This is a genomic window from Anaerocolumna sp. (assembly GCF_032079385.1).
Lineage (GTDB): Bacteria > Bacillota > Clostridia > Lachnospirales > Lachnospiraceae > Anaerocolumna.
Genome location: NZ_DAMAUC010000015.1, coordinates 28,873 through 110,705 on the forward strand (window position 1 = coordinate 28,873; position 81,833 = coordinate 110,705).

At 34.9% G+C, this 81,833-nt stretch carries 75 protein-coding genes and 1 other RNA gene; 15 read left to right on the forward strand and 61 right to left on the reverse strand.

Annotated features, from left to right (window positions below; genetic code table 11):
* The 14 genes from RT261_RS13015 to RT261_RS13080 all read right to left on the reverse strand — a co-directional run.
* The coding region (locus RT261_RS13015) for an ABC transporter ATP-binding protein (protein ID WP_313133078.1) at positions 1-496 on the reverse strand (496 nt) is incomplete at its 3' end.
* Positions 497-557: 61 nt separating this feature from the next.
* Positions 558-1,586 (reverse strand): ABC transporter permease, encoded by a 1,029-nt coding sequence (locus tag RT261_RS13020; protein ID WP_313133080.1) that lies wholly within the window; start codon positions 1,584-1,586, stop codon positions 558-560.
* A 60-nt stretch (positions 1,587-1,646) separates the two neighbouring features.
* Positions 1,647-2,585: an ABC transporter permease gene (locus RT261_RS13025; RefSeq protein ID WP_313133081.1), complete on the reverse strand. Its 939-nt coding sequence runs from the start codon at positions 2,583-2,585 to the stop codon at positions 1,647-1,649.
* 75 nt (positions 2,586-2,660) lie between these two features.
* Complete coding sequence (locus RT261_RS13030) at positions 2,661-4,361, reverse strand: peptide ABC transporter substrate-binding protein (protein WP_313133082.1); 1,701 nt, start codon at positions 4,359-4,361, stop codon at positions 2,661-2,663.
* 168 nt (positions 4,362-4,529) lie between these two features.
* Positions 4,530-5,456, reverse strand: coding sequence for a LysR family transcriptional regulator (locus RT261_RS13035; RefSeq protein WP_313133083.1), 927 nt, complete (start codon positions 5,454-5,456; stop codon positions 4,530-4,532).
* Between the two features lie 32 nt (positions 5,457-5,488).
* A complete protein-coding gene (locus RT261_RS13040; RefSeq protein ID WP_313133085.1) occupies positions 5,489-6,397 on the reverse strand; it encodes a PLP-dependent cysteine synthase family protein in 909 nt (302 codons plus the stop codon).
* Positions 6,398-6,522: 125 nt separating this feature from the next.
* Positions 6,523-7,677 carry a trans-sulfuration enzyme family protein gene (locus tag RT261_RS13045; RefSeq protein ID WP_313133086.1) on the reverse strand — a complete coding sequence of 385 codons (1,155 nt, stop codon included), beginning with the start codon at positions 7,675-7,677 and terminating at the stop codon, positions 6,523-6,525.
* A 64-nt stretch (positions 7,678-7,741) separates the two neighbouring features.
* On the reverse strand, positions 7,742-8,620 hold the full coding sequence (locus RT261_RS13050; protein ID WP_313133088.1) for a class I SAM-dependent methyltransferase: 879 nt from the start codon (positions 8,618-8,620) through the stop codon (positions 7,742-7,744).
* 345 nt (positions 8,621-8,965) lie between these two features.
* Positions 8,966-11,440 (reverse strand): DNA internalization-related competence protein ComEC/Rec2, encoded by a 2,475-nt coding sequence (locus RT261_RS13055; RefSeq protein WP_313133089.1) that lies wholly within the window; start codon positions 11,438-11,440, stop codon positions 8,966-8,968.
* A gap of 12 nt (positions 11,441-11,452) precedes the next feature.
* On the reverse strand, positions 11,453-12,421 hold the full coding sequence (locus RT261_RS13060; protein ID WP_313133090.1) for a GerMN domain-containing protein: 969 nt from the start codon (positions 12,419-12,421) through the stop codon (positions 11,453-11,455).
* Between the two features lie 70 nt (positions 12,422-12,491).
* Positions 12,492-13,895, reverse strand: a complete 1,404-nt coding sequence (locus RT261_RS13065; protein WP_313133092.1) for a sensor histidine kinase — start codon at positions 13,893-13,895, stop codon at positions 12,492-12,494.
* Between the two features lie 25 nt (positions 13,896-13,920).
* Positions 13,921-14,610 carry a response regulator transcription factor gene (locus RT261_RS13070; RefSeq protein WP_313133093.1) on the reverse strand — a complete coding sequence of 230 codons (690 nt, stop codon included), beginning with the start codon at positions 14,608-14,610 and terminating at the stop codon, positions 13,921-13,923.
* 67 nt (positions 14,611-14,677) lie between these two features.
* On the reverse strand, positions 14,678-15,472 hold the full coding sequence (locus RT261_RS13075) for a helix-hairpin-helix domain-containing protein (protein WP_313133095.1): 795 nt from the start codon (positions 15,470-15,472) through the stop codon (positions 14,678-14,680).
* A gap of 141 nt (positions 15,473-15,613) precedes the next feature.
* Complete coding sequence (locus tag RT261_RS13080) at positions 15,614-16,048, reverse strand: DMT family transporter (protein WP_313133096.1); 435 nt, start codon at positions 16,046-16,048, stop codon at positions 15,614-15,616.
* 298 nt (positions 16,049-16,346) lie between these two features.
* Between RT261_RS13080 and RT261_RS13085 the strand changes: the two genes are divergently transcribed.
* Positions 16,347-18,011, forward strand: a complete 1,665-nt coding sequence (locus RT261_RS13085) for a MutS-related protein (RefSeq protein ID WP_313133098.1) — start codon at positions 16,347-16,349, stop codon at positions 18,009-18,011.
* Positions 18,012-18,076: 65 nt separating this feature from the next.
* Positions 18,077-18,280 (forward strand): DUF6199 family natural product biosynthesis protein, encoded by a 204-nt coding sequence (locus tag RT261_RS13090; protein ID WP_313133099.1) that lies wholly within the window; start codon positions 18,077-18,079, stop codon positions 18,278-18,280.
* Between the two features lie 17 nt (positions 18,281-18,297).
* Here RT261_RS13090 and RT261_RS13095 read toward each other — a convergent pair whose 3' ends face one another.
* The 5 genes from RT261_RS13095 to RT261_RS13115 form a co-directional block, all read right to left on the reverse strand.
* Entirely contained in the window at positions 18,298-19,482 is a 1,185-nt protein-coding gene (locus tag RT261_RS13095) for an aspartate aminotransferase family protein (RefSeq protein WP_313133101.1), read from the reverse strand.
* A gap of 11 nt (positions 19,483-19,493) precedes the next feature.
* Positions 19,494-20,378, reverse strand: coding sequence for an acetylglutamate kinase (gene argB, locus RT261_RS13100; RefSeq protein WP_313133179.1), 885 nt, complete (start codon positions 20,376-20,378; stop codon positions 19,494-19,496).
* A 184-nt stretch (positions 20,379-20,562) separates the two neighbouring features.
* Positions 20,563-21,783, reverse strand: a complete 1,221-nt coding sequence (gene argJ / locus RT261_RS13105) for a bifunctional glutamate N-acetyltransferase/amino-acid acetyltransferase ArgJ (protein ID WP_313133102.1) — start codon at positions 21,781-21,783, stop codon at positions 20,563-20,565.
* A 181-nt stretch (positions 21,784-21,964) separates the two neighbouring features.
* Positions 21,965-23,005, reverse strand: coding sequence for an N-acetyl-gamma-glutamyl-phosphate reductase (gene argC, locus RT261_RS13110; protein WP_313133104.1), 1,041 nt, complete (start codon positions 23,003-23,005; stop codon positions 21,965-21,967).
* A 368-nt stretch (positions 23,006-23,373) separates the two neighbouring features.
* Positions 23,374-23,967, reverse strand: a complete 594-nt coding sequence (locus RT261_RS13115) for a Maf family protein (protein ID WP_313133105.1) — start codon at positions 23,965-23,967, stop codon at positions 23,374-23,376.
* Positions 23,968-24,316: 349 nt separating this feature from the next.
* Here RT261_RS13115 and RT261_RS13120 point away from each other — a divergent pair, with 349 nt between their 5' ends.
* The 4 genes from RT261_RS13120 (at position 24,317) to RT261_RS13135 (ending at position 27,137) form a co-directional block, all read left to right on the forward strand.
* Positions 24,317-24,808: a hypothetical protein gene (locus RT261_RS13120; RefSeq protein WP_313133106.1), complete on the forward strand. Its 492-nt coding sequence runs from the start codon at positions 24,317-24,319 to the stop codon at positions 24,806-24,808.
* A 16-nt stretch (positions 24,809-24,824) separates the two neighbouring features.
* Positions 24,825-25,274: a hypothetical protein gene (locus RT261_RS13125; RefSeq protein WP_313133107.1), complete on the forward strand. Its 450-nt coding sequence runs from the start codon at positions 24,825-24,827 to the stop codon at positions 25,272-25,274.
* Positions 25,275-25,475: 201 nt separating this feature from the next.
* A complete protein-coding gene (locus RT261_RS13130) occupies positions 25,476-26,684 on the forward strand; it encodes an argininosuccinate synthase (protein ID WP_313133109.1) in 1,209 nt (402 codons plus the stop codon).
* A 132-nt stretch (positions 26,685-26,816) separates the two neighbouring features.
* Positions 26,817-27,137, forward strand: a complete 321-nt coding sequence (locus RT261_RS13135) for a putative heavy metal-binding protein (RefSeq protein ID WP_313133111.1) — start codon at positions 26,817-26,819, stop codon at positions 27,135-27,137.
* Here RT261_RS13135 and RT261_RS13140 read toward each other — a convergent pair.
* Together RT261_RS13140 and RT261_RS13145 are read right to left on the reverse strand one after the other, a co-directional pair.
* Positions 27,030-27,743, reverse strand: a complete 714-nt coding sequence (locus RT261_RS13140; RefSeq protein ID WP_313133112.1) for an alpha/beta hydrolase — start codon at positions 27,741-27,743, stop codon at positions 27,030-27,032. The genes RT261_RS13135 and RT261_RS13140 overlap by 108 nt on opposite strands.
* Positions 27,744-27,804: 61 nt before the next feature.
* The gene (locus RT261_RS13145) at positions 27,805-28,410 is read right to left on the reverse strand and encodes an FMN-dependent NADH-azoreductase (protein WP_313133114.1); all 606 of its coding nucleotides are present in this window, start codon (positions 28,408-28,410) and stop codon (positions 27,805-27,807) included.
* A 298-nt stretch (positions 28,411-28,708) separates the two neighbouring features.
* Between RT261_RS13145 and hflK the strand changes: the two genes are divergently transcribed.
* From hflK to RT261_RS13160, 3 genes are all read left to right on the forward strand, one after another.
* Positions 28,709-29,695, forward strand: coding sequence for an FtsH protease activity modulator HflK (gene hflK, locus RT261_RS13150; protein WP_313133115.1), 987 nt, complete (start codon positions 28,709-28,711; stop codon positions 29,693-29,695).
* Positions 29,696-30,559 carry a protease modulator HflC gene (hflC, locus tag RT261_RS13155; protein WP_313133116.1) on the forward strand — a complete coding sequence of 288 codons (864 nt, stop codon included), beginning with the start codon at positions 29,696-29,698 and terminating at the stop codon, positions 30,557-30,559.
* A gap of 80 nt (positions 30,560-30,639) precedes the next feature.
* Entirely contained in the window at positions 30,640-31,533 is an 894-nt protein-coding gene (locus RT261_RS13160; RefSeq protein ID WP_313133118.1) for a GGDEF domain-containing response regulator, read from the forward strand.
* Between the two features lie 149 nt (positions 31,534-31,682).
* On the opposite strand, the gene pflA is transcribed toward RT261_RS13160, so the two are convergent.
* The 10 genes from pflA to RT261_RS13210 form a co-directional block, all read right to left on the reverse strand.
* Positions 31,683-32,435 (reverse strand): pyruvate formate-lyase-activating protein, encoded by a 753-nt coding sequence (gene pflA / locus RT261_RS13165; protein ID WP_313133119.1) that lies wholly within the window; start codon positions 32,433-32,435, stop codon positions 31,683-31,685.
* Between the two features lie 71 nt (positions 32,436-32,506).
* Positions 32,507-34,732 carry a formate C-acetyltransferase gene (gene pflB / locus RT261_RS13170; RefSeq protein WP_313133120.1) on the reverse strand — a complete coding sequence of 742 codons (2,226 nt, stop codon included), beginning with the start codon at positions 34,730-34,732 and terminating at the stop codon, positions 32,507-32,509.
* Between the two features lie 382 nt (positions 34,733-35,114).
* Positions 35,115-35,837, reverse strand: a complete 723-nt coding sequence (locus RT261_RS13175) for an amino acid ABC transporter ATP-binding protein (protein ID WP_313133122.1) — start codon at positions 35,835-35,837, stop codon at positions 35,115-35,117.
* Positions 35,824-36,537, reverse strand: a complete 714-nt coding sequence (locus tag RT261_RS13180; RefSeq protein ID WP_331665485.1) for an amino acid ABC transporter permease — start codon at positions 36,535-36,537, stop codon at positions 35,824-35,826. The genes RT261_RS13175 and RT261_RS13180 overlap by 14 nt, the downstream gene beginning before the upstream one ends.
* A gap of 291 nt (positions 36,538-36,828) precedes the next feature.
* On the reverse strand, positions 36,829-37,662 hold the full coding sequence (locus tag RT261_RS13185) for an ABC transporter substrate-binding protein (protein ID WP_313133123.1): 834 nt from the start codon (positions 37,660-37,662) through the stop codon (positions 36,829-36,831).
* A gap of 120 nt (positions 37,663-37,782) precedes the next feature.
* Entirely contained in the window at positions 37,783-39,639 is a 1,857-nt protein-coding gene (locus RT261_RS13190; protein WP_313133124.1) for an ABC transporter ATP-binding protein, read from the reverse strand.
* 77 nt (positions 39,640-39,716) lie between these two features.
* Complete coding sequence (locus RT261_RS13195; protein ID WP_313133126.1) at positions 39,717-41,576, reverse strand: ABC transporter ATP-binding protein; 1,860 nt, start codon at positions 41,574-41,576, stop codon at positions 39,717-39,719.
* The gene (locus RT261_RS13200) at positions 41,557-42,195 is read right to left on the reverse strand and encodes a hypothetical protein (RefSeq protein WP_313133127.1); all 639 of its coding nucleotides are present in this window, start codon (positions 42,193-42,195) and stop codon (positions 41,557-41,559) included. The genes RT261_RS13195 and RT261_RS13200 overlap by 20 nt, the downstream gene beginning before the upstream one ends.
* A gap of 247 nt (positions 42,196-42,442) precedes the next feature.
* Positions 42,443-43,324, reverse strand: coding sequence for a hypothetical protein (locus tag RT261_RS13205; RefSeq protein WP_313133129.1), 882 nt, complete (start codon positions 43,322-43,324; stop codon positions 42,443-42,445).
* Positions 43,321-44,103 (reverse strand): DUF4004 family protein, encoded by a 783-nt coding sequence (locus tag RT261_RS13210; protein ID WP_313133130.1) that lies wholly within the window; start codon positions 44,101-44,103, stop codon positions 43,321-43,323. The genes RT261_RS13205 and RT261_RS13210 overlap by 4 nt, the downstream gene beginning before the upstream one ends.
* A gap of 211 nt (positions 44,104-44,314) precedes the next feature.
* On the opposite strand from RT261_RS13210, the gene RT261_RS13215 reads away from it, so the two are divergent.
* Both RT261_RS13215 and RT261_RS13220 read left to right on the forward strand, forming a co-directional pair.
* Positions 44,315-45,364 (forward strand): alpha/beta hydrolase, encoded by a 1,050-nt coding sequence (locus RT261_RS13215; RefSeq protein WP_313133132.1) that lies wholly within the window; start codon positions 44,315-44,317, stop codon positions 45,362-45,364.
* Complete coding sequence (locus RT261_RS13220) at positions 45,357-45,629, forward strand: hypothetical protein (protein WP_313133133.1); 273 nt, start codon at positions 45,357-45,359, stop codon at positions 45,627-45,629. The genes RT261_RS13215 and RT261_RS13220 overlap by 8 nt, the downstream gene beginning before the upstream one ends.
* 90 nt (positions 45,630-45,719) lie before the next feature.
* Here RT261_RS13220 and RT261_RS13225 read toward each other — a convergent pair whose 3' ends face one another.
* The 23 genes from RT261_RS13225 to RT261_RS13335 all read right to left on the reverse strand — a co-directional run bounded on the left by RT261_RS13225 (position 45,720) and on the right by RT261_RS13335 (position 70,998).
* Positions 45,720-45,863 (reverse strand): hypothetical protein, encoded by a 144-nt coding sequence (locus RT261_RS13225; protein ID WP_313133135.1) that lies wholly within the window; start codon positions 45,861-45,863, stop codon positions 45,720-45,722.
* Positions 45,864-45,928: 65 nt separating this feature from the next.
* Positions 45,929-46,903, reverse strand: a complete 975-nt coding sequence (locus RT261_RS13230) for a DUF4349 domain-containing protein (RefSeq protein WP_313133136.1) — start codon at positions 46,901-46,903, stop codon at positions 45,929-45,931.
* Positions 46,904-47,012: 109 nt separating this feature from the next.
* Positions 47,013-48,461, reverse strand: a complete 1,449-nt coding sequence (locus RT261_RS13235; protein WP_313133137.1) for a TrkH family potassium uptake protein — start codon at positions 48,459-48,461, stop codon at positions 47,013-47,015.
* 64 nt (positions 48,462-48,525) lie between these two features.
* Entirely contained in the window at positions 48,526-49,884 is a 1,359-nt protein-coding gene (trkA, locus tag RT261_RS13240; RefSeq protein ID WP_313133138.1) for a Trk system potassium transporter TrkA, read from the reverse strand.
* A gap of 287 nt (positions 49,885-50,171) precedes the next feature.
* Positions 50,172-50,798, reverse strand: coding sequence for a histidine phosphatase family protein (locus tag RT261_RS13245; RefSeq protein ID WP_313133139.1), 627 nt, complete (start codon positions 50,796-50,798; stop codon positions 50,172-50,174).
* Positions 50,799-50,823: 25 nt separating this feature from the next.
* Entirely contained in the window at positions 50,824-51,834 is a 1,011-nt protein-coding gene (gene asnA / locus RT261_RS13250; protein WP_313133140.1) for an aspartate--ammonia ligase, read from the reverse strand.
* 15 nt (positions 51,835-51,849) lie between these two features.
* Complete coding sequence (gene rlmH, locus RT261_RS13255) at positions 51,850-52,329, reverse strand: 23S rRNA (pseudouridine(1915)-N(3))-methyltransferase RlmH (protein ID WP_313133141.1); 480 nt, start codon at positions 52,327-52,329, stop codon at positions 51,850-51,852.
* Entirely contained in the window at positions 52,326-52,877 is a 552-nt protein-coding gene (locus tag RT261_RS13260) for a histidine phosphatase family protein (protein ID WP_313133142.1), read from the reverse strand. The genes rlmH and RT261_RS13260 overlap by 4 nt, the downstream gene beginning before the upstream one ends.
* Before the next feature lie 229 nt (positions 52,878-53,106).
* Positions 53,107-53,526 carry a threonine/serine exporter family protein gene (locus tag RT261_RS13265; RefSeq protein WP_313133143.1) on the reverse strand — a complete coding sequence of 140 codons (420 nt, stop codon included), beginning with the start codon at positions 53,524-53,526 and terminating at the stop codon, positions 53,107-53,109.
* Positions 53,523-54,299, reverse strand: coding sequence for a threonine/serine exporter family protein (locus tag RT261_RS13270; RefSeq protein WP_313133144.1), 777 nt, complete (start codon positions 54,297-54,299; stop codon positions 53,523-53,525). Before RT261_RS13270 ends, RT261_RS13265 begins: the two co-directional genes overlap by 4 nt.
* A gap of 341 nt (positions 54,300-54,640) precedes the next feature.
* Positions 54,641-55,009 (reverse strand): PH domain-containing protein, encoded by a 369-nt coding sequence (locus tag RT261_RS13275; protein WP_313133145.1) that lies wholly within the window; start codon positions 55,007-55,009, stop codon positions 54,641-54,643.
* 19 nt (positions 55,010-55,028) lie between these two features.
* Entirely contained in the window at positions 55,029-55,778 is a 750-nt protein-coding gene (locus RT261_RS13280; RefSeq protein ID WP_313133146.1) for a hypothetical protein, read from the reverse strand.
* 82 nt (positions 55,779-55,860) lie between these two features.
* Positions 55,861-57,408: a sensor histidine kinase gene (locus RT261_RS13285; protein ID WP_313133147.1), complete on the reverse strand. Its 1,548-nt coding sequence runs from the start codon at positions 57,406-57,408 to the stop codon at positions 55,861-55,863.
* Positions 57,409-57,426: 18 nt separating this feature from the next.
* A complete protein-coding gene (locus tag RT261_RS13290; protein ID WP_313133148.1) occupies positions 57,427-58,098 on the reverse strand; it encodes a response regulator transcription factor in 672 nt (223 codons plus the stop codon).
* Positions 58,099-58,473: 375 nt separating this feature from the next.
* Positions 58,474-59,034, reverse strand: coding sequence for a hypothetical protein (locus tag RT261_RS13295; protein WP_313133149.1), 561 nt, complete (start codon positions 59,032-59,034; stop codon positions 58,474-58,476).
* Between the two features lie 159 nt (positions 59,035-59,193).
* On the reverse strand, positions 59,194-60,246 hold the full coding sequence (locus RT261_RS13300) for a galactose ABC transporter substrate-binding protein (RefSeq protein ID WP_313133151.1): 1,053 nt from the start codon (positions 60,244-60,246) through the stop codon (positions 59,194-59,196).
* A 10-nt stretch (positions 60,247-60,256) separates the two neighbouring features.
* The gene (locus RT261_RS13305; protein WP_313133152.1) at positions 60,257-61,222 is read right to left on the reverse strand and encodes a substrate-binding domain-containing protein; all 966 of its coding nucleotides are present in this window, start codon (positions 61,220-61,222) and stop codon (positions 60,257-60,259) included.
* Entirely contained in the window at positions 61,215-63,032 is a 1,818-nt protein-coding gene (locus RT261_RS13310) for a sensor histidine kinase (RefSeq protein WP_313133154.1), read from the reverse strand. The genes RT261_RS13305 and RT261_RS13310 overlap by 8 nt, the downstream gene beginning before the upstream one ends.
* A gap of 73 nt (positions 63,033-63,105) precedes the next feature.
* Complete coding sequence (locus RT261_RS13315; RefSeq protein ID WP_313133155.1) at positions 63,106-64,722, reverse strand: response regulator; 1,617 nt, start codon at positions 64,720-64,722, stop codon at positions 63,106-63,108.
* 314 nt (positions 64,723-65,036) lie between these two features.
* Entirely contained in the window at positions 65,037-66,035 is a 999-nt protein-coding gene (locus RT261_RS13320) for a galactose/methyl galactoside ABC transporter permease MglC (RefSeq protein WP_313133157.1), read from the reverse strand.
* A gap of 14 nt (positions 66,036-66,049) precedes the next feature.
* Positions 66,050-67,549 carry a sugar ABC transporter ATP-binding protein gene (locus RT261_RS13325; protein ID WP_313133158.1) on the reverse strand — a complete coding sequence of 500 codons (1,500 nt, stop codon included), beginning with the start codon at positions 67,547-67,549 and terminating at the stop codon, positions 66,050-66,052.
* Between the two features lie 101 nt (positions 67,550-67,650).
* Positions 67,651-68,739, reverse strand: coding sequence for a galactose ABC transporter substrate-binding protein (locus tag RT261_RS13330; protein ID WP_313133160.1), 1,089 nt, complete (start codon positions 68,737-68,739; stop codon positions 67,651-67,653).
* A gap of 447 nt (positions 68,740-69,186) precedes the next feature.
* Positions 69,187-70,998, reverse strand: a complete 1,812-nt coding sequence (locus RT261_RS13335; RefSeq protein ID WP_313133161.1) for a flavocytochrome c — start codon at positions 70,996-70,998, stop codon at positions 69,187-69,189.
* 240 nt (positions 70,999-71,238) lie between these two features.
* Here RT261_RS13335 and RT261_RS13340 point away from each other — a divergent pair, with 240 nt between their 5' ends.
* Together RT261_RS13340 and RT261_RS13345 are read left to right on the forward strand one after the other, a co-directional pair.
* Positions 71,239-72,978, forward strand: a complete 1,740-nt coding sequence (locus RT261_RS13340; protein WP_313133163.1) for a cache domain-containing sensor histidine kinase — start codon at positions 71,239-71,241, stop codon at positions 72,976-72,978.
* Positions 72,953-73,714 (forward strand): response regulator transcription factor, encoded by a 762-nt coding sequence (locus RT261_RS13345; RefSeq protein ID WP_313133164.1) that lies wholly within the window; start codon positions 72,953-72,955, stop codon positions 73,712-73,714. The genes RT261_RS13340 and RT261_RS13345 overlap by 26 nt, the downstream gene beginning before the upstream one ends.
* A gap of 214 nt (positions 73,715-73,928) precedes the next feature.
* Here RT261_RS13345 and RT261_RS13350 read toward each other — a convergent pair whose 3' ends face one another.
* The 7 genes from RT261_RS13350 to RT261_RS13380 form a co-directional block, all read right to left on the reverse strand.
* On the reverse strand, positions 73,929-74,894 hold the full coding sequence (locus RT261_RS13350) for a helix-turn-helix domain-containing protein (protein ID WP_313133165.1): 966 nt from the start codon (positions 74,892-74,894) through the stop codon (positions 73,929-73,931).
* A gap of 33 nt (positions 74,895-74,927) precedes the next feature.
* Entirely contained in the window at positions 74,928-76,310 is a 1,383-nt protein-coding gene (locus RT261_RS13355) for an ABC transporter ATP-binding protein (protein ID WP_313133166.1), read from the reverse strand.
* Between the two features lie 12 nt (positions 76,311-76,322).
* Positions 76,323-77,003 (reverse strand): energy-coupling factor transporter transmembrane component T, encoded by a 681-nt coding sequence (locus tag RT261_RS13360; RefSeq protein ID WP_313133167.1) that lies wholly within the window; start codon positions 77,001-77,003, stop codon positions 76,323-76,325.
* A 1-nt stretch (position 77,004) separates the two neighbouring features.
* On the reverse strand, positions 77,005-77,607 hold the full coding sequence (locus tag RT261_RS13365) for an MptD family putative ECF transporter S component (RefSeq protein ID WP_313133170.1): 603 nt from the start codon (positions 77,605-77,607) through the stop codon (positions 77,005-77,007).
* 294 nt (positions 77,608-77,901) lie between these two features.
* On the reverse strand, positions 77,902-78,585 hold the full coding sequence (locus RT261_RS13370; RefSeq protein ID WP_313133171.1) for a hypothetical protein: 684 nt from the start codon (positions 78,583-78,585) through the stop codon (positions 77,902-77,904).
* A gap of 1,043 nt (positions 78,586-79,628) precedes the next feature.
* Positions 79,629-79,975: a transfer-messenger RNA gene (ssrA, locus tag RT261_RS13375) on the reverse strand.
* Positions 79,976-80,103: 128 nt separating this feature from the next.
* A complete protein-coding gene (locus tag RT261_RS13380; protein WP_313133173.1) occupies positions 80,104-80,355 on the reverse strand; it encodes a hypothetical protein in 252 nt (83 codons plus the stop codon).
* A gap of 322 nt (positions 80,356-80,677) precedes the next feature.
* On the opposite strand from RT261_RS13380, the gene RT261_RS13385 reads away from it, so the two are divergent.
* Both RT261_RS13385 and RT261_RS13390 read left to right on the forward strand, forming a co-directional pair.
* Complete coding sequence (locus RT261_RS13385) at positions 80,678-81,262, forward strand: hypothetical protein (RefSeq protein ID WP_313133175.1); 585 nt, start codon at positions 80,678-80,680, stop codon at positions 81,260-81,262.
* A 173-nt stretch (positions 81,263-81,435) separates the two neighbouring features.
* Positions 81,436-81,768, forward strand: a complete 333-nt coding sequence (locus RT261_RS13390) for a hypothetical protein (RefSeq protein WP_313133176.1) — start codon at positions 81,436-81,438, stop codon at positions 81,766-81,768.
* Positions 81,769-81,833 lie beyond the last annotated feature (65 nt).

The following is an 81,833-nucleotide window of genomic DNA, read 5'->3' on the forward strand; positions in this document are numbered from 1 at the left end:
TAACAATTCTCTGCCTCTGCCCTCCTGAGAATTCATGGGGATATTGACGGCTGCGACGCTTGGGGTCTTCTATTCCCACCAGCTTAAGCAATTCAAGCATCCGCTTTCTGGCATCCCTTCGCTTTACTTTCCGGTGAAGGGTGATTACCTCTTCAATCTGTCGCCCAATCTTCATCGTCGGATCTAAGGAGGTCATGGGATCCTGAAAAACCATGGCAATATCATTTCCCCTGATGTGACGCATATTACCCTCGGTTACCTTAAGAATATCTTTTCCCTCCAGTAAGATTTCACCGGTTTCAACAGAGGCATTCTTTGCTAAGAGCCGCATTAATGTTCTGCAGGTCACTGTCTTTCCACTTCCTGATTCCCCTACGATGGCCAGTGTCTCGCCCTTATATAGTGAGAAGCTGACATCCCTCACTGCATGCACCGTTCCTGCCTGTGTGGTGAAGGATACGGATAAATTCTTAACATCTAACTCTATATTTGACATACTCCCACCTATTTCCTTTTACATCTTTCATTCAATTTTAGTCGTTTCTCTGCACATCACATTATTCCTTCATCTTAGGATCCAGTGCATCCCGTAAGCCGTCTGCCAGCAAATTAAAAGCCAGCATGATAATACATAGAATAACCGAGGGAATCCACATCTGATAGGGATGGATGCGAAACATCTTATACCCGCCGTTAAGGAGGGTTCCCAGGGAGGCGTTTGGAATCTTCATTCCAACTCCAATAAAGCTTAAAAAAGTCTCAAAAAATATTGCCGAAGGGATGGAAAACATCGCTCTTACCACTACAATCCCTGCAATGTTTGGCAGGATATGGGATATGGCATTATGTACCTGGGAGGAACCCAGAGCCTTTGCTGCCTGAACATATTCCAGGTTTTTAATACGCAGTGTCTGCCCTCTGACTATGCGGGCCATTGGAATCCATGAGGATATGGTCAGGGCAAATATGATGGATAGGATGCCCGGCTTAAAAATCAGCAGCATCAATACCACCAGCACAAGATTAGGGATACCTGTCAGTATTTCTAAGATTCTCTGCATGAAATTATCCACCCTGCCCCCCTTTAAGGCACTGAATAGACCATAAAAAACACCGATGGTCAGATCAAGAATCGCTGCGATGAATGCGATTGTCAACGAAATGCGGGTTCCATACAAAGCCCTGGATAACAAATCTCTTCCGAATTCGTCCGTCCCAAAGATATAGTTGATGTCTTTGGGTACATTTTCCAGTACATATTTGTCAATCCATTTTCCCTGTAACTGCGCTCGGCCGTTAAAGCCATCAATGGAAATACCGGGAATTCTGGGCGGTAGATTGGCATGGGGTATATTCTGAGTATTGGGATTATAAGGCGCCAGCAACGGAGCCAGAAAGGCAAGGACGATGATAATGGCCAGAAGGAACATGGAGGCTAATGCACCTTTATTCTTGCACAGTCTTCCCCAGGCATCCTGCAAAAAAGTAGGTGACGGCGGAAGTTCCTCTTGAATTACAGTTTTCTGACCGGTTACTTTGTATTGAAATAGTTCCCAAGGTATCTGCTCGATATTGATATTATTCATCTACTCTATGATATCCTTTCTTACGATTATTTCTGCAAGTCCTATAGCTGCAGTCGTTCATTATGATTTCCCACCTACACGTATTCTCGGATCAATCAGCTGATATAGTACATCCATCAGAAATATAATGAGTACCAACAAAGTTGAAAACAAAATGGTAACCGCCATAATTGTAGAATAATCATTGGAGAGTACCGACTTTGTAAACTGTTCTCCTATTCCAGGTATGGCAAATATATTCTCAACTACCATGGAACCTGTAATCAGGGAGACTGTTAAGGGACCGATGATGGTCACCATAGGTATCAGCGTGTTACGAAGGCCATGGGTCAGAACCAGCCGCAGCTCACTCATTCCCTTGGCTCTGGCAAGTTCAATATAGTCACTGCCCAATACCTCAATCATTTCCGTTCGAATAAACCGTGCGGTATCTGCCATAGGTGATATGGACAATGCTAAGGTCGGTAAGATACTGGAGCGAACGCCGTCCTTCCAAAGTCCGATGGGTAATATACTTAAGGTTACCGCAAAGATATACTGTAAAAGCACGGCAACCACAAAACTGGGAGCCGAACGCCCGATAATCGCAAAGAGGGAACAGAACGTATCAACCCAGGTATTATGCTTCATTGCCGCAATAATCCCCAGGATAATTCCCGTTAACGTACCGAAGAACACCGCCTGCAGACCCAGTTGTATAGACACTCCCATACGGCTTCCCAGTAAGGTTGTGACCTTCTGGTCTGAAAATTGCAGGGATATTCCGAAATCCCCATGCAGGATATTTTTGATATAGGTAACATAACGCTGAAGTAACGGTTCGTTTAATCCGTATTTCGCATCCAATACCTGAAGCTGCGCCGGGCTTAATTTGTCCCGGTTATTATAGGGTGTACCGGGCAGCAGATTCATTAAGAAGAAGGTTATAGTTACAATGATCCATAAGGTTATCACCATATACAGCAATCTGTGACTGATAAATCGAAGCCATCGTTTCATGGTTTCTCCTTTCTATATTACGAGGGGATGCTGCAAACACAACACCCCTCAATTTACAACTGTTTTCTAATGAAACTATTCTTCAATATAAGCCCGGGTAATATCAATTGGAGTTCCTAATACATGGGTTACATATCCCTTAAGCTTCGGATTGACTAAATAACTTTGGGAAGCTTGAACAATAGGAATAACTACTGCATTATCAACCAGGTACTGATTTGCTTCTCTTAAATGCTCCCATCTCTTGGTAAAATCAGTCCCATCCGTTGTCTCAAGTGCTTTTACCAGATTAGTCAGTTCTTCGGATTTCCACTGACTGTGGTTATGCTCATAGCTTTCCTCGTGTTGCTTAATATAAGAGGTAGGATCAAAGTCTCCTGTCCAACCGCCTAAAGCCAGGTCGAACTTATAGCTCATCATTTCTTCAAAACGAACGGAAGCCGGAACATTTGCCAGGTCAATGGTCAAGCCGGGTAAATTCGTTTGATAAATACTCTGTAAATACTGTCCGACTTTAATACTTTCATCGGAGTCACTGGTAACCAGACGAAGGGTTATGCTGTCAGTTCCCAGTTCCTGCAAAGCCTGCTTAAAATACTGTTGTGCCTTTTCAACATCCGTATTCACAAGTACGCCAAAGTCTTCTGCAATACTTTTGCCATTATCCGGATTCACTGCAATTCCATTTGGTATCACACCTACTGCGGGAATACCATCGCCATTTAAGATGGAACTGGACAATTCTTCACGATTCAAAGCGTAGAGTAAAGCTTTACGAAGATTTTCATTCTGAAGATATTTGTTGGAGCTGATACCCATCTCAAGGTTAGTCATTCGGAGGGTTTGTACTGATACCAAATCATCCTTGCCCTGATATAAGGAAATGTATTCGCCAGTTATCTTGGTGCCGTCCAGCTCCCCTGCTTCATATAAATTAGCTCCGGTTGCCACCTCTTTTACAACCTGTACGTTGACTTCATCAAAATAAATGTTTGCTGCATCCCAGTAATATGGGTTCTTCTCATACTTCCAGGAGATATTCGTTCCGTTCCAGTCCTTTAATATGTATGGACCGCTGGCAAGAAGCGCTTCAGAAGTTAAACCATAATTCTCGCCCTGTGCTTCCACAAACTTCTTGCTTACCGGTGCCAGTAAAGTTGAGGACAGCGTTGTGTTTATGTAACTATTAGGTGCAACCAGTGTAAATTCCAGCTTAGTATCAGATAATGCTTTTACTCCCAGCTCTTCCGGCTTTAATGTACCTGCAATGATTTCTGCTGCATTCTTTAGGTAGGACAGGTTATTTGCACTTTGAGATCCGGTTGCCGGGTCTACCACCCTCTGTGCGGCATAGACAATATCTGCTGCCGTAATCTTATCCCCGTTTGAGAATTTTGCATCATCCCTGATCTCAACAGTTACAGTTAATCCATCGGCGCTTACCTCCGGTAAGGCCACTGCCAGGTTAGGGATTGCTTCATTGTTCTCATTGATACGATACAAAGAATCGGCCTGGAAATCGATCTGTTCCGCGCTGACGGTATCATAGCTTTTTCCGGAATCCATGGTTGTAACTTCACCGGGTGCAACCCAATTTAACACCTTTAACCCACCGGTTTCTTCCTCTTTAGCAGGTGTCTGTGCAGTTTCTTCCCCAGTTGTCGGTGCAGCGTTACCGGAAGAAGGCTGCACCTTATCTGCTTTGGAGCATGCACTCAAGAAAAATGTACTGGTTAAGACCAGTGACAGAATAATGGAATATAGTTTTCTTTTCATAAAATTACTCTCCTTTAATTGTTGTAAGACTCAACTCTTATGTTTCCTCCCTACTGTATTTCTTATGTTGGTTATTATAACAGTCAAAAAAAGAAAGTGTTAATACTCAAATCCAATAATCTGTTATAGACTACACCTATAGCACCCTGTCCCGGTAAGTCAAAACGGTTAAACTTCTGCTGAAACAGGCAGGCCCGCTTCCCTGATACGGCTAATTAATTCCTTGATATACAATTCACCATTATTACTGATAATTGAGCCTTTTCGCTTAATATATCCTATTCTCATAATTTCGCTTTCAACCAAGGGTACCGCCTTATAGTCATCCCCATTCAATTCTTCACAGATAATTCCGGAGCATAATGTATACCCATGAAGACCAATCATAAGATTTAGTATTGTAGCTCTATCGTTTGCTTTAATGATACGCTTGTAATCATACGTGCTCTTAACCTCTTCTGCTAAATAGAATGAATTATTTTTCCCTTGATCAAAAGCCAGGCATGGATACTCTTCTAATTCCTTCATGGAAATCACTTCTTTTTTCGCTAAAGGATGCCCTGACCAAAGATACACATAGGTATCACATTGGAATAATTCCACAAACTCTAAACTATTTTCTCTAAGAACTTTAGTCATAACCTGCTCATTAAAATCATTGAGATATAATACACCTAGTTCACTTTTAAAATTCTTCACATTTTCAATCACTTCCGAAGTCTTAGTCTCGTGTACTGCAAATTCATACTGCTCCATTCCAACCTTTTTTACCATCTCAACAAAGGCTTTTACTGCAAAGCTATAATGCTGCATGGATACACTGAATTTCTTCTTCGATTTCTTTTCGATGTACTTTTCTTCCAATAACCGATACTGCTCAGATACCTGCTTTGCATAAGTAAGAAACTCCTCTCCCTCCGGAGTTATTACGATTCCTCGATTAGAACGGAGAAAGATATCAAAGCCTATTTCCAATTCCAGTTCCTTTATGGTTCCTGAAAGGCTGGGTTGTGAGATAAAAAGCTGTTTTGCTGCTTCATTCATGGAACCGCAATCTGCTATCATAATTACATATCTTAATTGTTGTAGTGTCATATTTCCTCCTAATAAGTTTCTAACTTATTTTTCTACTCATATAAATTTTTACTAAAATATCGATCTCCCCGATCCGGGAATAGAGTTACGATGTTTCCTATTTCAATTTTCTTTGCTAATTTAAGTGCTGCAGCCAAAGCGGCACCTGAGGAGGAACCTGCAATAATTCCTTCTTTCAGTGCCAGCAGTCTTGCCCCTTCAAATGCTTCCCTGTCGGTTATCTTTACCACATCATCAACTAAGCTCATATCCATGGTTCCGGCAATAAAATCATTTCCAATCCCCTCAATATCGTAATCAGCATGTTCTCCGCCACCCATAGTAGAACCAACGGGGTCCGCTAATATCCCTCTTATTTTAGGATTTTTCTCCTTTAAATACTTAACGATTCCAGAATAGGTGCCGCCGCTGCCTGCACCTGCAATAAAATAATGGATTTCATCACCTAAATCCTGATAGATTTCCTTCCCCGTTGTTTCATAATGGGCTTTGGGATTTGCAGGATTGTCAAACTGACGAAGAGTGATGGAATTCGGTATTTCCTTTAAAAGCTCCAATGCCTTCTGATTGGCACCTTGCATTCCTCCTTCCCGTGGTGTATTGATAACCTCAGCCCCAAGTGCCCGTAATAAGGTTTGTTTTTCAATGGAAAATTTGGTAGGTACCACAAATATAACCCGGTATCCACGATTTAAGGCTGCCATAGCAATTCCCAAACCTGTATTTCCTGCAGTTGCCTCAACAATTATTCCTCCCGGCTTTAATAATCCTTTTTCCTCTGCATCTTTTATCATATAAAGTCCGGTTCTATCCTTCACACTTCCGGAAGGATTCCAATATTCAAGCTTTGCATATATATTTACTCCCTTAGGGGCCCCTACATAATTTAATTTCACAAGTGGCGTATTTCCAATTAACTTCTGCATGTTTTCATACAACATATTAACCTCTATTCTGGTGCTAAAGCACCTTTTAATAACAAAGCAAATTTTTGTGCGCAAGCACAATATGTATCGTACATATTGTGCCGCATAAATTGCACCTCACAAATTGCATCATTTAAGATTTATTTAGCTAAAAGGATTGCATTCTTAAGGTCTGCAATAATATCCTCTTTGTCTTCTATTCCAACGGAAAGCCGAATCAAATGATCTGTTATTCCAACTTGCTTTCTAATTTCCTCCGGTATGGAAGCATGTGTCATACTGGATGGATGGCATACCAAAGATTCTACACCGCCAAGGCTCTCTGCCAATGCTATCAGCTTTAACTGGCGAAAGAATTTTTCTATATGATACTCCTCTTTTAATTCAAAGGATATCATAGCACCCGGTCCATCTGCTTGTTTCTTTTGTATTTCATAGCCTTCATCCGTTATTAATCCCGGATAATATACCCTTTTAACTGCATCCTGATTAGAAAGCCATTCTGCTATAGCCTTTCCATTCTCTTGGTGACGATCCAGTCTAACTCCCAAGGTTTTTATTCCTCTTATTAATAAAAAAGCATCAAAGGGTTGAAGAATACCACCAGTTGCATTCTGTATAAAATATAACTTTTTCGCTAAGCCATCATCATTTACAACGACCAGTCCAGCGATAAGATCACTGTGCCCTCCCAGATACTTTGTTGCACTATGAACTACAATGTCTGCTCCAAGTGTTAAAGGGCGTTGTAAATATGGAGTCATAAATGTATTATCAACAATTAATAATTTCCCATGCTTTTTTGTCACTCCTGCCACTGCTTCAATATCCGTCACTGTCATTAAAGGGTTTGCCGGACTTTCTATAAATATCGCCTTAACTTCATGTGACAATGCGTCCTCAAAAATCTTTAAATCTGTTGTATCAACGATGTCATAACGAATACCAAACTGCCTAAAAATTTTATCCAGCACTCGGAAGGTTCCACCATACACATTTTTTGATATTAATATCTTATCACCTGTTTCAAATAAAGTTAAAACCGCTGTGGTTGCTGCCATACCGGAAGCAAATGCTAACCCATGGAAGCCTTGCTCTAAATCAGCAATTAATTTCTCAAGGGCTTCTCTTGTTGGATTCCCGGTTCTCGAATATTCATATCCCTTATGCTTTCCTAGCTGTTCCTGTCTATAGGTAGAGGTTTGATAAATTGGAACATTCACCGCTCCGGTTCTCTCATCTCCGTCAATACCTCCGTGAATTAATGTAGTAGAAATCTTATTAAATTTGTTCATATTTTCCTTCCTTTCTGTACATACATACCGCCAAAGGCGCCATAAACAATGCATGAATTCTCCTTTACTTTTTTGCTGTAATAAAATTGATGTTTTTATACGCTTTTAACGAACTATCCTTAAGCAGATTATATTGAATCTCCTTCACATTTTGGCTTTGCGTAATGGTATATCCATTACTACCAAGAATCTTAGTTAATTCTTTACGGCTCATTCCCCCTTTCATCTCTTCTCCTAATCGATTTGTCAAGTTCTTTAATATCTTCATTCTATCTAACTCTTGATCAAATAAATCACTGTCTGGATAATCTAGTACCACCATACTTTCCTGATTTGTAAGCTGCGCCATATCACCGATGATTTTAGCAAATGGCTCCGATTCCAGATAATAGGTCACTCCAAGTATTGCAAAGAATGTCTTCTTATCTGGTTGAAAACCCGCCTCTATTAAGGATTCCACCATATTTTGCTTGTCAAAATCGATAGAGATATGATGTACATTATCTGGAACCAACCATTTTAATTGTTTTATTCTGTTTATCTTATAGTAATGTGTATTTGGATGATCCAATTCAAATATCTGAATCCGTTCATCTGTATTACGAAATGCAAAAGAATCCATACCTGCACCGCAATTGACGTATTGTATCTCACGGCTATCTTCCATATATTTTTTCAAACATGTTTCTGCATACTTTATTCTTGATAAAATAATTGGTGATACCAATTCATCTAATAAACTTCCCAATGTGAATCCTGATAATTGAAAATTTTCTTCCTTTATTATCCTATTCATTCTCTCCATCACGAGCTTATATTCCATCTCTCCAATCATCTCATATGCCAAATAATCGTCATAAACTTTATTTAATGCATACTTTGAATGGTACGCTCTGGTAAACGCACATATTATTGCTGTCATACTAGCTTCGGCTTCCAGCATACTTCACACTCCTTCTTATTTATTGAAGAATAACAAAAAGACAGGTACATTCCACGCACCTGTCTTTCATACATATTAGAATTGTCTATAAAACGGAATAGACTAGACCATTATGTTTTCTATAAAGCAGCACGAAGCTACAGGCACAAGTACTATACAATTGAACTTGCCCCTGCAACAACACTCTGAATTATTGATAAAAGCATACGATGTAATCATTTTACTCCCTCTTATTTCATACTATTTTGATATGTTTAGTATATATTATTATCTTATTAAAAAAATGTCAATACATTTCTGTAATTTTTCTTAAATATTTTAATTCTATAATTTCTTAAATATTTTTTAAAAGTTTACAAGGAACCCCTTTACCTCCATCTTCTTGCCATCTGTACTGATGGTAACCGCGCCGCTTTCGTATGTAATCATAGTTTCACTGCCGGCATCCTCAAGCCGTTTCAGCGTCTCAGGACTTGGATGACCGTATCGGTTGTTTCGCCCGCAGGATATTAAGGCAAGTTCAGGTCTGGTAAGGGAAAGAAATGGTTCATAAGTGGAGTTTTTGGAACCATGATGAGCCACTTTTAAAACATCATAATCCTTAATAACTTCTATGGGTTCACTAAGAATTTCATCCGTATCTTTATCCTGTGGCGGTAATAGTGATGAAGTACTATTTAAGATACTCAATACTTGTCTTTCACCTTCTCCCTCCAGATCTCCCGTAAGTAGCAGATCAAAATCACCATAATTAACACTTAAAACTACAGAAGCAGCATTATCCGCATGTAAGGTATCCGATGAGGGATTTAAACAGGTCATTGTTACATGATTCTCTTTTATAACATCCCCCTTCTGTATATACAGAACTTTAATTCCTTTACTTTCTGCCAATGTAACAATATCCATATACTCCTGATCTTTCTCCTGTACATTGGGAAGTATTAAATGACCCATTACTATGTTTCCTTCATAACCGCCATTCTTACTATTCTCCATAAGTTCCAATACACCGGATATATGGTCGGTATCTAAATGAGTTAATATAACATAGTCTAGTTTCCACACTCCCTTTGATTTCAGAAAGGGCTCTATTCTATATTTTCCTACCTCCTTAACGTCAGAACTTCCACCGTCAATCAAATAAGTTACATTCTCAGGACTTTTCATGAATATGCAGTCTCCCTGTCCTACATCAATAAATGTCACTTCTAAATCAACGTTTTTAGATTTAATAAATATTAGTAATAGAAAGGATAGCAGTACTATTGTTTTTTTACGTAATACCTCAGTATTCAGGAGAATCCAGACAATTAATATGAAGTAATAAAAAGCAAGAAGCCATAAATCCGGCCTGCCAACTAATATCATCCTGCCAGGTAACTTTTCCCCAAAGCGACATACTATTTCATAAAAATTAAGGATATAGTGAACTCCTCCAATTATAAATAATCCTAATGGGATAGCTATTAATCCGACCATACCCGCCACCAGAGAAATCAGCACAATCAAAGAAGAAAGGGGTAAAATAATAAGATTAATAATTATTGAATAGAGAGGAATTTCATAAAAGAAGTACAACATAACAGGTAATGTAATAATTTGGATACTCAATGTCAATAGAAAGGCTTCCGCTAATTTATACTTTTTCCCTATCATATTTTTAAAAATCGGATATAAAAGAGCCATACCTAAGATTGCACTGAAAGATAATAAGAAACCTGCATTATAAATTTCCATAGGAGATTGTATTAATATGATTAAAGCACTTAGTGAAGCAGCAGAAAGTAAGTCGTAGGTTCTTCCAATCACTCCTCCCCACATAAATATTATTAACATTACCACAGCCCGATTGGTAGAAACACTGAAATTAGTCAGGACTCCAAAAGAAAAAATTAGAAAGATAGACAATAGGGTTGCAATAAAATTAGGAATTCGTAATCTACGTAATAAATAGAACAATGACATTCCAATTAAAGATACATTAAGACCGGATATAGCAAGAATATGAGATATACCATTTTCCTTGTATAAGTTCTTTATATCCTTATCAAGACTGGAGGTATCTCCTAAAATCATTGCGGATATGAGTCCCGCATCTTTTTGGGGAAGGATTTGTTCATAAATCTGTATAAATCTATTTTTTATTTCATACAACCTTTGATAAAACCAGGAATAGCTGCTATTAATTACTTTTACTTTCTCTGCTTTTACCTTAAAATCAATCCATTGGATTTTATTATATTCATATTCATTAAATTGCCCTGAGTTTGTTGCTTTTTGAAATTTTTCGATTTTTCCGGATACAGCTAAGATGTTGCCGATTTTAAACTTAGAATTTTCAGATGTGTAGACTTTTATTTTATTACTATGATATAGGACATCTTCTTTTATAGAATTATTTGCTTTATTTTTGTTTAATAATACTTCATTAAGATTATTCTTTATATGGTCGGAATTCAGGTCAATTACATTATCAGTCAGCGTCAGTACCACGTAATCGCCTTTATCTTCAAGCATTTGTAATTTTCCATACACAATACCTTTTATGTTATCGGTGAATATCTGATCCATTTCATTTGGCTTTAGCTGGTAATTCATAATACTGTATCCTAAGATAAAAAGAATAGGAAATCCCAAAGCAAATCCAAAGTTGCTAAGCCTTTCCCTCCTCTTACACTTAGGAAGTAACAGCCTCCATAAAACCAAAGTACATATTAGTATTGTTATGACTACTATCGATATGCCGCCGACTTTATATAGTGCAATTCCTGCTATATAAAAAGTCAGCAGCCATACAAGCGGTCTTCTTATGTTCAAAACCATCCCCCTTTATTTACTACCTTCTACTATTTCTAAGTTTCTTTCAAAGAGACCTTCAAATGGGATTCCATCCCCATAATTCTTTTTTACTTCTCCGTTAATGGTGAATTTTACTTTATTAATACCGGATAGTTCAACAAGAGAGTTTACTACAGAATAAATAATAACTTCGTCGTTTACTCCCGATATTTTAGACATGAACTTGTCATTAAAATCCACATAACAGATTCCATCTTTTGTGGTAACCTTTAATAATTCGGTGCCATCAGGAATGCTTTTCTTCATTTCTTTTTCAAGGGGTCCTTCAATTACTTCCGGACCGGATATTAATTGCTGTATAATTAATTGTTCTATGGAACGATTACCATCATAGGATATTTTTAAATTAGAAGAAACTAATGCTTTCCCAGTTGCATTTGCATAATACATGGTTACAAATACATTCTCTGCTCTGGTATTGTCAATAAAATCCGAGCTTTCCATGAAACCAATTGGTTTTTCATTGGGACCCATTAATGGCTGTCCATTCACATTGAATTCAATATATTCCACTTCTTCAATCTGGCTTAAGGTTTTTACTATGGTAGCACGGCATAATACTTCCGATATACCGGTAAGGTTTTTATAATCAGAATTAAAATTAAGTGTTAATCTACCATCCTCATTAAAGGAAATTTCCTCCACATGAACATTTTCAGGCAGTGCCTTTTTCATAGTAATATCTTTCGGTTCCTGACTTATAGCTTCTAAATATTCTTTCACCAAATCTTCTTTCGTTGTAGATACAGTGGTATACTCCTGACAAACAATTTTTGTTTCATTGGTGTCAATGTAATATATTTTTTTAATATTTTCTTTCGGAACATTGCTATTTTTTTTGCTATTTTTATTACCACAGCCTGCGACGATAAAGGGAACCACCAAAACCATGAGTATACATAATGTTTTCCAAATACTTTTGCGGTTGACTTTAAACATTTTCTAATAACCTCCCATTCTGCTACAATCATGCAGATTTGTGCCGTCACACTATCTCCTTAATAAAGGATTAAGCAATATAATTGATTGGAACACGAACGGTAAATGTAGTTCCTTCATTTTCTTTGCTGTATACTTTGATTGCACCTTTGTGCATGTGTATGGCGTTCTTGGTAATGGACAGACCAAGGCCGGTACCTCCTGTACCTCTGGAACGTGCCTTATCCACACGATAAAAACGATCAAATATAAAATCCTGTGCGTCTTCGGGTATACCAATTCCAGAATCTGCAACTTTAACATAAAAATATTTGTGGTCAGCATTTAAAGAAACACGAACCCAACCGTCTTCCACATTATATTTAATAGCATTCTCAATTAAATTAGAAATTGCTAAAGACAGTTTTACTTCATCTACTTCTGCTACTACAGGTCGAAAACTCTCAAACACCAGCTCAATGTTACGTTTTTTTGCAATTGGTCTCAGACGTTTTAAAACAGATTCCAATAAGTCATTAATATTAGTAGATGCAATATTCATATCACTGGCTGTTTTATCTAATTTAACCAGGGATAATAAATCATTAATGATTTTACTTTCACGTTCAATTTCTTCTGCTATGTCCACTAAGAATTCCCGATACAATTCAGGTGCCACATTCTCCTGCATTAATAAAGAATCTGCTAAAACTTTCACAGAAGTTAAAGGCGTCTTTAACTCATGAGACACGTTGGATACGAATTCCTGTCTAGATTTTTCAAGGTTTTTCATTCTTAAAAGCATTTGATTTAATGAGTTGGATATAAGGTCCGTTTCATAAAAACCACTGATTGAAACTTCTTCATCCATATATCCTTCTGTTAAATGTTCGATTGCGCCTCTTAACCTTTTTAAAGGTTTTGTTAAAACAGCACTATAGAAAAATGCAAACACAAATATTAAGATCGCCATAGTTATGAACAAAACCACGGTTTTCTGGGATAGCATGTCCGAAATAGCCACAATGTTTTTTGTAGAGAAAATCATCACAATAACACCCATAACCTCTTTTGTTGTATTATTTGCTGTATTATGGGTGATTGGTATAGTCATCTCAATATAATTTCTATTTTTATTATGGAAGGGTGCATTGGTACCTCGAAGGGTTTTAATTACTACTTCTGCAATTAAAGTATTTCCTTCTTCCAGCCCGTAAGTATCTTTTACAATATTCAGACTATTATTAACGATAATAATTCGTCCCTCATAGATTCCCGCAATTTGAGCAATCTCCGAGTTTACTTCAGGTATATCTTTATTGGTTAAATATCCTGTAGACTGTAACAGGTTAGCCAAAGAATTACCCTGCCTTTGCAGTTCATTGATTCTTTGGCTTACAGCCTTTTGATTGTAGGTCTGTATCAAACTCCAGGATACAGACACGATTGGTATAATACCTACCAAGAATACAATAGCTATACTTTGTACTCTCATACTCCTTAAAAACCATAATTTTTCTCTAATCTTGGAAAAAATAGCCGACACCCCATTTTGTATGTATATATTTTGGTTCACTTGGATTATCTTCAATCTTTTCACGTAATCTACGTACATGAACATCAACAGTTCTTACATCACCAGGGTAATCATACCCCCAAACAGTGTTGAGAAGATTCTCACGGCTATAAACTTTATTTGGATTGAATATTAATAATTCCAGTAGATCGAATTCTTTAGCAGTTAAATTTACTTCTTTATTATTGACATAAACCCGTCTGCTTTCGCAGTCAATTTTCAGACCACCATGGGTAACAACTTTTGCTGCAGAAGCTTCAGAATTCTTTTTGGAACTGCGGCGCATAATTGCTTTAATGCGTGCCTTTACTTCCAGAATATTAAATGGTTTTGTAATATAATCATCTGCGCCATACTCTAACCCAAGTATTTTGTCCATATCATCGCCTTTGGCTGTTAACATTATAATAGGCATGCTGGAAAATTCTCGTATCTGCTGACACACTTCAAAGCCTGTTAATTTTGGAAGCATAACATCTAATAATACTACATCATACTCCTTTTTCTTAGCAGCTTCCAGAGCTTCTTCACCATCATAAGCACAATCTACTTCCATTCCGTCCTGTTCAAGACTAAAACGTATCCCTTTCACTATTAACTTCTCATCATCCACTACGAGTACTTTTTTCCCCACTTTTATCACCTCATTATAATTTTCTTATTTACTAATTCCATGCTGCTTATATAATATCTGAACATGCCTATTTTACTGAAATAGAATCTTTTATTTTGTTGTAGACAGAATCTTTAATTCCATCAATCTTCTTAATTTCTTCAATGGATTGAAAACCATTATGGACCTCACGATAATCCACAATGCTCTTTGCTTTTGCCTTTCCAATTCCGGATAAGGTCATAAGTTCCTCCATAGACGCGGTATTAATATTAACTATACCATTGCTTTCTTTCGAATCATTACCATTCTTTTTATCCGGCAATGGTGTACTTGTAACAAATTCCAGGGGTGTTTTATCTTTGACTTCATCTATAGTAGGAATATATATCTGTTGTCCGTCATCTAAAATCGATGCCTGATTGACAAAATCTCCGGCAGCATCTGGGGTTAGTCCTCCGGCTAATGCAATTACATCCACTAATCGGATGTTGGCCTCTACCTTATAAACATCAGGTTTCTTCACAGCTCCGCATAAGTGAACATAAATATAAGATATGCTCTTAACCTGTACCGGTGGGGCATGATCTGGATTTTCGTCCTCTGAAACCGGAAGAGTTTTATTATCTTTTGGGTCTTGTAAGGGAATTTGGGATTCATCTGTTGTTAAAGATGCTTGTGACACTTGATCCTGTGAAGATTCCTCAAAACTTACATCCTGTATAGATTCTGCCACGCCTCGATCTTGTGAAGATTCTTTTTCTTGATTGAGTAATAATATTTCTGATTCTTGTTTCTTAGTACCTGTACAACTGTAAATGGTACCGGCTGCCAAAATGAACATAAAAATAGCAACAATTTTTAACCTTTTTCTTCTATCCATACTATCTCCCTTTAGATTTCAGAAAAGGCTATAGCAATTTCGTATCCTCAATACTAATTGTATACTATTATTCTACCGAATAAACCAGTTGATTACAATAGGAATTTCGAAAGATTTTTTATTGTAAGAAAATCGTAAGTACTACTCCCACTTAAAGGTAATAATACCTCCGATAATCAATGCCAGACCAATTAGTTTTCTCCATTCAAACTTTACTTTTTCTACATCAAAGATACCTAATAACTCAATTCCATATGCCACAATTAATTGAGCAGTTACGATAATCATAATGGCTTTTGCAGGCCCCAGGGTATCTACACTTTTAATAACTGTATAGGTTATAAAAGCTCCCATGGCACCGCCTAAAAGCATATATTTATTATCCACTTTCATTAATGCTCCAAAACTGCTTTCCCTTCCTGTAATGAACCAGGCCACCATACATACAACGAATGCAGAAAGCTGTACAAAGCTTGAGGATACCCAGATACTGGTCTGCTTTGTAACCCCTGTATTAAATACTCCCTGAATGCTCATTAATGCTCCGGATATTATTGCAATAATCCAACCCATCATAGAAATCACCTTCCAATCTATAGTTATATAATCTTTTATATTTTTGACAGGATTTTGAAAGGTATTCAGTTTGTCAAGTAATTAAATGAATTAGAAGGCACTTTTTTATTTTATAAATTGATTATAAATAACAGGTAAAAACCATGACCTCATTTGCGCATAATAATTTTAAGGGATAGTAGAAATCTGGTAATAATTAGTATATAATAAAGATAATTTTATGATTTTTTTATTTAATTGGAATAAGTTCTTCATAAGATGCAGGACATGTTAACCGGATTTGTTTGGGAGGAACGATATGCAGCCATTATATTTTACATTAGGGATAATCGCCGTAATATTCATTGCAATAGTATACGGGCAAATAGCAGCAAAGAAAAGACTTATAATCTGGATGAAAATCCACTATGGAAAAAAGCCAGGAGATAAAGAATATAATTGGAAAAACATCCGTGAATTCTGGAATTCTCATAAAGAATCCATTCCAGAAGATGAAAAAATGGATGATGTCACATGGAATGATTTAGATATGAATCTAGTCTTCCAAAGAATAAATAATTGCAATTCTTTTGCTGGTGAACAGATTTTATATCACACTCTGCACTGTTTACCGAAAAATAAACAGGCAAATGAATTACTTGAAAATAAAATCAATTTCTTCGATAAGAACAGCCAAGAGAGAGAAAACACCCAATTATTATTATCTTCATTAGGTAAAGCAGATGGAAGCTACTCTTTACCAATGCTAATGAATAATTTAGATATGGTGACTCTTCCCGGTATATGGGGTTACCGTATTATGCAGATATTATTAATCCTATCAATTTTGCCCTCTTTTATTTTTCAAAATCCCAATCTATTATTTATAACTTTGGGTATCTTTGTAATTAATATGATTGTCTATATCAAAAATAAAATTAAGTATGAGACCTATCTAAATACGCTTGGAAGTATTCTTCAGATAGTAAAATTTGCAGGTAAACTTACCAATACCAATAAATTCTCTTACGAAAACAAATTTAAAGATTTAAAGGATCTTGCAGTTCCATTTAAAAATCTAAATCATCTGGTAGGGCGAATACAATCAAAAAAGGAAATAAGTCTAACCGGTAATGCCGAAGCCATTTTCTTTGATTATATAATCGGTGCTACTTTGTGGGATTTTATTATATACAATAAAATAATAAGAATATTAATGGGAAAACAAAAGCTATTTATGGAGTTATATAAAAAAGTTGGTGAAATAGATATGTGCATCTCCATTTCATCCTTTAGAGAAAGTTTGCCTTTTTATTGTACTCCAACCTTTATAAAAGAACATAAAATACAAATGGAAGATATTTATCATCCTCTTATAGATGAGCCCATCTGCAATACCGTCCAGTTTAATAATAACTGCATCATTACCGGTTCCAATGCCTCCGGAAAGTCAACTTTTATAAAGGCTGTTACAATCAACTCCATTCTTGCACAGAACATAAATACTTGCATGGCAAAAGATTTTACATTGCCTTATGGAAAAATAATCACTTCCATGGCTGTTCGGGATGATTTAATGTCAGGGGAAAGTTATTTTATCAAAGAAATTAAATATTTAAATCGAATTATTCAGAGTTTAAATGAAGAACGGGTAATCATTTGTGCCATTGATGAAATCCTTAGAGGTACTAATACAGAAGAAAGAATTGCGGCTTCTGCTTCCATATTGAAGTATTTAAATAGTAAGAATTGCATAGCTATTGTAGCATCCCATGATATTGAATTAACCCAACTGCTAAATGGATTATATGATAATTACCATTTTTGTGAACAAATTCAGGAAAATGATATTATCTTTGAGTACAAAATACATGAAGGTGCTGCCACAACTAAAAATGCAATTCGCCTTCTGGAACTAACACACTTTCCAAAAGAAATTATTGCTAATGCTAAAAATTTAAAATATGTGCAAAACAACGCTTAATATTTTGAAAATTTTAAGGAGGGTGGATTACATGGATAATATTCTAGTAAATCAGGAGGATAATTATGACTTTTGTAGGTGGAATAATATGTCTTTTAATTGGTTTAATTATGGCTATTAAACCGGATATATGGTATGAATTTTCAGAACAATGGAAATCTGATTCAATAGATAGTCCATCTGATTTTTATGTAAAATGTACACGAATAAAAGGTGCTTTTATTGTTTTAGTAGGGGTTGTAAGCATAATTATTACTTTTTTTATATAAGCTTTTTATTAAACTTTTTATTCCAAACAACTTTCTAAAATATAAATCATCTGATCAATATTTTCTTTCGTAATAATTAAAGGCGGAACAAAACGAAGAATGTTTGCTCCTGCATTAATAATGATTAATCCTTTATCCATAGCTGCTAAAATGGTTTCTTTTACGGGCTTATTAAATTCCAATCCCTGCATGAGGCCTTTTCCTCTGCGTTCTAAAATAAAATCATATTTATTCACTAATTCCTCCAGTTTTTCTTCTAAGTAACCTGAGACTTCATTTACGTGATTAAGTATATTTTCACTTTGGAATAAGTCAAATACTTTGCTTACCCCAGCTGTTGCAAAAGGATTCCCCCCGTAGGTAGTTCCGTGATCACCAGGTTCAAATGCACTGGCTACTTTTTCGACTGCTGCAAAGGCTCCGATGGGAACACCACAACCTAAGGCTTTTGCTGTTGTGATAATATCTGGTTTCACCCCATAACCCTCATATGCAAACATGGTGCCAGTTCTCCCCATTCCACATTGTATTTCATCAAATATAAGAATTATATCCTTTTCGTCACATAATTTTCTTAGCCCTTTAAGGAATTTTGAATCAGCCGGATAAAGCCCACCTTCTCCTTGAATAGGTTCCACAATAATAGCACAGGTATTTTCATTTATCTTCTCTATTACACTATCCAAATCATTGAATTCCGCAAATGCTGCTCCGCCCACTAATGGCTCAAAGGCTTCCCTATATTTCACATTACCGGTAATGGACAATGCTCCCATACTTCTTCCGTGGAAGGAGTGGTTCATAGATATGATTTCACCGCCGGTAAAACCTCTCTTTTTATAAAAATATTTTCTTGACAGTTTAATAGCCCCTTCTATTGCCTCTGTTCCGCTATTAGTAAAGAATATACGATCCATGCCGGAGGCTTTTGACAGTTTGGATGCCGCTTCTATAGCAGGCACATTATAATAGTAATTAGAGGTATGTAGGAGCTTGTCAATTTGACTTTTTAAAGTATTGTTATATTCCTTATTTCCATATCCTAATGCAAATACTGCAATTCCTGCTGCAAAGTCCAGATATTTTTTTCCATTCATATCATAAAGATATACTCCTTCTCCTTTATCCAGAAGGATTTGGTATCTGCTATAGGTATGCATTAAGACCTTTTCAGCCTTATCAATATATTCTTCCGTTAACATCTGTTTACCTCCTACTTTTCATGTTCAAATAAACTTTCATTATTAATGATAGCCGTGCCAATTCCTCTATTTGTAAAGAACTCCAGTAATAAACAGTGCTCCATTCTCCCATCTAATATGTGAACTCTTGATACACCATTCCTTACTGCATCAATACAATTTTTCAATTTGGGGAGCATTCCCCCGCCAATATATCCCTCATCAATAAGTTGATCAGCCTGCTTTAAAGTCAATGCCGATATTAAGGTCTTTTTATCTTCAGGGTCTTTGTACACCCCTTCCGTATCTGTAAGAAATGCTAATTTCTCTGCTCCAACCGCTGTTGCTATTGCACAGGCCGCATCATCCGCATTAATATTGTAGGCATGAAAGTTCTCATCCAGACCAATAGGTGCAATGATAGGAATAAAGTTGTTATCAATTAAAGTATTGATTAACTCAACATTTACATCAATGATATTTCCCACGTAACCAATATCCTGTCCCTTCAGTATTTTTTTCTCTACCTTAATGGTTGCACCATCTTTTCCGCTTATGCCAACTGCTTTTACTCCCAGCTGCTCCACCATCTGAACCAGCCCTTTATTCACTTTACCTAGAACCATTTCTGCTACTTCCATGGTTTCTTCATCTGTTACCCGTAATCCTTCCACGAATTTTGATTCATGACCAAGAAGTTCTACCCATTTGCTGATTTCCTTACCTCCACCATGAACAATGATTGGCTGCATGCCTACTAATTTCAGTAAAGCTACATCTTTAATTACATTTAATTGAAGATTTTCGTCCAACATGGCGCTGCCGCCATATTTCACTACTACTTTTTTATTATTGAATTTTTGTATGTATGGTAATGCTTCGATTAAAGTCTGGGCTTTTATCAGAAGCTGATCCATTTGTTCCATTCTGACTTCCTCCTATTATATCCTCTATAATATATAGATTTTACTTTGATTAAAATAATTGCCTGTATATATTATTCTGAATCAACAAATGAAAAACCTCAGCATATACAATGACTTTTTCCATTTCGTTTCAGAATAAGGGCAGATTTCATTCAGATAGCAATAGTGCAAGATATCAGGAACGATAATCTGCATTTATTTTTATATAATCATAAGTTAAATCACAGCCCCATGCAGTAGCTGTTTCACTCCCCATCTTCATATCTGCAACAGCCCTTACTTCTTTTGCTTTTAAGATTTTGGCAGCATATTCTTCACTGTACTGAGCTGCCATACCATTCTCAACTAACTTTAATTTACCTTCCGAACTTTCTATATATAAATCCACCTTATCAGGATCAAATTCTACCCCGGAGTAGCCCATTGCACATAAGATTCTTCCCCAGTTTGCATCGTTACCGTATACTGCCGTTTTTACAAGATTACTTGTGATAATGGATTTGCCTAAGGTAACTGCCTGTTCTTTGCTCTCTGCACCAATTACTACTGTTTCAAATAATTTTGTGGCACCTTCTCCATCTGCTGCCATTTTCTTGGCAAGATTAGTGGTTACCGCCCTTAGCCCTTCACAGAAGGTATCATAATCTTTGTTTTTTTCTGTGATTTCTTTATTACCTGCTAGTCCATTGGCAAGGATAATGAGGGAATCATTGGTTGAAGTATCACGATCAACGGATATCATGTTAAAGGTTTCTTTTACATTGGCACGGATTGCTTCTTGTAACAATTCCTTACTGATGGCAATATCCGTAGTAACTACACCAAGCATAGTTGCCATATTGGGATGAATCATACCGGAACCTTTTGCCATTCCCCCAATGGTAATTAATTTATCTTCTAAACGAATAGTTACTGCGTATTCTTTGGAATAAGTGTCGGTTGTCATAATGGCTTCCGCCGCCATAGTACCTGCCCCAGGACTGTCCTCCATATTTTCCGCCAACAATTTTGCACCTTCTGTGATTACATCTATAGGAAGCTGCTTGCCGATAACACCTGTTGAGCAGGTAAGTACTGTATTGGTTGCTATATTTAAATTAGTCCCTACAGCTTCTGCCATCTTATAATTATTGATTTCCCCTTCTTCGCCGGTACAGGCATTGGCCACGCCGCTGTTTAGAACAACTGCAATTGCTGTTTCATTCTCTTTGATTAGTTTCATATCCCATTTTACAGGAGCCGCTTTTACAGTATTGGTGGTAAAAGTTCCTGCTGACTTTGCGGGAACTACACTATATACTAAAGCCATATCTTTTCTCTTTCTCTTAATTCCTGCATATATACCTGCTGCCTTAAATCCTTTTGCAGCAGTAACTCCGCCTTTTATAATTTCCATAATAACCTCGATTCCGGTGCTTTAGCACCTCTTAATAATAATTACAACTTTGTGCCCCAGCACAAATTACTGGTCGAAAAACTTGTTTTTTCAACCGAACCTCCATACAATACTTTCTCTCCTCTTAATGATATCAACTTTCTAAACCGGCAGAAAGTCAATGTTGTAAAGGGTCTAATATCTATGGGAACATGGGAACTGCCTGCAGTCCTTCTGTCTCTTTTAAGCCAAATAATAGATTCATATTCTGTACGGCCTGACCGGCTGCTCCTTTCACAAGATTATCCATAGCTCCCATCATGATAATACGATTTGTTCTCTTATCAATGCAAAAATTTATATCAACAAAATTACTTCCTTCCACCCATCTGGTTTCAGGACAGATCCCCTTATCTAACACACGAATAAAATATTCTTTTTTATAATATTTATCATAGATTGCTTTTACTTCCTCATATGTAACTTGTTTTTTCAAATTACCATAAGCAGTTACCAGAATTCCTCTATTCATAGGAACCATGTGAGGAGTAAAATTCACGTAAAGGTTTTCTCCCGCTGCATATGATAACTGTTCTTCAATCTCCGGTGTATGTCTGTGACTGGCAACACCGTAAGCCTTTATATTCTCATTGATTTCACAATACAAATTATTGACTTTAGGACTTCTTCCTGCTCCCGACGTTCCTGATTTTGCATCTATAATAATAGAATTCGGTTCAAGAAGTCCTTCTTTTAAAAGAGGATATATGGCTAAAGTAGAACAAGTGGGATAGCATCCTGGATTTGCCACCAGCCTTGCCTTCTTAATCTTTTCCCGGTTAATTTCGCATAATCCATAAACCGCTTCTTTTATATAATCCGGACTTTTATGTTCTATGCCATACCATTCTTCATATATGTTTATGTCTTTCATTCTAAAATCGGCGCTAAGGTCAACTACTCTGACCTTCGAAAGTACTTCCTCGTTTATTAAAGAAGCGCATAATCCCTGAGGTGTGGCTGTGAATATAACATCCGCTTTATCTGCCAGTTCTTCCATATTATCAGCCATACAATCCGCATCTACCAGCTGAAACATGTTTTGATATACTTCATAATATTTTTTATCTATGTAAGTTTTGGAACCATACCAGACAATTTCTGCTTTTTTATGCTGTAGCAAAATTCTTACTAATTCCTGTCCCGCATATCCGGTTGCTCCAATGATACCTACTTTAATCATATGCATTCCTCCCTATCCTACGTTTCATTCCAAAATGAAGCTTTAATTTCTCTGTTTTTCAATTATTGTTCATAATTATACATCTAAACTAAATATTATTCAATACCATATTTTAAAAATTACTATAAAAACATAGTGTACTTTATAAGTTATTTAATATTAAAATAAAAAAAGACTGTTACAAAACAATAGTCTGATTTCCAAGCACCTATTTATCTTGGAAATCACCACATTTCCAATGAGGTTTTTTCCGCAAATTCAGTATTTCCAAATTTATGCTCAGAATGACAGTTTTATAACAGTCTTCTTATATAAACATATTCAGTTTTATAAAAATACATTTTCAATTTATATTTTTTAAAATAATTTTATCTACAAACCGTTAAATCAATACCCTCTTTCAATAATGTCTGATACAATCTGGATACCGGGAATCCAACGATATTTAGATAATCCCCTTCTATTTTCTCAATATAAACAGCAAACTTTCCCTGAATTCCATATGCGCCTGCTTTATCCATAGGTTCTCCAGAGGCAACATATGCATCTATCTGCTCTTCTGTCATAGGATATACCCATACATCCGTACATTGAACAAAAGAAATTATTCTATTTTCTTTACCAGCTTCTTTTATTACTGCACAAACCCCGGTATATACCTGATGCTTTTTCCCTTGTAATTTTCTAATCATATCTTTAGCATCCTGCTCACCTTTTGGTTTACCCATTACTTGGTCATTCAGGGCAACCATAGTGTCAGCACCGATAACAACGGTTCCCTCTTCCATATTGGAAGCTACGCTGCATGCTTTTTTGGTTGCCAGCTCTTCTACGATTTCTTCCGGCTTGGATTTTTGAATCACTTCTTCATCCTTACTTGCTACTACTCCAAACGATATTCCTACCTGTTCCAATATTTCTTTTCTTCTGGGTGACCCTGATGCCAGAATAATCTTATGCATGATTACCTCGATTCTGGCGCACTAGCGCCTTGTAATTATTCTTTTATAAACCTTATTATAACTCATTTTTAGCATCTATAAAACAAATTTTTTAAACTAATTTAGTTTATTATCGACATTTTTTTATTTTTTTAAATCGAATAGTGTCACATTTTTTATTTTCCCGAATAGTATATTACTATAAAAAGCAAATGAAAAAAGGAAACGCAAAAAAGGAAAATAAGAAATCAATTAAGACAAAAAGGGTAAGGTTGAAGGAAAATAAACAAATAGAAAGGATGCCACAAAGTGATTCTTTCAACCTGATTTTTTGTGGCAGCATCACATATACAAAAAGGTGTGATATGTAATGGGTATAAAGATGATTGACTATTTAAAATTGATATGTGACAGCCTTGGAATTCAATTGTTTTACAACAATAGCAAAGAATTGGTTTTATCAACAGATGTAAAAGAAGATATACCCACTTTAAGAGTTCACAAAGCTTTTGAATTCTGCCCTGAATCTGTAGCAAGAGCAATTATCAATTATTATGTCGGAGATGATGATAAAAAAGCACATGAAGAGAAAATAATCGAATATCTGAAGGGAGAATTTGAGTCTGTCACTTATGAAGCTTATAACGAAAACTCTCACTTTAAAGATGCAATTATTAAAAATATAAATTCAGAGAAGAAATATTATGAAAAAGACCCATCCTTAGTCGAATATGAAATTATAACTATCGTGTCAAAAGACTTCTATGGGAAAGAGACACAATATAGCAATAAAGAACCGCTCACTCTATCTGATAGTAATCTATTAGAATTGGAAGTAAATATAAAACCTCTTGATACATAAGGAAGGAGGTGAATATATGGGCTGGAAATTAAGCAGAATCGACTTATCCGGATGTGATCAAATTAAACCAAACGAGGAAATAGATCTTTGTATTGAATTAGAAAAAGAATGCAGAGCTGCTATTCATGGTGTTGTTAAATTCCCTAATGGCAAACCTGTTGAAGGAGCTATAGTTAAACTTTTCAAGAAAAATAAAGAATGTAGAACTTATGAATCAAAATGTGAAAAGAAATACGAAGACAGATGTGAAGACAAATACGAAAGAGAATGCGATAAATTTGACAAAGGATACGATAAAGGCTACGACAAATGTCATGAAAAGGACTGTGATTTAATACCGGTAACTTTTACTTTTACTGATGAATGCGGTCAATTCTTATTTGGAGTTGAATCCGAAAAAGATTACGTTGTTAAAGTTTTCTTCTACAAACCCGAAAAATATCCTAATTGCCATGACAAAAAATAATTGAATTATTTTCAATATATAAATTAACGATAAATAGAAGTGATAATTTATAAGTCTTTATATCTTATCACTTCATAACGAGAACGCAGCTCAGTAAAATATACTGGGCTGTTTTTTCAATTCCCTATTGCATAAATTAACATTATGGTGTATATTTATAATAAATTAGCAAGAAAAGTAATATTTTAAGGAGGAATCATTATGAAAGAAAAAGTTATATTAGCTTATTCCGGCGGATTGGATACTACCATGATTATACCTTGGTTAAAGGAAAATTACGATTACGATGTGGTATGTGTCTGCATTAATGTAGGCCAGGGAAATGAACTGGATGGTCTGGAGGAAAGAGCAAAATTATCCGGTGCTGTAAAATTATACATAGAAGATGTGGTAGATGAATTCGTAGATGATTATGTAATGCCTTGCGTAAAAGCGGGTGCTGTTTATGAAAATAAATATTTATTAGGTACTTCTATGGCAAGACCTGTTATTGCAAAAAAATTAGTAGAGATAGCAAGATTAGAATATGCTACTGCCATCTGTCATGGTGCTACGGGTAAAGGTAATGATCAGGTTCGTTTTGAATTAGCCATTAAAGCACTTGCTCCTGACTTAAAGATAATTGCTCCATGGAGAATCTGGAATGTATCCTCCAGAGAAGAAGAAATCGAATATTGTAAAGAACACGGTATTGACTTACCTTTCTCTGCTGATAACAGTTATAGCCGGGACAGAAATTTATGGCATATCAGCCATGAAGGATTGGAGTTGGAAGACCCTGCTGCCCCTCCAAATTATAACCATTTATTAGTACTTAGTGTGTCTCCTGAAAAAGCTCCGGATGAAGGCGAGACCATTACTTTATCCTTCGAAAAAGGCATCCCCACAAAATTAAACGGAAAGTCTATGAAGGCTTCCCACATTATAGAGGAACTTAATACTCTTGGGGGAAAACATGGAATTGGTATTATCGACATTGTGGAAAACCGTGTTGTAGGTATGAAATCCCGTGGTGTCTATGAAACTCCCGGAGGCACTATTCTTATGGAGGCTCACAACCAATTAGAAGAATTAATCTTAGACCGTGATACGTTTACTTATAAAAAAGATATTGGCAATAAATTTGCTGATATTGTTTACGAAGGAAAATGGTTTACTCCTCTTCGTGAAGCTTTGCAGGCATTTGTAGATTCCACTCAGGAATATGTAACCGGTGAAGTTAAGTTAAAATTATATAAAGGAAACCTTATCAAGCAAGGTACTACTTCTCCTTATTCCTTATATAATGAAAGCATTGCTTCTTTCACTACAGGCGACCTGTATGACCATCATGATGCGGAAGGGTTTATTAATCTATTTGGGCTTTCTTTAAAGGTTCGGGCTATGAAAATGGCGGAGGTTGTTAAATAAGGACGCTTTGCATTTAGATATTGAGACTTTAAATTTACATTAAATTTATCTAAAACTATTTCTATATATTTAAATGTATTATATAATGAGAACACTATAATTATAATATTTAATAGGCGAAGGAGATAGAATATGATTATTACTACAACCCCAAGTATTGAAGGAAAAACGATTACAGAATACAGAGGTATTGTTTTTGGTGAAGTTGTTGCAGGTGTAAATTTTGTTAAGGATTTTGCGGCAGGTTTATCTAATTTCTTCGGTGGACGTTCCGGAAGTTATGAAGATGAATTGATACATGCCAGAGAAAATGCTCTTAGAGAAATGGAAGACCGTGCCAGACAATTAGGGGCAAATGCAGTTGTTGGTGTGGATGTCGACTATGAAGTACTCGGTGCCAGTAATGGTATGCTTATGGTAACTGCATGCGGTACCGCAGTCGTTTATATGTAATATTATTATCCACATTTTAATTGTTGTAACTAAATTATAGCAGAGTGTTTTCTCTGCTATAATTTTTTTCTCATTTTCAATCTTTGATATGAATCTTCTTCCGTGGGTAATAATAGCCAGGTTCTCTCCAAACTTTTGATAGCACCAGTCAATTACAGTTTGTAAATCATCCTTTTCATAATATCCCAGTGATGTGAATGCTTTACCACTTAACCCATGATTTCGATGGTCATAGGTAATTACAGTGATTCCTCTTTTTATGAATAAATCGGCATATATCATACTGCTGTATTTAGCACAGGTATAACCATGGCAAATAATTGCTATTTTTCTTTTTTCACAAGGCATTTCCCACTGTTTTCTACTGATTTCATCATTAATTATCTGGCAGGATAAATCATAACCGTATCTGGATTTAATACGATAATCTTCCTTTATCCAATTTTGGTAAAGAATCTCATTAAGGCGTCCATTGCCCATTTCTTTATTATATAAAGATTCATAATCAAGAATTTTAGGCTTTAATATTATATTTGATAAAAACCAAGCGATAATTATAAAAATAATAAATAATATTAAAAATATCTCTGCTATAGTTAACCACACATTACATTCCCCTTTAACTCTTTCTAAGCTAAATATATTTGCTTATTAGTAATAGTCTATACTAGAAACTTTTTGCTAATTCTAAAGCCTGATCCATTGCCTTTTTCATTTCTGCTTCATGATCAGCCCCAATTACATCAAGATTTTCCGCCGCAATCGTATTAAAATCCGTTATTCCTAAAAATCCAAATATGGTTCGAATATATCGGTCCCCCATCTCGTATTCATTGAAAGGAGGTTGTGAATAACCGCCGCCCCTTGTTACTATATGAACACCTTTTTTATTATGACACAATCCAACCGGACCATTGGCAGTGTAGTTAAAGGTAACCCCCGGCATTGCAATATAATCAATATATGCTTTTAAAATAGAGGGGATACTCAGATTCCATAAAGGAGCAGCTATTACGTATTTATCTGATTCAATAAATTGATAAGCATATTTTAATATAGGATGTCCTCTGTCTTTTTTCGTATCTGCCCCGTGCAATTCATCTAAATGCCCAAAGGGTAAAAATTCAATATTTTCTTTATATAAATCTAACGTAATTATTTCATCTTGAGGATGACTTTTTTTATATTCTTCCATAAATGCTTCTGAAATTTTGAAAGTTCTAGATTCCGATTCTTCTTTTGCATTTGCTTTTACATATAGTATTTTACTCATATTTCTTCTCCATTCTTTTTTACTTATATCAATACCATCTCATAATTTTATTGGTTTTATTCACGGAAGCTTTCATATAATGAAAGGAAAAGCAAATTCTTAGTAAAGAAATCTTTTCCTTTCTAAAAAACCGTTAAGATATGTTAAAAAAACATTAGAATCCCTTTCCCCTTATTTACTTACGAAAATCCCAATGCTATAATATGTGAAAATAGTGGAAGAAAAGGGAATTATGACATTTTATTTTTTATCCGCTAAATTTTTTAATAAAATGCCAGTGGGCAGATCGGAGTAATATATGAATATTTACGAAGAATTTAAAAGCAAGGCTAAAAGGCCTTTGAAAAACATAGGGTTGATTTTATTAATAATTACAGCAATCCTTTTGTCATTTTCATCTGCATACACCATTAACGAGCAGGAGCAAGCTGTTTTAACTACATTTGGTGTTGCAAAACCGGTAGCAGAGCCAGGTTTACATTTTAAAATACCTTTTATTCAAAAGGTGCAAAAAGTGAATACCACCATTAATGGTTTTTCCATTGGTTATGATACGTCCTCCAATGAAGTCACAGAAGAAGAAGCTGTTATGATTACATCGGACTTTAACTTTGTGGATGTGGATTTTTTTGTAGAGTACAAAGTGGTTGATCCGGTAAAAGCAGTATATGCTTCCCAGGAACCGGTATCCATCCTTAATAATATGGCACAAAGCTGCATCCGTACTGTTATTGGAAGCTATGATGTAGATAGTGTTTTAACCACAGGTAAAAATGAGATCCAAAGTGTTATTAAAGAAAAAATTGTGGAACAATTAGATGCTTATGATATAGGCATACAGTTAATTAGTATAACCATTCAGGATTCTGAACCTCCAACTAAGGAAGTTATGGAATCTTTTAAAGCGGTAGAAACTGCAAAACAAGATAAGGAGACTGCAATTAATAATGCAAACAAATACCGCAACGAAAAACTTCCTGCCGCAGAAGCACAAGTAGATAAAATTATCAAATCTGCAGAAGCACAAAAAGAAGAACGTATTAATGAGGCAAACGGTCAGGTAGCAAGATTTAATGCCATGTATAAAGAATACAAAAAGAATCCGGTAGTTACAAAAGAGAGAATGTTTTACGAAGCCATGGAAGAAGTACTTCCTGAACTTGAAGTTATTATTGACGGAACCAATGGGGTAGACAAGGTTTTGCCAATTAAATCTTTTTTTGAAATAAACAGTAATGAAACTTCTGCTGCCGCAGATACCAATGCTAAAAAGGGGGATGAATAAATGAAAAAGAAAATAGGGTTTAGTGTAATTTTTATATTTGTAATTATTTTATTGTTCTCTTCCATGATAATTACCAATGAAAATGAGTATAAATTAGTTAGGGAATTTGGGAAGGTACAAAAAGTCATTGATAAACCGGGAATTAGTCTGATTGTTCCGTTTATTCAGACAGCAGATACTTTACCAAAGGAAATCCTGTTTTATGATCTGGCACCCTCCGATGTTATTACTATGGATAAAAAAACAATGATCAGCGATAGTTATGTATTATGGAAGATTACAGATCCTCTTAAATTTGCCCAATCACTTAATTCCTCTGTAATCAATGCAGAAAATAGAATTGACACTGTAGTTTACAACGCTCTAAAGAACGTAATAAGCAGTAATTCACAAACAGAAATCATTAATGAAAGAGATGATAAAATAGCCGAAGCAATTATGGCAAACATCGGTCACTCTATGGATCAATACGGTCTGACTATTCTTACCGTAGAAACCAAACGCCTGGATCTTCCTGCCGATAACAAATCCTCCGTATACCAACGTATGATTTCTGAACGTGATAAGATTGCAGCTACTTACATAGCAGAAGGTAATTCGGAAGCCCAAGTGATAAAAAATACAACGGACAAGGAAATATCCATTAGTCTCTCAACTGCAAAAGCAGAAGCAGAACGCATTATTTCGGAAGGTGAAGCAGAATACATGAAAATATTATCAGAAGCTTACGCTGACGAATCCCGTACGGAGTTTTATTCCTTCGTTCGTTCTTTAGATGCAGCAAAAAGTGCTTTACAAGGAGATAATAAAACTCTGATTCTACCCGCTGACTCCCCAATTTCCCAAATTTTCTTAGGGAAATAAAGATTATAATTGAATTTTTAGGCCAAAAGTACTATGATTATAAAAGATGCGTAAATAATTATCACTAAAGGAGAACTTATATGAATAGAGATACCATTTTATTAGTGGACGATAGTGAGATTATATGTAGTATTATTAAAGATATCTTGGAGTCTCCTGATTTACATATCGAAATTGCACATACTGGAGAAAAAGGTATCCGTTTAGCTCAAGAACTTCGGCCAACACTTATATTACTGGACATTATTATGAATGGTATGGATGGATATGAAACTTGCAGAATGCTGAAGAAAAATGAAGAAACCAAGGATATACCTGTTATTTTTATCACCGGTAATAATGATTCCAATTCTTTATTAAAAGGTTTTGAGGTTGGCGCGGCTGATTATGTATCCAAACCATTTATTGCAGAAGAGCTAAAAGCTCGTGTTAAAGTACATATGCAAAATATTAAGAACCAGCGAAAATTACAAATATTAATGGAAGAATTACGTGAATTGGCAACTACAGATTCTTTGACTAAGTTATATAACCGCAGGTATTTTCTTGATAAGATTAATGACCTTGTGAAAATGGAGACTATATTCTCTCTTGTTTTATTTGATGTAGATTGCTTTAAATTGATTAATGATACCTATGGCCATAATACCGGTGATTTAGTATTAACCGGACTTTCGCAAATCTTTAAACTAATCCTTCGGGAGGAAGATATTATAAGCAGATGGGGCGGAGAAGAATTTATGATATGCCTCCCTGATATTGGAGCAGCAGAAGCTTTCAAAGTTGCCGAAAAGTTACGTTTGGAGGTTAGCAAATTCGAATTTCATTACGAAGAACACACCTTTCATTGTACTATAACCGGTGGAATCGCCCAGTATAATATTAAATTGCCCATAGATCGAAATATTACAAAAATTGATTCTGCTTTATATACCGGCAAGTCCAGTGGAAAGAATTGCTGCATATTAGCCTAGAATAGACATAAGAAAAAAGCTATAAAGACAATAAAAGAGGAAAATGCAGGATTAAACTATATCCATGCATTTTCCCCTTTTTACTTTATGGTTCTGTTTAATAAAATCTTGTAAGTATAATTTTACCTATTCAACATTATTAAGCCATTTTATGAGTTCAACGAAACATTCTTTCCGTTTCTTTCAAGAATCTCTTTTACTTGATTTAATAAATCTTTCGCAGGTTCCCTAGTATTTGCCAAGGTATACTCTAAACCTAACTCTTCCCACTTATACTCACCCATTTTATGAAATCCTAAGAGCTCTATTTTAGATACATTGGGATATTGATCTAAGTATCTTGACAGTTCTTCTATATTTTCTAAATTATCCGTCAGGTTAGGCACTAATACGTATCGAATCCAGGTATTTATATTTTTTCCCCTCAGATAATCCATAAGACGGAGGGTTGGATCTAAAGATACTCCTGTGACTTCTCTATATATGATAGGATCAAAGTTCTTAATATCCAAAAGAATAATATCCGTGTAATCCAGTACCCTTTGCACCGCATCATTCCATATAAACCCGGAAGTATCTATGGCTACGGAGATTCCTTCTTCTTTACACATCTTACTTACTTCTGCAACAAATTCTGCCTGTAAAAGCGGTTCTCCTCCGGTAAATGTTACACCACCGCCGGAGAATTTCATATAGGATTTATACTTTCGTATTTCTGCCATTAATTCTTGTGGAGTGTATTCATTACCTCTGTTGATTTCCCAAGTATCGGGATTATGGCAATATCTGCATCTTAAAACACAACCTTGCATAAATACTACGAATCTGATACCGGGGCCATCAACGGTACCGCAGCTTTCTATAGAATGTATTCTGCCAATTACTTTATTGTCCTTCATCATATCAGCCTCCAATCTGGCAGTTTGCCATTGCTGACGACATGCCACCTTTCTGGTCTCATGCCTCCTTTCCCTTATCTTTCATGGAAAGTACGGTGAATGACATCTAATTGCTGCTCGCGATTTAATTTTACGAAATTAACTGCATAACCGGATACACGTATTGTAAGCTGAGGGTATTTTTCAGGGTGATCCATGGCATCTAATAAAGTCTCACGGTCAAAGACATTTACGTTAATATGATGCCCATTATCACAAAAATATCCGTCCAGCAGACCTGCTAAATTATTAATTCTCTCATCCATACTCTTTCCTAAGGCTTTAGGAACTATGGAGAAGGTATAAGATATACCGTCTTCCGCATGTTTATAAGGTAATTTAGCAACAGATGCCATTGATGCAACTGCACCGTTCTTGTCTCTGCCGTGCATTGGGTTAGCACCAGGTGCAAATGGTTCTCCTGCCTTACGTCCATCTGGAGTACTGCCGGTTTTCTTTCCATATACAACATTAGAAGTAATAGTTAAAACAGATAAGGTTTGTTTCGCGTTACGGTAAGTCTTTACTTTGCGAAGTTTGTTCATAAAACGTTCTACAATTTCAATTGCAATAGTATCTACTCTGTCATCATTGTTACCAAATGCCGGATACTCTCCTTCGATTTCGTAATCTACGGCCAAACCTGCTTCATTCCTAATAATCTTAACTTTAGCATATTTAATGGCTGATAAGGAGTCTGCAACTACTGATAAGCCTGCAATACCGCATGCTTCCGTACGAAGTATGGATATATCGTGAAGTGCCATCTGAAGTCTTTCGTAATTGTATTTATCATGCATGTAATGAATAATATTTAAAGTATTGATGTAGAGTTCCGATAACCAATCCAAGGTTTGATCAAACTTAGTAATCACATCATCATAATCCAAATAATCACCGGTTACCGGTGCAAATAATGGTCCCACCTGCTCTCCGGTCTTCTCATCTTTTCCGCCATTAATTGCATATAGTAATGCTTTTGCAAGATTGGCACGTGCTCCAAAGAATTGCATCTGCTTTCCGATTCGCATAGCTGATACACAGCAAGCAATACCATAATCGTCGCCCCATACATCTCTCATAATATCGTCACTCTCATATTGAATAGAACTTGTATCAATTGATATTTTGGAACAGAATTTTTTAAATTCTTCCGGTAATTGATTTGACCATAATACAGTTAAGTTTGGTTCCGGAGCAGGTCCAAGATTGTAAAGGGTATGAAGAATTCTAAAACTGCTCTTTGTCACCAAGGTTCTGCCATCCAAGCCCATACCGCCAATGGACTCAGTAACCCAGGTAGGATCTCCAGAAAATAGGTCATTATAAGAAGGAGTTCTTAAGAAACGAACCATTCTTAACTTCATAACAAATTGGTCCATTATTTCTTGTGCTTCTTCCTCTGTAAGAATACCTTTCTCTAAATCTCTTTCAAAATAGATATCAAGGAATGTAGAAACACGGCCTAAACTCATGGCTGCTCCATCCTGCTCCTTGATTGCTCCTAAATATCCAAAGTAAGTCCATTGGGTTGCTTCTACAGCATTTTGGGCAGGTCTGCTAATATCAAAGCCATAGGAAGATGCCATTTCTTTTAATTGATTTAATGCTTTGATTTGTTCCGATAATTCCTCCCGTAATCGTATATCAGGTGATTGCAGCACCGGAATCTCTAATAATTTCTTTTGCTCTTTTCTTTCTTCAATAAGATAATCCACACCATATAGCGCAACACGTCTGTAATCGCCTATAATTCGACCACGGCCATAGGCGTCCGGAAGACCTGTAATAATTCCTGTATGTCTTGCTTTTCTCATTGCTTCCGTATAAGCATCAAATACACCATCATTGTGAGTCTTTCTATTATTTGTGTAGATTTCTTCTGTGGTTTTATCCAGTTCGTAACCATAAGCTTCTAAAGCATTTTGAACAACACGAACACCACCGTTTGGCATAATGCCCCTTTTTAGAGGCTTATCTGTTTGAAAACCTACAATTACTTCTTTGTCTTTATCAATATAACCAGGACCAAAGGTGGTAATTGTTGATGGTTTCTTAGTTTCTGCATCAAGAATACCTTTTTCAGTCTCTATTTTCATTAACTTTAATACTTCATTCCATAACTCTGTGGTTCTTTCGGTAGGATCTGCTAGGAACTCACTATCCCCTTCATACGGGGTATAATTAGTTTGAATAAAGTTTCTTACATCAATATCAGTAGTCCAGCTTCCTGGGTTAAAATCATACCATTCCTGTCTCATAGTAACCTCGATTCCGGCGCTTTAGCACCTTTTAGTAGCTATAGGAATTTTATGTATTCGTACAAAATTCCTGTTGTAAACTAGTAACAATAAAAACGTATTTCTGCTTCCTATTTAGATATTTGCCGCAGTAAGTGTTTTTATGCTTTCATACTAAAGAAATAAGAAGTATAAGTCAATAGACTAATTAATAATAATTCTCAATAAGATTCATAAGTAATACTTTTGAAGTGAAAAATAAGGATAAAAAATATGTCATTCTGAGCAATGTTCAACCGAATTGAACTATCGAAGCATCTTAAAGTAAAAACCTAAGAGATTTTTTGCTTCGTCTCAGAATGACATATATTAAAATACATTGTACTATTCTTTTTCCGGGATATTACAACACTTTAGATAAGAAATCTTTCAGCCTTGGATTCTGTGGGTTATCAAAGAATTCTTTTGGTGTGTTCTGTTCCTGAATTTGTCCCTGGTCTATAAACAATACCCTGTTGGCAACTTCTCTGGCAAATCCCATCTCATGTGTCACCACAACCATGGTCATACCATCTTCTGCTAATTCCTTCATAAGTTCCAGTACCTCTCCAACCATTTCAGGATCCAGTGCTGATGTGGGCTCGTCAAATAACAGAACATCCGGATTCATTGCTAACGCACGGATAATTGCAATACGTTGCTTTTGTCCGCCGGATAATTGTCTTGGATAAGCTGCTGCTTTGTCTTCCAAACCGATTCTATTTAATAATTCTTTTGCCTTTTTATCAGCTTCCTCCTGTGTCATAAGCCCTAATTTTACTGGTGCTAAGGTAATATTTTTTTGAACAGTTAAATGTGGAAAAAGATTAAACTGCTGAAATACCATTCCCATCTTCTGTCTTAATTTATTAATATCTGTTTTGGGATCAGTAATATTATTTCCTTCAAACCATACTTCACCTTCTGTAGGAGTCTCTAACAGATTAAGGCATCTTAGAAAAGTGGACTTACCTGATCCGGAAGGTCCGATGATAACTACCTTTTCCCCTTTCTGAATGTTTTCATTGATACCATTCAGTACAACATGATCACCAAAGGCTTTCTTTAAATTCTTAGTTTCGATCACCTTGATTCATCCTCCTTTCAAACATACCTAATAGCTTGGATAATCCTAAAACCATTACCAGGTAAAATACTGCTGCAATTATTAAGGGAGGAAGAATATCCCATGTACGGGATCCCACAAACTGTGCTGCCTGTAATAAATCAACTACTGCTATAATACTTGCAACGGATGTTTCTTTAATTAATACAATAAATTCATTGCCCAAAGCCGGTAAAATATTTCTAATAGCCTGAGGCATAATAATATAAGTCATTGTTTGATTAGCAGTAAATCCTAAAGAACGACCAGCCTCACTTTGGCCTTTGTCAATGGATTCAATACCTGCACGGACAATTTCTGCCACATATGCGCCGGAGTTAATACCAAAACAAAGTCCTGCCACCAAAATTTCACTGGTGTCTCGTGCAGTAAAAATCAAATTATAAATAATAAGTAACTGCAACATAACAGGGGTACCCCTGATTATATTAATATAGCCATTACATAAAACTCCTAACCACTTTAATTTTTTATAATTGTTAGCGGTTACTTTTAATATTGCTACGGTTATACCTATTAGAATACCAATTATGATGGCTATAAAAGAAATCTCTATGGTAACCCAGAGTCCTTTAAAATAGGTTCTGTATCTGTCTTGCGCAATGAATGCATCATAGTAACGTGCACCCATGGACGTAAACCAGTTAATTAATCCTTCCAACTTTTTCTCTCCTTTGTCTTCCTCTATAAGATATAATTAATCATACCATATTTTTTCTCAACTAGGAAGTATAAATATTAAGCAAATTTAATTTTTAATCAAATAGAATTGATTTTTTAAATTGTATATACTTTTATAAATATTCACATCTATTAATACACATTTCTTATTACATGATTATGCATTCTCAAACATATTGCTGTATATATATATCCTCAGGCAGCAATAAGCAGCAGACAAATTTAATTGCCTGCTGCCTTTCAGATAATATAAAGTTAAATAGAGCAAAAACTATTTAGCAGTATGATTAGCTGTAAATTCTTCAATCTTACCATCTTCAATCAGCTGGTTAATTACTTCATTTATTTGATCCAATAATTCCTGATTTCCTTTTTTCACAGCGATTGCATATTTATCTTCAAATAATACGCCATCAAGAATTACTAAGTCACTATTAGCTGCTACTAATTCCTGAGCCGGATATAAATCCATTACGATACAATCAATCTTACCATTCTTTAAATCTTCTGATGCTTGAGCAAATTTTTTATAACGTTTTACTTCTTTTGCTGCTACATTATCTGGATTGGAAACATAGATATCTGCAATATTACCTTGTTGAACACCAATTACTTTATCATTTAAATCATCAACACTTGAAACTTTTGCATTGTCTTTTAATGTAACAACCACCTCAGTGGAATTTACATAATCAGCTGAGAAATCCATAACCTTCTGACGATCTTCATCCACAGATACACCAGCTGCAACAAAATCGACTTTTCCCTGTTGTACAGCAAGTAAAGCACCATCAAAATCCATTGTTTTGATCTCAAGTTCTTTACCCATGGCATCAGCAATTGCCTTTGCAATATCCATGTCTATACCAACAACCTTGTCACCTTCCATATATTCATAAGGTGCAAATCCAGGCTCTGTTCCAACTATTAGTTTTTCTTTTGCTCCGCCAGCAGTATCTTTATCATCTGCATCTTTCTTCTCGTCTCCTGCTGTATTGGTATTGTCTTTTCCTTCACCGCCATTGTTTCTATCTTTTTTGGTTCCGCATGCAACAAGTGAAATTGCCATAACCATAACAAAGATTATACTTAATATTTTTTTCATAATGATCTCCTCCACAATTTATATTTATTAATAAATATTTATTTTAATGCTAGTATTGTATCACTTTTTCAAAAAATATCAAGTATAAATTTAATTTTTTTTCATTATTAATGTATTTTTTTACATATAGTATTGTGCTTGTGCTGTCCAAAGTTTAGAATACATTCCATTTTTATTCACTAACTCCTGATGAGTTCCATATTCTTTTAATTCTCCCTCATCGAACACTGCAACTTTGTTGCAGAACTTACAGCTGGATAACCGATGTGATATATATATGGCTGTATGATCACCAATTAATTTATTAAAAGAGGTATATATTTCATATTCTGCATATGGATCCAATGCTGCAGTCGGTTCATCCAGAACAACTATCGGTGCATTTTTATAAACAGCTCTTGCAATGGCTAATTTCTGAGCCTGACCTCCGGATAATTCAATTCCATTCTTATCAAAATTCTTATAAAGAGACGTATTAATACCTTTCTCCAGTTCTTCTATTCTCTCCAACAATCCAACCTTTTCCAAAGCCTTACTAATTGTCTCCTCGGGCACTTGAGAAGCTTTATCAAATACTATGTTCTCCTTAATCGTGAAAGAAAACAATTTATAATCTTGAAATACAACAGATAATAATTTCATGTATTCATCATAGGAATATTCATTTATATTTACACCATTTAAAAGAATCTCTCCTTTATCGGGAATGTATAGTCTGCATAATAATTTTATAAATGTAGTTTTACCAGCCCCGTTTGGCCCTACTACCGATAATTTTTCCCCGTTATGAATGGTTATATTCACATCCTTTAAAGTGTATTCCTCGCTTCTTGGGTATTTAAAATATACATGCCTAAACTCAATGGTATTTGATTGAGTAGTTAAAACAGATTCTATATCTTTGGTACCTGTTTTCCCCTTTGATGGCAGCTTTTCAAACTTTAAGTAGGTATCCAGATATAAGCACATCTGCCTTAATTGCACTATATTTTGAATAAATTCCGTAATATAATTTGTAAAATTATTACCTGCTGAAATATACATTGAGAATTCGCCTATACTAATACTTCCAAGCACTACCTGATAAACCATATACCCGTAGATCAATAACATTTCCAATGGTAACGTCACACTGCCAAGACCTAAATATTTCGCCGTTATATTCATGCTTGTTGCCATATTTTCCACAGATTCATCTGAATAGTCATGTATTTTCTTGCCGATGTAGGGGGCCATATTGTATATCCTAATGTCCTTTGCCATGGAAAAGTCAGTTACTAAGTCAGCATAATATATAAATCTTCGATTTAAAGGAATTAACTGCTGGAAAAAACGAAAGATAATACGTTGGGCTTTCTTGCTTATAATACCATTTATTAAAACAATAGAAATGATTAGAGCTATAATAATGGGATTCAATATTGCTATAATTGCTGCAAGTCCTAAGATGGTTATTGATATCCGAATCACCGCGATCAGGCTCTCTATCATACTTCTTAAAGCGTCCTGATTATGAATCGGAAAGATTGCCTGTTCCTTCATATCCAGGATCTTAGGATCCTCTAATTTTTCAAAATCCATATTCATGATATGTTTACCAAGATGCAGCTCAAATCCATTGATTAATCTTATATTTGCTAATTCTACCTTGGTACCGAAAAACTTATTGATCAGATTCAGGCATCCATTTCCTATTACTAATATTCCAACAAACAGAATAAACATTTTCATTCTCTTCTGTCCCATTAACTCTTCTATGATATACCGAGGAATAATAATTCCAAAGAAAGGCGTGGCAGCTTGAAAAACAGCGGATATTAACATAAGAGGAATATAGCTTTTTTGTATTTTAAAAACAAGTTTTAAAAAGTGAATAGCTACTGCAAAATCTTCTTTGACGGATCTTTTTTCATCTTCAGATTGAACCTTATCCCTGAACTTTTCTTCTTTTTTCTTATAACTTTTCTTGTTCTTCATATTTATAACCATGCTCCTTTCAAAGTCTGGAGACTTTAAACGTAATATAAATCATTTTTATGAAGATGCTTTCCTGGTCAGTCATACTGTAATTGTTCCTCTGCTGCCTTATCTGTCGCAACAGCAACCTCATCTTCTTTATAATATTGTGCCTGCACCTGAAACATTTCTGCATATTTCTCATTTTTAGCCAGCAATTCTTCATGAGTACCATACTCAATTAATTGTCCTTCTTCAAACATGGCAATCACATCACAAAAGGAAGTACTTGCTAATCTATGGGAAATAAATATTGCGGTTTTACCCTCCACCATTTCGTTAAACTTTTCATAAATGCTGCGTTCCGCAATGGCATCCAGAGCTGCAGTGGGTTCGTCAAGTATAACGATACCTGCATCTTTATACAGCGCTCTGGCCAGTATAATCCTCTGCGTTTCCCCACCAGAAAACTCAATTCCCTCATCATCCAGTATTTTTTGCATACTTGTATAAATTCCTTTTTTCTGTTCTAATACTTTTTTCTTCATATCTGCCTTTTCAAGACACTTAAGTACTTTATCTTCTTCCACACTGCCTTCTGATACTGCAATATTTTCAGCTACAGAAAAGGCCAATGTCTTAATTTCCTGAAATACAGCTGAGAACAGAGTGTAATAATCCTTTTTAGAGAATTCCTGGATATTGATTCCATTAAGGAGGATTTCTCCGGATTCCGGTTCATACATACGGCATAGCAATTTCACAAAAGTAGTTTTTCCTGCTCCATTGTGCCCTACAATAGCCAGTTTCTGACCTGGTTTTATATGAAAAGAGATGTCTTTATAAACATATTTTTCACTTCCGGGATACCGGAACGTTACATTCTTAAATTCTATTTCATATGGTCCCTCCGGCAACGGTCTTGGATGATCCGGTTCTTTTTCTTCCTTTCTTCCCATAAATACTCTGAGGTCACTTACATACAGACTTTGTGCACGAATATGTGCCATATCGTCCATAATTACCTTCATCACATTTGCAAAGCTTGCAATTGCTGCAAAATACATAGTAAAACTACCAATGCTTAAACCATGATTCATTACCTGATATATCAGATAAATATAAACAATGCCTTCTCTTATCATTAAGAAAATCACTTCGCTTACTCCCACTCCGAAGTATTTATATTTGATTTTTTTCTCTATAGCAAAACGCTGTTTCTTAAATTTCTGATATAAGGTTCCTATCCAATCTGTCAGACTGTAGATTCTCATATCTTTTCCATATGCAAAATTATACATTAAATCATAGGAGTATTTTGAGTGCCGGTCTATATCTGATAATTCATCTGCCTTATTATATTCATATTTTTTTACTGAAAAGGTAAAATAATAAACAAGACTAACGTTGGCTATTAAATATAGCAGAATAAATATATTCAGCTTGCCGATAATCAGCATATACCCTATAAGAACAATTATATTTCCACCTAAGTAAAATAACTTATGAAGAATACCTTCCAATCCGTTCGCATTACTTTGCAAAGCACGAAAGGCGGTTTCTACCGTATTCAGAAAGGACGGATCTTCTGTGTTTTTATAATCCGTAGTCATGCATTTTATACTCAGCATATGAATGAATTGAAAACGGATATCTATCATTTTAGGCAGGTAGGAATTTTTTATAAATGTTACTATATATCCAACAATGGCTGATGATAAAAAGAAACTTATCAATAATAAAATCAGTTTGTTTTTGTCCTGACTGCCTGTTAATTCATCTAATATATATTTAGGAAGCAGGATACCTATAAAGGGAAATATCCCGCTTAAAACAGTAAATATCCCGAATGTCCCAAATATAGATTTATCGTATTTCCAACTATGAGAAATAATGTATTTTACATTATTCCAGGTGGAATAAACTTTTTTATTAGTTTCATCTTTGTGCCTGCCCATTTACCTTACCTACCTTTGCTCTGGGATCTATGAATAAACTACCATCGCATTCCACTTCTTCAATAACACAATTTGCTCCAATGGTTACATTATTCCCTCTTACCGATCCTGCTCTTACGTTACTAAGTTCAATGGTAGTGGCCTCCATCACCTTTACAGATGACCGATCCCTTCCTTTTTTATTATGAAAACCAAACCCGAATATATTGAAATGCACATCCTTATTCAACATATGCCTGTAATTATCAATTTTAATGTATTCGCCATAGACTTCCGGTGCTGATATATTACCTTCCACTTCAATCTTATCTGCTGAAATTTCACCTTCAGAGTTCAGTACCCCTTCACAATAAATATGGTCTGCTTCTATTTTTTCGTTCTTCTGGTTCACGACTCCTTCAATTTGTAATTCTTTCACTCTTACTGATTTATTAAGGGTAATAACCCCTTCGATATTCATTTCCTCAGCTTCAATAGCACCGTTACATTTTAAGACACCTTCTACAGTCAATTTGGATACTTTAATATCACCAGTAATATCGCCTACTCCTTCTACGCTAATAATATCATATTCTCCACCGCTTATTTTTCCAAGTCCTTCTAAATTTATATTTCTCATATTAAACACCCATCAACATCATTTAAAGATGTAATACCACCACTAATAACTGGTTGAAAGAATAATTTTGTGGTGTCCCTTCTTAATATATTTTCTTCAACCCTTAAAACATTATTGTCATCCTTACTTCTTTCATTTATAAATATGCTTTATCAAAGTTAACTTAGCAGTTATAAATGCCCTCACAAATCAAATGTATATTTTTTCTTTTTCCTATTAATTTTTTTCTGTTAGCAGCTGCATAATATTATAATTTTATTTTATTTTTTACTTTTGCCCATGAAGAAATCTCTATATCACTTTTATATTCCACAGTATCAATTACACAGCGATCTCCTATAATTACATGGTCACCACTAACATATTTAGCACGGACATGATCCAATACAATATCATCACCTTCAATGCTGTCCAGCTCCATAATAGTTGCCGGATTTGAAGCTTCTCTTCTGTATAATTTGTTATCCGCAGATTTGGGTAATGATAAAAAGGTCTGATCCATCAAAAAGTTTTTAGTAATTCTTATATCGCTTCCCATGACCTGTTTCACTTTAGAACCAGAATCCGGATGAATATAAACAACTTCTGCATTGATTTCTTCTACCTTTATACTTCCAAAACTATAAAGCTCTTCACATTCCAGGATTCCTTCCCCATATAAGGTACCGATACTAAGAATATTTTTAAAATCATAGTCGAAATTCAAATGAAAGTCGCATAGATTTTCAAAAGTTTCCGCTTTTATTTTACCTTTGTAAACGCTGTCCTTACTGTGGTTTATTTCATTACCATATATTTTCACATTACTAATCACACTGAAATTACGTAAGATTCTTGCTTCCAGAGATTCCGCTTCCATCCTGCCAATTATAATAAAGGTATCGCCTTTGCAATTTCCTAAAAACTTAGCTTCTCCAGCCAGATTAAAAGTTCCAAAGCTGCTGCCCGAAGCTGTTAAATCTCCTGCTAATTTGGTATCCCCTATATAGCTGTTCTCTATATTCACATCTCCTGCTCCAGTTAACTTTTCAACATTGGCATTTGCAATATTTACATCCCCAGTTGCAAGTATTTTTCCTATTTCACCAGTAATGGTTTTACCTGAAAAAGATAAAATATTTCTTCTCAAAACCGCACCTCCCAATTATTAAACTTTAATAATATATCCTCTTTTTCTTCCTTTTTATTTGAATAATTAGTGTCTTTTCCAGATGAAGTATCCGAATAAGACTGATTGGATGCCTCTTTAGAAGAAGCGCTATTCTTATTTTCCAAATCAGGATTAAATTGAAACACCTTACTGTACTTGAATTTCATTTGATTGGATACTTCGTTCATACGTATTTTTTTTATTATCTCAAACCTGGTATCTAAATAAATAGGTGATTGTTCCTGGGATATTACCGCAAAATAATTCATTTCCTGATTGAAAATAATCAACACGTAATCGGTAGTCTTCATTCCTTCTAAATGCATTTTCATTCCCTCTAATAAGGTACCAGTCTGCTTTTCATTCAAATTTAGTTCTTCTTTCAACTTGGATAATATTACAAATATCAGAATCTCAATATAAGAATATATCTTTTTATCCAATATAGTCTGGAATATAGGCAGCATTTCATGGTCTATTTCTTCAATTCTTTCTAAATCTTCAAAATCAAATCCTACTTCTGTGGATTCCGGGGATAACATTTTAGCCAGTTCCTCAAGAGAATATTTATCCTTTAATTCCTGTATCATTCTAATTCTATTTAAAATCTGCTCTTTAGGAAAAAATGTTTCTTGCCCGGTATAAGAGGATTGTTTCATAAACCATTCTTCGGGAATCAATCGTTCTCTCTTCCATCGGTAAAGTTGACCGTAAGATATTCCTGTCTGTGCCAGCAGTTCTTTTTTTGATATTAACATTCTTTTCCCTCCTGCGTAACATTGTTTCATTGAACCCAAAATCAGTGTAACATAACATTGTTACACTGTCAATATATGCTATATAAAAATTATAAAATATTACATTTGTCATATTATTTGGTTTTTCATACATATAATGGTAGATTTCTACTCTGTTTCATACTATAATAGAACCGTGTTATAAAAAATAATTGTGTAAAGAGGGTATTCCATGGGAGAAAAAACTGAGAATGTTTTAAAAAAATATGTACTGCCAACCTGTTTTATGTGTGTAATTACTCTACTAATCTTTCTCTATCTGACGGAAATGAAAAGTTTAGCTCTTGGATTTTTATTAATGGCTTTATTGTTATTCATAATCAATGTTTTATTTCGTTTATTAGTCAGTAAAGGTATGAAGGGAACCAGTATAATTACTAAGACTACAAAGGGATTTTTATTTCTTTTCATCCTGTTTGTTAACTTAACAATAGCTTTCTCTGCTACTATTTTACTTTTCTCAGATGAGATGTTTTTTTATCCAAATCAAGATATCGAATCCTATGAAAAAAATCAGAAATACAAGAAATACGAAGAAATCCAATTTAATAAAGATAACAAAGAGTTTTCAGGCTGGTTATTAAAAAATGAAAAAGGAAGGGCACCTTTAGTTCTTTATTTTGGCGGAAATGGAGAGTGTTCAGCCAGAAGATTTCATTCTAATAAGGATGCTGATTATTGGAATTATTTTGATGGCTATAATTTTATGATGGTTGATTATCCCGGATATGGTAACAGCAAAGGTACTCCAAGTGATGAGTCCATGTTTGATATGGCTCTTAAAACCTATGATTACGCCATAACCCGTGAAGATGTAGATTCAGATAATATAGTAATAATGGGTTATAGCATAGGAACCGGAGTGGCCACTTATCTTGCCTCCCAAAGAAATATCCGTGGTTTAATATTAATGGCACCTTATGACGAAGGCGTTAGTTTATATAATAGTATCCTTGATATATTTCATGGACCTTTAAAATACTTAGTAAGAAATAAATTTGAATCTATTAAATATGCAAAATCTGTTGACATACAACCCTTGCTGCTAGTGTCAAAGGCAGATGAATTAATACCAAATGAATCGTCACTCCATCTCTCTGACGCATTTCCAAATGGTTCTGTGCTTTATTTCTTAAAGGATGTAAAACATAATTTTTTCTGGGGAAATAAAGAAGTTTTTGAGAACTTAAATAAATATTTGCAGGAGGTAAAGTATGAATAAAGAAATTAAGAAGGGGTTAACTATAACATTAATTTTTGTAATTATACCCACTTGGTTTGTTCTGGTATTATCAACCAAACATATATGGTTAATGCTATCCCCCATTTGGTTAGGAACTCTATATTTTATATTAAACATTCTTTTAGATAAGGTAAATGAATTAAAAAAATCGAAGTATATGAAATATATTGTAAGAATTTTGATTGCCGCAGGAGCTGCTTTCTTGCTATATGGTACTTTGCTGATTATTCGCAAATATAAATAAAAAGATTATTGAAGCAACGTACCCTTTAGCAATATAGAGCTAAGGAGCAATTAGAATGGCGTACCGTGTCATCCTATTGCTCCTTTTTATTTATCCTGCAGGATCATATCCATTACCTTCCAGTGATAACAGCAAACTTGCAAATACCTGGGATACATAAACTGTATCCAATCTCCACGGTGAATGACCTGCATCAGCATTCTTCTGCTCATTTACTTCTACTGAGTGATCCACCTCTACCTTAATCTGTAGCTCTTTAGTATTATTAATGCGATTGCTTAAATTGTTAAAGTCAAGCTTTATTCTTGCTTTGTTTTATCTTCCTCCCGCTTAGGTTCATATTCAATGCTTTTCGTCTTACTTTTCTCAATATACCTTCTGCTAATAATCACAATCACAGCAATGATTACTGCCCAAATTAAAAGATATGGCAGGTTAACGATAAACCATACAAAGAAATTCTGAAGTCCTTCCCCAATGTTAAACATAGTATCTCCAAAACCAGTTCTGATTCGCTCCCAAACAGACAGTTTATTCTCTGCAACTGCGGTCATTCGTTCTACTTCCTGTATGTTCATTGTTACCGTACTGTAATCTACAAGGTTATCATAGGTTCTAAGTTGTGCTTCATAATTTTCTAATTCATAACGAACGGTACTTAAACGTTCTTCCAGTGTTATAATATCTTTCAACGTTTTCACTTTTTCAAGAAGCGCAAGCAACCGTTCCTGCTCAATTTCTAAAGCCTTTTTATGACTTTCAACATCCACATATTTTATGGTAACATTTTCTGTTGTTTCGTCTCTGGTTACAACATTGGAAATATCATCTACAGTGTTTAAAAACTCATTTAATCTGGCTTTGGGAATCCGAGCAACAATACTCCCATAACGCATGGAATTGTTACTATAATATCTTCTTCCGGTGATATTGGAACTTTCTACATAACCTCCCAATTGATTAATATGTGTATCAATGGAAGAAATTAATTGATCAAATTCCTGGGTTTCCATCTCCAAATTAACACGTCTGATAATTTTATCCTGAGAATTATTCAAAGGATCATTCGTGTTAATAGAAGAAGTGTTTGTTATACTTCCTTCAGATTGACTTTCTGGAACCGCCTCTTTCGGTAATGCAGACTCCGTACCGGCAGCATCATTAGCGTAATTGTAATCCTTTTTTTCCGTTGCATTTTGTTTCTTACCACAGGCAGCTAATGACATGATAAAAACTAGCAGTAATACCAGGTAAAACGACCTCATTCTTTTCATAAAACTCCTCCCTTTCTTATACATATATAATATTAGACTACAATACAACTATAGAGCTTGCATTGAGGATCTCAAGGTTAGTTAAGAGTTCGTTAAGGTTCTTGCCTATTTAAGCTCTGCGCCTCTTCCAGATAGAAGGTGCAAAAAGTAATACAATAGGGAAGATTTCTAATCGTCCCACAAGCATGTTAAAGGAAAGTATAAGCTTTGAAAAGTTCGATAGTTCCGAAAAATTACTAAGCGGCCCCACTCCTCCGAATCCAGGTCCCACATTATTTAAGCAGGTAACAACTGCTGAAAATGTTGTTTCAAAGTCAAATCCATCTAAGGATACAAAAAGTAAGGACATGCCTAAAATAAGCATATAAAGTATAAAGTAATTATTAATGCCTTTTAATGTATCATTATCTACCGGTTTTCCTTCAAAGTGTATGGAATTAACATATCTGGGGTGTAGCATACTTTTTATATGATGAATTGCACTCTTGTACATAACAACCAGTCTGGCCATCTTTATGCCACCTGCTGTAGAACCGGCACAAGCACCAAAGAACATTAGAATTAACAAAATCATTTTCGAAAATTCCGGCCAAAGGTCAAAATTAGCAGTTGAAAAACCGGTCGTGGTAATAATGGAACCTACCTGGAAGGAAGCATACCGGAAGGCTTCTAACCCATTTTTATAATATGGTACGATATTAATCGTTATACTTATAATAGAAATAGCAATAACACCTAAATATAAACGTAATTCTTCACTTTTAAATGCCTGTCTGATTTGTCCTATAATAATAAAATAATAAAGATTAAAATTGATACCAAAGAGTATCATAAATACAGTGATAACCCCATCTATATAAGCACTATTATAAAAGGCAACACTATTATTCTTTATACCAAATCCTCCCGTACCTGCAGTGCCAAAGGTATGCAGCAAACTATCAAAAAAAGGCATACCGCCTATAACCAGTAAAATGACCTGTATAATAGTCATTCCAAGGTAAATACCATATAAAATCATGGAAGTATTCTTAATTTTAGGAACTAATTTACCAACTGTAGGCCCCGGTACCTCTGCCCTCATTAAATGCATGGATCTTCCTTCGGCAAGAGGTATAATAGCTAAAACAAATACCAGAACTCCCATACCTCCAACCCAGTGGGTAAAGCTTCGCCAAAAAAGCAAACTTTTTGATAATACTTCCACATTGCCTATAACACTGGAACCCGTTGTTGTAAATCCCGATACCGCTTCAAAAAAGCAATCTATATAATTAGTAACTTCACCGCTGATAAAGAAAGGCAAAGCTCCAAATGCAGACAATACAATCCATGATAATGCAACAATAACGAAACCTTCTTTGGCATAAATAACAGTGTTTTTAGGTTTTTTAAAAGATATAGCAAATCCTAAAGTTACCAAAAGCAGAATAGCCACTACAAAAGCATATCCGCTCTTCTCTTTATAATATATGGAAACAATCAAAGGCAATAACATCAATGCTGCTTCTACTTTCATAATGTAGCCTAATACATAGGCAATCATCTTTTTATTCATAATGCCTCCAAGTATAATTAATATATGCATATTAATCTAATCTTTAGTCAAATATTAGCATAATCTATTGTAATACAATATCTTTTAAATCTCTCAAATATGGAATGGTAGTTACAATAATAACCCTGTCTCCCACCTCCAGGGTATCATTACCCGCTGGAATTATTGTTTTATGGTTTCGTATGATGGTTGCAATTAAAAGATTTTCTTTTAATCTTAAGTCTTTTAATTGCTTTCCGATAAAATGATCTTTTACTTTAACAGCAAATTCTAATGCTTCCACTTGGTTATCTACAAGTCTGTGCAAGGTCTGAACACTACTTCCCATGGAATTCTGTAACCCTCGGACATAACTTACAATTTGATTCGCTGTAAGATATTTGGGTGAAACAATAGAATCCACCATATCGTCTGTAAGCAGCTTGGAAAAAGAAATCTTATTAATCTTCGTAACTACTTTTTTTACTTGTTTCTTCTTTGCATACATGGATAATATTATATTTTCTTCATCAATTCCAGTCAAGGATATAAAAGCATCTGTACTATCAATTCCTTCTTCAATTAATAATTCATGATTGGTTCCATCCCCATGGATTATAATAGCCTTAGGAAGATCTTCACTTAATTGTCTGCAGACCTCTTCCTTCACTTCAATAATCTTTACTTCCATTCCTACTTCTAAGAGCATCTTTGCTAAGTAATGTCCTAAACGGCTTCCGCCCACAATCATAACCATTTTTACTTTATCTTTTAAAAGACCCGTACGTTTAATAAAAGTATGAATTTGGTGAGGCGATGCGGTAATACTGATTCTATCTCCTGCCTGAACAACAAATTCTCCTGTTGGAATAATAACCTGAGTGCCTCTTTGTACCACACAAATTAAAACCTTTACATCACACATGGAAGAAAGCTTATATAAAGGTTGTCCTACCAGACGGCTGCCCTCCGGAACCTTTATCTCTATTAGTTCTGCTCTTCCATTGGAAAAGGTCTCAATTTTTATAGCAGTAGGAAATCTTAATATTCGTGAAATTTCCAGAGCTGTCGTTTGCTCTGGATTAATTACCATATTCATTCCCAACTCTTCCTTTAAAAATCCCAGCTGGTCTGAATATTCCGGATTTCTTACTCTGCCTACTCTATGTTTTGCTCCTAATTTTTTTGCCATCATACAACTAAGCATATTTAACTCATCACTGGAAGTTGCTGCAATAAACAAGTCTGATTTATCTACAGCAGCTTGCTTTTGAATCAATAAATTTGCTCCATTTCCATCTATCCCCATTACATCATACATGTTCATAGAGTTTTCTATTACAGATAAGTTATTATCAATAATAACAATATCATGTCCCTCTTTGGAAAGCTGCTTCACCAAAGTACTGCCAACTTTCCCGTCTCCAACAATTACTATGTTCATTATATTTCTCCTTGTTTTTATATAAATACTGCAAATCTTTGATATAAAATATATTGGAATCTTTAAAAACTTCCCTAGGGTAACTATATGCCCTGCTTTATTTATACCGCTTTCATTATATCATGAACGTAAAGCATGTTCATGATCTTGGCATCTCCCTCATTACGCTTTCATTATATCATGAATATTCTGGATTACAATGGTCCATTTGCTCCGAAGTTTAAAACAAAATAACAGTTAGAAAGTACCGTAAAACACTCTCTAACTGCTCCTTTAAAAGCACCTCTTTACCAATTTCTGCGTAATAAAGATGGTTCTTCTTCTAAATGTCCGTAGTCATTAAATCTTTGTAAATAAAATCTTTCATACTCTTCATCATAAATTAATTGAGTAATGCTGCAATTTTCTAAGGAGACTGCAAATAAAAGTTTTTTACTCATATCAGTTCCTAACAATCCAGCTAATAAAGAACGAATTACTCCTCCGTGAGTAATCACTGCCACATTATGTTTACCGCTCTTCTTTATTTCATTCATGGTGACCATAGCTCGTTTGAATACATCTCTTCCGCATTCACCGCCCGGATAGGGAATATCTTCTTCCAGTTTCATTTGCTCTGATTTAAAGGCTCCAAAATGTTCCTGAATGTATTCATCTGATTTGCCTTCCAGAATACCAAATGAAATTTCTCTCAAATCTCCACGAATAATGTGTTCCTGCTTAATATATCTATTTACAATTTGTGCAGTCTCCGTAGCCCTTATCAAATGACTGGAATACAATCCGTCAATATGATACCCGCTTAAACGCTTTCCCAAAAGCTCGGCCTGTTTTCTGCCTTCCTCTGCAAGAGATACATTCACATTACACAACTGGCTGTTCTGCCTGCCATGTCTGATTAGATAAATATTCATAAGACAGTCCCGCTCCTTTTCTTAATTATAGCAAATGTAAACCATGATTATCTGCGAATTCCACTATTTCATCCGGCCATACAGAGGCTTGTACTTCACCAATGTGGGCTTTTCTTAAGAAAAACATACAAATTCTGGACTGCCCAATACCACCGCCTATTGTGTATGGTAATTCGTGATTTAAAAGTGATTTTTGGAAAGGTAACTCTGCTCTTTCCAAGCATTTACTGATTTCTAACTGCTGCTTTAAGGTTTCTTCGTCTACACGAATACCCATGGAGGATAACTCCAGAGAAATGTCCAAAACCGGATAATATACAATAATATCACCATTTAATTTCCAGTCATCATAGTCCGGTGCTCTTCCATCGTGTCTTTCTCCGGAAGCTAAAGTCCCGCCAATTTGCATAATAAATACAGCACCTTTTAACTTTGAAATCTTATGTTCTCTTTCTTTTGGTGTACAGTCAGGATATGCATCTTCTAATTCCTGTGAAGTCACAAAAGTGATTTCCTCAGGTAAAAATTCTTCTATGAAATTATATTCGTGGGCAATATACTTTTCCGTATTCTTTAAGGCATTGTATACTTTTTTAACGATGTCCTTCAAAGTTTCTTCATTACGTTCTTCTTTAAGAATAATCTTTTCCCAGTCCCACTGGTCAACGAAGAGGGAATGAATGTTATCCGTATCTTCATCACGGCGAATGGCGTTCATATCGGTATAAAGGCCCTCTCCGTGTTCAAATCCATATCTCTTAAGCGCCATTCTCTTCCATTTTGCAAGAGAATGTACAATCTCTACTTCTGCATCATTTTGCTCCTTAATCCCAAAACTTACAGGGCGCTCCACTCCGTTCAGATTATCATTCAATCCAGTTTCCGGTTTAACAAATAAAGGTGCGGAAACTCTGGTAAGATTCAGTTGTTTTGCCAGTTCCCTTTCAAAAAAGTCTTTTACAAGTTTAATACCAATTTCTGTTTCTTTTATTCCTAATGCTGACTTATATCCATCGGGTATAATTAAATGCTCCATTGTATTTCTCCTTCACTATTTATGATAAGGCTGATTCGTATTGATACGATATGCCCGGTATATCTGCTCTAATAAAACGACTCTCATCATCTGGTGTGGAAAGGTCATTTTAGAAAAACTTAATTTGTAATCTGCTCTGGATAAAACCTCACTGCTAAGTCCTAATGATCCGCCAATAATAAAAATAAGATGGCTAGCGCCATCTACGCCTAATTGTTCCACTTTATCTGCAAGCTCCATAGAAGATAACATAATCCCTTCAATGGCTAAGGCAATTACATACCCATCATTTTTGATATGCTTTAATATTCTTTCACCTTCTACTTTTTTAATTTGCTTTTCTTCAGCTTCACTTGCCTGATCCGGAGTCTTTTCATCATTTACTTCTATGATTTCCAATTTGCAGTAACGGCTTAATCTCTTACTGTATTCATCGATTGCAAGAGTAAAATATTTTTCTTTTATCTTCCCTACTCCAATGATTGTAATTTTCATGATTTCTTTTTCTTATCTCCTACATATTGATATAATACACCATTCTTTACAACTTTCAATTTTTCTCCTTCAAATCCTCTTTTTCGTAATTCCTTCTGAAAATTATAAATCATAAATCCATGGCATACAATTAATATATTTTCTTTTGACCAATCAATTCTGTCCAAAAATTTATTAATTCTTCTTCTGGTCCCTATGACAGTTTCCGGTTGGCTTTTAGATTTGAAAAACCAAGCCAGTCTCCCGCATACATGCCAGATTTCAAAGGGTAGTTTGACTCTGTCCGAATGTATGAAGGGTGCATTATCTACTTCCCTTAATAATTTATCTATCTGAAGATTTCCGCTATACACCTCTTTTGCAGTGGTAATTGCTCTTGGCATGTCACTGACATAGCAGACATCCCACTCAATACCATACATTTCAACCGGTTTTTTAATTACTTTTGACTTCTCATATCTCTCAGACCATTCTCTGAATTCCTGGGAAGTCATGACTTTTTTATGTGGACAGTTTACTTTAAAGTGTCTTAATAATCCAATTCTCATCTTATCTCCCGAATTAACTTTTTAAACTAAGTATGTGAATAAATGTAAAAGGTAAAGAATCTCATAGAAATACTCCTATGTGATTCTACTGTATGTTTTATTATTAATAAAATAACTAAGTATCCCGCAATGATATTTGTGTTCCAAATGTTTACAAGATATTTTAATTTTTTATTTTTTAAAAACTATTGTAACTTTTTTTATAAATAAATGCAACTTTTTTAGGAAACTATTTTGTTTGAAAAAATCGAAAAATAGTATCAATAATAAAGATTGCTAAAGCAATCATACCAGCTATTTGCATAGTTTGATTAAAATAATAACCGGATAGTTCCTTATCATTAGTAATTAAATAGTATACGATCTGATACATGCCTACTCCAGGTACCAAAGGTAATATACCTGTAATTAGGAATAAAGTAACCGGTGTTTTTAATACCCTTGCATAACTGTGAGACAAAAGCGCTATTGTTAAAGCTGCAAAAAACATACTGGTAACAATAGGGAACCCCATGGAGCTTAGAATTAAATGAACCAACCAGCCAACTGCTCCAACTGTTCCTGCATGTATTAAAAACTTCTTAGGCACACCGAAGGTAACCGCGATGGTTATTACCGCAATAAAAGCACCCATAACCTGTATTATCATAGTACGCCACCTCCTATTATTAAGGAGAAGAAAGCCAGTCCAACACCAATACCTGCTGCAATAGTTGCTGCTGATACAAAGGCTTCAATAGCGCGAGCTCCACCTGAAAGATAATCTCCCTGGAGAATATCCCGAATTGCATTGGTGATTGCCACACCAGGAAGTAAGGGCATTGCTGAACCACTGATTAGAATATCCCTCTGTATCCCTATGTCAAAAAAATGTGTTATGGCAACACTGGTAAATGCAATAACGATGGAACACATCATATTTTTTATAAAACTTTTTATCTTCGTTGTTTTCGTAAGCATAAAAATAAGCGCAATAAAAGCACCGTTTATACTGGCAATAAAACAGTCAATCCATTTGCCCCCAAGCAAAATAGTAAAAGCAGCCGAACCTAAAATAATACAAATATTATAAATTGTAATATTATATTTTTTAGCCTGATTAATACTTTTTAACATCTCATAGGCTTCTGTTAAAGATATGGAGTCATTACATAATGCACGGGATACATTATTCACTTCATAAATCTTGGAAAGATCAGTAATTCTGGTTTCAATCCTTTTTATTAAGGTTATGTTATCTATACTGGTGTCTCCCAAAGTAAGAAAAATTCCTGTTGGAGTAACAAAGGTTTCTGTTTTTTCCAATCCGGAAGTTTTCAATATCCGGCTCATGGTGTCTTCTACTCGATATGTTTCCGCACCGCTGACCAACATTATTTCACCTGCTAACATCGCTGTATCAACTAAAAGTTTATAATTCATTTCGGGGAAAATTCTCCTTTTTAGCGTATTAAATATGAACTAAATTGTTAACAAATTATTCTAATTATCTTCATACTTTACTCACATATGAATTTTATAATAGAGGTAAGCTAGTGATATAGTTTCACTTTCTCCTCCCCTCTAATTTTAATATAGATTGAGAAGGTCTTTTACAAATTATTTTGTAATTGACCTTTCTCTTTTTGTATTACCCTATATAATTGAAAATATTCGTATCTTTATGAACAAAAGTGGAGCTGTTACAAACCATATATTGTTTTGCAACAGCCTCTTTGATTTTTCCCGTACATAATAGATTGATCATCATGAATTATTTTAAATTACTCACTTATATCCTCAATATCATAATTTCCGATATCCATATTATGGATGGTTCTTCTCTTTCTTCTGGCCTCTTCAGAAGCAACCAGAAGAAAATCTTTAATTTCACTTGACTTTTTAATATGTAAAAGTTTCAACTCCGGATGGGTGGTATCACCGGTATAGCAAGTGATGGTTCCTAACTTAAAGATTCTTTCCAATAAACTTTTTGTTAGTTTTACATCCTGAACTTTATACATGAACGCGTCATCTACTGTAATGCTAAGAAAACCACTTGTAATTGTAATCTTTTCATCCGATATTGTATAAGTTGTAAAACAAATAGGCAAAGCCAAAAACTTGGTTCTTTTCCTTTCTACATAAATCATTTCTTTGCTCCTTACTTATTTATTTCATTTTAATATTTAACGAACTATCTTTATTGCTCACTATCATTTCTACATTAGATAGATCAATATCTTTCGGTATTTCAAAAAGAATAACCGCTTCTTTTGTTTCTTGGGCCGCAAAGTCCAGATTAATGTATTGCAAATCATTGACTAATATAGTTACTAATGGTTTGTAGAAAGTTTCTTTATTTACTTGTAAATGATATTGAAGATTCGAATTTATTAAATTAAAATTCTGTTTTTTCTTTGTTAAGTTGGTTATATCAAAACGAGCTATCAGCAACTGATTATTATTAGATGCATCAATAGAAAAAGCTTTGTTACTTATATTTCCATCATAGCTTTTACTAGTTTCATATTTTTGAAAAGATACTTTGAAATTCTTATTACCTAAGGTTTCATTTAGTTTATTTTTCTCATCTGTTTTTTTCCCGGTAACTTTATTCTTGTTATCAGCTGTTACCATACCGGAGTTTGATTCATTCTTATCTGCTTTTTCTCCGGTGGCAGTCAGAGTTGTTACCTTTTTAGATTTTTCTTCTTTTAATTCAATTTCTACTCTTAAGTCTTTTGATTCCTGATAAATCAAATCACCTTCATAATTTTTATCATATTTTAATAAAAGGCCTGCCATTGATTCTGCAATCATGTTACTCTCCTGACCGGTCATGTCTACAGTTTGCATACAGCCTGTTAACATTCCCCCACAAAAAATCATCAGACCTATCATCTTTAGTTTCTTAAACATTACATACCTCCCATGTTTTTTATCCATTTACATAGTACCACTATTTGTGAATTTCGGCAATAAAAATTATAATAATACAATTTTAATTCATTTTTGTATCTAATTCAAACCAGAACTCTACGCCTGTTTCACGGTTCATAACACCGCATTCTCTGTTTAAAGAGTCCATAATAGCTTTTACTATAGATAAACCAATACCACTTCCACCATACTCTCTGGTTCTTGCCTTATCCACTTTATAAAATTTTACCCAGATTTTATCTAACTCCTCATCCGGGATATTGGCTCCCGTATTAAATACGGCGATTCTCACAACGTCTTTCTCTTGAATTAATTTGATTTCTATAATTTTTTCTCCGTCTACATGATTTAAGGCGTTGCTAATATAATTGGTTAGAACTTCTTCTACTAAATATATATCTGCCCATACATATATCGGATCATATTCTTCAAAATGAAGTATTACTTCCTTTTGCTGGAACAAAATCTCTGTTGAATTTAATATTGTATTAATTAATTCCACAATATCAAATCGTTCAAAGTTTACCTGATTACTTCCAAATTCCAACTTATTCAGTGATATTAATTTTTGAACCATCGTATTCATCTTTTTTGCTTCATCAATAATAACATCACAGTAAAATTCTCTGCTTTCTTCATCCTCATTAACATTATCCTTTAAACCTTCCGCATAGCCTTGTATCAGTGCAATAGGTGTTTTTAATTCATGGGATACGTTAGATAAGAAGTCTTTTCTCATCTCGTCAATCTGTGTTTTGTTCTGAATATCGGAAAGAAGCTCATTATTAGCACTTTTTAATTCGGAAATAGTTTTCTCCAGCTTCTCTGACAGAGTATTAATGCTGCATCCCAATTCCCCAATTTCATCATTTGCCGTTACTTCATATTTAATATCAAAATCCAGATCACTCATTTTCTTTGCAATACCGGCTAATTGATGGATGGGCTTAGTAAATCTCTTACTTATATAGAACATAACCAATGTACCTATAATAACAGACATAATGCCTACATAAGCTAAGAACTTATTGGCAATAACTACACTTTCCTGCATACTTTCCAGATTCGTACGCAGATAAACAATATTACCGTTTTCAATAGTACCGAACAGATCAATATAGTTAGAACCTATATGCTGATCATAGGACTTGTATATATTGTAGTTCTTCGTACTTTTAATAACGCCTCGTTTGCTGTTAAAAATATAATTTTTTATTAAAAAATCAATTCTGCTTAGAATCTTTTCACTATTCTCACTTGGGGGATATTCTACAATAAACTTGTCCGTAATAACATATATACTTAGGTTTCTATTTTCACAAATTCTCTCTATTTGCACCAGCTCTGAGTCGGATATTCTGTTATCTTTATATATGGCACCGATTTCATCAAAAGTTTTACCTAAGGTATTCATTTTACTATGAAGATAATAATCAACCAAAAAGGTTCTGTTAAATATCCATATGGCAAAAATAGTTATAAAAACCAGTGCTGTCAATATAGAGGTTAACTTTACTCTTAAGGAATAGGGATTAATAATTCTATTATCTTTTAGACTTGAACAATAGTTTTTAAATTTTTTAATTGGTTTTCGAAAGATATGTTTCATTAAAATTACTCCTGTCTGTTATACCTCGAATTTATATCCCATCCCCCAAATTGTTTTAATATAATCACCTTTAGAACCCATTTTACTTCTTAATTTTTTAACATGGGTATCAATGGTTCTGGCGTCTCCAAAATAATCATAATTCCATACATTATTCAATATTCTTTCTCTGGATAATGCCACTCCTTGATTAGCAATAAAGTACGATAGCAGCTCAAATTCCTTAATGCTTAAATCAATAATTTCACCTTCTATTTTTACCTGATGAGCCGCTTTATCTAAAACAATTCCTCCCACCTCAGTTACTTCTTCTTCTAAAAAATTGGTTCTTCTTAATATGGCCTCAACCCTGGCCACCAAAATCTTTGGACTAAATGGCTTGGAAATATACTCATCTACCCCTAGCTCAAAACCTAGTAATTCATCTTTCTCATCGCTTTTTGCTGTCAGCATAATAATAGGTACTTTTGAATATTGCCTGATTTCGCGGCATACCTGCCAGCCATCCATTTTAGGCATCATCACGTCCAGAATAATTAATGCAACATCTTTTACAGAGAAAAAGATGTCAACAGCTTGTTCCCCATTCTCTGCCTCTATTACTTCAAAATTTTGTCTGGTTAGAAAGTCCTTTACTAATTTTCGCATTCTGCTTTCATCGTCAACCACTAATACTTTTAATTTATCCATAGTGCATCCCTCAATTCCATATAAAATAACAACAAGTTATAGGTTAATTATTATTGTATTTATAAGTAGTATAACTAAAAATATTATTTAAATAAAAGTAAAATAAAACAATTAATACAAAACAGGCAATACCATCTTTAATAACATAACCCATGACTGCTTATTTACTTTATACTATATACTATAATTGTGAAAAAATTTTGATTTGTACTATGTTTATTTCATGAAATATTATTTTGTTTCGTTTACGCTTTATTTCTTCTACATTATTTCTTCCACATTGCTTTTTGAGCTTATTTTCTTTTATTCTAATTCTTTTTTTCTCTTATACTTTATATTTTGACTATAGTTACCTTATACAATTTATCATATAGTTTATTCCTTATTAAGCTCAGCTTCTCTTTCTTCCAAGTTCTTTTCTTTCAACTTTAATTCTTCTTCCCAGCCTGCATAACGATCAATAACTTCATTTTCAAAATTAATGAAAACCGTTTTATCACTATAGATTGCAATAATAATCATGGCAATCACAATGACTAGAAAAAACACATTAATAATTCTGGAATTTCGAAGTTTTATTTTTAAGTTCTGTGCCATTTCTTTGTATTTGTTCAATGCCAAAGAATCTACTTCTTTTGTCTCTGTCTTTGTACCTGAATTTTGAGAAACATAGTTAATCTTCTGTATTTCTTCCGGTTTCATAATTCCGGATTTTAAAATATTCTCCTGTAATTCTTTTAAGAACAAATATCCCACAGGTGTACAAAAAGTATTCTTTTCAATAAATCTATTATACAATTTTAGTACATCATTTGGATTAGATAAATCTACTTTTGCTTTAAAATGTTCAATTACCCCTAGCTCTTCTTTTGCTCTGTTAAAATCCTCATTGGTATTAAAGATGAATCCATTTACTTGATTCTGACTTTCTCCCATATGCTCACCTCTTTGCTTATTTCATATATTTAATACATCGGAATATTCATCACCATATTTAACGACTATGATGAATGTATTAATAAAATTATACCATATCCTTTTATATTATGTAATACTTCCCATATTAAAGTAAGCAAATACAAAAAAATCAGCTCCTTATTGACCAATAATCTCTTCCACATTATCCTTTGTAATTATAATATAAGGCTTACGTATATATTTGCCGTCAATCAAATCCTCTGGGAGCTTTTTATCAAAAGCCAGAGAATAAGCCAAGTCAATAATTCCAAGTGCCTGGCCTTTGCTATCGTTTAATACCGTTCCTATCATATCTCCATTCTTTACAGCCTCCAGGCCAACTGGTGTGCCATCAATTCCAACCACTGCCGGTGTATCTGTTATCCTCTCTTTTTTAATTGCATCAATGGCTCCTAATGCCATATCATCGTTATTGGCTATGACAATTTCAATTTCTCCGTTATAGTTCTCCAATAATTTTGACATTCTGGTCTCCCCCTGTGCCCGAACCCAATTGGCAATTTCATCTCCTAGTTTTTCTACTTTAATACCAGCTTCTGTAATTGTTTTTATCACATATTCAGTTCGTATTAATGCATCCTGATGTCCCGGTTCACCTTCCAAAATGACATATTGAAGTATACCATCACCGTTTTTATCCATTGCGTCAAAATCCTTAGTACAAGCGTCTACTACAATCTGTCCTTGCATGATTCCCGATTCAAACGCTACAGCACCAACATAGAATAATTTATCCCAACGCTGCAAATCCTTCTCTACTAATTCTCTGTTAAAGAAAATGATTGGAATACCTGCATTTATTGCCATATCAATTGCTACGGAAGCATCTGTTCGGTCAACTAAATTTATACAAAGGATGTCATAATCTTCCTTAATAAAATTCTCCACCTGATAATTCTGGGATACCTGACTTCCACCGGCATTTACAATATCCAGCGTTATGGAGATTCCCTCTTCCTGCTCCTTAAGTTTTGCCCCTTCTATCAAATAATCTACCAGACTGGAGATAAAGGTATCATATTGATTATAGATGCTTACCCCAATTTTCATACTTGTTTTCTGATCTGACTCTTCTTTGCCTTCACTTTTACTATTCCAATACTTAACCAGAAGAATGCTGATAAAAATGAATAAAATAATCGTCGGTAATATGGCTTTTTTAGAAGTCATAAGCCCCTCCTTATTGTACAAACGGGAATACCAGTCTTTGATTCTTTGGCAAATACATTGTTTCCCTGTTTACGGTTCGAAATTCCACGTCTATATCCGATACGTGCCCGTCACGATGAATACTACTAAGCAATTCCTGTAAACTCAAATATCCCATATTAAATTCATTTTGAAAGACAATGGAATTAATCACTCCATTATCAAGATTATGTACAATTTTACTGGAACTTCCAATTCCATAAATTTCTACAGAGGTTGCAGCTCCTTGAGCGGCATCGATAACCTCTTCTAAACTTATATCATCCAATGCAACTATGACATCTACCGGATCTTCCTTGATTATTTTTTGCAAATATTGAGCCGGATCTTCCTCCTCTGTTAACTCCCAGCAAGTCATTATATTCTCCATATACCGAAAACTGTCCATGAAACCCTGGTATCTCTCATCTATACTGCTGCGTTGTATCTTTTTCACATAAACCGCAACTCTGCTGTTTTTCTTACTATTCAGATAAACAGATCTTCCAAGATTCAATCCCATACTGTAATTATCCGCAGAAATATAAATAATGTTATCTACGTCCTCCGCCTTAGTTTCAACCATTATTACCGGCACTTTCAGTGAAGCCTCCTGAATAGTATCAGTCATATTCCTGCTGTCTGTAACTGCTATAATAATTCCCTTAGAGCCATTTTCAATTTCCCGTTCCAATAATAATGTCTGTTCCTTAGCATCACTTTCAGAAGACATCAGGCAAAAATTTACCTCTGCCCCAAAATCCTCTGCTGCCTGATCAATCCCCTGCTTTAAAGTGGTCCACCGGTCACTGTTACTCCCATATACGATTACGGAGGTCCTTGTTTTCTCATCCTTTTTATTGGTATCGTTTATGTATAAATACGTACTAATAAAGAGTAATCCAAATAAACAGATCAGTAATGCGATTGCCATGAATAATTTCTTATTTTTAATCACGAATCTCGCCCTCCCCATTCATCCCATCGGAATTATAAATAACCCGGGGCAGATGTATATGAACCGTTGTACCTTCATCTAGTTCACTGTCTATCAAAAGCCCATATTGGTTTCCAAAATAAAGTTGTATTCGCTGATGAACATTGCTTAGTCCAATACCGGATCCTTTCTTGTGAACTCTGGTATTATCCTCCAGTATTAAATTTATTTCTTCCTCCGGCATGCCAAGACCATTGTCTATGACATCAATATAGATATCATCCTCTTTTAAATAACCCTTTATTGTAATTTCGCCTTCACCGTCCATGTACTCCACGCCATGGTAAATTGCATTTTCCAATAAAGGCTGTACAATCAGTTTAATGGTACTGCATTCATAAATCTCAGAAGCAATATCTATATTTACTTGAAAGCGGTTTTTATAACGAATTTTCTGAATATACAAATAATTCTGTGCATGCTCAATTTCTTCCCGTATGGTTATAATATTCTTCCCCTTACTGAGACTTATCCGAAAAAGGCTGGCCAAGGCAGTAACCATGGAAATTGCCTCCTGGTACCTTGCACTTTCTACCATCCATACAATAGAATCCAAAGTATTATACAGGAAATGAGGATTGATTTGAGCCTGGAGTGATTCAAATTCACTCTTTCTCTTCTTCTCCTGTTCTATAACAATTTCATTCATTAGCTCATGCATCTGTAATACAACAGAAGTAATTGTCCTGCCCAAATGCTGAATCTCGTAAGATCCACCGATATAAATATTTAAATCCAATTTACCATATTCCAGATCTTTCACGGAGTCGTCCAGTTTTTTTAGAGGATTACTAATCAGATAGGATACAAATTGAATGGCAAAAGTAATAAGAAAAATGGTTAGTGCAATAACCATACCAGTAAAAAACCTCATCTGATTAAAACTCATATAAAATTCCTTCGCCGGTGTAACATTCACAATTTTCCATCCGGTATAACCAACCGTTCTTACGGTTACAATTCGTTTCTCACCCTCAAATTCTTCTTCATGAGTGCCATCTTTGTAGGTGGCAGCGTTCTTATTATTTTCAAGTAACAAGCTGGAATTAATCAGATTCTGTTTCGGATGATAGATAATCTCCCCATTACTATCTACTAAGTATACATAGCCTGAATTATTGGAATTTACTTTCGCAAATATCTGCTCGATACCGCTATAATTCATATCTACCAGTAGAATTCCCCTGTTAATATGACCATTATAAGTCAGTTCCACTACCCTGCTAAGTGAGATGACCCAGTGGTAATTAAAACTGCTGTCATAAAAAAGATTTTGTACATGGGGTGTGGAAAAATGCAAATTTTCGATTTCTTGATTAGCTTTAACAAACCAGTCTTGTTTTGAAACTTGAAGATTTGCCTTTAAACTGTTAATTGGGCTAGCTGCTACCAAAGAGCCATTGTCCCGAAAGCAGACGATACTTACCAGGTTATCCTTATTGGCTTCATAAAGAAGATTCATATCTCTATCAAGACTTTCATTAGACAAATCTACTTTTTTAATCACACTATAATACATGGTGTTGGAAATTCTCATCATGTTCCTAAGGTATATATTTAAATTCAGATTAACCTGTTCAATTACCTGTTTGTTATTCCCTATGGTAATTTCCTTTGTGGAAGATATAAAACGGGAATAAATCGTAGCGCCCATAAAGCCCATACCAATTAACGCTACAAGGGTAAAGGATATGGAAAGTGTAAACTGAATACTTTTATGCCTATAATAGTGCACCGCCCTCTGAAGGAGCTTGATTACCTTTGCTTTCATGACTTGTTGAACCTTTCATCTATCTAGAATATCTATATTGTTCTTCATCAATACTTTCCTTGCTTTTGTTTAATTATTTTGCAAAATGATTTTTACGATAGTTAGAAGGCGAAACGCCATATTCTTTTTTAAAGACATAACTAAAATAATTTGGTTCCATGTATCCAACCATTGTGGATATATTATAGGTTTTCTCGTCCGTTGTGTTTAATAGCTGTAACGCTTTATCTAACCGTACTTTAGTAAGGTAATTAACAAAGCTCATGCCCATTTCTCTTTTAAAAAGAGTTGAGAAATAGGTGGCACTGACATTCAAATAATTACACAATGTTTCTACTGATAATTCACTGTTCTGATAATATTCATCAATGTATTCTACCGCTTTTTCAATCAATAATTTAGCAGAATCAATCCGCTCCCTGCGGATATTTCCTCTTACTTTCATGCAGATATCTAGCAGCCATTGCTTCAGTGCTTCCGAAGATTTAAACTGATAAATCTTATCCTTGAAATTAAAATCCAGTCCAAATACCTTGTCCATGTCTATTTGATAGGCACGGCCAAGTTTATATATTTCCGTAATCATTTCCATTAATGATATCTGGAAGACTTGAAAGGAGATGGCTGTTTTTTTAATATAACTAATCAAATCCTGAATGGCTTTTTCCAGATGTTCCACTTCTCCTAATTTAATCTCCCGAAGTATGTTTTCCGTATAACTGCTGTCCCATATATTCCCGTCATTTACCTGTGCCTCCACGTCCTGGATATAGATTACCTGATTGGGCTCGAATAGAATGCGGTAATCGATAGCATTTTTAGCACTCTTGTAAGAACGGCTTAAATCCATTAAATCACTACAGATAAATCCTATTCCTGCTGAAGTATTATTCTCAAGAATACGAAATGCACTTTTGCAAATTTGATCCATGATATGTATGAAATCATTACTTTGTTTTAGATCAGTAAGTAATGCTATAACAACTACTGATTCCAGATAAATACAGCTATAAAACTCGCAGCAGGAGGATAGATTCTCATCTACAATCTGTTTTAATGATACTGTTATAAATCCCGTCGTCTCAAGGAAATCTGCCTTTATTTTCTCAGAGGATTTATCAATATTAACAATTCCCGTCATGTAATGCGGATAATTCAGGTTTAATTCATAAGAATTCATAAACTCAACAATTCGCTGTTTGGATAACCTTCCTTCTAGTAAACCAATTAAAAATTGTTCTTTCATCACCGGAAGGCTTTCTAAATAATATTTACGCAGCTGATCTATATCACGTTTCTGATTAATTTCATTATCCAGTTTCTCTTTAATTCTAGTGAATACTGATTTTAATTCGGCAGCATTTATTGGCTTTAAGATATATTCCTCTACTTCTAATTTGATTGCTTCTTGGGCATATTCAAATTCATCAAATCCCGAAAAAACAATAATCTTAATATCTTTATAAATCTGCTTTAATTTATTGGAAAAAGTTAAACCATCCATAAATGGCATCTTTATATCCGTCATTACAACATCGGGACGTAAACGTTCTGCGAGCTCCAAAGCATCTTCTCCATTGTCAGCATCTCCAATTACCCGAAAGCCAATGGCTTCCCAATCCAATTTATTAATAATCGCCTGACGAACTTCTTCTTCATCATCAACCAGAATAACGGTGTATCGCTTCATGCCCTGTCTCCTTTAAATACTTATTTTGCCTGATATATTACCGTTAGTTTATTGTAAAAACACTTAAGGCAGCTAACTTATACCATAAAATACAAATAGAGAATTATAATTTTCAGCTGTCCTTTAAAAAATACACATAAATAATTGTATTCTCCTAAGATTGTTATACAATTTGCCCATATTCATTATACCACAATCTTCCATACATGACACGAGGAAGATTCAGCATTTTGACGTACTGTATAAAAGTAAAGGGATGTATAATCACTGAAATAAAACCATAGTAATTATACACCCCTCTATCCTTGTCAAAATTATTTCTTAGCCAGATATTTACGTAAGTCCAGGGCAACTGCAATGATAATTACCATACCTTGAACAATATAGGTATAGGATGTTTCCACACCTAAGAATTGAAGAGAAATCTTTAATAGTTCAAATACAAGTACACCGATTAAGATACCGGATACTTTACCAACACCACCATTGGTTGATACACCACCGATAGTACAGGCGGCAATTGCTTCCAATTCATAGCCTGCCCCCATATTAACTGATGTTCCTCCAGCCTTTGCTGCTAATAAAATACCACCCAGCGCATAAAGAACCGCTGCTAAAGTATAAATTTTAATTTTAACTCTGCTTGTATTAACACCTGCAACTTCTGCAGCATTTTCATTTCCACCGATTGCATACATATATTTGCCATGTCGGGTCTTATTGTATAAAACCCATATCAGTGCTCCACAAACCAGCGCAATTATTAATAAATAAGGAATTCGTAATATACTGCCTTTTGCTATTACAGTATAATCATCTCTTAAACTGCCTATTGGCTTCGATCCGGTGTAAACAAGGCAGATACCATAAACCAATGTCTGCATTCCTAAAGTCGTAATAAATGGCGGAACCTTAAGATATGATATTATAACACCGTTCATAAAACCAAATACACTACAAATTAAAAGTGTTAATGCAAACACCAGCAAGATATTCAAATCAGGAAGATTAGGAAATACTTTACCTGAAACTCCTGACTTTTGTAATAAACTAGCTGCAATACATGCACCGAGTCCAACAATACGGCCGGCTGACAAGTCGGTGCCTTTAGTAATTAAACATCCGCTGACACCTAAGGCAATAATAAAACGACCGGCTGTATTTACTGCCAGGTTTTTAAAGTTATCCCAGGATATGAAGTTATCTTTTTTAAAACCTACATATAAAATAATAAAGAATATTATAATTATAATCGCATTATTTTGAATAAAACCACTTATGGCTTTCTTATTAATCTTCGATGATTTTTCCATTTTCATAACCCTCCTTAGGCAAATTTAGTAGCCAGACTCATGATATTCTCTTGGGTGGCATCTTCTTTCGATACTTCGCCGCTTACTTTTCCGTTACACATAACTAAAACTCTGTCTGACATCCCGATAAGCTCCGGAAGTTCGGATGAAATCATAATAATACTTTTTCCCTGTTTTGCAAGGTCTGCAATTATTGTATAAATTTCATATTTTGCACCAACATCAATACCACGTGTAGGCTCATCTAAGATAAATATATCAGGATCATTGGCTAACCAGCGGGAAATAATAACCTTCTGCTGATTACCACCGGAGAGTGTTTGTATCTTTGTTTTACTGCTTGGAGTTTTAATACTTAATTTTTTGACATTTTCCTGCACCAGGTTTTCTATTTTTCGTTTATTCAATAGAAATCCAAAATCTATATATTTATTTAAAGAGGCTACTGATATATTTTCAGCTATGGATAAAACTCCAAAGATGCCAGTTGCCCGTCTATCCTCTGTTAAAAGGGCAATACCCTGCTTTATGGCATCATGGGGACGTCTTATTTTAAGTTCTTTCCCTTTGTATGTAATGGTACCTGTCTTAATACCTCTGATACCAAAGACAGCTTCGAAAAGTTCCGAGCGCTGGGCACCAACCAGTCCGCCAATTCCTAATATTTCTCCCTTTCGTAACTGGAAGCTTACATCTTTAAAGGACTTCTCCGATATGGATGTCAGTCCTTTTACTTGAAGTACTACTTCCCCCGGCACATTGCTTCTTGAGGGATAGAGGTTGTTCAATTCACGACCTACCATCTTAGTTACTATCATCTCAATAGTTAATTTCTCCGCTTCCCAGGTACCGATATATTGTCCATCCCGCATTATGGTAACCTCATCAGAAATACTGAGGATTTCATCCATTTTATGGGATATATATATAATAGAAATTCCTTTTTTTCGTAGTGAGTTTATGATTTCAAATAAATTATCCACTTCATTTTGTGTTAAAGAGGATGTAGGTTCATCCATAATAATTATTTTAGCATTTGCAGAAACTGCCTTTGCAATTTCTATTGCCTGCATTTGTGAAACTGATAATGTAGAAAGTTTCACTTTTGGATCAAAATCCATTTTTACTTCCTTAAGCAATCGTTCTGTATCTTCATACATTCTTTTATGATCTATAAATAAGCCATGTTTTAAAGGGAACCGTCCACAATAAATATTCTCAGCAATACTACGTTCTATAATTGGCTGCAATTCCTGGTGAACCATGGCTATCCCCTTGGTTAATGCATCATATGGATTAGTAATATGTGTCGATTTACCTTCGATAATGATTTCTCCCTCATCTTTGGAATAAATTCCAAACAAACATTTCATTAAAGTAGACTTTCCGGCACCATTTTCACCAACAAGAGCATGAACAGTACCCGGTCTGACTTTTAATGTGACATGATCCAGTGCTTTCACACCCGGAAAACTTTTGCTTATACCATTCATCTCCAATAAATATTCCGACATTGGTTCAACCTCCTATTACAATAATGGGCTGTCCAAAACGCATCATAGAAATTTTGTTATTGACGTTTTGTAACAGCCCATTAAAAATTTGGATTATATTATTACTTTGTTACTTTTACGTAATCAACTGTATAATTTTTATCTAATGCTTCGCCGTTAATAGCTTTAATAGCTACTACAGCTGCAGTATGAGCCTGACCATTGTGGTCGTTCAAAACGGTACCGGTAATTTCCCCTGACTGAACGCAAGCTACTACTTCATCAAGAGCATCAACACCTACTAAGTAAATGTCTTCACCAACTTTTCTTCCAGCAGATTCAATTGCCTGACGGGCACCCAGTGCCATAGCGTCATTGTTGCAGAATACAACTTCAATTGCATCACCATACTGTGTTAAAGCTGCTGCTACGATTTCCTGACCTTTTGCCTGATCCCAATCACCACGCTGAGCAACTAATTCTTCTACTTCCACACCTTTATCGGTAAGAGCTTTGATAGAGAACTCAGTTCTATACTGCGCATCAACGTTCTCAGGATCGCCAATTACCATTACATAGCTAATTTTACCATCACCATTAAGATCACCATGATCCTTTAAATCGTAAATGATTTCGCCCTGCATTGTACCGGACTGTCTTGCATCTGCACCAACATATGCAACTTTATCCCAAAGATCCAAGTCTTCAGCAGTAGGTTCACGGTTAATGAATATAACAGGAATATTGGCATCTTTACACATATTAATTACTGTGGAAGCTGATGATGACTGAACTAAGTTAGCAATAATTACATCATACTTGTCAGCGATGAAGGTCTGAATCTGATTTGTCTGTTCAGCCTGATCATTCTTGCCATCTACTACTGTTACTTCATATGTAACTTCCTCATTGCTTAATTCTTCTTTGAAGTATCTTTCTAGCTCTTCTCTGTAAAGAGTCATGAAGTTGTCATCGAATTTGTAAATTGTAATACCAACTTTAACTGTTTTTGACTCAGAAGCATCACCTTTTGAGGCATCGTCTTTTGCAGCATCGTCTTTTGCAGCATCGCCTTTTGCAGCATTGTCTTTTGCAGTATCGTCTGTTGTAGTATTGTTTGAGTCAGTTGGTTTCTCTTTTTTTCCCCCGCAACCTGCTAATAGTGTAGTTAACATAACTAAACTAAGAAGTAAAACCAAAAACTTTTTCATTACTAATCCTCCTTCATTGAAGTATAGACTTTGTTTTCCGCAATATAAATGCGGTATGTTTTTAATTACAATAAAATAATAACAAAATAAATTTCGAAAATACATACGATTTTCTTCTATCTACCATTGAATTTATTAACTATTTATATTTTTTCTTTATTTTATCATTAGTCATTGTGCATCTTTATTCTAAATTTACTTCGCTATATTAGAAATAGTAATAATTTATAGTACTTTTTATATAGTTAGCAATAGTTTTTAACATCTTTTACAGCATTTTTACCCCCTTTCATGTCTTTTGACAAATCACTGCAAAATGATAAAATTATAACAATCAATTTTCTAAAACTTTATAGAAAATAACAAAAAGCTGCTGTCAAACTAAAGTAAATTAGTCTGACAGCAGCTTTTAATATCGAATCTTTTTTAACTATTCCATTTTGTTTTTTACTTTGCCGCTTTTGCAGCGTTTCTGCCGGCAATACGTCCAAATACAGTAATATCTGCAATTGCATCACTACCTAAACGGTTTGTTCCATGGATATCTCCAGTTACTTCACCAGCAGCAAATAAACCTTTGATTACGTTTCCGTCTGTATCAACTACATTTGCATCTGTGTTGATTTTAATACCACCCATTGTATGATGGATTGCTGGTTTGGATTTCATAATATAGTAAGGTGCATCTGTAAATGCTGTTAATGTACCTCTCTTATTGAATTCTTCATCTTTACCATTCTTTGCGTATTCATTGTATTTTTCTATTGTTTTCTTTAATTCTTTGGCATCAATATCAAAGAAGGCAGCTGCTTCTTCGATTGTATCTGCTTTTACAAGGATACCATTTTCAATTAAATAATCATATTCTTTTTTGTGTTGTACATTAACGCCACTTGCTTTCATGGAAGCATCATCCCAGAACATATATGAAACTCCACCTGTTTGTTCTACTACTGCCTTTGAAATAACATCACGACGTTCTAATTCTTCTACGAAACGTTTTCCTTCTTTATTTACAAGAATAGAACGTCCTTCCATTCGAACATCACCAACATAAAGAAGTGTTCCTAATTCTGGATCACAGGTTGGATATGTTTGAATGTATCCCATATCTACAAGTTCTGCTCCAACTTTTTCTGCCATTGTAATACCATCTCCGGTACTGCCTACAGAGTTTGTGGAAAGAATTTTTTCATTCATTTCCGGATTATATTTTATTCTCATCTCAAGATTAGAACCAAATCCACCAGTTGCAAGAACAACACCATTGTTTGCATTGTAAGTGATTTCTTTTCCATCAAAATCCGCTTTTACTGCAACCACTTTATCATTTTCCACAACAAGTTCTTTTGCTGTAGTATTTAAGTGAGTAATTACACCAACTTCTTTTGCTTTTTGGGTCAATTTACTAATTAATTCTACACCACTTGCATCTTTTGGAACTAAACTACGTTTTACAGAATGTCCGCCAAAGAAAAGCATGTAATCTTCAAATGTTACATTTACTTCGTCTCTTAACCATTCTGCAGATTCTAATGCATGATCCGCTAAGGTACGAACCAGTTTCGGATCATTCTCATAATCTCCGCCTTTTAAAACGTCTTCATAGAATTGATCTTTACTATCCTCAATACCTTCTTCTTTTTGAAGCCAGTTGCCTGGTGCCGCATACTCACCACCGGAAATTAATGTATTACCACCTTCCATTGGCATCTTTTCAATTAAGATAACAGAAGCTCCGTTGTTTGCAGCTTCAATTGCAGCTGTTAAACCAGCTCCACCTGCACCAACTATAACTACATCAGAAGTATAGGCTGCTTCTCTTTCTTCTTTATTACTTGTTCCTGCTGCTTCTTTTACAACCAATTGATCTTTGGAAGCACCGGTTTGTTTAAATGCATTTTCTACTGCTGTTTTAAATCCTGTAGATGTTAAGGTAGCACCACTTACAGAATCTACGTCAAATGAATTTGTTGCAATCATAGCATCTGTAATCGTTTGCATTGCATCTGCAAATCCTGGAGTTTCGCTATTTTCAAGCACATCAATTTTTTTGATTTCTCCATCCTCTAATGTTAATTCAACTTTGATTTTTCCACCTTTTCCTTCACCTTCACCAGTATAAGTTCCATTTGGAATACCTGTTGAGGTTACACCTGTATCCGGTGTTGTTTTTGGCTCTTCTTTTGTTTTTGAGCCACAACCAGTTAATGCAAGAGCTGCAATTAACCCAAGAACTAATAATTTTGATTTTTTCATTTTCATTCTCCTCTTGTCCATTGTGTTAAACTTCTCAACAATTCAGAACACTTTCGAATTTCTTCCATTTATTGTTGTCCAATCAAAGGTTTTTCATTCAAATATTTATTTTTTGTTGAAAAGTTTGTTAAATACTTGTCATATATATTAGATTATAGTATACTGACAACGATTTGTATTTATAATAATTTTCGTATTTTTGCACTTTAACGAACATTCATTACTTAAAAGAGGGACTTTATGAAATTACATACAAAAATTGCATTACTATTTAGTATCTGTATTTCAGTTGCCTTTTCCTGCCTTTTGCTTATGGTAAGAGATCGTATATTAACTTCCAATCAGACAAGTTTAGAAGATCTGAATACACAAATTGTTGAGTCAAAAGCAAACGAAATCGGTTCTTGGCTAAATCAGCGAATTAGCGAAATCCGGGTCATTAGTCAGACGGAAGCACTTCGTTCAATGGAAACTAAAAGTTTACAAACTTTTATCAATCGCTTAAATCAAAATGTTGGAGAACATTACGGAAACGAATATGGAACCTTTGCTGCCGGAACCACAAACGGACTTGGTTATGTTTGTGACGAGCAGACCATTGACGTATCCAATCGTGCTTATTTTAAGCGTGCTATGTCAAGCGATGAAGAATATGTCATTAGTACTCCCGTATCTTCCAGAACAGATAGTTCTCAAATCACACTCATTTGCTATCCTATATACAATGATGCCAATAAAAAAGTTGGATTTATAAATGGTGCCATTTCCCTGAATAAATTATCTGAAATTACAGAAAGTATTGATTTTTATAATGGCACTTCATGGATTATGGATTCCAAAGGAAATCTTTATTCCAGCAATCCAATTCAGTCAATAAGTACTGCAGAACTATCAAGTTTAGTGTCGCATATCAAAGAACCAATATCAAAAAAGGTTGGTATTTATTCATTTAGAGAAGAAGGGAAAGAACAAGTGGTATTTTATTCTCCAATACCATACTCCAATGGTTGGTTTTTATGTACCATGACTTCATTAAAAGAATTAAATTTACATACTCAGCAGTTAATTTATACCATTTTAGTGATATGGATCCTTATGCTTACCATATCTATCATAAGTTGTTCCTTGTTTTCCCGCACCATTACAGCACCCATTCATAAACTTTCGAAGGCAATGCAGCTGGTAAAAGACGGTAATTTTGTTTTACCAAAACAGGTAATCAGCAGCAAAAAGGATGAACTTGCATTTCTTACCAACAACTTTTATGCAATGACGGAACAAATTTCCTTTCTAATGGAACGAATCAAGGAAGAAGAAATAGCAAAACGTACTGCTGAATTTCAGGTATTACAGTCACAGATTAACCCTCATTTCTTATACAATACGCTGGATAATCTTCAATGGAGGGCCTATGATTATAATGCCATTGAGCTTTCTGAAATGATTGAGGCCTTGTCCGATTTCTTCCGAATTTCACTCAGTGATGGCAAGGAATTTATTCCAGTGATAAAAGAAATTGAACATGTTAGGAGCTACCTATTCATTCAACAAAAACGGTATGAAGATATTTTAAACTTTACCATTTCCTATGACCCTGATGTTTTGGAATATGTTACAATCAAACTGATTGTACAGCCATTGGTGGAAAATGCACTGTATCATGGTATTAAGCCGAAACTTTCCCCTGGTACGATTGCTGTCAGAGTAACCAGCAAGGAGGATACCATTCAAATCATAGTACAGGATGATGGCGTTGGTATGTCACCTGCAGAACTTGGAACATTACTCACTTCGTTGGAACAGGAAGCTCCCGTCGAAGGATATGGCCTATATAATATTCACCGTAGAATACAGATGGTGTATGGAAAAGAGTATGGTATTTCCATCACCAGCGAAGAGCAGATTGGGACAACCGCTACGATTATTATCCCAGCAGTAAAGGAGTTACAGAACAATGAGACAATTATTAATTGCAGATGATGAAAAGATAATCCGGGAAGGCATAGCTAAATTCATTCAAACCTCTAATTTACCTGTTACTATCGTTGGCAAAGCCGCAAATGGACGACAAGCCCTGGAGATGATGCATGCAACACATCCCGATCTTGTCATCATTGATATCACGATGCCAGCCATTACCGGACTTGATGTAATTGAACAAGCCAAAGAATTTCTACCAGCTTCAAAATTCATTATCGTCTCTGGGCATGACAGCTTTCCATTTGCTCAAAAAGCAATTGAATTGGGTGCCTTTCATTATCTTTTAAAACCCATCAAGCGAAACCAGCTGTTATCTGTGGTGGAGCATGCCTTAGAAACACTCAGTAAAGATGAGGATATAATAGGTGCAAATGGTACTACTATAACTTCTGTGCCAGATGCATCGAATGGTACGGTATGTGAAAAGGCATTAGCCTATATCAACACACATCACTGTGATAGTAATATGAGTCTTAATCTTGTTGCTGATAAATTTCATATCAGCCAATCTTATTTGACCCGAATAATTAAGAAAAGCACCAATTTAAGTTTTACGGAATATCTGAATGAACTACGGATTAAACAAGCAATCTTTTTTCTCTCTACCAGAGAGGATCTATTAATTGCTCAAATTGCGGAACTTGTTGGTTATTCCAGCCAACATTATTTTTCACGGGTTTTTAAAAATCATACCGGAGTTTCGCCCATTGAATATCGTAACGAAAAACGGGGATAGCAATTATATTCGATTCAAAACAAAGCAGAGAAACACATATTTGTGTTTTATCTGCTCCTTGGTTATTACCAAAATATATTCGGTATCATATTGAAGAATCCTTTCGTACAGAGCGGATTCTACTGGAGGCCCCCCCATAGGACGCATACCTTGGTACCATATTTTCCTCCAGTATTATTCCACCGCAGATATCTGAAGCAGCTGCTCTTTTCGACTACCTCGTTCCATATATACCAAAGTTTTTACGATAATCCAATGGTGCACTTCCAATGACCCTTTTAAATGCTGCTGAAAACTTACTTGGACTGTCATATCCCAATTTCCCAGCTATATCTGTGACACTTAAATTCCTTTCATTCTTTAGTAAAACAGCCGCCTGATTCATTCTGTATACCCTCATATAGGTATTGATTGGACTTCCATATACATTCTTAAAGCAGTTTTTCATTGTAGTAATGGGTATGTCAAAACACACAGAAAGTTCTTCCTGTGTATAATGGGTCTCCCGATTTTCTATCATCATTTTTCGTATAGCCTTGATTTTTTCCACCTGGGTTTTATAAAAATAGGGTTTTTCATATTGATTTTCAGGGACTTCCAGAACATCAAGATAAAGTAACAACTCATATATTTTAATTTTAGAATATGGAATCCTGATTTTTTCCGGTACCACATATAATTCACTGAAAATATGTTCAATTGCAGGAGCATCATGAATTACAATAGGATACTTTCCATCACAGAACTTTTTTTGCAGCATCACTAAATTAACCGGAAAATTCTTTATCTCATCTTCCAATGCTCCTACCGCAAAATCCATATCAAAAGCAATCATAAGTCCATGATAATGTGCCAATGGAAATTCAAAGTGTCCCTGATGTGAAATTCTACGATCCAATTTCAAATCCCCAGCTTCAACATAGGAATATGTTCCCTGACCGGAAGCATATTCCAGTCTGCCTTCCCTGCAATGATCGATACAGAATAGATTTCGATTCGTAGTAAATGTGGAATCAAAGCTTTCCATATGGTAATCGTTATAAGAAATGAAAACACCGGGAAATATCTGATAGGTAGTCATAATTCCTTCTCCCGACTCATTTTTAATCTGGTGGATACTACACTCTTCATTTTCTATTAAAGGAACCATCTGTGTTTCTTCTATAAAATTGAATTTCATGGACTTCCTCCTTTTCTGATATGTTTTACTGTCCTATATTTCCAATATTCTGTCACAAGCCGACAGCATAAACTCACTGTCATGTGTTACAACGATAAGAATCCGATTCGAAGCTGCCAGCTTTCTCAGCCGCTCCCCCACTGCTTTCATATTCATATAATCCAAGCCACTGGTTGGCTCATCAAAGATTAGTATCCTCTTTCCAGAAAGAATGGCCGTCACAATTGCCAGGTGCTGCTTCTGCCCTCCGGAAAGTGCCATGGGATGCCGGTCTATAAATTGCAATAACCCCAATTGCTCCAATTCACATCGAATTGCAGCCTCATCATGTGTATTTCCCGACATTCTGCATTCTTCCCATACACTATCTGCAAATAATTGATGATTCACATCCTGCATGGCAAGAAAGCATTGTTTTCTTCTGCACTTTGCAGACATTTCTTTTCCATCCAGTAAAACTTTCCCCTGCCGTTCCTTTATTAATCCGCAAAGACATCGAATTAAGGTTGTTTTGCCAATTCCATTATATCCGGTAATGGCAAGAATTTCACCTGGAACTGCTGAAAATGATATATCCTGAAAAACGGGAGGCATCCGTCTATAACCTCCGGTAAGCCCTTCTATCGATAGGCCTCTTTTTACACCGCCCGGAAAAGCCTTGAGGAGTGTTCCTGTTTCTTTACCAATGCATCTAAGTCCCATGCTTTTACGAACGGAATCTTTTAAAGCCTGAAATTCTTCACGTGAAAAAATTCGAACCAACTCTCCATTTTTCAGATACACAGCCCTGTCAATCAAATCATATAAAAAAGATAACCTGTGTTCTGCAATGATAATGGTATGCCCTTCCTGCCTCAAAAACTGAATCACTTTCTTTAATATTTCTACTGCCCTTATATCCAGATTAGCACTAGGCTCATCCAGCACATAAACAGAGGGGTTCATGGCATAAACCGAAGCAAATGCCAGTGTCTGCTTTTCTCCTCCAGAAAGTTCAAATATATTTCTGCCAAGGAGTTTTTCTATCTGAATCTCTCTCACTGTTTTTTCTAATCTTAGCCCCATTTCTTTCGGAGTTATTCCTTGATTCTCCATTCCAAAGGCCAGTTCGCTGTCGGTATCCAGATTAAAGAACTGGCTCTTGGGATTCTGAAACACCGACCCCGCAGACTTTGCCAGTTCATATAATTCCGTCTTTTCTACCTGCATCCCATCTAAAATCACAGTTCCTTCCAAATCACACTGCTCACAAAAATGCGGAATTAACCCATTGATTAACTTTGTGATTGTCGTTTTGCCGCACCCCGATTCTCCACATAAAAGAATGCACTCTCCCTGCTTTATCTCCAGATTGATATTTTTTACTATTTTCTCATGGCCGTTATAACCAAACGATACGTTTCTTATGGATATCATAATATCTGCTCCTTATTTTATCAGAAAAACTCCTATAGAAAACAGAAGCCCCACACATCCGCATACATAGTCCAGAAATCGGAATTTTAATTCTATGATACTTGTTTTTTTAATGGGATTTTCAATTCCTCTGGTCACTGCCGCTGCAGATAATTCTTCTGCAGTTGCAGTAGCGGACATCATAAGAGGTACAAGTAACGCTTCCAATTTGTCCACAGGCTTAATATTTCTTAATCTTATGGCATCCCTGATATAATTTGTTTCTTCCTTGATTGCCGGAAAATATCGGATCGTTACAGAAATGGGAATAATTATGTTCTGAGGAACGTGCATTTTTCTCATTGCTAAAACAAATTGCCGCAACGATATTGTTTTTATCATGGAAGTTCCAACCATCAGGCATGGAAACATTCTTCTTGAATAATTAACCAATGTAAAAAGAATTGTAGCAACTGCCTTTGGAGCCGCCGGCAGAAGGACATATTGCAGTAGCAACAGGAATCCAAAGGATAATAACCACTGAACTGACATTGCATACTTTCCGAAAGACAGCATCATAAGACCAAGAAAGCATATCCATCCAAGTTCTATCCAGATACTGTTCTGAAAAAAAGTGATTACATTTGCAAATACCAGAAGTAAAAGAAATGTCCGCGGATCTAATGCCAGGCTTTTCGATTCTTTCTTACACATACTAAACAATGCCCGCTTTCTCAAAATGCTTTTGAAACATCTTCTTACTAATCCACGAACCTATTATTGCTCCAATAACCGGAGCAAGGAATAATACTAGAAGCATAGTTGGTGATGATAAGTTCCCCAGCTCCATTATGTAGTCTGCCGGCATTCCCTGCCCACTGATTTGAGTCATGAACTTATCATGCATAATCCAGACCGGGAGAGGTGAACCTGTCATTCCAAGAGAAAAACAGATAAATGCAAGCATATTTCCTTTAAAATTATTATATCCACTGATCATACGAACCAGTTCACTAAGAATGCAACTGATTGCAAAGGTAGCCAGTATTACAGCTGTAAACATTCCTGTAACAAAATAGATCAGTCCTATAATTGCTCCCATCAAAAGAACAGCGCCCATTTTCTGTACTTTGGAGCACATGAGCATAAAGGGAAGCCCCGTAAAAAGTGCAATAAATCCAGGCATAAGTATCCACATCATAGGATGCAGTCCACCCATAAGCATAAAAATAAAATTAGTAACAAAATAAATTGCAGAGAAAATACCAATTGTAATAAGATCTTTTCCTTTTAATTTTTCTTTGCTAAATTGAGACATTAATCTTTCCTCCTATTGATTAGTTGTAACTAACTGTTGTTCAAAAATAAAAACGCCGTTAGAGCGTTTCTACTTAACATCATAATAAAAGAGGAGATAACTTTCTATCCCGATTAGACTTTTTTATCCCGTTTAGACATATTTTATTTTTAACCATCCTGTAAGTGTACAGATAATATTTTAATCCAGTCCTTGCATCTATTTATCATCTGTTTTGCACCGATATGCGGACAGGGAGGTTGAATGTGCCAATAGTACAAAATAGATGCAATTATGAGAATTGGAATTTTACTATTAGCGAACTATCCAATTAATACGAATTATATTATCAAGTATATTTGCAATTACCATAGTCACAAAAAAGCTAAAAAGGGTGAGAGACCCATAGTGTACAAATTTTTTGATTGACATTTTTACTTTTAGTTTTCTGTACAGGCAAACAATACATATAACTGATATAAAAATAGATAACAATGCCGGCAAATAGACAAACCATGAAACTCCTGCTACTTTCACTAACGCAAGACCAGTTCCAAATTCATCTTCATTATGAATTTTTCCAGTTAATAATGGAATCATGACTACTAATACACAAGGGATTAAACGCATTATACTGTTTGTAGCTGCAATTGCTAAAGCGACAATCCTGCTTTTTTCTCCTTCTGCTTTGTAGAATACGACTGTTCCTATGATAGCCAATAAAAGTGTTGCTGGTACACCAAAATCTAACAAACTATCTGAAACAGAATTATATTCTGCACGGAAATCAACCTCCTTGGGATATTTATAAATATCACCAACACGATTAAATCCTGTGCTACACTCAATTTCTCTCAAAGAATTAGATAATCCATGTCCGCATTCATGAATAAATATGGAAATCAAAAAAACTGCTATACACAGAATACACCAACGTATTATATTTACTCTTTTACTGGTTTCCTCATTTAAATGACTTGATTTTGTTGAATCACCCATTTTCTATGCGCTCCTATTCATAAACAAACATTTAATTTGTTCTCATTAACAGATACGGAATACCTACTTTTTTATAAAAATCAGCTAATCCTTTTGGATCTTTTGATGAAATATTGGCGTATATAAATTTAGTAATCATTTCCTCTTCTTTGAGTGTAACATAAAAAAACAGGTTAAAAAAGACTCAACTTTAACTTTTTTACCTGATGAATATCAATTAACTTTCCTTTTTTAATATGTGGTAATCGTTAAAAAAATTCGGAATGAGAGCATATTGCGCATAGTTTGTTCGATAAATTTGATAAATTTAAGTTTTTTCACTTGATTTATTCTCTGAATCAAATTTTAAATCATAAAAAAAAGCAATTTTGGTTGGTTTTCTTCTCTTTTTAATTTTCTATATTGGCTTAGTTCCTTTTCTGTCACACTCTCACCTCCAACTGTTCACAATCTTTTCAATATCCCTTCATATCTAGGACACATATGTACTTTATACTAAGTTCATAACAACAAGGTTCCCCACCTTGCTAACATAAATTTTTTCATAAGTGCCAGCAGAAACCTGCTGGCACCTCCTCTTTATTAGGGTTTATCCGGTTAATAAAAAAACTACTCACCAGATATAATTAGTAGTTATATATTACTTAAAATTTTGTTTAAAACCTGTATGGAGAAGTTCAAAGTTTCAATAAGCTTTTCTTCGTCTACTCTTTATATTCCTCTTTCGGAAGAAATACCCCTCCGTTATGATCATATTTAGATATTACTGCACGATATTTACCCGACTTTTGATTAAACTTGATATCTCCTATATATCCTAGCTTATTGCAAAATCCTTGCAAAGGTCTTATTCAACCCCACCGTATCACTTCCAGGGATAATGCAGAAAAACTATTACCTGAAATTTTTAATATGAAGAATATAAAGCATGGTTAATGCTATACGAAAAAGAAGATAATAAAGTTTATCTTGATGAATTTAAATCTTTATGCAATATGAAATGCAACACAAAAAATAAAAGCCTTGATAAATCAAGACTTTTAAAGTGGAGCTGAGGGGAATCGAACCCCTGTCCGAAAGCCCATTCATTGCAGCATCTCCCATTACAGTCAATCATTTAGCATTCCCTCCATCAATCGCCGGTTGACAGGCTATTGACTTTAGTAGCTTCATAAGTTCTTTTATCTACTCAAAGCTTTATAGACAAAGTGCCTTGCTAATTTGATGCCGAGGTCTTAAGCCGCAAGTTGCTTAAGTTCGACAGCTGCCACTAGGCAGCGTACGCTAAATTTTCGTCTGCGTTTATATTTATTTCTAAGTTGGTGACGCGGTCCTAGTCCGCGAATGGCTTCCGCAACTTCAAAACCCCCGTCGAAACCAGTACAACCCCGTATAATTACGGATGAATACTGCCGCTGTTATTCACAGGCAGTAGATACTTGGCTTGCAGACGTATCTCAGTTACAAATTAAGTATAACCGATATTTGTGTCTAAAATGTGACTTTTTTAAAAAACATTTATTTTTTTCTATTTCGTTCAAAAATAACTTCGGATAAACGAATTCCTTTTGGTAAATCTTTTCCCTTTTCCATTGCTTTATACGCTTTCTCCATAAGAATCTTCTTATAATCCTCCGGGTAGTCTTCATCATATTCAAATATGTATTCTTTCTCATAAATATTTAAAGCTATTTTTAATAAGGAACCTCCCTTATTGCAATAATCCTCCACACAATGGCTGATTATCATCTTATATTCATCATGCGTCATTATTACTCCTCCTGACTATTTAATTCTCTATAAGAATAAAAAGATATATGCGGCAGTTTTTACAAAAAACTAGCAGGCGTTCCCCTATAGGATTGTCGCCTACCTTACTTTTCATTATATGATGAAATTGTCTATTTTATTCCAATATTTTGTAATTTTTATATAAATTTTTTAATTTTCTTCTCATAGATAGCTTTATAACATAAGATTTTATATTAACTGCATTATTTACAAAATGCTCGCATCTCATTAATTCAACCTTTGTATCAATATTTTTCAACATTCATATCTTAACAATATAACAAAATAAAGGATTTTTTATATGGACAGCAATCTGAATACAGCCCAATCGCTTTATACTCCCGAAGATCTAAGAAATGTATTAAGGCAGCTCTTAAGTGAGCAAAGTCTTTGGACTAGATTCTTAATTATCAGTATACTTTCGGGATTGGGTGATATAGAAGTAGTAACTGATCGTTTATACAAAAATGCCATCGATATAGGGAATCTATTTCGTCTATATTATGGCGATACCATAGGAAATGAAATCCAGGACAGCCTGCGTACTTACTTTTCGCTTATTATAGCTCTTATCAATGCTTATAAAAGTACGGTTTTTGATACTCTCTCCAACACTGACCTAACTCTGATTCACCAAGCAAATACTCCATTATATGCTGCTGCAGGGCAATTTTCAATTTTGCTTTCTAATATAAACCCTTATTGGAATCAACAAACGTTAGGAAACATTTTCAAGAATACCATTGATATGCTTAATGATGAAATATACAAGCGAAGAACCAATCAATATTATGCAGACGTTACTCAATATGATTTTATAGAATATTACTCTTTAATGACCGCAGATATTTTATGGAACGGATTTATTAATCAGTTTTACCATTGAATGAATATTTATCGACAATCGCCCGAATCCTATCACTTCTCGTATTATTCGACATATAATATAAATATAAGACCATATTTTTATTATTTATATCTATTTAACTTATATTTATACAGCATATCACTATTTTAGTTGAATATATAGTTATAATTCGGCAGACGGGAGTTGATATCATGAAGGGTATTAAAAAATTTAAAAATGAAACTTGTTATAAATTAAAAATTGAATTGGCAATTAGAAGTGGTGAGGCAGCCGGTTGTACATTTAAAAAAGAAGACTTCTGTTTAAAGCCTTTTGAAGCAAGAACCATTGAGTTTGGAAACGAATGTAATTTCCTTTTAAACGGAATTCATATACAAACCATAGATTGTGAACACTGCAGCGAAACCGGATTGTTCACCCACAAATGTCATACTGCTGTTGACAAACTACTAAATAAAAATGACCTCTTTAAAATTTTAATCGCAGCTCAATCCCTTGTTATTTCAGGCTACTGTATCAAATGATAAATTCACAAAATAAAAATTTAGTTTATTAACGTACGTACGCTTTGCCTAATATAGGTTATTCA

Excerpts from the sequence above, each read along its gene's own strand:
- RT261_RS13020 (WP_313133080.1), bottom strand. The coding sequence starts at position 1,586 with ATGAATAATATCAATATCGAGCAGATACCTTGGGAACTATTTCAATAC.
- RT261_RS13025 (WP_313133081.1), bottom strand. The coding sequence starts at position 2,585 with ATGAAACGATGGCTTCGATTTATCAGTCACAGATTGCTGTATATGGTG.
- RT261_RS13030 (WP_313133082.1), bottom strand. The coding sequence starts at position 4,361 with ATGAAAAGAAAACTATATTCCATTATTCTGTCACTGGTCTTAACCAGT.
- RT261_RS13035 (WP_313133083.1), bottom strand. The coding sequence starts at position 5,456 with ATGACACTACAACAATTAAGATATGTAATTATGATAGCAGATTGCGGT.
- RT261_RS13040 (WP_313133085.1), bottom strand. The coding sequence starts at position 6,397 with ATGTTGTATGAAAACATGCAGAAGTTAATTGGAAATACGCCACTTGTG.
- RT261_RS13045 (WP_313133086.1), bottom strand. The coding sequence starts at position 7,677 with ATGAACAAATTTAATAAGATTTCTACTACATTAATTCACGGAGGTATT.
- RT261_RS13050 (WP_313133088.1), bottom strand. The coding sequence starts at position 8,620 with ATGCTGGAAGCCGAAGCTAGTATGACAGCAATAATATGTGCGTTTACC.
- RT261_RS13060 (WP_313133090.1), bottom strand. The coding sequence starts at position 12,421 with ATGTTTAAAGTCAACCGCAAAAGTATTTGGAAAACATTATGTATACTC.
- RT261_RS13065 (WP_313133092.1), bottom strand. The coding sequence starts at position 13,895 with ATGAGAGTACAAAGTATAGCTATTGTATTCTTGGTAGGTATTATACCA.
- RT261_RS13075 (WP_313133095.1), bottom strand. The coding sequence starts at position 15,472 with ATGGATAGAAGAAAAAGGTTAAAAATTGTTGCTATTTTTATGTTCATT.
- RT261_RS13080 (WP_313133096.1), bottom strand. The coding sequence starts at position 16,048 with ATGATGGGTTGGATTATTGCAATAATATCCGGAGCATTAATGAGCATT.
- RT261_RS13085 (WP_313133098.1), top strand. The coding sequence starts at position 16,347 with ATGCAGCCATTATATTTTACATTAGGGATAATCGCCGTAATATTCATT.
- RT261_RS13090 (WP_313133099.1), top strand. The coding sequence starts at position 18,077 with ATGACTTTTGTAGGTGGAATAATATGTCTTTTAATTGGTTTAATTATG.
- RT261_RS13095 (WP_313133101.1), bottom strand. The coding sequence starts at position 19,482 with ATGTTAACGGAAGAATATATTGATAAGGCTGAAAAGGTCTTAATGCAT.
- argB (WP_313133179.1), bottom strand. The coding sequence starts at position 20,378 with ATGGATCAGCTTCTGATAAAAGCCCAGACTTTAATCGAAGCATTACCA.
- argJ (WP_313133102.1), bottom strand. The coding sequence starts at position 21,783 with ATGGAAATTATAAAAGGCGGAGTTACTGCTGCAAAAGGATTTAAGGCA.
- argC (WP_313133104.1), bottom strand. The coding sequence starts at position 23,005 with ATGATTAAAGTAGGTATCATTGGAGCAACCGGATATGCGGGACAGGAA.
- RT261_RS13115 (WP_313133105.1), bottom strand. The coding sequence starts at position 23,967 with ATGCATAAGATTATTCTGGCATCAGGGTCACCCAGAAGAAAAGAAATA.
- RT261_RS13120 (WP_313133106.1), top strand. The coding sequence starts at position 24,317 with ATGGGTATAAAGATGATTGACTATTTAAAATTGATATGTGACAGCCTT.
- RT261_RS13125 (WP_313133107.1), top strand. The coding sequence starts at position 24,825 with ATGGGCTGGAAATTAAGCAGAATCGACTTATCCGGATGTGATCAAATT.
- RT261_RS13130 (WP_313133109.1), top strand. The coding sequence starts at position 25,476 with ATGAAAGAAAAAGTTATATTAGCTTATTCCGGCGGATTGGATACTACC.
- RT261_RS13135 (WP_313133111.1), top strand. The coding sequence starts at position 26,817 with ATGATTATTACTACAACCCCAAGTATTGAAGGAAAAACGATTACAGAA.
- RT261_RS13145 (WP_313133114.1), bottom strand. The coding sequence starts at position 28,410 with ATGAGTAAAATACTATATGTAAAAGCAAATGCAAAAGAAGAATCGGAA.
- hflK (WP_313133115.1), top strand. The coding sequence starts at position 28,709 with ATGAATATTTACGAAGAATTTAAAAGCAAGGCTAAAAGGCCTTTGAAA.
- hflC (WP_313133116.1), top strand. The coding sequence starts at position 29,696 with ATGAAAAAGAAAATAGGGTTTAGTGTAATTTTTATATTTGTAATTATT.
- RT261_RS13160 (WP_313133118.1), top strand. The coding sequence starts at position 30,640 with ATGAATAGAGATACCATTTTATTAGTGGACGATAGTGAGATTATATGT.
- pflA (WP_313133119.1), bottom strand. The coding sequence starts at position 32,435 with ATGATGAAGGACAATAAAGTAATTGGCAGAATACATTCTATAGAAAGC.
- pflB (WP_313133120.1), bottom strand. The coding sequence starts at position 34,732 with ATGAGACAGGAATGGTATGATTTTAACCCAGGAAGCTGGACTACTGAT.
- RT261_RS13185 (WP_313133123.1), bottom strand. The coding sequence starts at position 37,662 with ATGAAAAAAATATTAAGTATAATCTTTGTTATGGTTATGGCAATTTCA.
- RT261_RS13190 (WP_313133124.1), bottom strand. The coding sequence starts at position 39,639 with ATGAAGAACAAGAAAAGTTATAAGAAAAAAGAAGAAAAGTTCAGGGAT.
- RT261_RS13195 (WP_313133126.1), bottom strand. The coding sequence starts at position 41,576 with ATGGGCAGGCACAAAGATGAAACTAATAAAAAAGTTTATTCCACCTGG.
- RT261_RS13200 (WP_313133127.1), bottom strand. The coding sequence starts at position 42,195 with ATGAGAAATATAAATTTAGAAGGACTTGGAAAAATAAGCGGTGGAGAA.
- RT261_RS13210 (WP_313133130.1), bottom strand. The coding sequence starts at position 44,103 with ATGTTAATATCAAAAAAAGAACTGCTGGCACAGACAGGAATATCTTAC.
- RT261_RS13215 (WP_313133132.1), top strand. The coding sequence starts at position 44,315 with ATGGGAGAAAAAACTGAGAATGTTTTAAAAAAATATGTACTGCCAACC.
- RT261_RS13220 (WP_313133133.1), top strand. The coding sequence starts at position 45,357 with ATGAATAAAGAAATTAAGAAGGGGTTAACTATAACATTAATTTTTGTA.
- RT261_RS13230 (WP_313133136.1), bottom strand. The coding sequence starts at position 46,903 with ATGAAAAGAATGAGGTCGTTTTACCTGGTATTACTGCTAGTTTTTATC.
- RT261_RS13235 (WP_313133137.1), bottom strand. The coding sequence starts at position 48,461 with ATGAATAAAAAGATGATTGCCTATGTATTAGGCTACATTATGAAAGTA.
- trkA (WP_313133138.1), bottom strand. The coding sequence starts at position 49,884 with ATGAACATAGTAATTGTTGGAGACGGGAAAGTTGGCAGTACTTTGGTG.
- RT261_RS13245 (WP_313133139.1), bottom strand. The coding sequence starts at position 50,798 with ATGAATATTTATCTAATCAGACATGGCAGGCAGAACAGCCAGTTGTGT.
- asnA (WP_313133140.1), bottom strand. The coding sequence starts at position 51,834 with ATGGAGCATTTAATTATACCCGATGGATATAAGTCAGCATTAGGAATA.
- rlmH (WP_313133141.1), bottom strand. The coding sequence starts at position 52,329 with ATGAAAATTACAATCATTGGAGTAGGGAAGATAAAAGAAAAATATTTT.
- RT261_RS13260 (WP_313133142.1), bottom strand. The coding sequence starts at position 52,877 with ATGAGAATTGGATTATTAAGACACTTTAAAGTAAACTGTCCACATAAA.
- RT261_RS13265 (WP_313133143.1), bottom strand. The coding sequence starts at position 53,526 with ATGATAATACAGGTTATGGGTGCTTTTATTGCGGTAATAACCATCGCG.
- RT261_RS13270 (WP_313133144.1), bottom strand. The coding sequence starts at position 54,299 with ATGAATTATAAACTTTTAGTTGATACAGCGATGTTAGCAGGTGAAATA.
- RT261_RS13275 (WP_313133145.1), bottom strand. The coding sequence starts at position 55,009 with ATGATTTATGTAGAAAGGAAAAGAACCAAGTTTTTGGCTTTGCCTATT.
- RT261_RS13280 (WP_313133146.1), bottom strand. The coding sequence starts at position 55,778 with ATGTTTAAGAAACTAAAGATGATAGGTCTGATGATTTTTTGTGGGGGA.
- RT261_RS13285 (WP_313133147.1), bottom strand. The coding sequence starts at position 57,408 with ATGAAACATATCTTTCGAAAACCAATTAAAAAATTTAAAAACTATTGT.
- RT261_RS13290 (WP_313133148.1), bottom strand. The coding sequence starts at position 58,098 with ATGGATAAATTAAAAGTATTAGTGGTTGACGATGAAAGCAGAATGCGA.
- RT261_RS13295 (WP_313133149.1), bottom strand. The coding sequence starts at position 59,034 with ATGGGAGAAAGTCAGAATCAAGTAAATGGATTCATCTTTAATACCAAT.
- RT261_RS13300 (WP_313133151.1), bottom strand. The coding sequence starts at position 60,246 with ATGACTTCTAAAAAAGCCATATTACCGACGATTATTTTATTCATTTTT.
- RT261_RS13310 (WP_313133154.1), bottom strand. The coding sequence starts at position 63,032 with ATGAAAGCAAAGGTAATCAAGCTCCTTCAGAGGGCGGTGCACTATTAT.
- RT261_RS13315 (WP_313133155.1), bottom strand. The coding sequence starts at position 64,722 with ATGAAGCGATACACCGTTATTCTGGTTGATGATGAAGAAGAAGTTCGT.
- RT261_RS13320 (WP_313133157.1), bottom strand. The coding sequence starts at position 66,035 with ATGGAAAAATCATCGAAGATTAATAAGAAAGCCATAAGTGGTTTTATT.
- RT261_RS13325 (WP_313133158.1), bottom strand. The coding sequence starts at position 67,549 with ATGTCGGAATATTTATTGGAGATGAATGGTATAAGCAAAAGTTTTCCG.
- RT261_RS13330 (WP_313133160.1), bottom strand. The coding sequence starts at position 68,739 with ATGAAAAAGTTTTTGGTTTTACTTCTTAGTTTAGTTATGTTAACTACA.
- RT261_RS13335 (WP_313133161.1), bottom strand. The coding sequence starts at position 70,998 with ATGAAAAAATCAAAATTATTAGTTCTTGGGTTAATTGCAGCTCTTGCA.
- RT261_RS13340 (WP_313133163.1), top strand. The coding sequence starts at position 71,239 with ATGAAATTACATACAAAAATTGCATTACTATTTAGTATCTGTATTTCA.
- RT261_RS13345 (WP_313133164.1), top strand. The coding sequence starts at position 72,953 with ATGAGACAATTATTAATTGCAGATGATGAAAAGATAATCCGGGAAGGC.
- RT261_RS13350 (WP_313133165.1), bottom strand. The coding sequence starts at position 74,894 with ATGAAATTCAATTTTATAGAAGAAACACAGATGGTTCCTTTAATAGAA.
- RT261_RS13355 (WP_313133166.1), bottom strand. The coding sequence starts at position 76,310 with ATGATATCCATAAGAAACGTATCGTTTGGTTATAACGGCCATGAGAAA.
- RT261_RS13360 (WP_313133167.1), bottom strand. The coding sequence starts at position 77,003 with ATGTGTAAGAAAGAATCGAAAAGCCTGGCATTAGATCCGCGGACATTT.
- RT261_RS13365 (WP_313133170.1), bottom strand. The coding sequence starts at position 77,607 with ATGTCTCAATTTAGCAAAGAAAAATTAAAAGGAAAAGATCTTATTACA.
- RT261_RS13370 (WP_313133171.1), bottom strand. The coding sequence starts at position 78,585 with ATGGGTGATTCAACAAAATCAAGTCATTTAAATGAGGAAACCAGTAAA.
- RT261_RS13380 (WP_313133173.1), bottom strand. The coding sequence starts at position 80,355 with ATGACGCATGATGAATATAAGATGATAATCAGCCATTGTGTGGAGGAT.
- RT261_RS13385 (WP_313133175.1), top strand. The coding sequence starts at position 80,678 with ATGGACAGCAATCTGAATACAGCCCAATCGCTTTATACTCCCGAAGAT.
- RT261_RS13390 (WP_313133176.1), top strand. The coding sequence starts at position 81,436 with ATGAAGGGTATTAAAAAATTTAAAAATGAAACTTGTTATAAATTAAAA.